Below are 115,343 nucleotides of genomic sequence, written 5' to 3' on the forward strand. Positions count from 1 at the left end.
TGACCGTTTACAGTTATAGGTTTACTTTTAATGCAATTTCTTCTGCTATACAACTGGAAACACAGATTCCACAGCCCGTACACTTTTCTAAAGAGACCACTGGAACTCCATTAACAACTTTTAGTGCACCTTCTATTGGACACGCGCGGACACAATAATCACAAATTACATTTTGATAGGCAAGACATTGGTCTGGACTGACATTTATTGATCCAATAGAAGGGCGAGCAGCGAAATCGGCAAAGTTTAATGATTTGGTCGGACATACTTCGATACACTTCGTGCAAAGTGTGCAAGGTGTTACATTTGGCTCAAGATAAGGAGTATTAACCAATTTCACTCCACTTTCAAGAGGAAATAACCTGATACTATTTTCCGGACATATCTCCTTGCATTTCCCACATCTAGAACAAGAAGTTAGAAATTCCAGTTCATTACAAGACCCCGGCGGGCGGAAAAAATCCCTTTCCACCTCTATTTGTGGTGCAATAAAATTCCCTAAGAAACCAATGGTAGATTCCCAGTTTAATGAAAGAAATTCTCTCCTTTTTAGCTTTTCTGTCATCTAGCACCAGCAGCCTCTTGATAATATGGCTCATCTTCAAAGTTTGTGTAAACTAGACAAATGGCAAGGACCCCGTCAATTTCCTTAAAGGTTTCTGCGGTTCTATAGCTTTGGTCTACCGTCTCCGTTTCTAATGTAAGGATTACTTTTTTTCCTTCATGGATATGGTGAACTTCAACACCGTTTATATAAGCAAATTTTTCTGCTGCATGATCTGCTTGGCCTGGGATTGTTTCAACATATATTCCCGAAATAACCATGCTCAACCCCTCCAGACTTTATTTGGTTGGCCTCCAGAATAAGAAAGAAGGCCAATCACGCTATACTACTCGTTGAACGCCGTTTTTGTATCAGTTTGTTGGGCGTGACATTGAACACAATTATCCCTGAAAACTTGACCTTTTGGATCATTATCATAAAAATGGTCATCTGGCGGCGTAGGTGCTCCAGTCCCCTCTTTTCCATGGCAGGCTAAACAGCTTTCATGGTGAAGCTCTCCATTCCATCGGTCTACATGGGTAACATGCTGCATCGGAGGTGCATTCAAAAGTCCCATAGTTGCAGCATCTTGTCTTCCTTCTTCGGACAACTGAATTAATCCTGCTGCTGGGCTATTCACTTCCAGATTAGTAGAGGCAGATTCTAATGATCCTTGCAATTTAGTCGAAGTAATTGCAACAACAATCACTAAGACAAACCCTAAAATATAAAGAAGTTCTTTTCCTCTCATACCATTCACACCTCCATTATGCTTTTACAATTTTAACCGCACATTTCTTAAAATCAGGCTGCTTTGATATTGGACAATAGCAATCTAAGGTTACTAGATTAATAAGTGTTTCTTCGGCAAAAAATGGCACATATATAAGTCCCTTAGGAGGATTTCCTCGACCTTTTGTTGTGGCCTTTACCTTTACTTCACCCCGTCGTGAAATTACTTTAACCATATCTCCTGTTTTGACTCCAAGTGACTTCGCGTCCTCTGGATGAATTTCACATAAAGCTTCCGGAACAGCCCGATGAAGTTCAGGTACTCTTCGTGTCATCGAACCGCTATGCCAATGTTCCAGCACCCGCCCTGTACACAACCAGAATGGAAATTCCTGATCCGGTACCTCTGCCGCTTCTTCAAAAGGGCGAAAATAGATATTCGGTTTGTGATCAACAGATTTATAGAAATCAATATCTTTGTATTTGCCTGTCTTTCCAAATTCCTCGACACCAAACTGATCGAAACCTTCCTCTTGTTTTCCATGTACATACCGCCAATTTGTCTCGATCCATTTGCCATTAACGTTTCGTACTGGCCAACACATTCCATGCTGTTTTAGATATTCATCATAAGGTGCCATTTGCTTTGCTTTAATCTTTAACTTAGCGCCCAATTCCTGGATTGCCAAACTTTTACTTTCATGAGGATTAGAAAACGCTCGATACTCCTCCCAGAGTCGGCCATTTACCTCATGCTGGTCTTCAAGTAAATCATTTTTATCTTTATCCCAAACTATACCAAAAAGGACATCAAAAGCAGGCTTGCTACCAATCATTTTTCCGTCTAGAACCCGTTTGGCCACTTGAACAATTGCCCATAAATCCCATTTTGCCTCACCTGGCGGCTCAATACATTTTTCAAATATCGAAGTCCTCCGTTCAGCATTTCCAAATTGACCTTCCCTCTCAACCCACATGGCCGCTGGAAAAACAACATCTGCCATCTCAGTAGACCTAGTTGGGTAGACCTCCGAAACGACAATAAATCCATCGATTACACCTTTTCCATTCGCATCTTTCCCTGTAAATCTATTAAGCTTAGGCATGGTTTGAGCCCAGTTATTCGACATACTCCATAGGAACTTTACTTTTCCATTTCCAAGCTCTCGGAACATTTTTACGGTATGGAACCCAGGAGTTTGAATAGGTTCTAAATACCCCACGGGCAGATTCCAAATTAATTCGGTATAACGACGGTGCTCCGGGTTCTTTACGACTAGGTCAGCCGGCAGTCGGTGAGAGAATACGCCCACTTCTCTTGCTGTTCCACAGGCACTCGGCTGGCCTGTTAATGAAAATGGACCATTCCCTGGCTTCGAAATTTTTCCCGTTAACAAGTGAATATTATAGATAAGATTATTCATCCACGTTCCGCGTGTATGTTGGTTTACACCCATTGTCCAAAGCGATAAAACCTTTTCCTTTGGATCAGCAAATTCTTTTGCAAGTGCTTCAATATCTTTTGCAGGCACACCTGAGATTTCTTCTGCTTTTTCCAATGTATACTGTGCAACCTTTGTTTTAAATTCATCAAATGTGATGGTCCATTCTTTTTCTGCCGCCTGGCCAATCTCGCTTGCTTCATAATTATCATCAAAGGTGTGTCCAAGGTTTTCAGTACCGGCTTTAAATTGTGTGTGGTCATCAATGAATTTTTGATCATAATGATTGTTTTGGACTAAATAATTTGCTATAGCATTAGCGATTGCTAAATCTGATTGTGGCCTAAATTCCATTACAACATCTGCAAGCTCTGAGGTTCTAGAACGTCTTGTCGTTAAGTCATAATGCTTAACTCCGCTTTCTTTAAGCTTACGGGCTGTAAGCCGGGAATATAAAACTGGGTGCATCTCAGCCATATTTGCTCCCCAGGTCACGTATACTTCTGCTTCATCCAAGTCACGATAGGATCCCATCGGTTCGTCAGATTGGAACGTTGTCATAAATCCTGTTACTGCACTTGCCATACATAACCTAGCATTAGGATCAATATTATTATTCAATAATCCAGCCTTCCAAAGCTTTACAGAGGCATACCCTTCCATAATCGTTTGTTGTCCAGACCCCCAGAAGGCAATCGACTTTGGATCAGCATTATGGGCTTCTTTCAATTTATCGGCTACCAAGTCTAGGGCTTCTTCCCATGTAGCTTCCCTGAAACCTTCCATTGTTCCCTTTTTGGATTTATCATCCCGGATCAGCGGTTTTGTTAAACGATCTTTGCCAAATAAGATTTTTCCTATGTAGTATCCTTTAATACAGTTAAGACCATTATTCGAACGATTATCCGGATCACCTTTTGTTGCAATTACCTTGCCATCCTTTATACCAACTAGAATTCCACAGCCTGTACCGCAAAAACGGCACACAGAGGTTTTCCATTCATCTGGTTCGATACTTGCTGCTTGAGCACTTTTCGTTTCGGAGTTTTCGTTTTTTTTACCGCATCCTGCTGCAGCCATCGTCATTGACACAGCTGTTGCTTTCAGTAAGGATCTCCTCGTTAGTTCCAAGCTCATCTTCCTCCCTTAAAAACCATGTTTATACTTAATGAATATACATTTCTATCGTAATCGAGGAGTGAGTTTAATAAAATTAGTTTTAAAATCGTTTTCAAAATGTTCATAGATTTCATGGGAGTTGTGACACAGATTTGCCTTTACTGTTTAATCAATGTAATAAAGAAAAAAACCTAAATTTACAGACAAAAAGAACCCCTCTTGCCGTTTATACAAGAGGGGTAGGTTTATGCTATAGATTCATGTTTCATTAATTTCACAATTTCTAATAATTTAATATGATAACCATCGATTTCAAGTACTTTAAATTCATAATCACCATATTTAACTTTATCACCTTCGACAACATCCATTTTCTCAGATAGAATCCAGCCGCCAATGGTATCCATTTCATCTTCCTGGATGTCTAATCCGAATAAATCATTTACTTCATCGATTAGAACCTTTCCATCCACTACGGTTTTATGTTCACTGATTTTGTTGATTTCTGGAACTTCGTCTTCGTCAAATTCATCTCGAATCTCTCCGACAATTTCTTCCAGAATATCTTCAACCGTAACCAAACCTGCCGTACCACCATATTCATCCATTAAAATAGCCATATGAACACGATCTTTTTGCATTTTAACTAATAAATCATGGATGGCAATTGATTCAATGACCTGAATTACAGGACGAGTATATTCATCAATGGGTGTGTCAAGATTTTTACCACTAATATAATCTGTCAGTACTTCTTTCATGTTCAACATACCAACAATGTTATCTTTTTCCCCATCAATGACTGGGTACCTTGTATAATTTTCTACCTTCACAATTTCTAGACATTCTGCAAGAGTTTGTGATCGATCAAATACCACGATCTCAGTACGAGGTACCATAATTTCCTTTGCAATACGATCGTCAAATTCAAATATATTGTTCACATATTTGTATTCTGACTGATTAATCTCACCGCTTTTGTAACTTTCAGAGATAATTAATTGAAGTTCTTCCTCTGAATGAGCCTCTTCATGTTCAGATGCAGGTTTTAAGCCAAAGATACCAACAATCAAACGAGCCGAACCATTTAAAGTTTTAATAAACGGATACATAATTTTATAAAAGAGAATCATTGGTTTTGCAAAAACGAGCGTAACCGCCTCAGCTTTATGGATCGCAATGGTTTTCGGAGCAAGTTCCCCGACTACAACGTGTATAAAAGTTACAGATGCAAAAGCAATAATAAAGGATAATATACTACTTGCAGATTCAGGTATGTTAAATTGAGTAAACAATGGATGAAGTAAGCGTTCCACTGTTGGTTCACCCAGCCACCCTAATCCTAAAGCAGTAACCGTAATACCTAACTGACAAGCTGATAAATATTCATCTAAATTTGATACGATTGTCTTAGCTGCAATTGCTTTTTTATTGCCTTCTGATACTAGCTGATCGATTCGTGTACTACGGATTTTTACAATGGCAAATTCGAAAGACACGAAGAATGCCGTAAAAGCAATTAAAATTGCAATTACAATCAAGTTTATAATGGTCAATGGTCTCCTTACCTTAATGAAAAAGTAAGGAATACACCTCCTGGGTTTTTTAAATGTATGTTTAACTAAGTAATAATAATAGTGTTTGGGCTAATGGAACACCTTGGGAAGAAAGTTTATTCACAACCATTTCTTTTTGATTGCCATTTAGTTTTTCAAGAATGGGTTCGATTGCTTCAATTTCTTCTTTAAGATGACGCATTAAAATTCCAATTTGTTCAAAATGCTTTTCTACTTTTTGTTTATCAACACAATCCTTCGTCTTAATTAATTCAATGGACGACTTAATCTCCTCAAGCGGCATATTAAGATTTTTATAGTGCTCAATTAAATGCATAATTTGAATGCTGTCTTCTCCATACAATCGATAATTGGAATCCGTCCGAATAGGGTTAAGTAAGCCTATTTGGGTGTAATAATCGATTGTTCTTTTGGAGAGATTCATTAACTTGGCGATTTCGCCTATACGATACAACTTCCCAACTTACTCACCCCTCTCTACAATACTATTAATATATCATGCGGAAAGTGTACAGTCAACGTAATAGTTTCTCTAAAAAAACAAACCGTTCCTATAATAAGAACGGTTTGTTTTATTAAACACCTTGATTAAAAATATCCGTTAAAACAGGTACGATTTGTTTCTTACGAGATACAACACCCTTTAAAACTGCAGTGTTATTCTCCAGGGTAACATTATATGCCTTTTCAACAGCGCTCGTTTTACTTCCTAACGCTAAACCGACAGAGTCATTTGTTAAGATATCCGTAACCACAAATAAGAATAAATCTAAGTTCTTATCTGCAATATTTTTTGAAATAGCAGCTTCTAATTCCTCTTGGCGTGCAAGTACCTCAGCTGTATCGACTGCATTTACTTGAGCAATTTCGACCTTACTAGAGCCCATTTCAAATTCTTTTGCGTCAAGTGAAATTAGTTGTTCAATAGTCTTGTCACTTAAATCTGCACCAGCTTTTAGCATTTCTAAGCCATAGCTCTCGGCATTAACACCAGCAATTTCTGCTAGTTCTTTCGCAGCTGCTACGTCCTCTGCTGTGCAAGTTGGCGATTTAAATAATAATGAATCAGAAATAATAGCGGACAGCATAAGTCCGGCAATTTCTTTTTTAATTTCTTTGCCGTTTTCTTTAAACATTTTATTTAAAATCGTTGCTGTACATCCTACTGGTTCACAACGGTAATACAATGGATCGCTTGTTTCGAAGTTCGCAATACGGTGATGATCGATAACTTCTAAGACACGAACATCAGCAATATCATTCGCACTTTGCTGGCGCTCATTATGGTCGACTAAAATAACAGAATTTACTTCAGCTGCAACTTTTTCAACTAAGCGTGGAACCTCCGAATTAAAATGGTCCAGCGCATATTGTGTTTCCCCATTTACACTTCCGAGGCGGACTGGTTCAACATCCATTCCAAGTTGTTTCTTCAAATCTGCGTAAGCAATCGCAGAACAAATCGTATCTGTGTCAGGGTTTTTGTGACCAAAGATAAGTACTTTTTCCATTATTAAAACTCCTAATCGTATTAAAATATGTAGACAAGCTCCATTACTGAGATTGACCCTAACGAAAATTATATATGAATCTTTACTACTATTCAAAAAAAAAATAAAAATGCGAATTAAAATAAGAACAGGGCACCATATCATTATGGTACCCTGTTCCCAGACTGAGACATTCTTATTTATTTTACTCCTAGTGGTACAACTCTTTGTCCAATGGCTGCAATCAATTCTTTAGGCATTGGGAAGCTTAGTGCTGCTGGATCTTTCATCACAGCAGGAATTGTCTGTGCGAGATTTTCTTCAGTAATATTGTACTGTTTGAAATCTGCAGGAAGCCCAACCTTATGCTGAAGTAAACGAATCTTTTCTACTACCTTCGCTAATGCCGTTTCAGCAGTATCACCTTTAACCTCAACATCCAAGGCGGCTGCAAGCTCATTCACTTTTGGCAGGTATAATGCAGGAACCATTTCCATGACCACCGGAAGGAAGACAGCATTGGCTAAGCCATGTGGAATGCGGAACAATGCACCGTATGCGTGGGCCAAATTATGCACTGGGATAGCATTCAATGCAAAGCTAAAGGCTGTTATACCCATCAGGCTTGCTTGTAATAAATCCATCCGGGCAGCGATATTCGTTCCTTCTGACACTGCTGCTGGAAGGTTTTTTTCAATTAAACGAATCGCATGCAGTGCATAAGCATCCGTCAGAGCCGTCGCCGTCGGCGAGGCAAATGCTTCAATGGCATGTGTTAAGGCGTCAAACCCAGTAAAGGCGGTGATAAAAGGCGGCAGTCCAACCGTTAAATCAGGATCGAGAATAGCCATATCCGCATTTATAAATGGATTTATGATATTTGTCTTCATTTGAATATCTTCATTGAAAATAACTGCAATCGGGGAAACCTCCGACCCTGTTCCTGCTGTAGTCGGAATCGCAATATGTGGAATCGGGATAAAGTTTGCTTTTGGAAATTGTTCATATAAAAGGCCGCCAGGAATCGCTTCCTTAATATCCGATAATCCTTTATGAAGTGCATATTTAACCCCTTTAACGGTATCTAAAACACTACCGCCGCCAACTGCCAGCAGGGCATCTCCGCCTACCTCTTTTACATAACGGACTGCATCATTTATGCATCGGCTTTCGGCATCCTGGGTAATATCAAGATATTGACCAATCAGCTGTGGTCCGCTGCCATGGCCAGTTAAATTAAATATTTCTGCCACCTTATCGACGACACCAGCTTTTTCTAACCCTCTGTCACTTAAAAGAACCACTCTTTTTGCACCCAGGCCGGCAAACAGGCTAGGTACCATTGCCCGTGAATTTGATCCACTGTAAATTCCTGTGCGAAGCATAAACTGTGATAAGGAAGTTTTCATAATTTCTTCACCTCTTCATTAGTTTTGGCCAAACAGAATTCCATACCAGTTACGTCTTTCAAGCTCTGGAGACATCGACGTGTGTACATGCTTTGTTTGTGTATAAGCATCAAGTGATTGCTGGCCCATTTCTCTGCCAATGCCGCTTTGTTTATAACCGCCAAATGGGGCATCGCTTCTAAGCATATGCCAGTCATTAATCCAAACGACACCAGCCTGCAGCTTTCTCGCAACCTCATACGCTTTATTGACATCACGCGTCCAAACACCTGCTGCCAATCCATAAATCGTATCATTTGCCATCTTAATGGCTTCGTCTAATTCGGAATAACGGATTACACATAATACAGGTCCAAAAATTTCTTCCTGAGCAATTTTCATATCATTGGTCACATTGGTGAAGATGGTTGGTTCAACAAAATATCCTTCCTCACAACCCGCAGCCTTGACTTCTTTTCCACCGCAGACAAGGGTGGCTCCTTCTTGCTTACCAGCTTCAATATAAGAAAGAATGGTTTCTTTTTGCTTTTTTGAAATGACAGGACCTACATCCGTCGAAGGATCTAGAGGGTTTCCGATCTTCAACTTACTTGTTAATTCGACTAGTCCGGCAACAACTTGATCATATAAGGAATCTGGAACAAATAAACGAGTTCCACTTTCACAAAGCTGTCCAGAATGTAAGAACACTCCAAAAAGACTTCCTGGAAGGGCAATGCTAAGGTCTGCATCCTCTAAAAGAATGTTTGGTGATTTTCCTCCAAGCTCTAAGGTAGTATTTTTAATACTTTCTGATGCCAAACTCATGATTCTCCTGCCCACTTCTGTTGATCCAGTGAAGGCTATCTTGTCAATCTTTGGATGGCGAACTAATGCTTCGCCAATTTCAGCCCCAGGACCTGTTACTACGTTAATCACTCCGGGTGGAACTACCTTTGAAATCAGCTCTGCCAGCTTTAAGGTGGATAATGGAGTATAACTTGCTGGCTTAATGACCACTGTATTTCCCATTGCTAGTGCCGGGGCGATTTTCCAAGTCGCAATGACCATCGGTAGATTCCATGGTGTAATGGCTGCACATACTCCAATTGGTTCCCGCCAGATAAAATTATGTGCCGGACCTGGAAATGGCGGTACTGGCAAGGTTTCGGAGAATGGATATTCTAATGTAAAGTTCGCCAGTGTTTGGAAAAGATCGACCATTTGCAAAATATCACTGTTGCCAATCCTGCGTACGGTACCGCCGGAACTAATCGCTTCTAAATACGCTAACTCTTCGGCATGCTCTGCAATTTGATAAGAAATAGCATATAAAACTTTAGCCCGGTCTTTCGGATTCATGTTTTTCCATTCGGTGTTGTCAAACGCCTCCCTTGCTGCCATAACTGCACGATCAACATCCGCCACGGTGCCTTTTGCAACTTTTGCAACAATCTCACCTGTTGACGGGTTAAAGACATCAAAGGTTTCTTGATTGCTTGCAGGTTCCCACTTTCCATTAATAAACAGCGGGAAACTTTGAACTTCAACTTTTACTGCCATTTTAATTCCTCCTTTTTATAAAACCCCTAATTCACTTTCTGAAAATCTATAAATCTCTTCGATTTTTTTGCCTTTTGCTCGTGCTAGAATTTCCATCCTTACTGACAGCTGTTTAAGCGTGAAATCCATGACCAATGCTGGATCACCGCCGAATGCACTTACCTCGTAACCAAAGAATGTAATAAAACAAACACATTCTTTTTCTTTTTACCAGAATCCACTCTACATCGCGTGTGCACCGCCATCAACAACTATAATGTCCCCTGTAATAAAATTAGAAGCAGGTGCCGCTAGGAATAAAGCAACTCCTTTTAGGTCAGTATCTGATCCGAACTTACGTAATGGAGTCCCTTCTAGAATTCCTTCACTGCCTTTCTCTAGCAGCCCCTTTGACATTTTCGTAGGGAAAAAACCTGGTGCAATCGCATTTACATAGATTCCATGTGGTCCCCATTTAACCGCTAAATCCTTTGTAAAGGTAATCACGGCGCCTTTAGAGGTATTGTAGCCAATGGTATTCATATATTTTGGGTTACTACCTTTGAGTCCAGCCACAGAGGCAATATTAATGATCTTTCCGGATTTTTGCTCGAGCATGACTTTGCCCACACTCTGTGACATGAGGAAGGTTCCGGTTACATTGACGTCCATTACTTTTTTCCAAGCCTCAAGCGGCATTTCTTCCACCAGTGCTCCCCAGGTAGCACCACTATTATTAACGAGGATGTCAATTTGTCCAAATCTCTCTATCGTACGTTCAACCACATTTTTTACATCCTCTGGGTTCGTAACATCACATTTTAATGCGATAGAATCGACTCCGATTTTCTTTAACCCTTCACTTACATCTTGACATGCCTCTAAATTCCTTGAACAAACCACTACATTTGCTCCAGCCTCAGCAAATCCTTCAGCAATTTGCTGACCAAGCCCCCTCCCTCCGCCTGTAACAATCGCGACTTTTCCTGTTAAATCAAATAATTCCTTCACATGCATCGATGTTTCCTCCCATTGACATATATTATCTATCTATATGAATTTTCTACATACTAACTAGTTGGTATGTTAATAAGGACATAATATACAAAATATTTATAATATTCAATATATATTTTTCACCAATTTTAGCAGAAAAAAAGGCAACAAATCGGATCGGTGTCGATTCATCACCTGGACATTTATCGGTAAATATTTAATATGTGGTAAACAAAACCTCACCTTTCAATACTTCATTCCCATTTTGGTTTACAGCCTGAACTTGGAAACGAAGATTTGGTTCATTTATCTCTTTCAATGTAGCTTTCAGTGTAATCACATCATTTAAAAAGACCATTCCTTTAAAGCGGATGGAATAATCCTTGACGAAACCTTCTTCAAAATACGGTGTAAAAAGCTTTGCGAGATTACCCATCGTCCACATACCATGTGCGATTATTCCTGGTAATCCTGCCTTTTTAGCTTCCTCATCAATAGTATGAATCGGATTAAAATCTCCAGAAGCACCTGCATATTTAATTAAATCGATTCTTGAGACAGGCTCTAACTGAATTTCTTTTACGGAATCACCAACTTGTAACTGTGTAAGAGTACTCATTTTGTCAGCACCTTCCTCACTGCTTCAGAAATTACAACGGTCGAGGTTGAACTGAAAATCGTATTACCTGCTAAATCCTCACCAAAGCTCTCTAGTATCAGAAAACCCATTTCGCCAAAATTCCCTTTTTTCTCAAAGTATTTTTTCACTTCGGAGTAACATAAAATCTCTTCTCCAACCAATAATGGTCGTTCGTAATGAAAAGTCTGTTCTCCGTGGATTAATCCTTTATTAGGAAGATTAAATCCCTCAATCACACCATAGTCAAACGTCCTTGGAAATGTTGGCGGTGCAATATTATTTCGAAATCTTGAATTTCTCCCTGTTTCTTCATCAAAATAAATGGGGTGAAGGTCTCCGATTGCTTCCGCAAATTTCTTCACTGCCCCTCTTTCCACAACGTTTTTCACTTTAGTGGAACGTTTACCAACTTGATCACTGAACAAATTATCCTCGCCTCACTTTAGTTATTAATTTTTTGGTCCACCAGCAACATAGATAACCTGACCATTAACAAAGGACGATTTTTCATCGGCAAAAAATGCCACAGCATTGGCAATATCTTCAGGCTTTCCACTTCTTCCAACAGGGATATTGGCTACACTAGCTTGGATTAATTGCTCAAATGGAACCCCAATTCTTGCTGCAGTTTCCTTTGTCATTTCCGTTTCAATAAACCCTGGTGCAACGGAGTTTGCAGTAATCCCATATCTTCCCAGCTCAATCGCAAGCGTTTTTGTGAAACCCTGTAACCCTGCTTTGGCGGCAGCATAATTGGCCTGACCCCGATTACCAAGGGCAGAAGTCGAAGAAATATTAATGATGCGTCCATATTTATTTTCAACCATATACCTCTGAGCAGCACGTGCAGCATTGAAGGATCCTTTTAAGTGAACATCCATGACCATTTGCCAGTCAGAGTCTGTCATTTTAAATAAAAGATTATCACGGATAACACCTGCATTATTGACTAGAATATCAATTGAGCCAAGTGCCTCATACGCCTCTTTAAAGGCACTCTCCACTTGCTCGGCATCGACTACGTTTGCGACCTTTGAAAAAACGTCATAACCCTTTTCTCTAAGTTCATTCGTTGTTTCTGCTAATGCTTCTTCATTTAAATCAATAAACGCTACCTTCGCGCCTTCCTCGGCAAAACGTTCCACAATCCCCTTACCAATCCCCCGGCTTCCTCCTGTTACAAACGCCACTCTTCCTAAAAATCTACCTGTCATTTCTAATCCTCCTGTAAAAAAATAGTAATCTATTCAATTTTAATAGACAACGCTTACAAATACTATTTAAACGTATTGCCCTACCTTTACATGTCCCTTAATCAAATTCCGCGCAATTATCATTCGCTGGATTTCATCGGTACCATCGTAAATTCTCCAAAGTCTTGCTTCACGGTACCAGCGCTCGATTGGCAGTTCTCTCGTATAGCCCATTCCTCCATGGATTTGAAGCACACGGTCTACCACATTATTTCCCATATTCGCGCCATAAAGCTTTGCCATTGAAGCTAGGTGACGATTATCTTCACCGTTATCAAGAGTGAATGCCGCATTTAAAACCAACCATTTAGCCGCTTCAATTTCTACTGCTGAGTCAGCTATTTGCCACTGAATTGCTTGTCTTTCTGCAATCGGTTTTCCAAAGGTAATCCGTTCTTTTGAATAGTCAATCGCCATCTGCAATAGTCGCTCTGCCGCTCCTACCGCTCTTGCGCCAACAACCCATCTAGCAAAACCAATCCATTCTAATCCAAGATTATAGCCCTTGTGTAACTCACCAAGAATATTCTCTTCCGGAACACGAACATTTTCGAATACTAGGCCGGCTGGACCCCATTCTCCCATCGTATGTATATACTCTGACTCCCAGCCCATATCACGATCAACAATAAAGCAGGTAACACCTTCCCGCCCATGGGTAGATTGGTGTAATTCTTTATCTGTAATCGCAATTGCCATAACAAAATCCGCTTCATTCCCACCGGTAATGAACGTCTTCTCCCCATTTAACACCCAGTCACTGCCATCTTTTACAGCTGTCATCTTAATGTTTCTCGTATCGGAACCAGCACCAGGCTCTGTCATCGCAAAGCATGACTTTTTCTCACCATTAATGGTAGGCAGCAGGTATTTTTTCTTTTGTTCTTCGTTCCCGTAATAAAGGATGTTATCTGCAGAACCGCCAAAGCTAAATGGAACAAACGTTTTGGAAACCTCCATTAATACAATAGCCATCATCATTTGCCCTAGATTAGCTCCACCATACTCTTCAGGTGTATTAATACCCCAGAAACCAGCTTCCTTTGCTTTTAATTGAAGCTCCTTTAGTATTTCTTTAGAAAGGCTCGGTTTCCCTTCCCTTTCATTTCTTAATACATCATTTTCTAGTGGAACCAATTCTTTTTCTACAAATTTTCTAATTGTCTTCTGGACCATTTTTTGTTCATCTGTCAGACGTAAATGCATACCTTTCACTCCATCCTTATTAGTAGAATTTAGTCATAAAGCCCGTAATAATATATGCAGGCAAAACCGGATACATACCTACCGGTTGGTATGTTATTTTAATTGTATTCTGAACTTTCAGATAAAACAAGTTATTTTTGTTTAAAATTTACTATTCTCTCTTTTTCAAAAATTGATTTATAAAAGTGGTTACCAATTTGTAATCTTTTTATTGTAGTTATGTAGATTTCCAGTTTTCTGATATTCCAAAACCCGTCAAACTTTAGTAATATAGTATATGTGACTCTATAAATTTGTAAAAACCTAGGAAAACTTTCCCTCCAAGAGAGGATAGGAGAAATAAATGAATAAACCGAAATTAGTATTCCTGTACCTAATTACCAGCTTAATTTGGATTTACGCAAGTAATTATTTACTGACTCATTATATCCCTTCGCACCTTAATAATTATTTTGAACGGGGGAAAGAAATATTCTATATTCTTGTAACAGGCGGAATTTTTTATTTTTTCATCCTTAAAAAGGAAGAACTAGTTTCTACAAAAGAACAAGAAAAACGTTTATCTACTCTCATCAACTCAATGGTAGATTTCGTAAACTTCAAAGATGGTGAAGGTCGCTGGATTCAATCCAATGACTTTGGACTGAAATTATTTCAGCTCGAGAATGTCGATTATTTTGGAAAAAAAGACTCCGAATTAGCAGAATACACTGAGTTCTATGGTGATGCGCTGAGATTCTGTGAAGTATCTGATGAGGAAACGTGGGAAAAGGGTACTATCACACGCTGTGAAGAGGTTGTGCCGCGTCCCGATGGAACATCGAAGATTTTTGATACGATAAAAGTTCCGTTGTTTCATGAGGATGGAACTAGAGAAGGATTAGTTATTATTGGGCGTGATATTACGACACTAAGACAAACAGAAGAACGGTTGAATCGAACTGAAAAATTATCCGTCGTCGGTGAGTTATCTGCTAGTGTCGCCCACGAGATAAGAAATCCACTCACCTCCTTAAAGGGTTTTGTACAATTGTTACAAATGGAAGATGATAAACACCAAGATTATTACCAAATTATGTTAGATGAATTAAATCGAATCAACCACATTGTTAGTGAACTATTGTTATTAGCAAAACCACAGCACTTAAAATATTCGAAATTGGCTATACAAAGGGTATTAAATGATGTTATTTCGTTACTAGCCGTTGAAGCATCCCTTTACAATGTACAGCTTGAGTCTAATTTCCCAAAAGAGGATATTATAATTGAATGTGAGCCAAATCAGTTAAAGCAATTATTTATTAATTTAATCAAAAATTCGATCGAAGCATCTAATCATGACAGTAAAATATTGATTAGTCTTGATCAAATAGAACAGGATAAAATAGCTATTACGGTGAAAGACAATGGATGCGGTATTTCTAAGGAACGTCTACAAAAAATCGGAGAACCCTTCTATTCCTCAAAGGAGAAAGGCACAGGCTTAGGCTTAACAGTCAGCTATAAAATTGTCCAATCCCATAATGGTCATATTATTTTTGACAGTGAGCAAGGCTGCGGAACAACGGTTAACATTACCTTACCAATGGTCCAGGATCCCTCGCTTACAAAAAGTCATTCTGTAGTGACTGCATAAAAAGATTGCCTTTCCTGTCGGAAAAGGCAATTTTTTGTATAAGGAAATTCCACTAATGGGAACTAACTTTACGGATATGTTTTTGTCGTATATCTTTTAAATGTAACCGGATTAAAAAGGTAATTCCCAATATGATTCGATTATTCCAAAGCCTTGCTTTTATTTTTGGTCCGTAAACATAACGATTCCAAAGTAGATATATTGACTCCTCAAGGATAATAAATAGGATGTATATTACTGCTGCCATACCAATCCAATACCACATATCAAGAACCCCCCTCTTCCATAATTATTTCTCTAAATATCTATTAACCTTATCTTTATTATACCTTCTACCCTTTAGACAATTGAGAAATTTCAATCCCCTTTTATTTACAATTTTCAACATAATGCTGTGTAAATGGGGCTGTTGATTTGTGCTCCAGGCGCTTCGCTTTCCGCAGGCGGTTCGGGAAGCCTCCTCGGCGCTAAAGCGCCTGCGGGGTCTCCCCTGTCCCGTCCTCCTGCAGGACACTGATTTTACATCCTCGAATCCGCCCACGCACGAAGAAAATGCGATAGCATTTTCGAGGAGTCTCGCGCCTTCCGCACAAATCAACAGTGTTCTAAGATCAACAGTTACCTTTAACACAGCCAACAAAATAAAAAACGGCTTAGCTTCCCTCTTGAGTGGGAAACTTAGCCCTTTTTTGTTTTTATTTTAGTTCGGTTCTTTGTAATTTTTTGCTCGTGCGCTGTCACTCATACCTTTTGTTGTTGGGTCTTGAATAAGCCCCATCATGGAAAGTAAAATAAATAATGCATTAACAAAAGTTAAAATGGATTGCTGAATGGCATCTGAAAGTTGAAAATCTGTTATCCCTAATGCATTTAATCCTCCCAAAAGCATTTGTGCAACAATCATTAACTGAGCAACAAAGGCCATAACCCAGCTTTTGTTTTTAAAGCGGACCTTCCAGTTGATCATTTTCCCATCTCCTTCCTATGTTATAGAAGTTCTTTCTACTAACATATGCTTGGACTGAAAATGGTTGTCCGCCATTATCACAGAATCTTATTTATATTTCTCTTCTCATTGCCTTTAAAACATCCACTTTCGTTGCTCTTTGGGCGGGGCGAAGACCTGATAGGATCGTAACGCCATAACAGATAGCCACACAGATAATAGGCAGACTAAGTGGAATTTCGCTAAATATAAGATCAGGAGGGGTTTCTTCACCAAAGGCCTGCTTAATGATTAAAGGAATGACAAAATTGACTGCGTAACTAATCCCGTAGGAAACAATAGTACCAATTAATGCCCCAATCAGACCAATATAACTACTTTCTAGCAGGAAAATTCGTTTTATTGTACGAGGAGTTGCTCCGATTGCTTTCATAATTCCAATATCGGGTGCGCGCTCTGTTACGGCCATCGTCATTGTATTGTAGATACCGATTGAAGCAATTAGAATCGCAATCGTACCTATAAAAATAAGTCCAACCTTTGCGATTGCAAACATCAAATTAACTTGCTTCAACTCATTTACTACTGAATAAGTTGCGTATTTCTCTTCTTTTAATTTGTCTGCTATGCCTTGGACCACTTCCATATTTTTCGCGTGAATTTTCACATCGTCAAAAGAATTCTTATTAGCTTCAAGTTCAGCTAACTCCACCTCATTATTTGAATCAAGGACAATCCCTTTTGGTGTTCCCGTAAATGCCTCAATTTCCTTCAGGATATCCCCTGAAATATATACACTTCTATCCTCCTGCCATTCCTTGGTTGGTTTTTTAGATATTCCCACAACGGTAACGGGTATGATTTTATCTACTGGTTTACCCTCCTCGACTTTTTGAACAGTAAGATTGATTTTTTCTCCAATCAGTTCTCCATTAAAACGAAACTCTTCTTTCAATTGACCTTTTTCGTCAAACCATTCCTTTTTCGTTTCCCCCTTTATAGCAAGATTGAGCGGGAAATGATAGCCAACTACTACTTCATCTTTTGCCTTAGCGAGACGGCCTTCTGACAATTCAAAACCAGCTTTTATTTCAGACGGAAAATTAGTAACCACGGTTTGTGTACTTAGCTGATAATCACCAATTGAATAGGACCCTTCCTGTTGCAGAATTTTCCGCGTCGTTATGGCTTTAACATCCTTAAGCTTTTCAAAAGCCTGTATATCTTTATCTTCTATCTGGCGATAACCGTTTTCATCATTTGTTTCTTGTCCATATACATCAATCTGTGTAACAATCCCACCTTCTAGTATTTCATTGACAACTGATTTTTGTAATCCAAACCCAACGGATGCAAGAACAATTAAGAATGCACAGCCCATTGCTGTAGCAAGTATGGTCATGTAAACTCTTGTTCTATTTTTCTTCATATTTTGACGAACGAAACGGAATTGGTCTCTCAGCTTCATACAAGCACCTCCTCATTCATTCGCCCATCAGTTAATTCAATGGTTCGATGACCGATTTCAGCTACCTTTTCATCATGGGTAATGATTAGAAAGGTAATCCCTAAATCTGCATTCAACTGCTTAATAAACTTCAATAAATCATCCTCGGTTTCACTATCAAGACTGCCAGTGGGTTCATCAGCTAGAATAATAGGAGGATTAACAATTAAAGCACGGGCAATACTCACCCTCTGCTGCTGTCCCCCCGATAATTCTCCTGGGTAGTGTTCCTGGTAATCTGCTAAACCAACTTTAGCCAGCATTTCATTTGTCTGTTTTTTTCTTTTATCTTCGTTGACTCCTTTTAAAATAAGTGGAAGTTCCACATTCTGAAAAGCTGTCATACTCGGTATCAATTGAAAGCTTTGAAAAATAAAACCGAGGTTCTTGATTCTAAATTCTGCAAATTTGGTCTCATTCAATTGTGAAACCTTCTGGCCATTGATCCATATTTCACCTTCTTTCGGGTGAATAAAACCACTTACCAGGTTTAGTAAAGTTGATTTACCAGAACCACTCCTGCCAACTATGGTTACGATTTCCCCTTTTTCAACTTCAAAAGATATATCTCTTAGTACTGGAATGACGGTTTGTCTTCCTTTTTTTCCTACAGCAAATTCATGACTTAAGTTTTTGATTGTAATCATAATATCCTCCTGTTTCCCTACTTCACCTTAATAGACGAAGTCCTCTCATCAAATCCCTACAGGTTATGGAATTATTTTTGTCATTCCCCAAAAAGGGCTATGATTGGTGTTTTTCTGCTAAAAAATTTATAATGAATAAAGCAAAAAATCCTTTTGAAGGAAAGGAGACATAATGGAAAAAATACGCCCCTATTGGGAAATGATTGTCCGTTTCTGGAAAAAGAAGCATCTCACTCAGCTATTATTATTAGTCATTCTGATTGTCATCCTCACAACCATCGTGTATTTTGGGTGGCTGGCAACAAGGGCAAATGTTCAAACCTTAAAGGAAGGACTTAGCCAACCGACTGTCATTTATGATCATAACGGGAAAATCGCAACGAATGTAGCCACCAATCGGACCGGTGGTGCAAAAATTGAGGAGCTGCCGAAATACGTTCCTGGTGCGGTTGTTGCCATTGAAGATGAACGTTTTTATGAACATAATGGTTTTGATATTAAAGGCATCACAAGAGCTTTTTTTAATAATATATTTGCAGGTGAAATTACTGGCGGAGGCAGTACGCTTACACAGCAATTAGCGAAGAATGCCTTACTCTCACCGGAACAAACCTATAAAAGAAAAGCGGAGGAGTTATTTTTAGCGGTTAAAATTGAAAAGGTATATAAAAAAGATGAAATTCTTCAAATGTACTTAAATCAAGTTTACTTTGGCAGCGGGGCATGGGGGATTAGTAATGCATCAAAAAGATATTTTAATAAAGAGATAAATGAGGTTACCATCAGTGAGGCAGCTTTGCTTGCTGGATTACTGCAATCTCCCAATTACCTCGACCCAACGGAAAACTATGACGCAGCAATGAAACGGAGAGATGTCGTTCTTAGTAAAATGAATGAACTTGGTATGATTACGAAAGACCAATACACTGTTGCAAAAGATGAAAAGATTAAGATTAATAGCGGCAGTGGAAGTTTAGTTGAGCGCAAATATCCCTATTATGTCGACGCTGTCCTAAATGAAGCGATTTCAAAATATGGATTAACCCAGGAAGAGATATTAACGAGGGGTTACCGAATTTATACTGAATTAGACCAAAACCTACAAACCGGTCTCGAAAAGGTAAACAATAATAAATCACTATTTCCAAAGGGAAAGGGAGATTCCATCGTTCAAAGTGGGTCTGTATTAATGGACCCAGCAAGTGGAGGTGTACGAGCACTCGTTGGCGGTCGTGGTGAGCATGTATTTAGAGGGTTTAACCGCGCTACCCAATTAAAAGCTCAGCCAGGTTCAACGATTAAGCCTCTAGCTGTTTATACACCTGCCCTTCTAGAAGGTTATACTTTCGACTCAGAGCTCATTGATGAGCCTACTTCTTATGGTGACTACAAACCTGAGAATTTTTCTAAAACCTATCAGGGCAAGGTTCAATTGTATAAAGGACTGGAAGAATCCTTAAATGTCCCAACAGTTTGGCTTTTAAATAAAATTGGACTTGAGAAAGGATTAGATTCCCTTAAAGCCTTTGGAGTGCCTGTCGAAAAAGAAGATAGAAATCTGGCCATTGCGCTAGGCGGAATGAATAAAGGAATTTCACCGCAGCAATTAGCGAATGCCTTCTCCGCTTTTCCAAATGGCGGTAAGCGCAATGACAGCCATCTGATCACAAAAATTGTCGGTCCAACTGGAAATATACTTGCAGAACGGGAGCCAAAATCAACAAAGGTAACTTCTAAGGAGATTGCCGATGAAATGACATCCATGCTTCTAAATGTTGTCGAATCAGGAACAGGCAAAAATGCTCATATTCCAGGTGTTCAAATTGCCGGTAAAACAGGTTCAACCCAGCTCCCCTATTCTGATATAAACGGGACGAAGGATCAATGGATGGTTGGTTATACCCCGAATCTAGTGGCAGCAATTTGGATTGGTTATGACCAAACCGACCGTAAGCATTATCTGCCGAGCAGTAGTTCTGGAAATGTTGTCCCGATTTTCAAGGAAATCATGAAGGAATCATTGCCACATATTCAAAAGGAAGAGTTTGATGTCGTCTCGATTAATGACCAGCTTGCCGGTAAAACGGCAACAAGAGAGAAAATTAAAAAACAGGCTGAGAAAATTAGCGAGGAATTAAACCAAAATGCTCAAAAACTGGGTGAAAAGATACAGGAGCAGGCACCAGTTTGGAAAAAAGATTTGGAGGATGCCATGTTTTCAATCGGAAAAGGCATTGATACCATCATCCAGAAACTGAAAGGTTTAACAGAATAAGCACGCCAAAAGGCGTGCTCTTTTATTTAACATCAATTGAGTGAAAATACTTATCTGCCAACCTTTTTAAATACTCTTCTTGATACTGTTCAAACGCAATAATAAAGCAAGTTGCGGGTCCAGATGATTTTAAAACATCTACGTTCGTATCAAGCATTTCTTTCGTAAATTCTTTAGTAGGAAACATCTGGTTGAACTCTGATAAGATACCTTTCGAACCGACGGGCAAAATCATGATATCTTGAAGGTTAGACACTTCCCGGAAAGTTGATAAAGGTACAACCTCGTGAGCAAGGTCAATCACTTCGTTCCCAACTAACGGCTTACCTATTATGGCAAATTTAAGATCATTAGAAAATATCTTCTCTGTCATTTTATCTAAAGGCTTTTTACCGAGAACTACTAAACCAACAGCAGATTGTTTTAGAGGAAAATTACTCTCCGTACTGCCAGTGATAGGTATATCCCCTAGTTTTAATTCTGCCAATCCTTTTCGGACTCCATTTACGAGCTCACTCCAAGAGTCATCTCCACAAAAATTATGGAGCACAACTGAAACCGGCTCTCCTCCTGCTGCGATACATTCCATTGCTGCAACTCTAAATGAATAATATGCTACTGTTTCGTATGAAACCTGTACAAGATCCTCTGCTTTCTTACCAATGCCGCCGCTATTATCACTTGCGATAATTAGCGATTCTTGACTATTTAACGGAATGGTAATGGTATCCCTCATATTTTCACATCTTTTTCAATCAAATCTTGTTTGACCAAAGCTTTTAGTCTTGGGATCGCCACTAAAGCAATGACTGTATTGACTATTGATCCTACTAATAATGATGGAACTAATGCGAAATAAAATGCTTTATTCATGATAAATATAAAAGGCAATGGTGCAGCAAATGCATTCGCAAGGACAAATAGAATACTAGCAGTGCCTTTTTTATTCTTTTTATAAAGAACACCAAAAATAAAGACAAGTAGGGCCATTTCGATTGCAATTAATATATGCAGTGGTCCTAATGGAAAACCTGCGATTAAGGCAGATAACAAATGCCCTAACGCACCAACAATTGCTCCGGCACCACTGCCTAACAAAGCGGCTGCAAGTAAAGCTGGAAAAACATCAAAAGCTACACTGCCTATGGGTGCAGGAATTTTAATCGCAGCGCCAACTGCGGATAAGGCTGTAAACAATGCCAGTAAAATTAACTTCCTATTTTTCATCTTTACGTTTCCCATCTCTGAAAACATTTGCACTTCGAACATATTCTACGTCTTTTACGTTGAGTCGATAATTTACTACTCTTGCTAAGGCAAAGAAATAGTCTGACAGTCGATTTAAATATTTCAATGCTAATTCAGGCGTTTTTTCATCATTCTTCATTAATGTTACCACTAATCGCTCTGCTCTTCTTGTCACCGTTCTGGCAATATGAATTGACGCAGACGGCTTTGTTCCCCCAGGCAAAATAAACCTTTCGAGCTCCGGAGCTTCTTGAATGTATTCATCAATTCTCTTTTCTAAGTACTCAATCGTTTCTTTCTCCAGCTTAAACTCAACTTTATCGGAAATATTGGCAAGATCCCCGCCACAATCAAATAATTCATGCTGAATTTTCTCAAGATCTACTAAGACATCCTTAAAAGTTACCTCATCTAGTTCAGTCATAACCTGCCCTACAAAACAATTTACTTCATCTACTGTTCCGTAAGCTTCCACTCGAATATCATCCTTGTCTACTCTTCCTCCAATAATACTAGTTTTTCCTTTATCGCCCGTTCTTGTATAAAGTTTCATTGCATCTCATCCCCCGTTTGTTTGATTGTTCGATTTAATCCATACCAAATGATATCTACTTTATCTGCTTTTGCAGCAAGATCTTGATAGGCCCATCCTGTTACATCCCGCCATAATCTATTTTCTTTCTCAATCGGGACAATTCCTTTCGTGATATCCGTACCAATTACCACTAGTTTTCGCTGAGGCTCTGCTTTTTCCCAAATTAGCCAATTGTTCATAGTGTGATTCCAGATATCACGCCATCTGTTAGAGTCGTAGTCTTCCGCTAACTCTTTCAACCAAATTTCAATACCTTCTAATACTAGTATTTCACTATTTACATGGTTAAAGCCTTCTGTCAGTGATGTGCCCTGATATGCTGAAAGCCAGCTGCAATTTAAACCGTACGTCTTCTTTACCCATGCTCTTTTGCCGTTAAAGGCACCTCCCGTAACAAAGTGCAACGATCACGCCTCCTTAATGCTTCTCTATCAAAAACAAGTTCAAATCCTTGATGATGTTGTACCTGCCACGACCAAAAATCTCTAGGTTGGGGTGCAAATTCAGATAATAAGTATCGAATGATCCCGCCATGCGTGATAATGGCACAGCGGCCGACATTTTTAGAGAGAATTTCTCCAGTAATCTCTTCCCACCCATTTTGAACCCTATGGGTGAATTTATCAAATGACTCTCCTTCTGGAGGACAATAAGATATTGGATTCGATAGCCAACGTTGATAAAGAGGGACTTCTTTTAAGTCTTCATAGGTTTTTCCTTCCCACCTGCCAAAATTCATTTCTCGTAAATTAGGTAAAAGAATCAACTCTTTATTAGGAAACAGTATAGTGGCAGTTGTAATGCATCTTGGCAGATCGCTAGAAAAATAGAGATTGTACCTGCTTTTTGTGCTCAGGTCAAAAGACTCTTTGCATAAAGGAGAATCGTTCCATCCTAAATAAGCTTTTCGTTTATTCTCCTCTGTTAGGCCATGGCGAAATAATGCAATAACCACACTGTCATCCATAAAAATAATTCAGTCCCTTCAACGGCAGCTCCTAAAACATCACCCGTAATTCCACCGAACCACTTTACAGCTTTTCTACTGCATACTAGCAAACTACCAAAGGCTATCAAAATCAATATCGAAACATGAAAGAATCCGTTAGCAGCCAATGTCATAAGAGCTAGAAAGACAGCAATATAAATTGGATATATCCATAATACTTTTATTGTTGCGGCACTTTGGAATAAAGTACCCAGTCCTTCCTTTTTAGCGGACTTCACGGTAAGCAGCAGGACACCCATGACACTTTTACTCAAAAAAGGGATGGCAGCTATCAACATGTATGATACTATTTGTACATTTTCGGTAATCTCATAAATAAAGAGAAACCGACTGCTTAGCAATACAATAACCGAGATTACACCAAAGGCTCCTGTTCTTGGGTCCTTCATAATCTCGAGCCTTTTCGGTTGATCGCTGTATGAAAAATAAGCATCGCTTGCATCCATCCAGCCATCCAAATGGATTCCACCGGTTAAAATAATCGTCATTAACCAAAGCAATAACGCGATAGCAAGATTGGAAAAAGGAGTATATTCTAGCAATAGAAAAATGAGCGAAGCATATATCCCCCCTTGAAGCAATCCTAATAAAGGGAAAGCTTGAACGGCACTTTTTAAATGAGGCTTATCCATTGGTAATGCAAAACGTACTGGAATGGCAGTAAAAAATTGCAGGTCGAGTAAGAAACCCTTTAGAAATTTCATTTTGAGCACCACTTATGGATGATGTCATTTAGCTGTTCAAAATTAAGATGTGCTCTCATTTTTTCCGCAATCCCATCATATCTTTTATCTTTGTACTCACAAATATAAATGGTTTCCTTACTATGCATGCCTTTGCTTTTTCGAATCATGTTTAACCAATGATTTCTCCATTCGTCATTATGAAAAAGATGATGAAGATACGTGCCAATAATTTGTCCATTCTTGCTGTAATACCCTTCTTCTTTTCCATTCTCAAGCGCTAAAAATGCACAGCCTTGCTGATGGAGTTGTGTTTTCCCTAAATGTATTTCATACCCATCTAGCTTTCCATTTGTGGTCAAACCTGTATTTTCATGGTAGACTCCTGCAGCTCTCACTGTTTCTTTTTCATCATAAAAAGTGGTTCTGCCTGGAATCACTCCAAGTCCTGCCACGCTTTTGTTAGGTATCCCTGTATCCGAACCCATTTCATCGATAATTTCTACACCCAGAATTTGATATCCGCCACAAATACCTACAACATAACCGCCATCTTCTATATGTTTTTGAATCAAAATATCTAATTGTCTTTCTCTTAGCGTATTCAAATCATTGATTGTACTCTTTGTCCCAGGAATAATGACTGCGTCAGGATTTCCAAAATCAGAAGGATGTTTGACCCAGCGAATCGAAACATCCTCTTCATATAGAAATGGTTCCAAATCACTATAGTTCGAAACAAACGGAAGATGGATGACAGCAATATCCAGATTCCCCTTTTTCCTGTTTGCAAATTGATTGCTTAATGACAAAGAATCTTCCCCATCAATCATATGATCTTCAACATAAGGCAGTACACCTAATACAGGAATTCCCGTTTTCTTTTCCAGCCAATGAATGCCATCTTCAAATAAGCTGATGTCTCCGCGGAATTTATTAATGATAATGCCTGCAACCCTTTGTCTTTCTTCAGGTTCCAAAAGCTCTAGCGTGCCTACAATACTCGCAAAAACTCCGCCTCTATCAATATCTGCTGCCAATATTACAGGAACATCCGCTAGCTCAGCCACCTTCATATTCACAAGCTCTCGATCCTTGAGATTGATTTCAACCGGACTTCCCGCCCCTTCAATAACCACTAGTTCGTGTTCACTCGATAGGTGTTCAAGAGACTTCCTAATCACATCAAGTCCCTTTTCATAAAAAGTATCCCGATACCCTCTTCCAGAAAGAGTTTTCAACGGCTTACCTAAATAGACAATCTCAGAATCCTGGTTCGAACGGGGCTTTAATAATATCGGATTCATCCATACAGTTGCCTCAACTTTTGAAGCTTCTGCCTGGATTCCTTGTGCCCTGCCAATTTCTTTTCCATCTTTTGTAACATAAGAGTTGTTAGACATGTTTTGAGATTTGAAGGGTACAACTTTTACTCCATCATTGGCAAACATTCGGCAGAGTGCGGTCACAATGAGGCTTTTACCAACATCGGATGCCGTTCCTTGAATCATAACTCCTCTCATTTCCTAACTCCCTTCATGTTGGTCGGTATTCCAGCCTCAACTAAAAATGCTTGATCAGCGGACTTCACCAACTGCTGATGAATTTTTCCGAGAATTCGTCCATATGAAAATACGAGGTCATTCTCGACCATTGACTCATGGAAAACTTCATTACTAACAACGATTAATACTTTTGCTCTGTCACGTATTTCAATTATTCCTGTTGTGATCCTTTCCATTACATTTGCTAATAATGAGTCATCCCATTTTTGGTTTGCAGAAAACAGTTCATTATTTAAGAGGGTCGTAACACAATCGAGTAGAATAATATCTTCGTCGTTAAAAAAATGAGCAATCTCCCCAATATTTACTGACTGTTCAATCGTTCTCCATCGGAACTTTCCTATCTCTCGGTCACATCGGTGCTTTACAATTCGTTCCTTCATTTCTTGGTCAGAAGCCACACCTGTTGCCAAATAGTTTAATTTACCACCATTTTTCTTTGTGAGCTCTAGTGCCATTTTTTCAGCAAAGCTGCTTTTCCCGCTTCTAACCCCGCCAGAAATAAAGATTAATGAAGCTGCCGCCATTCCAGCAACACCTCCATTAATTTACTATTTTCTTCCTTGCTTTTTATCGCGAAGCGAAGCCAATTTCCTTCCAACCCTGGAAAATTAAACGTGTGGCGGGGAATTATTCCCTTGTGCAAAAGAAATTCAAAAAAGCTAAACTGATTCTTGAGACAGGGATCTCTTAACAAATAAAAATTAACTTGGGAAGGTGTAATCACAAAATGTTTCTTCATAAAAAAAGTAAGCAACCGTTCCCGTTCTTCCCAAATATAGACTTGGGTCTGTTTAATAAATTTTTTATTTTGTAAACAAAGATCACCCGCCAATAATGCGATTGTATTGATACTCCAATGCGGCTGCAATGTGCTAAGTTCCGCAATGATGTTTGGAGGGGCAGCTGCATATCCTAAACGAAGTCCTGGAATCGCAAACATTTTTGTCATTGAACGGATGATGATTAAATTCGAGAACCTATTTATGTAAGGAATAAAAGAATGATAATCTATTAAAAAATCATAGAATGCTTCATCCAAAATCACGAAGCAATTTTGTTTTTCACATTCCTCAATAATTGAAAGTATTGTTGATACAGAATATTGAATACCCGTCGGATTATTTGGATTACACAAGAATAAGGCATCTGCACTCGGTAATTTTGGGTGTAGCTCATCCATACTTAGCGCAAAATTTGGCTCTTTCAGTTGATGATATTGAATCTCACAATGATTAGCCCGACAAGCCTTTTCATATTCAGAAAAAGTTGGTTCCACCACTATTACCTTTTTACCTGTCAGAAACCTTGCCACAAGGGTAATGAGTTCAGCTCCTCCATTTCCAATTAAGATGGAATCATCAGAAATTTGTTCACTTTCTACAATCCTGCTCTTAAGTTGTTCAGCAAATGGGTCTGGATACACATTAATTTCCTGATAAAAATCATTCCATTTCTCTTTCAGAACGGAAGGCGGGCCTATAGGATTAATATTTGCACTGAAATCTATATACTTATCTGGGAGCGAAAGCCCCATCGACTTAAAAAGGTGCTGCGGATTAGATCCATGTGAAGGCCAATTCAAGAATCATCCCTCCTATCCATAAAAATAGCAAAAATAAAAAAACGGTTTTATCTAAGATTCTATTAGCCAATAATATATGACCTGCTTGAATAGGTTGTAGAGGCTCCCCCATCTTTGCCCGGTTTGAAAGTATTCCTTTGTAATAATTGATACCGCCTAGCTGAATACCTAAAATCGCAGCCACCGCCGCTTCACCCCAGCCGCTGTTTGGACTTGGATGCTTCTTTGCATCTCGTAACAATATCATCCATGCCCGTCGATACTCCATTTTGATAGGCTTTGTCCCGATTAGCATAAGGATTCCCGTAACCCTGCTGGGAATCCAATTCATTACATCATCCCACTTAGCAGAAGCCCAACCGAAATCTTTAAATCTCTCATTCAAATAACCTGCCATTGAATCACAGGTATTCGTTGCCCGATAAATCAGTGCCAGCGGAGCACCTCCAATTAGCGCCCAAAACAAAGGAGCTGTCACCCCATCACTCGTATTTTCAGCTACCGTTTCGATTGCTCCTCGAGCAATTTCACCTTCATTTAAAGTATCTGTATCTCTGCCAACAATGTATGAAAGTTTTATTCTTGCGCCAGCCAAGTCGCCTTTTTCTAAGGGACCATAGACATCAAGCGAAGCATCCTTTAGACTTTTTTGGGCAATTGTTGTTGCAATAATACAACTTTCAACAACAATCCCTGCAATAGGATGAATCCGATAACTAATTACTACAAGTAAAATTCCGATAGAAAATACTATCAATAGTACAAAAAGGAGCATTAAAATCCCTTTGATTCTTTTATTTTGTCCGTGGTTTAACACTTTTTCAAAGAATGAAATCAACGATCCTATCCACCTAACAGGATGCGGCCAATTGGGTGGATCCCCTACAAGCTTATCAATAAAATAAGCAACGGTTATGGCAGTTAAATGATAAACTATCATACGAATTTCCTCTTTTGAGATTTTCGAATACCCTCTGAAGTGCACTCGTAAACGGCTTTTCCAATCAGTTTTCCTAAAGGAGTAATCGTACCCGCATACTCTAGAATTTCTCCAGCCTGTGTAGCGGCAATTAAAATACTATCTGTGGAAGTCCCCGTAGCAATGGTGCCTGTCACTCCATCCATAACCTTTAAATCATGGAGCGCTTTCGCTTTTGCTTCCGTTGCAGTCATTATAGATTGAATAAATGCTTCCTCCGTTAATTCACCATTAACGAATATCCATGTATTGATGGTGCCAGGCACCTGTTCAAATGTATGCTGTACACTTTTGGAGGAATCGACAGCGTTACCAACACCTGCCGTTACAACAACAAAAAGTGAAAAACCTAACCCTTCGATGTGCTTATAGGCAACATCTTCAAGGACGACTGCTGTCATCATTCCAACTGTTTCAGAAGGTTCAAAGCTATTTGCTTTTAAAAAGTCTGCCATTTCTTTGCGATGATCGCTGCAGTTATAGTCTTTTCCAACGTGACGATTAACAAACGTATGATGCCAGCCTGTTCCCGATCCAATAACCCCAGAAGACATCGTCCTTAATGGAGAAGGGGCTTTTATCTCGATAAACTCTTGGGTCATTCGCAGCAATCTTTCATCGATTTGAACTTTTTCCTGATCCTGCTTCTCTTCGGGTAATAACACCATTTGTGGTGCAGCTACTCTTGGATGGGGATGCTTCTTAATTTCGGTATGATAAACGTCTCGTATTCTTTCTTCCCTAAGCACTTCATTCGGGATATGATTAATATTTATACTTCCGTTTTCAAGGAGAAGCAATCGATCGCAATATAATCCTGCAAGATTTAAATCATGAAAGATGGAAAGGACTGTCAAACCCGTTTCTGTCGTCCAGTGTTTTAATAAATCCAGCAATTCTTTCTGATAGGATAAATCTAAGTGATTGGTTGGTTCATCTAAAAGAAGAATTTCCGGTTCTTGGGCAAGTGCCTGCGCCAGAAATACCCTTTGTTTTTCGCCACCGGATAACTCTTGGATATTTTTATTTTTGAAAGAAGCGATACCTGTCTGCTTCATTACACGCTGTACGATGCTTTCATCCTTTTCTCCCCAAGTCTGAAACCAGCCCGATTGATGGGCATAACGACCAAGAGAAACGGTTTCTTTTACGGTATAGGAAAAGGATTGCATAGAATGCTGAGACAAAACAGCTACGATTTGTGCAAGCTGTTTTGAATTAAACTCCTGTAGACGTTTACCTTTAATGAAAATATCACCTTTTGCAATCGGCAGGATTCCACTTATCATTTTTAACAGAGTCGTCTTGCCGCTTCCATTAGGTCCCAATATACCGAATAACTCACCAGTTTGAACTTCAAAGGAAATATCCTTTAATACAGATTCATCTGAATACCCGCCTGATACATCTTGAACCCTAAGCATCCTTTATCCACTTCTTTCCGTTCTTTTTCTCTGTAATAGGATTAATGCAAATACTGGGGCACCAAATAAAGCCGTTATGACTCCAATCGGCAGCTCTGTTGGAGAAATAATTGTTCTCGAAATTAAATCTGCCAAAATTAAAAATCCACTTCCCGTAATAATCGATAATGGCAGCAGGTGCCTATGATCAGGACCCCACAATAATCTTGAAAGATGTGGAATCACCAGCCCAACAAAACCAATCGTCCCTGAAACCGCAACTGCAGCTCCTGTTAATATCGATCCTGCAGTCAGGATCATTAGTTTTCTCTTTTGAACGTTCACACCTAAGTGGTGGGCACGTTCTTCACCAAAGGACATAGCATTTAATTCTTTTGTATTAAAAATAAGGATGACTGATCCTAGAACAAAAAAAGGTAAAATAATTTTTATGTATTCCCAGCCTCTCATCGATACGCTACCTAAAAGCCAGCCAATAATCTGCCTAAGTTCATCACCGGTTAAAGCAATCATGAGTGAAATAATGGCACCGAGAAAGGAACTAAAGATGATTCCCGTTAAGATAATCGTTTCCACCCTCATCGAGCGTTCAATTTTTCGGGCAAAAGCTAACACTAAAAATATCGTAACCCATGAAAATAAGATACTGAGTAAGGGCAGCGTGAAGCTTCCGATAAAAGGAATTGATAATTGGAAAAATAATGTGAGTACCGCCCCCACGGACGCGCCCGATGATACACCTAACGTATAGGGGTCCGCTAATGGATTCCTTAATAGACCTTGAAAGGCTGCTCCTGCAATGGCGAGAGATGCTCCTACTAAACCAGCCAATATAACTCGTGGCAAACGAATGTTTAAAACGATACTCGAAAACATGGGGTCAATTTGATCTTGTGAAATTAAGCCAAATAGCTTCGAGATGATGATTTGGATAATGGTAAAGATAGGAACCGAAACGGTTCCTATCGAAATTCCTAATAAAATTGAAAGGAGCAGGAAGCTTCCTGCAATCAAATAGGCTAATACTTTATTATTTAAAAACTTCCGGATAGACAGCCTTTGCAAGTTCCTCTACTCCTTCTACAATCCTTGGGCCTGAACGTGTAACAGTGTCAGAATCCACATCGATGACTTGCTTGTTTTTTATTGCATTGACATTTTCCCAACCTTGTCTGCTTAACAATAAATCTGTTGCATTTTCCGTATAAAATCCATATGTAGTAATGATGACATCTGGGTTTCGATCAATGATTGATTCTTGATCCATTTTAACCCAGCCTTCTTGATCGCTTGCAATGTTTTCAGCATTAATCAAACTGATCATTTCATCCAAAAATGTGTTTTTTCCGGTTGTAAACACATCCGGAGCAGGAGATACTTCTACAAACACCTTTTTCTTTTCGTTTATTTCTCCAGCTTTGGCTTTAATTTCTGCTAACTTATCCTGCATCTCTTTAATTAGTTCTTCAGCTGCTTTTGTTTCACCAGTTGCTTTTCCAATCATGTTGATCGTATCATACACCTGTTCAAAATTGAGTGCATCATTAATGATTAAAACAGCAATTCCAGCATCTCTAAGCTGTTGAAGTCCTTCTTTACCATTATCAGCAGTTGATTCATGTGCCAATACTAGATTGGGTTGTAAAGAAATAATTTTTTCGATGTTTAGGTTCATATCACCGATCTTCTCTTTTGATGCTACTTCCTCCGGATAGTTGTCAAAATTAGATACACCCACAACTTCTTCACCAAGTCCCAGCGCAAAAGCAATCTCTGTATTACTTGGAATCACAGAAACAATTTTTTCTGGTTTTGCCTCAATTGTAACCTCATTATCTAAAGCATCTTTAATGGTTACGGGAAAGGCCGTTTCCTCTCCTTTTTGCACAGTGCTGCTGTTTTCTTGATCCTTCACAGGTTCTTTCTGTTCCCCACATGCTGCTAAAGTACCTATTGTTAACAAAAGAATAAGTAATAATGATGATAATTTTTTCATTGTTCTTCCCCCTAATGACTTTGCGTCAAAATACATCATTAAAAAAGCATGCACCTAAAAAACAAAAAACATCTCTACGATAAGTAGAGATGTTGGTTTGATTAGATTCCATTATAAAAAATGACTCTAGTCGTCCACACCTCCCTATCCTCGTAGGTTTTTTGGGGCACAAGAATTAGGCAGGTTTCCTGGCTCATGGTCATAGCTTCCTACGTCTTCCCATCAAATTGACAGTGACATAATGTAGGTTGCTCCCATTTACAGTGGCGGGACCGCGTTGGCATTTAACCAAACTTCCCTTTTAAGCTAAAAACTTAAAAAAAGTTTTTAAGCACCTATTCTTCAAATATTTTTATGATAGACCTATTATATCGAATAAAAATTCAAAATGTATCATTTCCCACAAATTTCTTCAAAAAAGATCTTATTATTCCATATTTCGGATTAAATTAGCCATTTCTATAGCGCCAGTTGCAACATCCCATCCCTTATTACCAGCCTTTGTTCCTGCACGCTCAATTGCTTGTTCAATCGAATCTGTTGTTAAAACTCCAAAAATAACGGGGATACCGCTATCCAGGTTAATCCTTGAAACACCCTTGGCTACTTCATTACATACATAGTCAAAATGTGGAGTAGAACCGCGAATAACAGTGCCTAATGTAATAACAGCATCATACTTTTTACTATTCGCCAATTTTTGAGCAATTAGCGGAATTTCAAATGCTCCTGGCACCCAAGCGATGTCCACATCTCCATCACTTACCCCATGTCTTTTTAAGGCGTCCTGCGCACCGCTTAACAATTTACTCGTAATAAATTCATTAAAACGTCCGACAACAATTCCGATTTTTAAACCTGAGCCTACTAAATTACCTTCATAAAAATTACCCATGATAATACCTCCATAAATGTTAATGTTTTATTTTTTTACCTTTTCATCTAGTATTTCCATTTGTAAGGGAACCGTTTCAACGATTTCAAGATCATAGCCCTTAATGCCTTTGATTTTTCGCGGATTATTGGTTAACAACTTCATTTTTCTAATCCCTAAATCCTTTAATATTTGGGCACCGATTCCAAATTCCCTTAGATCTTCTCCAGTACCATTCTTTTCATTTTCGTCTAAGTTGTTATGACCATCCTCCCGCAATTTATTTAGTAAACCACGGCCTCCCTGACGTATATATAGGAGCACACCATTTCCTTCTTGTTCAATTTGTGATAAAGCTACATGTAACTGTGGTCTGCACTGACATTGGAACGAACCAAAAACATCGCCTGTTAAACACTCTGAATGCACACGAACTAGGATAGGATGATCAGGATTTATTTCACCTTTTACTAATGCTAAATGTTCTTTACCATCAATAACGTTTGAATACCCAGCAGCCTTAAATTCACCAAATTCCGTTGGTAAATTGATTTCGACTTCGCGTTTGACTAGTTTGTCTTTTTTATTGCGGTATTCAATCAAATCTTTTATGGTAATCATCTTCACATTAAGCTCATCGGCAATTTTACGCAACTCCGGAACGCGTGCCATTGTGCCATCGTCATTCATGATTTCACAAATGACACCAGCAGGCTTAGAGCCGCATAGTCTTGCTAAATCCACGGCCGCTTCGGTGTGTCCTGTTCTCCTCAAGACTCCGCCTTTTTTGGCCACTAATGGAAAAATATGTCCTGGACGCTTGAAATCAGAAGGCTTTGATTCCGGATCAAGCATGCTTAATACTGTTGCCGACCGTTCAAAGGCTGATATCCCTGTAGTTGAAAATTTATGGTCAATACTAACTGTAAACGCCGTACCATGTACGTCTGTATTTACGGCTACCATTGGGAAAAGTTCTAATTTCTGTGCTAACTCCTCATCAATCGGAACACAGATTAATCCTCTTCCATGCGTAGCCATTAGATTGATTACTTCAGGTGTAGCTTTTTCAGCCAAGGAAATAAAATCACCTTCATTTTCTCGATCCTCGTCATCACATACAATGATGACTTTGCCGTTTTGCAGATCTATCAATGCTTCTTCAATCTTATCAAACACGTCTTTTCTCCCCTTTCTAAGTTCCGTTGATATGTAATTAAGCAAAACCATTCTCTTCTAAAAAACTCGTGCTAATTCCGGATGGACTCTTTTTGTTACTATTATTTTGACTGTTTGTTAAAAAATGTCCAACATACTTTCCAATCATATCGCATTCTAAATTGACAATATCACCTGATTCCTTAAGACCAATAATACTTTCAGATAATGTATGCGGGATGAGTGATAAAGTAAATGTTTCATCTGTGACTCCAAAAACAGTCAGGCTTGTACCGTCTACAGCAATTGAACCTCTTTCGATTACATACCTTAATATTTCTGTTGAGGCTTCGATTTCGTAATAGATTGCATTTTCAACCTGTTTTTTACTTTTAATTACACCCGTTCCATCAATATGGCCTGAAACGAAATGACCTCCAAACCTGCCCCCTGCAGCCATTGCTCTTTCGAGATTCACTTTTGCACCACGTTTGAGTGATCGTAAGCTGGAGGCTTTTACGGTTTCAGGCATGACATCTACTGTAAACTTGTTGCCTGAAAAGCTAGTGACAGTAAGACATACTCCGTTTACCGAAATACTGTCTCCAAGGTGGACATCCTTGAGAATTTTTTTTGCATCAATTGTAAGAACAAATGATTCTCCAGTTCGCTGGATATTTGCCACTGCTCCTAATTCTTCAATAATACCGGTAAACATAGTTTTACTCTCCTTCCCTTTTTTTTTGCATATACCCATAAATGAATAAAAAAAGACCCTGAAGAGATGAAACACTTCAGGGTCCTTGGAAAAGGCAATAAGAAAATAGGGCTTAAAAAAGGGTAGATTTCTCCCTTGGTTAAAACCGGATTTTTTTCCTTCTCCCATCCAGACTTTAACTGTCGGCTCTGGATTTTCACCAGATCCACCGCTTAACTTTTACGTTAACCGGGTCACGGACTAAGAAGCTATGCTTCATCACCGCCGGTTAGGAATTTCACCTGACCCCGAAGGAATATTCAATATGATTACTATTAGTATACATAATAATTGAGAGAAATGCTAAAAAAAGAAAGAGAAGATAAAATCTTCTCCCAAAAATCAAGTCATTTGTAGGTATCCTTATAGCTTTTTACAGGAAGATAAAGTTCGAAACCCATGCTGCCTTCGCTATCAAATTCATTTTCTTTAACAACTTTTAAGCTCAAGGCATGATCGTCTAAATCATAGCCATAATCTTGCATCCATACTAACATTTGCCGGTATGTATTTTCTAATTCTTTAAAACTTCCTTTATAGGAACAATAAACATAATTTTTGCGAGGGATGGTAAATCCAACCATACCATCAGGAACATTTTCTACCTTTTCAACTGGTGTCGTTACATAATAGGTGAATTCTGTCTCTCTGCTATGAAAGGGCGCAATTACGATTGCATCATTGGTTTGATTGGGTACCTCTTCTAACCGTACTTTCATTTCATTAAATAATTCTGGTATATTGTCCATTTGAGAATAAGTGCCACTCCCAGAAATTCCAATTACCTTTATTTCTTCTTTTTCAAGTACTTGAATCTCCATACCTATCACTCCTCTTTTGTTGCTTATATATCTATTATTCTCACCTTACCCCTAAAATTCCTTCCTAAAAACGACAACATCGTGAATACATAAGGACTAATCTGCTCTATTTTACAAACAATTTACTTATAATTGTTTTTTCCCAAAGTCTCCATGGTAAAAAGTTTTTCAAAAAGATAGCAGCTTTAACTCCACGGCCAATTGGGTACCTAATACCCGGGTTTTCCAATGTTGCAATCTCAGCTATTTTTTTTGCCACATCCTCGGGGTTGCCAAAGCTGTTTTCCCCTTCTGCAATATATCTTTCTATGCTTTGCATGTAATCCTTATATGGAGAGTGTAAAAGTAATGATTCTTCTGCAACCTGTTTTCCTGTTGACCAAATATTGGTTTTGTAGGAACCAGGTTCAATCAATACTACCTTCACACCAAATGGCTGCATTTCTAGGCGGAGACTCTCACTCCAGCCCTCGATGGCATACTTCGAGGCAACATAAGGTGAAAGACCAGGAAAAGCTACTTTCCCGCTTATACTGCTAATATTGATTATACACCCCTGTTTTTGCATCCTCATTAAAGGCAAAAAGGCCTTGGTAACGGCGAAAACTCCAAAAACATTTGTTTCAAATTGTTTTCGATATTCATCCATTGATACTTCTTCCACAAACCCTGCGCCTGCATATCCAGCATTATTAATCAATACGTCTACTCTCCCAAACTCCTCTTTAATCCACGATTTGAAGGCTTGGATTGACTCTTCATACGTAACATCTAATTCATGAACGATGATTTTAGATTCAACTCCATGCTTCCTTGCCTCCTGCAAAAGCATACTGCTTTTATTACAGTTTCTCATGGCAGCAATAACAGTGAATCCCTTTCGTGCTAATTCTACAGAAGTACTTAAGCCAAATCCGCTTGATGTACCGGTTACAATAGCTGTTTTGTTTTCCATAGTTTTATCTCCCTTTTGCTTCAGCAACCGTTGTTGAGTCAGAAATCATTCCATTGTTAATTTGAACTTCCCCGTAAGATAAGGTTTGAAGCTCGTTCCAAATAACTTGTTTTTCCTGCTCTGTCTGTACAATGATTTGATCCTGAATAATTCTAAACGGTACAAAAGACATTTCAATATTGTCCTTTTGGATATCTAGATGCAGGATTCCAGTTTGTGCTTTATCCCCTTTAATGTAATTTGGAAAAAGGAAATTTCCTAATGAATAGGCAATCGGTTTACCTTTATAATATTCAAAGCCTTGAAGCACATGAGGATGGCTGCCAATAACCCCATCCGCCCCTGAATCAATCATCGTTTTTGCCCACTCACGTTGGTAAGCTTCAGGAGAACGCTTGGTTTCAACACCCCAGTGGATATAGACAAAAAGGAAATCTGCATCTTTCTTTTCTTTTTCAATGGTGTTTTGAATTAAAGATAAATCATATCCATTTGCTAAGCCTGGCTTTGTATCGGTTGCCAACCAGGTAAAGTCAGGAAGAACTCTTGAGAATGCCAGCAATTTAATACTTCTGCCTTTAATCGTATACGTTTTTGCACCATAAGCCTCTGCCTTGTTTGTCCCTCCACCCATATAGTCGAGTTGGTATATTTTCAGATTACTAAGCGTGTCGGTAAACCCGGATTGACCATAATCAAAGGAATGGTTGTTGGCCAAACTTACTAGCTGAAACCCAGCATTTTTTAATCCTTTTAAGGAAATGGGATCTGAACGGAAATTATATTCCTTTGGAACCTTTACTCCGTCTGTAGTAATCGCTGTTTCCAGATTTACGACACTTAAGTCGCTCGAGGAAAGTTCCTCTTTAATATGTAGGAAGGGATAGTCTGGACCTTTTTGTTTTACCGTTTCTTTTACAGACCAATCCATCATCGCATCGCCGGCAAAGGTAATTCTAATTGATTTCTTAAATTGTTCTGCTTCTGCTTTTTTTGCTGCTGCTTCCCATGAATCTTTTATCTTAATTGGATCAGCCGATAGAGTTTGCTTTAGGGATACAAGACGGTGATAGTATGTAACTTTTTCTACTTTATTATTGATACTCCAAGGTTTAATATAGTTTACAAAAAACTCCTTCGTTAAAAAAACACTATTGTTTCCCGGTTTTGTATTTCCATTTATATAGATACTTTCAAGTTTGCTCTTGGGTACGTCAACTGTTAGGTATTCCTTTACGATTAATTCATGATGCTTATTAACAATGTTAGCAATTCCTGCGATGACCTCCTGTGATTTTTCATATCCAATTCCCATAGTCGTGACAGCTAATCCAAAGGGTACCTTATCGTAAATGATGGCGACGTCATTATAAATCAAGTCTTTCGGAATCATCCCAACCTTATGAGCAATATTCTTACCAGGAATACCTTGAGGGATTGTAGTATTATAGATTGTATTTTCTAGGTATGTTACCAGTTTTTCTCCATATTTACTTTCCTTAGAAAATTGGTATGCTTCTTTTGCATACAGAATTAAATCCCCTGCAGAAGTAACATTTTGTCCTCCGGGGTATGTATACTTAGCTCCAAGGCTTTTCATGAATTGAATAAAATCGTTCTGCCCTACTCGTTCCTTTAGCATACTAAAAGCAATATTATCACTATAGACCATCGCTTTTTCGATAAGGTCCTCAATGGTATAGCTACTCCCTATTTTATCATTTTGAATGACGCCGCTTCCTTCATAATAATGATGACTCATATAAGTTAGCTTTTCAGAAATATCGATTTCCCCTTGATCAGCGAGCTTCATTACATATAGTGCCAATGGAAGTTTAATCGTACTTGCTGCAGGCATCTTCTTATCATTATTTAATTCATAGGATACATCGAATAGTAGATTTTGGTAGTGAAGTGTAATCTTATCTTGCCATGGTTTTATGTATTCTTCTAACTCAATCTGCAAATCTATTAGATTATCATCCGGTTCTTGTGCATGGCCATGCATACTTTGTGAAACTATGATAAAAAGGATAATCAAAAATAAAAAAGGATTTTTCAATGCCCCTCTCCCCCCCTAGTGATTAGAATTAGTTTAATATGAGGGAGTTGCAAAAGGTGTCGAAATTTAAGGTATTTTAATAAATAATCAGAAAATAACAATAATCATTTAACAGAATAAATTTAAGGTAAAAAAACAAATAACAAGAAAGTGAATATTCCGTGACTTTATCCTTTTTAATAAATTTGTTAATTTTATTAAAAATAGATTATACTGTATGTATCTTAGTACATATTTTTCAGGAGGATTTTCTAATGTCAGATAACAATCAAACAAACCAAAATGAAGAACCAAAAAAGAAAATGAGTTTGCAGGAAGCTATGAAGCAGCAGCTAGCCAATAAGAAGAATAAGGCTGCAGCAGCGAATAACAGCCAAGGCGGGCTGCAAAACAGCCAAAAAATGAAAAGCCAACAGACTAAAAAAGTGAGTAATACTCGTAGAAAAATGGGTGTTTAATGAACGGACAAAATAGAAAAGACATCACTCCCGGTACCGAGGTAAATATTGTTCTTAAGGCTGATCAAAGAACCGGAAAACTAACAAGGGGTGTCGTGAAGGATATTTTAACAAATTCCAGCTCTCATCCACATGGGATTAAAGTGAGATTAACGGATGGCCAAGTTGGCAGAGTGCAGGAAATATTGAATTCAAAGTCCACCTAATGGTAAATTGAACTATTCTTAGGTATGAATTTTCTAAAATAACCCCATACTATAAATAACCATTTTACTTATCACATATTGAACCTCCACCTTTCGTGGAGGTTTTTTTATTCTATAGGGACTTTCTTCTTAATGAATGACCGGTCTCTCTTCTTTTAGCAGTTCTTAGGCTCTCATCACCTAATAAAAGATCTCTCCTGAAACAATAAAAAAACAGACTCGCGTTGGAGTCTGTTTTTGATTTAGAAGGTAAATTATGCTTTACGAACGTTAACCGCTTGTGGACCACGTTGTCCATTTTCGATTTCAAACGTTACTTCTTGACCTTCATCTAACGTTTTGTAACCTTCGCCTTGAATTGCAGAGAAATGAACGAATACATCATCTCCACCGTCACGCTCAATAAATCCAAAGCCTTTTTCACCGTTAAACCATTTTACTTTACCTGATTCCATCTTTGTAGCTCCTCCTAGCATGTAACAATTACATGAAATTGCAATATAGTCTTGCCCAATTATTATAACCAAGAGGAATTGCTTTTAAACAATATCCTCTTGGTTATAAGTATTTCTCAATAGATTAATTTTTATTTCAAGAAAATAAAATTTTCTATTTAGTATATTGTTTATGTATCCGCAAATGATAGTACTAGAGCACCCATTTTCGGATTGCTGCAGCGACGCCATCTTCATTATTGGTTGTGGTGACCCAAGATGCTGCTTGTTTTACCATTTCCTGAGCATTTCCCATTGCAATACCTAAGCCAGCCTCTTCAATCATCGCCAAATCATTAAGACTATCACCTACGGCCATAACATTCTTCATATGTATTCCTAGGCGCTCACAGACTAATGCCAGCCCTTTCGCCTTATTAATCCCAACTGGGTTTACTTCGATATTTGTTGGAGTCGAGTTACTTAATTCAAACTCCCCTCTTGCTTCTAGCTCTTTTAGAATTTTATCCCTTGTTGGTTCATCTTTTATGTTAAACCCAAATTTCAACCATTCCTCAGCATGAATATCCTCCGGCATTTCATCAAACCAGTTTCGATTTGTGTTAATCGCCCAAAATCTTATCTTATGCTTTTGAGTAAGCTCTACCATCCATTGAATGGCATCTGTTTTCAAAAGATTTCTTTCCACTAAACCTCGTTTATCGTCCCAAATTTCACTGCCGTTTACTGTCACTAAATAAGAGGACAACGCAAGTGAATCCGCATGTTTTTCACATTTTCTAAGAGATCTGCCAGTACTGAGGACTACATAAATACCTTTTTCCTGTGCTTCCGAAATCGCCTGTCGGTTTGGCTCTGAAATTTCGTGTTCATCATTTAGCAGTGTACCATCCATATCAAGTGCAATTAATTTTATCTCATTATCACTTTTATAATTTTCCATTTGTAATCACTCCTTTAAAACCATTACCTTAATAGAGTATCCATTTTCTCACAAAATAGGAAAAACCCCCACATACTTCGTAGCGATTTCCCAAAAAAGTTATTGCTGGTATTGGACACGGTGAAGATTCGCAAAAATACCGCCTTGTTCAATTAACTCGTCATGACCGCCTTCTTCGGCAATTCCTTCTTCCGTCACGACAATAATCCGGTCAGCATTCCGAATGGTTGCAAGTCTATGAGCAATAATCAGCGTTGTTCGGTTTTTTGCAAGTTCGTTTAAAGCTTCTTGGATGACCATTTCTGTTTCAGTATCGAGTGCAGAGGTTGCTTCATCTAAAATTAATATAGGTGGATTTTTCAAAACATCCTAGCAATCGCTAATCTTTGCTTTTGACCGCCGGATAGCTTTAATCCTCTTTCACCAATTTCCGTTTCATACCCATCAGGCAGTGATTGAATAAATTTCTCTAGATGCGCACGTTTTGCAGCCGCAATTATTTCCTCATCTATAGCGTTCCGCTTCCCATATGCGATATTTTCTCGAATAGTCCCAGTAAAAAGAAAGACATCTTGTTGAACAATTCCGATTTGAGAGCGAAGTGACTTTTTTGTCATATTACGAATATCGAATCCATCAATCATAATGCTGCCCTTGCTTACATCATAAAACCTAGGTATTAATGAACAAATTGTGGTTTTACCGGCTCCCGAAGGTCCAACAAACGCAATGGTCTCACCTGCACGAATGTTTAGGTTGATACCTTCAAGTATTGATTTTTGCTGGTCATAACTAAAAACAACATCTTTAAAGACAATATCACCATTAAGTGAAGCTGCTTCAATGGCATCATCCGTATCTTTTACCTCTGGCTCAGAGTCGATAATTTCCATAAAGCGTTTAAACCCAGCCATTCCTTTTGGATACAATTCCATGATCGCACTAATTTTATCAATAGGTTTAAAAAGAACATTTACGTAGAGGACAAATCCGACGAGATTCCCATATGATAGCTGCCCAGTAAAGCTTAGCCATGCTCCATAAACAAGTACAATTATGGTAATTAACCTTGTCATCATATAAATACCGGATAAACTGAAAGACATCACGCGATATCCTACTAGTTTTGCATTTCGGTATTTATGATTGTTTTTTCGAAATCTTGCAATCTCAAAATCTTCATTTGTAAAGGATTGAACCACACGGCTTCCTGACACACTATCTTCCACTCTCGCATTTACATCTGCAATGCTTGTGTACATATGACTCCAGGCCTTATTCATCTTTAGATTACTGACTACAACTAATAATGCTAACAAAGGTAAAATCATTACAGCGACAAGTGCTAATTTCACATTAATCGTCAGCATAATCCAGAATGCACCGATAAAAGTCATCACGGCAATGAAAACATCCTCAAGTCCATGGTGGGCAAGTTCACCGAGGTCAAATAGGTCGTTGGTTATTCTACTCATAATATGCCCTGTTTTGGTATTGTCAAAAAAGCGGAAAGACTGTTTTTGCACATGCTCAAAAAGTTCTTGCCTCATGTCTGTTTCAATATTAATCCCAAGCTTATGACCCCAATAATTCACCACAAACTGCAAAAAGGTACTAAGTACATAAACCATCAACAGCGCAATACTAACTGTCACAATAGTTTGCCAATCTCCCCCCGGCAGCAATTCATCAATAAACCAAGATACTGCTAATGGAAAAGCTAACTCTAAAACCGCAACAACAACAGCACTGCTAAAATCAAGGATAAACAGCTTTTTATGCGGTTTGTAATAAGAAAAGAAACGTCGAATCATAGCAGAACTTCTTTTTAGTTGGGGTAATTGGATTATATGAAAATATTTTGAAAATTACAATCAAAAAAACCACCTGTAATAACTTCAGGTGGAATTCATTTATTCTTTCTATATTTAATGATGGTGATGATGTCCGCCTTTTGATGGATTGGTAATCAGCCATTCTTCTTTTGGAACATGGAACATTTGAATCCATACACCATCTAGATATTCATCTCGCGTATCGAGGATTAAATCAATGTCCTTATCTGTTTTAACCACTTCATCATGCTCTGTTGGGGTATCGAGCATTAAATCATAATGGGCATGGTCACCATGCATATTGGTTACATACACACGGAATAATTTCCCTTCTGCTTCTTCCCCCTCCAACATTTTTTTCAATGCTTTCGCTGCATGGCGATTGATTTTGACTTTCATATATGTCTCTCCTATTCCTATGTATTCATATACATTATCCCATTAATATCTAAATTTAGACAATTATTTATCACTTAGGCTGAAGATATTCCCACTGAATAACTAATAAAGGAAATTAAAACCTTAACAAATTTGTCACAAATTATTTGAAAAACGTATATAAACATCACAGCGATGTTGTTAATATTGTGGTAGGAAATAATGACACTAATTATAAAGTTATTATTAGTTAGTAATTAATCTCATTAATAAAAGGTAAATTCCTAAACAAGATTGTGAACAAATTCACGTACAACCACCATTCTAATAAATGAGAGGAGATTAACACATGCACAAAAAGGGTACAAAAGGGGCTTTATATTCAGTGATTCTTACAATTATCACACTATTAACTGGATGTGAGCCATTACTTGTCTTGGATCCCAAAGGTCCTCAAGCCGAAAGGCAGGCTAGTGACATCCTATTATCAATAGGAATCATGTCTGTGATTGTCATTGTCGTTTTTGCATTATTAGTCTACATGCTAGTAAAATACCGAGCTTCTAAACAAAGAGCAGATTATGAACCTCCACATATCGAAGGAAACCTTTGGGTTGAGGTTATTATGGTAGGTATTCCAGTATTAATCGTTGCTTATCTATCCTACGTATCTGTTCAAAGTAACTATATCGTTGAGGCAACACCAAAAGGATATGAAGATAAAGAGCCATTAGTCGTCTATGCTTCATCCTCAAACTGGAAATGGCATTTTAGTTATCCAGAAGAAGGAATTGAAACCGTGAATTATTTATATATTCCAACAGACAGAGCTCTTGAATTTAAACTTTATTCTCACGGTCCGATTACAAGTTTTTGGATACCACAATTAGGCGGACAAAAATACGCGATGAATGACCATGTCACTACCTTGCATTTAGCAGCCGATGTCCCTGGTGAATTTATGGGACGAAACGCCAACTTCTCAGGTAAAGGATTTGCTGAAAATACATTCAATGTCACTGCAATGTCTCAAGAAGATTTTGACGATTGGGTAAAAGAAGTAAAAGAAACAGCAAAGCCGATAACAGAGAAGAAATTCGAGGAATTGTTAGAACCAGGTCATCTAGGGCAACAAACATACACTGGGACTCACCTAGAATTTTCACCGCCGCCATCTGGCCATAATCATAACGATGAATCAGCAGAAACACCTGAAACAGAATCTCAAACAGATTCCCATACCGGACATGAAGGTATGAGTCATTAATAATAAAAAAGTAATCTTCCGTTGAAAGGAGATATAATAAATGGATTTCTTTAATCGATTTGCCGTTCCACATCCTAGTATTGCGATTTATGCATCGATGGCTGCAATTGGCCTTACACTTATTGCTGTTATTGCCGGGATAACTTATTTTAAAAAATGGGGTTACCTATGGCGTGAATGGTTAACAACTGTTGACCACAAACGAATTGGTATTATGTATTTGCTATCTGCCCTCCTCATGCTATTCCGAGGCGGGGTTGATGCCATCATGATGCGTGCTCAGCTGGCTGTACCAGAAAATACACTGCTTGACGCACAGCATTATAATGAAATTTTCACCACACACGGGATCGTAATGATTCTCTTTATGGCAATGCCATTCATCATGTTCTTTATGAACTTTGTTGTTCCACTACAAATTGGAGCACGTGATGTGGCATTCCCACGCTTGAACGCATTAAGCTTCTGGCTATTCTTTATGGGTGCGATGTTATTCAACATTTCATTCGTTGTCGGAGGTTCACCTGACGCAGGCTGGACATCTTACTTCCCGCTTGCAGGCAACGAATTTAGTGAATCTGTCGGTACCAATTATTATATGATTGCGATTCAAATTGCAGGTATTGGTACATTAATGACAGGAATAAACTTCATTACTACCATACTCAAAATGAGAGCGCCTGGTATGACATTAATGAAAATGCCAATGTTTACTTGGTCCGCTTTAATTGCGAACGTAATTATCGTTTTTGCTTTCCCAGTATTAGCTGTTTTACTTGCAATGGGAACCTTGGATCGTCAATTTGGAACACATTTCTTTACCATGGATAATGGCGGTATGGATATGCTTTGGGCCAACATTTTCTGGGTTTGGGGACATCCTGAAGTATATATCTTAATCCTGCCGGCTTTCGGTATTTATAGTGAGATCATCTCCACCTTTGCACGTCGTAACCTATATGGCTATACATCAATGGTTGGTTCGATGGTTATTATCTCTCTTCTATCCTTCTTAGTATGGGCGCACCATTTCTTTACCATGGGGCAAGGTGCCTTAACAAACAGTATCTTCTCGATCACGACAATGGCAATTGCCGTTCCGACAGGTGTGAAGATTTTTAACTGGCTGTTTACGCTAAGAAAAGGAAGGATTGTTTTTACCACGCCAATGCTTTATAGCATGCTTTTCATTCCGCTTTTTACACTTGGCGGAGTAACCGGAGTCATGCTAGCAATGTCTGCAGCAGACTATCAATATCATAATACGATGTTCTTAGTCGCTCATTTCCATAACGTTATTATTCCTGGTGTTGTCTATGCAATGCTTGCTGGGCTGCATTATTACTGGCCAAAGATGTTTGGCTTCATGCTAAATGAGAGAATTGGAAAATGGACGGCATGGTTAATGTCTATTGGCTTTATATTGGCTTTCATGCCGATGTATATTTCAGGTTTAGATGGCCAGGCACGCAGGATGTACACATATTCAGAATCTGCTGGATTTGGACCAATGAATATGATTTCTTTTGTTGGCGCGGCGATAATGGCCATTAGTTTTGTGTTAATTGTTTACAATATATACTATAGTACTCGTTATGAATCAAGAGATATTAGTAATGATCCTTGGGATGCGCGTACACTAGAGTGGTCTACACATACACCAGTACCAGAATATAATTTTGCTATTTTACCAGATGTACGGTCCAATGAGGCATTATGGGATGCTAAGAAAAATGGTCATGTACTATTTAAAGGTGAATACGAGAAAATTCATATGCCAAATAATAGCGGTATCCCATTTATTATGAGCTGTATCTTCTTTGTATGGGGATTCTCCTTTATATTCAGTCTGTGGATTCCTGTCATCGTTACTACTCTAGGAATTTTCGGATGTATGGCTCTAAGGTCATTTGAGCAAGACCATGGCCGTTATATCTCTGTTAAAGAAATTGAAGAAACAGAAACAAATTTGCGAGGTGCTTAAAAAATGAAAATAGATAACTCGCTTCCATTAGAATATAGTACCGAAGAAAACAGTTTAAAAATCTTAGGATTTTGGATCTTCCTTGGTGCCGAAATTATGCTTTTCGCTACCCTTTTCGCTACCTATTTCACTTTAGAGAATAGAACGGGAAGCGGACCAACTGGTGAAGAGATTTTCCAAATTACTCCTGTTTTATTTGAAACAATCCTTCTATTAACTAGTAGTTTTACTGTTGGACTTGGGATTCATGCGATGCGTATCGGGAAACAAAAAGCGATGATTACCTTCTTCTCCCTTACACTTCTTCTTGGTCTTGCCTTTTTAGGAGTGGAGATTTTTGAGTTTGTTACCTATGTACATGAAGGTGCAGGATTACAAACCAGCGCATATACAGCTGCCCTGTTAACCACACTTGGAACACATGGAGCACACGTTACACTTGGATTTTTCTGGGGATTATTTATTATCCTGCAGATTAAAAAACGTGGATTAACTCCACAAACAACCAATAAAGCATTTATCTTCTCACTTTATTGGCATTTCCTAGATGTTGTTTGGATTTTCATCTTCAGCTTCATCTATTTGAAAGGAATGATGTAATATGAGCCAATTATTTCCGATGAAGCAGGTACTTGGTTTTGTATTTTCTTTACTCCTTACAACCGTAGCACTTGCGGTATATTTCTTAGATATGTCATTTGCAGCAGGAATGACAATCTTACTTGTTACAGCATTTATCCAAGCAGGACTTCAACTAGTTGTTTTTATGCATGCTGGGGAAACAAAGGATAAAGGTGCAATTTACACAAATGTATTTTACGGTTTGATCATAGCACTTGTAACAGTGTTTGGAACGTTACTCGCGATGATTTGGGATATGTAATTGAAAAAGGAGTACCTATTGAATAGGTGCTCCTTTTTTTGATTTAACTGGACCTACTTTCGTCCCTATATATGATTTTTCTAACATTTCATCTGTTACGACTAAAAACACACCAATCAGAAAAATAAATACGGCACCAACTGATGTTCCAATTCCAATTGGAACCAAAATATTGTAACCGGTTACAAATATCCCGGCAATAAATGCCAAAATACCCATAGTTAGAACAGTTAGGCCGACATACGTTACAGCATTAAGGAATTTCTCTCTACTTTTCATAACAACGTATCCCCTTTCTATATATTAATTATTGACCGCGTTCACAAAATTGTCAAACTTTTTTTTAAGAATCGATACTCTATTCTTGACATAGCAAAACAAGCAATTCCCCAATTAGGCGGAATTACTTGTTTAGATTTTTTCTTCTGCTGTAAAAACCTTCTTCGCTTCTATTAATAAAATATGATGTCCTTCAATTTCCTTAACGGTGAAGATGACCCCTTCCTCTTCAATCTCGTCACCCTTTTTAGCATCAAAATTCCGTGTCAGAAACCAGCCGCCTATCGTATCCATTTCATCATCTGATAAATTGGTCCCTAAAAGATCATTCACTTCATTAACCAATACTTTTGCATTGAAACAATAATGATCTGGACCGAGTTTCCTAATTTCCGCAACTTCATCAGTATCGTATTCATCACGGATTTCACCGACAATTTCTTCTAAAATATCCTCAACGGTTACCAATCCCGAAGTCCCGCCATATTCATCAAGGAGAATGGCCATATGTGAACGTTCTTTTTGCATTTTCACCAGTAAGTCATGAATGGGAATCGATTCAATGACGCGAATAACTGGTTTTAACATAGGTTGTAAGGTAGTATCCTTTAGGATTTCTTCTTTTTTAATCTCTTCCGTTAAAATTTCTTTTATATTTATAAGTCCTAATATATTATCCTTATCCCCATCAACTACAACAGGGTAACGTGTATATTTTTCTCTCTTTATGACTTCCCTAACTGTTTCAACACTATCATTCATATTTAAGGTAACCATTTCTGTCCTAGGAACCATGATCTCTTTTGCAATTCTTTCATCAAACTCAAATATATTGTTCACGTACTCCAGTTCGCTTTTGTTAATTTCGCCGCTTTCATAGCTTTCTGACAGCAGTATTCGCAATTCCTCCTCTGAAAGTCCTAATTCATTTTCAGAGACCGATTTGAACCCAAACCAGCCAACAAGTACCCGAGCTGAATTATTTAATACCCAAATGAATGGGTACATAAGCTTATAAAACCAAATCAAAGGTTTGGATGTCGCAAGAGTAATCTGTTCTGCTCTTTGGATCGCTATTGTTTTCGGAGCTAACTCTCCAATAACTACATGTAAGAATGTTACAGAAGCAAATGCCAAACCGAACGATAAAATATGAGATACTGCCTCATTTAATTCCAGCCGCTTAAATAACGGATACAATAAGCTCTCAACTGTGGGTTCTCCCAGCCAGCCCAGCCCTAAAGCTGTAACGGTTATACCAAGCTGGCAGGCTGATAAATATTCATCCAGGTGTGTAGTCACATGTTTGGCAGCTTCTGCCCCTTTTCTGCCTTCTGCAATTAATTGTTCAATTCTCGATCCCCTTACTTTCACGATAGCAAATTCCGTCGCAACAAAAAATCCAGTCAACGCAATTAATATTGCAATTAAAAGAAGATTTATGATTGTCAATCGCTGACCTTACATGGTGTAAGGCTTACACCTCCATAATAAATGTATGTATACGTTTATTCATACCCATAATCAGCTCTTTTTACTGAAAGGAAGCTGCAATCGATTGAATGCAGCTTCCTTTCAAATCTTAGTATTATAAGTTTTCCTTTATTGATAGTAAATTATGAGGCTTTTGTATCTAATTTTGCTTTTTCTACAACTTGATCCTTTGATAAGAACCAGCCTGCTGCAGCAATTCCCACTAACACTGCGTAAAACGTTAGTTTCCATTCGGTTGAATGGGCAAATTCTTCACTTAATACCGCAAGCGACGGATGTGAAAGTGTGTACACGGCAAGCTTTACACCTACCCAGCCAACAATACCGAATGCTGCAATTTCTAATCCAGGTCTTCTTTCTAACAGCTTAACAAATTGATTAGCAGCAAAACGCATAATCACTAGACCAATAATCCCACCAGCAAAAATAACTAAGAACTTTCCACCATCTAGACCCCCGATATTAGGAAGCGGTGTTTCTGGCAGCACAACTGCAAGTGCTACTGCAGCTAAGATGGAATCGACCGCAAAGGCAATATCTGCTAATTCTACCTTAAAGACAGTTGTCCAAAATCCACTTTGCTTAGCAGATTTCTCTTCCTGTTTATTTTCTGCTTTTCCATTAATAGCTACTTTACGGACAATATGATTAATCGCCATAAATAACAGATAAAGGGCTCCGATCGCTTGAACCTGCCATACATCCACTAGGAAAGAAATAACAAATAATGAAACAAATCGGAACACAAACGCACCAGCTAAACCATAAAACAAAGCTTTCTTTCGATCTTCTTCAGGCAGATTTTTAACCATGATTGCAAGTACTAAGGCATTGTCTGCTGCTAATAATCCTTCCAGTGCCACTAACACCAACAATACCCATCCATATTCCAGCAATAGAGAAAAGTCCATCAATAAGTCCTCCTAATAAGTAAGTTTTTTCCAAAATATCCCTTTCACTGCAATAAAAAAGCCTTTACCCTGGGCAAAAGCTGCAATTCGCTTTTACCCCGGTAAAGGCCACAAAAATACAAAAAGACCTTTACCGTTTGTGCAGTAAAGGTCTTGCTAACAACATCACGTTGCCAATAAAGCCGGAGAAAATTACTTCTCGGAATGACGACTTTATTGTCCAGCTACTCCCCTTTAAAAGGAAATATTTTATTACTAATACTATATGATAGAACCGACAAATCGTCAATACCAAAATATAGCTTTTGCCATAAACTCCAGAACTAATAGGAAATACTTTACATTTCTTCAAATGTAACCGTAAAATAATAAATAATTACCAATTCTTTTAGGAGGACATACTAACCAAAATGTTTAAAAGGATGTGAAATAATTTGGAAAAAAAGAAAAAGAAGAGATCACATTTTCCTTTCCGCCTCAATTTGCTATTTTTCAGTGTTTTTTTGTTATTTTCCATCCTAATTTTGCGCCTGGGATTTGTTCAAATCGTATACGGGGAAAATTTCAAACGTGAGTTGGAAAGAAAAGAAGATATTACGATCAACAACCCTGTACCTCGGGGGAAAATGTTTGACAGTAATTACCGAGTCATCGTTGACAATGTTCCAAAACGCGCGATTACATACACAAACATGGGAGCCAGTCAGAAAGAGATGCTGGATACCGCTGAAAACTTAGCAAAATTAATTGTTAAAAATTTTGATAAAATGACGCAACGGGAAAAAAGGGATCTTTGGATCCTCAAAAATCCGGAAAAAGCGGATGCAAAAATCACCAAAAAAGAATTAGATTTATTTAAAGCAAAAAAATTAAAAGATAATGATTTATATAAATTAAAGATTGAAAGAATCACGGAAAATGAAATAAGTCAATTAACGCCAGAGGAGCTAGAAGTCTGGTCCATTTATCTTGAATTTTCGAGCGGTTATAAATTCACCCCGCAAATTGTCAAAAATGAAGATGTCACACCTGAGGAATTTGCGATTGTGAGTGAAAATCTACAATCCCTTCCAGGAGTTGACACCACAACAGACTGGGATAGGTCCTATGCCTTTGATCAAACATTAAAATCAATCCTGGGGAACGTAACGAAAACCGAGGAAGGTCTGCCTGCAGACCGACTAGATCATTTCTTATCATTAGGGTACAACCGTAATGACAGAGTTGGAAAAAGCCAGCTTGAACTGCAATACGAAGATGTACTCCATGGACACAAATCAAAGGTTAAAACGATAACAGATAAGCAAGGGAATGTCATTGAAACCGAAGTGGTTTCGGATGGAAAAAGAGGCAAGGACCTCGTCCTTACCGTCGATATGGATTTACAAAAAGCTGTAGAAAAAATCATTGAAGAAGAGCTCTGGGGATTGAAAAATACGCCTAATACCTCTCTCTTGGATCGCGCGTATGTCGTGTTAATGGATCCGAATAATGGGGCCGTTTTAACAATGGCAGGAAAAAGAATCGTGAAAAATCCTGAGACCGGAAAATTAGAAATGCAGGACGATGCACTAGGTACCATTACGACTACCTACAATGTAGGTTCTGCTGTGAAGGGTGCAACGATTTTAACTGGTTTTAAACAAGGTGTTATTAAACCAGGCACTCGAATAAATGACACAGGAATTAAAATCAAGGACACTCCACTGAAAAAGTCTTATTCCTATTTAGGAACGCTGAATGATGTCGATGCGTTAAAACTATCGTCAAACGTTTATATGTTCCATACTGCCATTAGAATTGGTAAAGGAAATTACCAATTTGAGCAGCCTTTAAGCCTTGCTCCAAATACGGTTGACATCATCCGAATTTCTTTTGCAAGCTTTGGACTTGGTTCTAGGACAGGTATTGATCTGCCAAATGAATCTAGTGGACTAAAAGGGCCAAGCCGACTCCCTGGTCATATAATGGACTTAGTTATTGGACAATATGATACGTATTCTCCAATGCAGTTAGCACAATATATTTCAACCATTGCAAATGGCGGAAAAAGGATGAAACCGCATATTGTAAAGGAAATACGAGAGCCTATCGATAATCATACAGATGAAATTGGTCCTGTTTTTCAAGAAATTAAACCAACTGTCCTTAATACGATCGATGCTGAACCTCCGGGGATGGACCGGGTTCAATTAGGCTTCAAGAAAGTATTCCAGGAGCCAGGGGGAACAGCATATAAACGTTTTACCGGCGTCTCCTACTCTCCTGCAGGAAAAACTGGTACGGCGGAGGCATTTTATGATGGACCATTACGCGCTAATTTCGGTAAGGAGCCTCCTCCGGTTATGAATTTAAGCTTAGTTACTTATGCACCGAGCGCTAATCCTGAAGTGGCAATGGCTGTGATTGTCCCTTGGGCCTACCAAGGAACCACCGATAACGGAGCAAACTTTCTTATCGGTCGAAGAGTGATGGATACTTACTTTTCCATGAAGAACAATTAATTAGAAAAAGGCGTCTGGTATTTTTTAACCAGACGCCTTTTTCAATTCACAATTTAATTGGTAATACATAAAACAATACGCAGAAAAAGTGAAGCACAGTTGCTGCGATTACAAAGAGGTGCCAGATTGCGTGGTGGTAGCGGAACCCGCGCCAAACATAAAAAATTGCCCCAAAGGTATAGAGAAGACCGCCAATCATTAATAATGTCATCCCTTCGGAGGGAAGCTTGGCCGCTAGTGGATTCCACACGAAAACCATCATCCACCCCATGACAACGTAAAGAATGGTGGATGTAAATAAGTATTTTTTTGTAAAAAAACACTTGAATACCGTCCCGGCAATTGCGAGTCCCCAAACGATACCGAACAATGACCAGCCTAAAGGACCTCTAATTACAATGAGCAGAAATGGTGTATAAGTTCCAGCAATATAAAAGTAGATAGAGGAATGGTCAAAGATTTCAAATATGTCTTTTGCTTTACCTTCAGGAAAACTATGTACCAAAGTTGATGACATATACAAAATGAACATGGAGGCTCCATAAATCGTAAAGCTAACAATGTGCCATGCCGTTCCGTAGAGTGTGGAAAAGACAATTAATATGACCAAAGCAGCAATACTAAGCATGGCACCAATTCCGTGCGTAATCGAATTGGCAACTTCCTCTTTCCGTGAAAATACATGTGTGTTTGCCATTTCTCAAAGCTCCTTTTTTAACTCTTCTTCAATTTCTTCATTAAGTCTATTATGCTCTTTTTTGGACTCCAACAGTTAAATTTATAATTAGTTTTGGTTTCAAACCCTAAACGACTGCAGTAATAAATCATACCATCTGATTTTCTTTCCGCTTTAAAATGCCTGCAGGTGGCGCAGAAATGGAAGTCTTTCATTATATTCCCCTCCACAGATTTACCAATCTATTAATTATTCATTCATAGTTTGTTCATATTTTTTCGTTAAGATAAATTACAGGTTCAGTAACAGGACCAATCCTCCCCCCTTTTATTTTATAGATTCTTTACCCATACCCGGCAATTTGCCGGGTAAATTTTTTAAAACGAAAACACTAGGTATACCGCTGTTCCCCACATGATTACAGCAGATATTTTGTTTAACGTGTTAATGAATTGTCCCGTTTGATCAAGTTTTCCTACCAATCTGCCAACGACGGATAATCCAAAAAACCATAACCAAGAAACGAAAATACATACCATAGTAAAGACTGCCTTTTCTATTCCTGTGTACGCTATTGAACTTGTTCCGATTACTCCAATTGTATCCATTATGGCATGTGGATTTAACAATGAAACAGACGCAGCAAAGGTAATTTGTTTTTGCGCTGTAAATAGTTGACCACTATTCTCCTCTGTACTAGGTTTACTTTTCCATGTTACATAGCCCATATATACTAAAAAAGCAATCCCAATTACACTCAATGCTGTTTTTAAAAAGTTGATTTCTAAGACAACTGCGGAAATTCCTAAAACAGCCAACGAAATTAAGAGTGTATCACAAAGTGCAGCTGTTAAAACCACTGGTAATGCATTAGTCCATTTTGGCTGTAAGGCACCCTGATTAAATACAAATACATTTTGTACCCCTAAAGGTAAAATCAGTCCGAAGGCTAAAATAAATCCATGAATGGCAGCACTTATCATCCTGTCTCTCCTAAACATAATAATACTCGCTGTCTACTAAATGAGCAGACAGCCTTTTTGACGATACATTATATTTTTCTTTGCATAAAAATCTCTGGGTCATCGAGTGTCTGAAAACCGTATTGTTCATAAAGACCATGGGCATCGAAAGTACATAACATCATTTTCCGAACGTCTTTTAGTTCGGATTGCTCCACCATCGTTTCCACCATCCATTTCGATAAGCCTCTTCCCCTATATTCAGGAAGGACAAATACATCCATAATCCAAGCGAATCTTACAAAATCAGTTACCGCCCGGACAAAACCAATTTGCTTTGCATCCCCTTTTGCAGGATCTCCCTCATACATTCCAAAGCAAATCGAGGATTTCTCTATCGATTTCTTTACTTTTTCAATCGTAATACCTTTGGCCCAGTAAGAATCAACACTTAAAAAATGGTGAATCACATCAGTATCAAGATATTGCTTATCTGTACTAATAGTAAAACCAGCCTTTTCCCAACTAGACATCTTCCATCACCTTCCATAAATTAGGGATAAACTACTATCTTGTTGTATCTGAAGTATACTTCCTTCCTTGCCTGTCAATAACAATACCAAACACTAGAAGAAAGAGGTGTCATGGCATGAAGGGAATCTATTTTATTAATGATAGGATAAGATTAAATGGGCTTTCGAAGGAAGAAAGCTTTAAACTCCAAGAACAATCTATATTACCTTACATTCAACAGCATAAAATCGAAGTCGTTAAGTTAAATCCATACCAACTTTATGACTACTACACGATTCCACACGCGCTGTTACATGATCTAAAAAAGCATAAAAACTATCTTGATTGTTTGGTTCAGTACTCTCCTTTCGTGATGGAAGATTTTATTAATTCGTATCCAGCACGATGGTTCATTTTAAAAAGCTTCTTTAAAGAAGTCATTACAATTGAAGAAAAAGACCTCCCAGTAAAATACATTGTTTAGTCCAATGATCCTTTAGCCATTTTACGATAAATTATGAAAAAGTTAATAATGAAAATAATGAGAATATAACACCCATATAAAACAAAAGAAAATAACTTATTGCTGCTAAAAGAAGCACCCGCATAGGATAAAATCAATATGTTTGGTATTTTCCCTATCGTTGAAGCGGCAAAAAATATCAGCCAATTCACGTTACTTAAACCACAAATAATGTTGACAACAGGCGCTGGGATGATTGGAATCAGTCGGCAGGTTAGGATAGCAACAAAGGAATTTCTATCAAGAAACTTCTCATATTCCTGAGCTTTCGGATAATTCTTTAACTTAGATTGTGCATAATCCCGGAAACCGTACCTGCTTAAATAGAAGAAACCTATTGTTCCAGCCATTGCTCCCGTTAAGGAAACGATCACTCCTTGAGTGGTTCCAAATACTCCGCCAATAAGACCAGCTAGGACAGGAAAAGGAATGACAGGAAAAAAGACGCATATGGCAACAAACAGCATGCTAATGAAAATAGAAAACACTCCGCCTGCCTTCATTATTGTAAGCAGTTCATCTTTTTGAAAAAAACCAATTGCAATGACAATCAATAATAATGATAGGCTTAGGATTCTTTTAACCATCAATTTCTCCTATCTAATTTACTCTTCATAGTTAAGTATAAAGGTAAATGCCCTTTACATAAACCATAAGTATTCAGATTTTTTGAACAAAAAAAGACCGCTATCGTTAGATCAACCCTTATCCATCAAGGATTTCCGATCACAATATCTATTAAAAATACAATAAATAGTAGTAGTTTGGTAGTTTTTAGAAAAAGGAATGTAGAAATATTGTAACAAACCTTATGAAATATTGTAACAATCCTTTCATGCACAACGAAAAGAGAGACCTATAATAAACACATAGAAACATTTTTAATGATTATAATTGTTCTTAAAAAATTTAATGAATCTTGGTGATGACAATGCAAGCAATAGGAAAAGGACACCCACACGCAATGGGACATCCACACGGAGTAAGCAAGGGCATTGATTATGATGTAAACCCCTTTATTGTAATTTGGGAAGTAACGCGCGCATGTGAGTTAAAGTGTGTACACTGCCGAGCTGATGCCCAGTTAACTCCAGATCCTCGTGAATTAACGCATGAAGAAGGAATTAATTTAATTGATCAAATTTATGAAATGGACAATCCAATGCTCGTTTTCTCAGGCGGAGATTGTATGATGAGAGAGGACCTTTTTGAGCTTGCAGATTATGCAGTTAAGAAAGGCATGCGAGTTTCGATGACACCAAGCGCAACCCCAAATGTTACGAAAGAAAGAATGGAACGTGCTAAAGATGTCGGCCTTTCCCGCTGGGGCTTTAGCCTTGACGCACCGACTGCTGAAATTCACGATAAATTCCGCGGCGTACCTGGTTCCTTTGACCTGACACTTGAAAAAATAAAATACTTAAATGAATTAAAAATGCCTTTACAAATAAATACTGTTATCTCTCGTTACAATTACGACCATCTTGAAGAAATGTCTAAACTAATTGAAGAGCTTGGCGCCGTCATGTGGTATATTTTCTTACTCGTTCCAACCGGACGAGGTCAAATTGATGCGTGTATCACACCTGCAGAGCATGAAAAAGTATTCCGTTGGTTGTACCAATTAAGTAAAATAGCTCCTTACGATATAAAAACAACTGCTGCACAACATTACCGTCGAGTTGTTTTACAAGAAAAAGCACGTGACCATGTTATTGAAAAAGGTGAAATTCGCTACGAAGACTCTATCACCACTGATTTTGCTTCGATGCACGATGGTTTAAAACGTGCACCAAAAGGTGTAAATGACGGAAATGGCTTTGTCTTCGTTAACCATATTGGAGATGTCATGCCAAGCGGCTTGCTGCCTATTGTCGGCGGAAATATCCGTGAAACCCCGTTAGCCGAAATTTATCGTGAAGCAAAAGTATTTAAAGACCTTAGACAGCCAGACAACTATAAGGGAAAATGCGGTGTATGTGAATACAACAAAATTTGTGGCGGATCTCGTTCAAGAACTTATGCCGTAACAGGAGACTATATGGAAAGCGAACCTTTCTGCGTTTATATCCCTCAAACAATGAGAAAAAAATCAGAACAAACTGTATAAGAAACTAAAGGCATCCCATTTGGAATGCCTTTATTATTCCACTAATCCTGTTTTGAAAATATCACCTTTTATCGTTATGATTATATATGTAGATCATTTTTAAATTCTGTAGAATGAATAAGGTGTTAAATATGATAAAAACCATTGCCGTTAACGAAAATTATCAATTGATTCATGATTTGAGCCCCACTGAGTTAGTCCAAGGTAATTATTTATGGTATTGGATTGATTTTGGGCAGCCCTCTCAAAGTGAAATTGAGGTTCTAAATGATCCCCTTCACTTTCACCCATTAGCAATCGAGGATTGTATCTTTACACTGCAGCGACCAAAGCTAGACTACTATGAGGATAATACTTTTTTTGTTACACAAGCTCTAAACCCACTCACCTTAACAAAAGAAGAAATTGATTTTTTCCTTGCAGAAAATTATATTGTTACCTTTCATCATAATCCATCAACTGAGATTGATGAAGTATGGGACAGATTATCTCTTTCATCAAAGGCTAGAAAGTGGAATCCATCACAAGTGTTATATCATGTCTTAGACAAAATGGTGGATAATTATTTCCCGCTTGTCTATCAAGTGGATGATACATTAAATGAATTAGATGAGAATTCTAAGGGGAGATCAATGGAGGCCTTATTAGAGGATCTTTTCGATACAAGACACCACCTTTTAGCTTTAAGACATACCGTTACACCAATGAGAGATTTGGTATATCGAATTATTAATTCACAACGGATGACCAAAATGCAGATAAAAATTGAGTATTTCTCTGATATCCATGATCATCTGTTAAAATTAACCGAAATGGTTGAAGCGAATCGAGAATTAGCGTCTGATATCCGAGATAGCTATATTTCTCTAAATTCACATCAAACAAACCATGTCATGAAGGTCCTTACTGTTATTACTACCCTTTTTATGCCTCTTACCTTTATCGCGGGAATATATGGGATGAACTTTCACTACATGCCTGAATTAACATGGAAATATGGTTATTTTTCCACTTTATTCTTAATGTTTTTAGTAGTATTAGGAATGTCTCTATGGTTTAAAAAGAAGGGATGGTTCAAATAAAAAAAAGACTAGGCCGCTTAGTCTTTTTTTCTGTTATTCCCAATTTTCGTACGTAACCGTACCCCCTGTTAAATCAATGGTATTCCGCTCACCCTTATAGTAAGTTCTTCCATCCTTTTCGAAAATATAATTCTCATAGGTAAAAACCTCTTTTCCATCTGGAAGATGGATGACAACTTGGGACCCCAGATTTTCTTCAGGTGATTCAATTTTTATTGTACTTAGATAATAATACCGAAACACGAAAAAACCCACGCTCAATATCATACACATTAAAATGAAAAAAAATGGTCCCTTCCAGGAAAATTGCTTCGTTTTTTGGTGATATAGTTCGAATCTGGTCATTTTTCTCCCCCATAAGCTATAAATTATTTAATAATTCCAAATTATTCCTTTTATACCCATTTTCAAAACCATTTATCCAACTTTTTTAAAATCCACACTTCCTAAACTATGCAAGGAACACGAAAAAGTTGCCGAATTTTGAATTCGATTGATTTTTCTATACAATGTTATAATAGGAAAGAGTGTAATTTTGAAGGGGGATTTAGCTTTGACAAACAAGAATACAGAGGAAACAATGAAATTACTGGTGGATTTAGTATCGATACCAAGTCCATCAGGGAATACCAATGAAGTCATTTCCTATGTTGAAAATTACCTGGCAGAATTAAAAGTTGAAACTAGAAGAAACCGTAAAGGTGGTCTTATTGCCACTATAGAAGGAAAGGATTCTAGGCAGCATCGTATGCTTACGGCACACGTAGATACTCTGGGGGCTATGGTAAAGGAAATTAAGTCTAACGGAAGACTGAAAATTGACTTGATTGGCGGCTTTAAGTTTAACTCGATTGAAGGTGAATATTGCCAAATCGAAACCAGCAGCGGAAAAAAAATAACGGGAACCATTCTTATGCATCAAACCTCTGTCCATGTATACAAGGACGCTGGAAAAGCTGAGCGCAACCAAGATAATATGGAAATCAGGATTGACGAAAAAGTACATAATGCAGAGGATATTAGAGCACTAGGAATTGAAGTTGGCGATTTCGTTTCCTTTGATCCGCGGGTAGAAGTAACTCCAAGCGGATTTATTAAATCGCGTCATTTAGATGATAAAGCAAGTGTAGCCATACTCCTTCAGTTAATTAAGCAAGTAAAAACTGAAAACATACAGCTGCCGTACACCACCCATTTCTTAATCTCGAACAATGAAGAAATCGGATATGGTGGTAATTCCAATATCACACCTGAAACCGTCGAGTACTTGGCCGTTGATATGGGGGCTATGGGCGATGGACAATCAACCGATGAATACACAGTTTCTATTTGTGTAAAGGATGCAAGTGGACCCTATCATTACGAACTTCGCAAGAATTTAATACGGCTTGCTGAAGAAAACAATATTGAGTACAAACTCGATATCTACCCCTTCTATGGATCGGATGCCTCAGCAGCCATTCGCGCTGGGCATGACATCGTACACGGGTTAATAGGTCCTGGAATCGATTCCTCCCATGCTTTTGAACGAACTCACGAATCATCGATTGAAAATACAGCAAAGCTTTTATTACATTACGTACAATCTAATCTAGTTTTTTAATATTTTAAAAGGAGATTCGGTATGTTTTCTAACATTGGTGTACCCGGATTAATCTTAATTCTAGTGCTTGCCTTAATTGTCTTTGGACCGAATAAACTGCCTGAAATTGGCCGTGCATTTGGTAAATCCATTCGTGAATTCAAGCGTGCTACAGATGGAATTACGAATGACATTAAGGAAGAATTTAAGGATGATCTAAAAGAGGCACAGAAAGAAAAGATTGAATTAAAAAAATAAAAAAATGCAAGCTGCACTGTTGCAGCTTGCATTTTTTATCTTCGCGATTTATCCGCAAAGTTTTGAAGTTGGTTTATTATTTTCTTCCTTGCTTTATCATTTCTCAATAGGTATGCTGCCCCTAGTGCAGCTGTGGTCATTAATAATCGATTTCTTGCCAAGTGATTCAACTCCACAATTCTATTCTGCTAACATGGTCTTTATCTTTTCATTATGTTGTTTAGACTGATCGAGAAGTTGATTTAATAATTCTGCTGCCCGCTTATCATTTTTCGTCTCTACTGCAGACTTTAGGTCATGGAAGGTTTTCCAATGACCCATTGCTTTCCCGCCGTGAGCTTTTTGAACAAATTCCTCTTTTGTTATTTTTCCTTCATCTAGCTGTTTCTTTAACTCTTGAATCTTCGTCATTTTTTCTTGCTTCCACTTTTCACGTTTCTCAGCATTTTCAGGACTTAACCACTTGTTTCTTAATTCCTTTTTCTCTGCTAATACCTTTGTCCATTCTGCTTTTTTATCAGGGGTATATTGATCCACCCATCCTAGCAGCCTTTGTTCACGCTCCGCCATTTTTGCCTGCCAGTCTTTGTGAGTATGCTCCTGTTTTTCACAATCACATTCTTCTGTTTCCTTCTCTCCATCTTTATCCTGAGAGCCTGGTACTGCTGGTTTTTCACTTCCACCTGGCGTTTGTACATTCGCAGATACAAAAACTGGCATCGCTAGTATTAATCCTAGCATGATCATCAACATTCTTTTTTTCATAGCTATTCTCCTTCTTTCTTGCTATATTCTTTAAATATTTAACCAGTTTTTAAATTGGCACGAATTTATCATTCCCTGTAAGTCGAAAAAAATTTACCAATTCGACAAATTTTAATGTTATATACTACTTGTTTCTTCATAGGGGATATCGTATTCTAAGAATATAGAAAATATGTGAAATTATTCACAATAATATAGAGCAAATCGCTCTATATTTTTTACAAGTTTTTGTGAAAGATTTCACAAAATTATCATAGATAGATAAACTTTTTTATAATTAGGGAGATGCATTAAAATGAGCAAACCAAAAATAGTGATCTTAGGAGCAGGTTACGGCGGTATTATCACAAGTAAGAAGTTAGAAAAGTTACTTAAGTCTGGTGAAGCAGACGTTGAATTAATTAATAAACATGAATACCACTACATCACGACTCAACTCCATAAAACTGGAGCAGGTACTGCTGCTGATCGTCAAATTGCGATGGAAATTCCTGAGTTAATAAATCCTCTAAAAACAAATTTTAAAAAAGGCAATGTTACTGGTGTTGATGTTTCCAAGCAAACAGTACACCTTGAGGGTGGCGAAACGGTAGAGTATGATTACCTATTAATCGCTTTAGGCTTTGATATTGAAACATTCGGGATTCCTGGTATTAAGGAACATGCTTTTGCCATCCGCAGCTTTAGAAGTACAAAAGCTATTTATAATCAAATTATTAGACAATTATCTCTTTATAAAGATGACAAAGATCCATCACGCCTGACGTTTGTTGTAGCTGGCGGCGGATTTACAGGAATCGAAATGTTAGGTGAATTAGCAGAGGGGCTTCCTAAGCTTTGTAAAAAATATGAAGTTCCTTATGAAGATGTAAAAATTGTTGCAGTAGAGGCTGCTGCATCTGTTATTCCGTTTTTCCCTAAGGAGTCCATCCAATATACAACTGAAGTGCTAGAAAAGTTTAATATTCAAATGTATACGGCAACCAAAATCTTAGAATGTACACCTGAGAAGGTTGTACTTGAAGATAATATCGAGATTCCAACTCGTACATTAATTTGGTCTTGTGGTGTGAAAGGCAATGAGATTGTTCAAAATTGCGGCTTACCGATTGTAAAAGGCAAACTCCCAGTTGACTCGTTCCTTCGAGTTAATGGTAGAAAAAACATCTTTAGTATTGGTGACTGTTCTTTATTCATGAAGGATGATAAAAATGCTCTCCCTCCAACAGCACAGGTTGCCCTGCAAGAAGCTGATGTTTGTGCGAAGAATATTGTTGCAGCATTAAGAGGAGGAAGCTTGAAAGCTTTTGAATATCACCATAAAGGATCTGTTGCATCAATTGGAACCTTTGCTGCAGTAGGGAAGGTTGGAAACTTTAGACTATCTGGATTATTTGGTGCTTTCATGAAACAAGTAATTGAAGCCCGCTATTTATTAAACCTTGGCGGACCTTCCCTCATCATTAAACAGCACTTTGGAGTAAGTAAAGAACCAGTAAAAATGACAGCAAATCAGTAAATGCTAAAACAATGGAAAAGGAATCCCTCTCCTTCTTCCCATTGATTAGAATATCCCTTGTTTATTTTGCGCCTTAATCCCCCCCAATATTAAGGCAAAGAGCTATTCCAAATACGCAGGAATAGCTCTTTTATTTTGATTTAATATACATCCTTTTTGGTAAATACAAAGAATGAAACAAATAATCCAATCGCCCACCACACAAGTAGAACCATCATTGAAAATGATAATGTCATCCCTTCGATTGGCGGCGGGTTACCATTCATATAATTTGTTAGCTTTAAATTCACCATAAAGAAATACTTAGCAGACTCCCATGACGAAACCATATTGCTAAGAATCGCTCCTGAAATTAGAGCAGCCAGCATAACACCCATGCCAGCAGCCGTACTGCGAATTAACACGGATAGCATGAAAGAAAGTGTCCCTACGACAATCGCTACAAACCAAACTAGTCCAAAATCCATTAATAGAAACTGCCATTGATTGATTAACTTCACACTGGCGGTATTTAAACCTGCATCACTCACAGTAAAACCAGTCAATACAGGGGCTCCCCAGCCTTTATAGCCAAATACCAATCCCGAAATACCATAAGAGAGGATTCCAGCTATCGCTACAATTAACGAAATGGCAAAAGTTAAAGTTATATATTTACTCAGCAGGACCTTCCACCTTTTAACGGGCCGCGTTAATAGTAACTTAATCGAGCCTTGACTATGCTCAGAGGACACAATATCACTTGCAATGACCATAACCATCAATGGTATAAATAGTTCAATTGAATTTTCCAAAAATATTCTCATAAACGTCGGAGCACCAGGCTCTGAGGGGTTTATGTCATGATCCAAATAATATTGATTTTGCTGCATGGCAATTTGCAGTTGTTTTTTCCATTCATCCGAAATACGGGCACTGCTAATTCGGTTTTGCTGGTCAATAATGGTTTGTTGGATCATCGTCCGCCAATCGTCGGTTCCTAATTTTTCTCTTTGTCTTTCAACCTCTTTATATTGGGCATAGGTAAACATTGCAACCAGGATACCAATGATAATTGCAATTACAATTAGACGTTTTTTGGCAATAAGCTTCATCATTTCATTTTGAATCAGTTTATTCAATGGAATCACTCCCGGTTAACTCGAGGAACAAATCTTCCAATACAGGCATTTTACGATTCATTTCAGTCACAGATACACCTGCTTCAACAAGCATCTTATTCCACTCTGCTGTTTTAATCTCATCATATTCCGTCGAAATGGAACCATCTTCTCTTTCTTCAATGGTTGTCACGGAATGTAAAACCTTCTTCCCCTCCTCTGCGGGATGGAAACGCCATACAACTCTTTCTCTATTTGATAACAAATTATGAACAGAATCCGTTTTAATCACGGAACCTCTAGAAATAATCGCCACTCGGTCGCACAGTAGTTGAATTTCACTTAATAGATGGCTGGATACAAGAACACTCAGTCCCTCCTCTTCGGCAAGGAACCGAATAAACTCCCTCATTTCTCTGATTCCAGCAGGATCCAGCCCATTCGTAGGTTCATCAAGAATTAATACCTTGGGTCTTCCTAATAGCGCCTGTGCAATCCCCAGTCTTTGTCTCATTCCAAGTGAATAGGTTTTTACTCTATCATGAATTCGATCTTTTAGACCGACGAGCTTCGTTACTTCGTTGATTCGCTCTTTGCCAATCCCATCAAGCATATTCGCAAAATGCAGCAGATTATCATAACCAGACAAATATGGATACAATTCAGGATTTTCAACAATACAGCCGAGATGTTTCATTGCTTCCTCGAAGTTTTCTTCAATGTTATAGCCGCCAATCTGAATGCTTCCTGAAGTAGGTTTGATTAATCCTACTAACATCCGGATGGTCGTCGTTTTACCGGCACCATTTGGACCTAAGAATCCAAATACCTCCCCTTCTTTTAAATCAAAGCTAATCCCTTTAATGATTTCTTTTTTACCGATTATTTTTTTCAAATTATGTACAGATAAAGTTATTTTCTCCATTTTCGACGTACTCCTTACCAGGTAAGCAATGAAGCCACTCGTTCAGCTATTAAACGGTACCCTTTTGTATTTGGATGAAACTTGTCAGTATATAGATAATCATTAACTTTTAACTCAAACAGATCAAATGTTGGTATAAATACAATCTTTGGGAAATTGGCACTTAATTCAGCACTCTGATAATTCCAATGACGAACTACATTTGACATCTCTTTTCCCTCTTCTAAGTCAATAAATGGGTTATATAGGCCAATGAAAAAAACATTTGCATTTGGATTACTGGTCCGAATCTGCTGAAAAGTAAAATTCATGTTTTCAAGGAACTTCTTCTCAATTTCATTAATGTCTTCCGGATTAAATTCGAATAAACCTTGTCCACCCCTGAACAAATCATTGCCGCCCATTGTCACTAAAACCATATCTGCTGATTGAATTTGCCGCTTAACTTCCGTTTGCTGAATTTGCTGCTTTAGCTGGTCAGAAACTTGTCCGCTAACGCCTAGATTCGTCAGCCGCACTTCCTGCTTTGTTTTTTCCTTTATTTCGTCCATAAGGACCCCAACATAGCCTTTTCCGGTTTCATCACCTGTTCCTCTTGTTAAGGAATCACCTATGGCAACAATATGCATTTCTTCTTTTTTGTCTGCTTTTTTTTCAATAACGGTTTTCTCTGGGATTTTATCGGGCTTGCCTGCATAATATTCGGCTACTGCCCATCCAAGTCCAACCAGCCAGAGGAGACAAAAAAATACTGATACCATGGTTACCAACCTTATGACATTCTTATTCAAAAAGCTTCATCCTTTCTGAGGATTTCTACCTTTTATTTAATCACAATTATTGGATGAATCAAACTTTCACCCCAGAAAAAAACCGATTTCCTAAACGGAAACCGGTTCTTTCTTCACACTTTCTTCTAAACTATCTTTTGGTCCGAAAAATTCAAAGTGAATTCTTTCATCATTTACCCCTACATTCTTTAAAGAAGTATTAATAGATTTCATAAATGGCAGTGGACCACAGAAATAGAAGTCTGCATCTAAACTTAATACATTTTTTACAAGCCACTCTTGTGTCACATATCCTTCAACATCAAAGGCATTGCTCTCACGATCTTCTTCAGTGGGTGAATCATAAAAGAAGAATGAATTTACATTGTCCTTTGAAGCTAGTGCTTCTACTTCTTCTCTTAGTGCATGGACATTTCCGTTTGCCGCTGCATGAATGAAAGTTACCTTTCTTTGAGGCTGCACTTCTACTACTGTTTTTAACATACTTAACATTGGAGTTAATCCTACACCGCCGCTTAATAGTACTACAGGTGTATTTTTTTCAACATCAAGGACAAAGTCTCCCGCTGGAGCACTTACATTTAGGATTTCGCCTTCTGTTATACCGTCATGTAAGTAATTTGATACCATTCCATCAGGGTTCGCTGTTCCTGCTTCACGTTTTACGCTGATGCGGTAATAATCTTTACCTGGAGCATCAGACAAGCTATATTGGCGGATATGTGTAAACTCCTCACCATCGATTTCAAGTTTAATGCTAATATATTGACCTGGTAGGAATTGAGCAATTTTCTTGTTATCCACTGGTTTTAAATAGAACGATGTAATAACGTCACTTTCTTTTACTTTACGATCAACTACAAAACTGCGGAAACCGTCCCATCCACCTTGTTGTTTTTCAGCTTCTTCATACATTTCAGCCTCAACACTGATAAAGGCATCTGCAATTACCCCATATGCCTCTCCCCAGGCATTGATAATCTCATCTGTAGCAGCATCACCCAGTACATCTTTAATCGCTAATAATAGATGTTTGCCGACAATCGGATAATGCTCAGGTTTAATTCCGAGACTTCTATGTTTATGGGCAATTTGTTTAACAACAGGGAGGATTGCTTCAAGGTTATCAATATATTGTGCCGCCGCATAGACTGTCCCCGCAAGCGCTCTTTGTTGTCTTCCCTGTTTTTGGTTTGCATGGTTAAAGATATTTAATAGTTCAGGATGATTCCCAAACATCATTTGATAAAATCGTGTTGTAATCGCTTCTCCGTGTTTTTCTAAAACAGGTACGGTTGATTTAATGATTCCGATTGTTTTTTGATTTAACAAAACGAACACTCCTTATGTGGTTATTACTATTTATATAGTGATTATATGAGTTATCACACAAAGAGTAAGTGATGTAAATCACACTCTATTATATTCGAATACTTTGTCCTAGAACTAAAGTACCTTTTTAGCCTTACAGAATTCCCTTCGTTTTTGCTTCTGCCAGCCATTCAGGAAACTCATTTAGCAGATTGTTATATAATTCTTCATAACCTCTTACTAATTAATAACTTTCTTTAATTATCTTGTTTTTGCAAAAACACAGGTATCTCTTGGTTTCTTTGTCCCTACTGTCAGACTATCATTTTTTAATATTCCCTCTAATGTAAATCCTAGTTTCTCAGGGATGGCTCTGCTTCTTGTATTTGTAGAATCACATCGTATTTCAACACGTTTTGCATGTAGTTCTGTAAAAGCAAAACTCGTGATGGCCTCAGCTGCCTCGGTAATATAACCCTTTCCAGAATGACGGGTATCAATCCAGTAGCCAATTTCAAATTTAGGTATATCCCAGTTTATTCGATGCAAACCTGATGAACCAATAAATTCACCAGTTACTTTATCTAGAAGATGTAATCTTAAATCTTCACGGGTAATAAACTTTGCAAAACTATCACGTATATTGGCTTCTACATCCTGCTCAGTTTGATTCATATGAGCCCATGGCATCCATGGCTTTAGTTCATTGAGTGATGCTTGTATGGCTTCGTATACCGCTTTACCATCACCTGGTAAGGGTTTTCGGATCAATAATCTATCGGCAGTAAACTCTTCTGGAAACTCTCTTAAAATTGGTTTCACTATGTCTCCCCCTTTAAAACTTTGGATCTTCATGAACTCTTACTAAGGATTTTTAATAAAAGACCCTTCCAAAAGGAAGAGTCTAAAATTCATATTAGTATGCTTTTGCCCAGTAAACCATTTTGTCAGCTTCTTTACCACAGCACACACATGTAGTAGAAACTTGTTCCTGTTCAAATGGAATACATCTAGAAGTGGCCGTCGTTTCTTCTTTGATTTTCTCCTCACATACGAGTTCACCACACCACATCGCTTTAATGAAGCCTGGTTTCGCTTCTAGCTTTTCCTTTAATTCAGGAAGCGTCACCGCCACAGATGTTCTTTCTTCACGGTGGTTCAAAGCTTTATTATATAAATTGGATTGGATATCATCGAGTAATTCTGCAAGCTTGGTTTCAAGTTCAGACAATGGAACAATTACTTTTTCCAATGTATCTCGTCTTACTAATACAACCTGCTTGTTTTCAATGTCTTTTGGTCCGACTTCCAAACGAACTGGAATCCCCTTCATTTCGTACTCATTGAATTTCCAGCCTGGCTTTTTATCGCTGGCGTCGATATTAACACGTGCTACTTTAGAAAGGGAATCCTTCAATTCATAAGCGAAATCAAGAACTCCTTCTTTATGCTGTGCGATTGGAACAATCATAACCTGAGTTGGCGCCGCTTTTGGAGGAATAACTAAACCGCGGTCGTCTCCATGAACCATAATTAACGCCCCAATGATTCTTGTTGTAAAGCCCCATGAGGTTTGGTGTACATACTGAAGCTTTCCTTCTTTATCGGTATATTGAATATTAAATGCTTCCGCAAAACCAGTTCCAAAGTGGTGAGACGTTCCGGATTGAAGTGCTTTACCATCATGCATTAAACTTTCAATGGTAAAAGTAGCCTTCGCTCCTGCAAATTTTTCTTTTTCCGTCTTCTGACCTTTTACTACTGGAATTGCAAGAATCTCTTCACAAATCGCTGCATATACATTCAGCATTTTGATGGTTTCTTCCATGGCGTCTTCATCGGTCGCATGTGCAGTATGACCTTCCTGCCATAAAAACTCTAATGTTCGTAAGAAAGGACGAGTCGTTTTTTCCCAGCGGACGACGTTTGCCCATTGATTATATAATTTTGGTAAATCTCTGTGAGAATGAATAATTTTACTATAATGCTCGCAAAAAAGAACCTCCGATGTTGGACGGACAACTAAACGCTCAGCCAATTCTTCAGAACCGCCATGTGTAACCCAAGCTACTTCAGGCGCAAATCCTTCCACATGATCCTTTTCCTTTTGCAATAAGCTTTCAGGAATAAACAGTGGCATATAGACATTTTCATGACCTGTTTCTTTGATTCGACGGTCTAATTCATTTTTTATATTATCCCAAAGGGCATACCCATAAGGACGGATAATCATTGATCCGCGAACACTTGAATAATCAATTAAGTCTGCTTTTGTTACTACATCGGTATACCATTGGGCGAAATCCTCGTCCATGCTGGTAACATCTTTTACAAATTCCTTTGCCATTTTGACACCTCATTATTTTTTTGAATATAAAAAGGCCTTGGCCCCAAAAAGGGACCAAGACCTGGCGATACCACCCTAAATTCATAAAGCAAATGCTTTATACTCTCGACATGATAACGGATTTTATCCGCATGTATCTTCAAAAAGAATCCGATACAGAACTCCGAGGCAGGTTCAAATGTCTGTCTTAAGAAACCTTCCACCAATGGTTTCCTCTCTTTGTAAGACCATCTACATTTTACTAACCCTCATCACAGTTTCAAATAGTATTTTTCAAAAATTATATATTTCAGATTCAAAAATGTCAAATATTATTATGGAAGATTATTCTGACATCCATTTCTCCATATCTTTATTCTTACCCACTATTTGGGTTACAATTATGTAAATGAGGTGATTTCCTTGAAAAATGAAGATAAGAATGAGATAGAACAGGAAGAAGAAGAAAAGCAATACTTACTTGAGCTCATGAAAATGCAAAATGAAGCCTTAAAAAGAATTTACAAAAACACATTAGATCATGAAAAGAAAGAATAATCCACTATTTAACCGGACGTTACTGACGTCTTTTTTATTTTCCTCTAAGTTTCATTAAACGTTCATAAAAGCCTCTAAAAATACAATCCATTACATTTATAATGTACATATGTTGTTTATTAACTTTAGGGAGTTTTTTAAATGTATATGTTGTCGATATTCACAATAGTGATTATGAGTTTAATGACAGGGTCTTCTATTTTCCTTTTACATCGGAACAAAAATAAACTAGCTAACTTATCTGGACTGGTAATCGTAATGGTACTAACCCTGATGAGTGGTCTATTAGCTGGGTATATTAGCGGAATTCTATCAGGAGAATTATTTTTCCCTGTTGGATTGGGTACGTTAATAGGTTTTATTCTTGGCTTTATCGCTGGTCAACCGATAGGAATCCTTGCCATTTTAACGGGGTCAGCAACTGGGGTCGTGAGTGGAATAATGGGTGCTCTTTTGGGAGCAATTCTTCAGTTCGATAATCCTACTATCATATTAGGTATTTTATTAGGTGTGTATGCAATCATTCTTGGTCTTGTCCTATTATTTATCATCGTAGACTCTAATGGAAAACTTACACTTGATACAAAAGGAATTTCACCATTTAATATCTTATCAGGCGGGTTAGTACTCATTGCCTTATTCTTGTTTTTGTATAGTAGTGATTTGGTTAAGATTCCTGGTGAGAGCGAAGCAGCACAAACACAAGAGAATACTACAACTACCACACCAAAACAGACAGAACTAGATATTACGAAGGAAACCAATCCAAAAATTGAAATGATGGTTACACCAACTGGCTACACTCCAAATGTTATTAAAGTAAAAAAAGGCGTGCCTGTAGAATTAAATATAACAAATCCTGGTGATAATAGCTGCTTCTCTACCTTCATGATGCCTGATTTTGATTTAAATAATGTTAACCTAAAGGCAGGTACAACAAAGTTAACCTTTACACCTGACAAAGAGGGTGAATACACCTTTAACTGTGGAATGAATATGTTTAAAGGAACCGTTATTGTTGAATAACCTTTAAAAGCAGCTCGCTGAAAACCTTCAGCGAGCTGCTTTTTTACATATGTGTTGAATGATGTTCTACAACATTATCGTTATTTTTTCTAAACGGCCACCAGTTTGCTGCCCCAAATGTTTTTACCATGACTGGAACAAACAATGGTAAGATCACGAGTGCATAAAGTGAGAGTCCTATTAGGAGGATAGCCGCAATTTGGAGCAAGGATAAAACACCTGCCGGCATCATCGCAGCGAATGTACCTCCTAAAATGATGGCTGCAGAGATAATAACGGTTCCCATCTTTTTCATAGCGATAAGGATTGCTTGTTCTACTGGCATATGTTTAAATTCGTTAAATCGGTCCATTAAGAAAATACTATAATCAATGCCGAGCGCTATTAAGATAACAAATGCAAAAAATGGAACAGCCCAGCTAATGCCTGAATAACCCAGCCAATTAACAAAGATGACCTCTGCTAATGCCATAGAAGTATAGTAGGTTAATATTAATGACCCTATCAAATATAGCGGCATAATGATGGAACGGAATAGAATGATTAGAATAAACGTAATCCCTATTAGCATCAGCACCACTGTCCGTGAGTAATCCGCTTGTGAAATATTATCAAGGTCATGGTGCATACTTGATACCCCACCCACTGCTACTTCTGCGTTTTCAAGCTTCGTATCCTTTACCACCCGTTCCACAGTTGCCTTAATTTCCGGAACTGTGTTTAGGGCTTCGTTAGAGTACGGATTTATACTAAATACTACGTCAATCGTCATTACCTTGTGATCCTTTGACATATAGGTATCTAAAACTTGTTCGAAGTCTTTGCTGTTTAGGACCTCTTGTGGGATATAAAAACCATTTTTCTCTTGGCTGCCCACTCCAGCTAGATACTCTTCAGCAGACTCCAAACCATCAGATACTTGATTTAATCCCTCAGCACTTTGCGTCAATCCATCTGTCAACTGGGTAATTTGACCACCTAAGTCTTGAAAACCTGTCAAAATCTGCTGCTGACCATTATTAACACCACTTAAACCATTTGAAAATTGAGGAAGTCCATCCACAATTTGACCTTGGCCATTTCCCATTGTGTAAAGTCCTGATTCAATTTCTGTTAAACCTTTTAAAAGGTCTTCCATTCCTTTTACGAGAGCTTCCTGACCCGCAATAGCTTCTGAGAATTTACCATTAGCAAAACTAATACCATCCTGTGCACCTTTTAACCCAGCATTTAACTGATTCAATGTTCCCGCTAATTCTGCTGTTGCTGCCTGAGAACCTTGAATGGTCATTTTAATAGCTTTATAGTTAGCATTTTCCTCAATACCACTATATTGACTTTCTAAATTAGTAAAATATTGATTTGTTGCCGCTAAGGTATCGTGTAATCCACTAACCCCCTTTGCTACTTGTTCGTAGTTTCCGGCAAGAGCCTTAATGCCGCCCTCTGCTTGTTTGTAACCTTCAAGCAATTGTTTGCTGCCTGCTAATACCTTGGCAGACTCAGATTTAACAACTGTTAAGCCTTCTTTTATTTGAGTAGTACCGGTTGCACCTTGTTTTAAACCTTCTTCAATTTTAGCAAGGTTCTCTTGAATACTTCCCATACTAGACTGTAACTGGTTCGTACCATTAATTAATTGGCTAATTCCATCTACAGCTTCTTCCATTTTAGGCTGGTTGGCTTCAAGCTGGTCTCCTGCCTCGGCAAGACCACTGCTAATCTTCTGAATTCCTTCATTCCCTTGGCCAAGTCCATCACCTAGACTTTTTACTTGTTCAGATATATATAAATCATCAATGGTTTCTCCTGTTGGACGTGTCACAGAACGTACCGAATCTACATCACTAATTTTATTAAGTTCCTGGCTTATTTTTTCAGTAATAGAAATGTATTCTGAAGTATTCATTTCATCATCATTTTTAATGACAATTTGAGTAGGCATTGATTCACCTGGACCGAAGCCATCGGAAATGATATTAAATCCTTTGATAGAATTAAATTCATCACCTATCTCTTCTAAAGAGTTAAAAGATAAATCTCCATCGTAGGTAAATAAAGCTGGAATTGAAATAGCTGCCACAATGAGTAAGGCAATTAATGGACGTGCTAGAGCAAAACTACCAACAAATCCCCAAAATTTACTTTCCCCATGTTCAAGCTTACCCTTCGATGGCCAGAAAAGTATCTTTCCTAACACCGCCATAAAAAATGGAACAACAGTAAATAGGGCGAGTAACAATAACGCTACACCAATTGCAACCGCTGCTGCTGATTGATAAAGTACAAAGGTTGAAAAACCAATCGAAGCAAATCCAATCATTACGGCTAATCCACTAAAGAAAACCGTCTTCCCGGCATTGCGATAGGTGATGACAATTGCCTCTATTACATTATCATTTTTAGACATTTCCTCTTTAAAACGACTAAGCAGCAAAATACAATAGTCTGTACCAATCCCAAACAAGACTGCTACCAAGAAGATTTGCGTAAAGGTTGATAACGGAAAATTCACTTTATCTACTAAAATACCGACAATCGATTGTGCAGCCAAATAGCTGAATCCTACCGTAACTAATGGAATAATTGGAGCAATAGCTGATTTAAACACTAGTAAAAGGACGATTAATATGAACACAACCGTGATACCTTCTGTTTTCTTCAGACCTTCTTGTGAGTTTGTTACAAGGTCCTCAGCAATTAACCAGTTCCCCGTATAATAGTATTCTAACTCTACATCTTCAAGTGCATCATATAAGTCTTTCGATATTTCTTTTCCTTCACGGTTATTTGCTATGACATTTACAGAAACAAGAATGGTTTTACCATCCTCAGATACAAGCTGTTCCTTTAATTCTTCTTGATTAAAATGAGTTAGAATCGAAGTGATACCAAGTTCTTCCTTATTCTTTTCAAGAATGTTAACTGCTTTTTCTGCTTTAGCAAAGTCTTCTTTCATTAACTTCTTATCACTATGAAAGACTAATGCTGTTTGCAGCTCATTCCCGCTATTTTCACTCGACTGGACATCTTCCAAAATCTTTTCAGCGAGAGTAGAAGAATAGCCTTCTGGAACGTTAATTTGCCCTTTTTCACGGACAAGGTTTTCCATATTTGGTGCAGCTATAAAAAGCACAGCAATCAGGGCTATCCACGAAATGAGGATAAACCATTTACCTTTAATAATTGCTCTCACGTTTTATTCCCCCATTTCTTCCTTTTTCATGTTGGTTAATATCAGGGCTAATTTTTCATAGGTATTTATAAAATTAGTAATTTCTGTTTCATCAAATTTGGTGATAATTGTCTCAACTAAAAGATGTACCTTTTCTTGTGTCTTTTGAAGCAGTTCTTTTCCTTTTTCACTTAAGGTTAGATAAACCACTCTTCTGTCGTTTTCATCACGTGTTCTATCGATTAAACCTCTATCTGCCAACCGGTTAATGATTGCAGTGATTGCACTTTTATTGACACCAAAGGCTTCTGCCAATTCAGACGACGTGCACTCGTTTGATTTCTGAATGTATCCGATAATATAATGTTGATCAATCGTTAGGTCTTCTTCAATCTGATTTTTAATCAATGACTCTGCTTTCTTATTAACATCAAAAGAAACGGACACATATCGGTCGATTAGTTCCTGAATTGTCTTTTTATCCATTGTCCATTTCACCTCACCTCAAAATTAGTTAAACTGTTAAACTATTCACCTGTTTAACTATATGACACGTCGTAAAAGGTGTCAATAAAAAAAGGTCAGCTAATTGCTGACCTTTTTTCATATTTTGCATTATTATTTTTCAGTTTATTCTTTGGGGTATAGAATCTCATCGATAATTCCATATTCTTTGGCTTCTTCGGCACTCATAAAGTAATCTCGATCTGTGTCTTTTGCTACTTTTTCAACGGTTTGACCCGTTCTATCGGCAATGATTTGATTTATATGTTCTCTTAACTTTAGGATGCGTCTTGCAGAGATTTCTATTTCTGTTGCCTGCCCTCTAACGCCTCCAAGTGGCTGATGAATCATAATTTCACTATTTGGAAGAGCATAACGTTTTCCTTTTGTACCGGCGAGCAGCAGCATCGCTCCAAAGGATGCTGCCATCCCTGTACAAATGGTACGAACCTCTGGCTTAATGTATTGCATGGTATCATAGATAGCAAATCCTGCTGAAGTGGAGCCTCCTGGGCTATTTATATAAAGAGAAATTTCTTTATCGGGTGCGTCCGCTGCTAAAAATAATAATTGAGCGACAACACTGTTCGCTACATGATCATTAATTTCATCACCAATGATAATGATACGATCCTTTAACAGACGAGAATAAATATCATACGACCGTTCACCACGGTTAGATTGTTCAATAACATAAGGAATAGTACTCATTTTAAATCCTCCTTAAAAGCGAATAGTAGGCTATGCAGCCATGCAGAGAGTGCTTAAAGGAGCTGATGCTTTGAATGGGATGGTTATTCTATACGCTGCGGAAGGTACTTCCGTTGTATCTAGGATGGACGGAATGGCTTCAATCAAATCTGTCGGGTCCTGGTTGACTAGAGAATCCTGAAAAAGCCTCCCAAGCTGTTCTCTCGATTCATCTTCCCAAAATGAATCGAGAGACTGACTTTCCCTTTGATTTTCTATCCGTTTTCTTGCTCTGTTTAAACTTGATTTTACAGCAATTTCTGTTGTGTTTAATATCTCTGCAATTTCCTTCGATTGATATTGAAAGGCTTCTTTTAAGAAATAAATAATCGCTTGCCTTGGAGTAAAGCAATCCATCAGCAAATCTACAGAATCCATACAATCTCCAGTTGGGAAATAGGACTCCTCACACTTCTGATCATTTCTTAATTCTTCCCTTTTTCTCTTTCGAAGAGTATCCATCCATTGATTGCGGGCAATTTTATTTAATAATGCACTTGTAATTTTATCTTTATGATAATAGGTTATAGCCTTTATCACAGCTTCTTGAGCAAGATCATCTCCATCCCATTTACTCTGAGATAGAAAGTAACAATATTTCTGCAGCTTGGGATACGATTCACTAAAAAAGAATTCCTCGTACTGCACATCTTCAAAGCTGTACAGACTAAGTTTGTTAGCCATTATTTTTCACTCCCTTAACACTCTCTACATTCTAAACGTTTTAACGGATTAAAAAGATACGGGTGGAAAAAATTTTTCTTATATTTCTACTATATACATTTATGAAACTTTTTCGCCATTTTATCGTAGATGTTAGGAGCGAGAAAAATTTATGAGTGTCTCATTTCTTTCTTCTACATTGCTTGCATTATAATAAGATAAGAAGAGTAAACATGATTAGGAGTGAATTACGTGGGAGTTACGCTTAGTAAAGGACAAAAGGTTGATTTAACAAAGTCACATCCGGGTCTGCATAATGTTGTCGTAGGTTTAGGATGGGATATTGCACATAATGGTTCTAACTTTGATTTGGATGCTTCAACCTTTTTATTAGGGCAAACGGGTAAGGTTCAAAGTGATCAGGATTTTATTTTTTATAATAATCCATCTGGCGGCAATGGCTCTATTAATTACAGCGGGGATAACCGAAATGGTGCTGGCGAACGGGATGACGAACAAATCCGTATCAATTTACAGGGAGTTCCCAGCCACATTCATCGTATTGCTTTTACGATTACGATTCATGATGCTCAAATGAAGCAGCAAAATTTCGGACAAATCTCTAATTCATACGTACGAATCTTTAATGAACAAACCAATGAGGAACTACTTCGTTTTAACCTTGGCAGGGATTTTACTGTTGAAACAGCGATTGTTGCGGCTGAACTATACCGTCATAATGGAGAATGGAAATTTAATGCGATTGCCAGCGGTTTTCAAGGTGGACTGGCTGCATTATGCCGCAATTTTGGTGTATCAGTAGATGATGCACCGACACCAACACCACCTGTGCAGCAAAATCTTTTTAATAACAATCCGAACCAATTTAATAACAATCAAAACCAATTCAATAACCAAAATTCATTTAATCAAAATCAAAACGGTTCTAACCCATATCAGCAAAACCAACAGCCTCAGCGAATTCATTTACAGCCGGAATCTTCCTATTCGCAGCCAGCTTTTGGATATCCAACACAAACATATTCACCAAACAACCATCGTACATATGGGGATGATATTCATTGTCCGCGCTGTAACTCATCGAATGTTAGGACGGGGCAAAAGGGCTTTGGTTTGGGGAAAGCAGCAATTGGCGGGTTAATTCTAGGGCCTGTAGGTTTGCTTGGTGGTTTTATTGGGAAGAACCAATTAAAGTTTACTTGTAATAGCTGTGGTAACAATTGGTCACCGAATCAAACCGACATAAATGAATGGGCCAATCAATCGAAAAGAAAAGCTCAGGAATTGTTTAATCGTTACAAGAGTCAAGATGTTTTAGAGGCAGTAGTAGCGGCTTGTGCCCTGGTTTCCATGGCAGACGGATATTTGGATGCCACTGAACGTCAGAAAATGATTGAATTTGTTAATTCCAGCGAAGAGTTACGCGTTTTTGATAGTAACAAAGTCATCCAAAGATTTAATTATTTTGTTTCACGGATTGAAGCAGACCGGATGATTGGTCGGGCTGAAGCCTTCCGTGCCCTTGGAAAAATTAGATCAAAACCAGAAATTGCCCGTTTAGTTGCTCGCTATTGTATTGCCATTGGGTATGCAGACGGTAATTTTGATCACAATGAAATGCAAATGGTCAGTGATATTTGCCGCGAGTTAGGATTAAATCCTGGAGAATTTCTTTCATAGCAAGTAAAACCTCAATCCGCTACATTGGATTGAGGTTTTTACTTGCTTATTTTTGCCAAACTCGTTTATTTTCTACTCGTTTTGTAAGGCCTTTAGAATCTAATCTCTCTAAAAATGGGATCATATATTTCCTGGAAAGGTCTAAGATTTCTTTGGCATCGCCAACTTCAAATTCTTGTCCTGTGCCACTTCGAAGTTTTTCGACGGCTTCCTTAAAAACATCCCCCTGATAAGCAAATTGCTCATCCAAATAGACAACAAATTCTTGATCTTCCATAAACCGTCTTAAATCAGCTTCTAAATGGTCAGGAATACCAGAATCCGAAAAATAGTCTTTATAATAACGAACCTTTAGCCCATCCTTTTTTAATTCACCTAGCATGTTTTCAGCCCGTTTTTGCCAGCTTTTCGGTACATGCGGCACAAAGTTTGCCAAGGAAACAAACTGTTCTTTCCGCTTAAATACTTCATTTGCAATCCCGTTTTCCACCACAAAATCAATTAGCGGTTTTGGGAATCTTTTTTGCATAGACTGCAAAAGTTCGGCCTTATTAAGACCAAGTTTCATGGAATACAATTGATGGAATTCTTGTAAACGATCATAGATGTCTTCTTCAATCGAATTAATTAACATTTTGAGTGTAAACTCTTTACCATTGTATAAGACAAATTCATCATCATCTAAAAACTCATTCAGAGTTTCCTCTTCTAGAGCAGTACGCTTTATTAACTCATTAAGAGATAGACTTTTTGCTTCATAGATGGCAGCCGTTATCCGTTCCTTTGGCGAACCTTCTTTTTTCTTTTCAAGTTCTTCAATCGTTTGATTTCCAAACCGATATTTATTCCCTCTTGGATCGATTACCCAGCCGCCGCCAATCGTCTCTTGTGGACTTGGACGACGTAAAATAAAGCGATCCCCCCGCTTAGTAAGGATTTCTTCCTCTAAACGAAGCTGACAAAGAATTTCACCGTTTTCTTCCTTTATCTCATTCCTATCAAAAAAGACAATCCGTCCCATTACCTCTGTGGTTCCAATATGAAGCTTAATCGGCATCCGCTGTTTTACCATATGTTCGAGATCCTCAACCACCCGTATCGCTACATCCACTGTTTTCGTAACAATAAAATGTTCAGAAGATACGAGAACATCACCGCGTTCTAAGTCCTCTTTCGAAATGCCCGAAAGATTAATAGCGGTACGCTGGCCAGCATATGCTTTTTGCGCTTGCTTATGATGAACCTGAATTTGCCTTGCTTTCACTTCGAGTCCCTGCGGCATAATCTTTAGTGTTTGACCCTCTTCCACCGTTCCTTCATAAACCGTCCCACGAACCACTGTTCCCTGACCCTTGACAGTAAATACCTGGTCAATCGGCAGACGGAAGGCACCTTTTGCATCTCTCATTTCCTGCTCTTTAAGGGTTTTGATGATTAACTCTTTTAACACTTCTATGCCCTTTTTAGATAGGCTGTCTACTAATACAAACGGGGCATCCTCAAAGACACTTCCTGTTAATTCTTCTAAAATATCATCCTTTACAAGCTCAATAAATTCTTCATCAACCCTGTCAATTTTAGAAATCGCAACAAACCCGTTTTTCACACCTAAGAATTTTAGGATATCCAGATGCTCTCTCGTTTGCGGCATGACTCCTTCATCTGCAGCAACAACCAGTACCACAAGGTCAATTCCTGCCACCCCAGCAATCATTTGCCGAATAAAGCGCTCATGCCCCGGCACGTCAATAACCGAAATTTGAATATCCTGATCCTCATATAAGGGAGCAAATCCAAGTTCAATTGAAATTTGTCGTTCTTTTTCTTCCTTTAATCTATCAGTATCCACATTTGTCAAAGCTTTCGTCAAAGAAGTTTTACCATGATCTATATGTCCAGCCATGCCAATTGTAAAATATCGTTTCTCCAAAGTTGCCACCTACTTTTTTCGGTCTTCCTTTTTACTTTATCCTTAAAAAACATATTGTTCAAGAGAACATTTTTAGACCGACAAAAAGGCTCCAATTGCACCGCAATATTCTCCCTTTTCCAAAAACACTGTAGTTAAACCTAACATATTAAAATAGTATTCTAGACCATGTTTTAATGATGGATTACCGATAATTGCAGTTCCGATAATGACCACACTTTTAACTTGATGAATGGTTGCAGCCTGCGAGGTTAACAATACAATGGTTTCAGCAATCATATTGGAAAGTGAGGCAAGTCTGTCCGCTTCCTTATGAGTCCGTTTTTTACCCTTAGCAAAGTTCGCAGCTGTTAAATCACCATGAATGGGGCTGTCTGCTGTTTCATAAATATCCTTAACCAGCATATCCACGTTTCCTTTATTACCTTCTTCAGCGAGCACGGTAAGCAGTTGATAATCCTGTACTTTCGTTAATAAAGAGCCTAGACCCGTGAATGTACCTCCGCCCATTCCACTGCCAAGAATTCGCTCCGCTTTAGCCCCATTTACCAGATGCCACGAGGTTCCCGTACCAATATTTAAGACCAAGTAAGATTCTTCGATACTCTTATTTTCTTTTGTAAGTAAGAAACGTGCCCCCTCACAGGTTGCTTGAAATTCAGGGATTAATGTACTTTCTTGAAAATACCTATTTTGTATAGCAAGCGCTTTACCGCCTGTAATGGAAACTTTTAAAGAGGGAGCTACCATTTTTAACCATGAAATAGCTGAATCCAGTTTGTTTATAGAAAATTTCTTAAAATGCATTCTCCCATTTTCCTGATAAACGATTTTGATTAACGAACCACCAGCATCAATTCCTGCAGTAATCTGTTGCATTGCCCCCCACTCCTTCTAAAGAACTGATTTTATTACTTATTTGACAATAATCCCTATTTATCCTGCTTTTTCATTTCACGAATCCTACACATTCAGCCCGTCCAAGGCAACTATTTATGTGCTATGTTGTAGTAAAGAATTCTATTACAACAAAGGAAGATTTCAATGAAGAGAATCGCTTGGCCTATAGTTATAGGAATGATACTGTTAGTGGGTTGTCAAAACACTGAACCTAAAGAGGAGACAAAACAATCTACGGTACAAAATCAGATGGAGGAATCAACTAAATCGGAAACAAACGCTGCTTTCCCCTATCCAAATCTATTATCTGAAAGTGAACAATCCTTTTCGCTTTTAGTCATTGGGGATAATGAAAATCCGATTGAAAAAAACAATAAAATCACTGAAAAAGTCAATAATATTTTAAGTCTTCCCGAGCTTGAAATGGCACAGCAAGCATATCCCGATCTTAACATTAAGTCAGAACCCGCTTATATTCTTTTTGACCAAGCCGGGGTTGTTTACCAAGGAGGGAAATTTAAAGAGTTAGCAACTTATCTTGAAAAAAATAAATCAAACTAAAAAACCAGAATTTTTTCTGGTTTTTTTAGTTCTTTTTTTTAATCCAGCGATAAAACAGAATAAGGACCGTTTGGGTAAAAAAGTAAAAACAGATAGAGTAATAAATGCCCCAAGATACGATAACAGCGCCAATGACAAAAAAATCATTAGTATCAATTCCTGTTTCAGTCCATTGCATTTTTTTTACACCCGAAACTAGAATCCAGACCTCTGAACCATTTCAAGGTAAATAATAAAAATAAGATAAAGAATAAATAGTAAATAAAAGTAATAAAAAGATTCCATTCTTTAAATGAATACACGCCACTTGACAAACCCTTCATGCGATCACTTTTTCGATTTCCTATTTGATTTTTGATTCCATAACTTGTGTCCTACATAAAAAAAGAAGACCTCTTAAGAGAATCTTCCTTTTATCTAACGTAATGTTTCCAAATAGTTAGTAAGTATTTCTTTAGAACTAGTGTTTTCGCCAAATTTTTCAGAAGTTGGACAAGCGTTGAGTTCCCTTTTCTATCTTTATCATATCTTATTAGTAGATTAATATTTTTTACATTTTTTTAATTTATAGAGGGAGATGAAGCATTATGGAACATAAGTCTAAGAATTCCGATGAAGCAATGTTAATCAATGAGATTAACAAAATAAAGGTGACGAAGCCTGAATCTACAGGAATAATCATTCATAATCCGACAGACCTTCCTATCATCATCCAGGAAGAGAAGCGTGTTGTCATTGGCATTGATGAAACTCGTTGTGCAGCTTATTTCGAAGAAGAGGAAAAAGCCGAAAAAGAGTTTCAAGCCCTTCAGATGGGAGCGGAACAAGGAATTACTCCAATTGTTTATGAAAGAAGAGGGACCTACGTAGTAATGGAGTATATACAAGCGCCGACTATAGCTGATTACCTGAAAAACAATCCTTTAACCATTGAATTAATACAAAAGCTTCTTGGTCTTCTCGATGATTTTAAGGCAATTGGTTTTACCCGTCTTGATCACGACCCGGCATACATTTACTTAATGCCAGACGGCAGTCTTAAGGTAGTAAACTTACACCGCCATAACAAACTACCACCTAAGCAGTTTCCACAGCGTATGATCAAGGGGATGGGTAATCAGGTTACTGTCTTTCTCCAGTACGTAAAAGAATTTGAACCCACTTTGTATAACTCTTGGACAAATCATCCTAAGTTCAATGCCACTATCGCAAAAGCAAAGTTAGGTAAAAGTAAATAGGAGGTGGAATTCATGAAAGTAGCAATGATTAGCTGGGAATATCCGCCGCAATTTTCCGGGGGGTTGGGCATCCACTGTCAAGCCCTTGTTCGAGAATTGACAAGCATCGGGGTTAGTATTGATTTTTACCTCCCTGCGTTTAAGAAACTCGAATTTGATACTCCAGAAGGTATGGTTATTCATCATGTGAAGATGAACAAGCCATTCTCGGATCATTCTTATTTAGGAACTGCCATATGGGAATCTGTGATGGATTTCCGGAATCGACTGGATGAAGTATTTCAGCCGGAAGGTATTGATATCATTCATGCGCACGATTGGATGGGTGTATTTGCAGCAACAGGAATCGCCCAAAAATACAAGATTCCCCTTATCTGGACTGTTCATTCTACAGAATATGATCGAGCTGCGGGAAATTCACTTAATCCCGCAATTTTTACTATTGAACAAGAAGCTTTTCTTACCGTGAATCATACGATATCTGTCTCCCAAATGACAAAACAAATTCTGACTGATCGTTACCGAACCGATCCGGATAAAATAACTGTAATCTACAATGGTATTGACGTCTCATCTTTTGAACAGATGGTAAACAGAGATTATCAAAAAATTGAAGGGCATATCTTATTTCTCGGTAGATTGACCGGCCAGAAAGCTCCAGATGATTTTTTACAAGCAGCTAGTTTTGTTCTAGCAGAACGTAATGATGTCCGCTTTATAATTGCAGGAGATGGTGACTTACTCAATAAGTTACGTCTCAAAGCACGCCGCTTGAAAATTGCTGATCGTGTTGAGTTCACAGGCAGTGTCTTTGGTGAGAAATTGCAAGAATGTTACAAAAATGCCATACTTTTTGTTCTTCCAGCCAGATCTGAACCTTTTGGAATAACTGTTTTGGAAGCAATGGCTGCAGGTATCCCGACAATCATCTCCTCCTCAACCGGAGTTGGGGAAATTGTCAAGAATGTTCATATCATTGAGCCGAATCAGCCGAAGGAACTGGCAAAGGCGATCATTCACCTCTTGGACAACCCAGAGATAAGACAAACCTTAGGGCAAAAAGGTGCTCAAGAAGCACGGGCATGGTCTTGGAACCTTGCAGCAAAGAAGACTCGCCAATTATATTTAAAGCTTTTAAACACAAAGTAATAATCTTTTATATTTATTTAAGGAAAGGAGTTAATAGAATATGTCAAACGAGGCACAACTTCCTGAAATTGAGGATATTATTTCAGCCTATCAAGATTGCTTTGGGACAAGCAGAAAGGTTCTGCAGGCTGTACTCATTTCCTACACCCCTAAAATACGGAAAATGATCCTAGAATATCTTGTAACCTACCGTAATCAAGATGGAGAGTTGGAAGAAGAATCATTAATTGGAAAAGTGTATTCTGATCAAAAAAAAGGAATTGAAAGCTATCGGTTTTTGCAATATTTGTGGAACAATGGATTTGGTTCTGACCCTCAGTATACGATAGTACATCCCATCGCTTATTTACAGAAATGGAGATTGATGATTATGTCAAAGTCTCCTGGCAAAACATTGGACGATTGGATACATGATCCAAATATGAATAGCAAGCAGTTAGCCTTTCTGATGGCAGACTGGTTGACACGAATGCATGAGATTCCTCTAACAGAGATCCGCGAAGCGACACGAACAAGAGCCAATGCTGACGTGAGGCGTTTTTATGAAGATCTTACAGAACGAATACCAAAAGAAAAAGCAAAGCTACAATCTATATACGATAAATTTATTCAAAATTCAGAAAAAAATAGAACAGACGCAGTAGTATTACTTCATGGTGACTTTCATACAAAAAATGTATTTTTGCATGAGCAAAAAGTCATTGCGATTGATTTTGATCACCATTTTGCAGGTGACCCTGCCTGGGATGTAGCGTATTTGGCTTGTCAAATTCAGGTAAGCAGCTTTTTCAAGAAAGGGAGTTTTGAATTTTTTCAACCAATGATTAAGCATTTCATTGAAAAGTATTTTGATGCTCATCCTGCCTACGACAAACAGTCTTTTCTTGATCGAATCTATTTATACAGCGCTCGTTCCCTTTTTGAAAGCCTGCACTATGAATTATGTGTACTAAATACAGGAAATTTTACCATTATAGATCCTTTTCTTACAAAGTGCGAGCTTTATTTGCAAGGAAAGGGTTATAAATGAGCGGCACATCCATTCCCATTGCCATCGTTCACCATGCCAATCAATACCTGATCACTAATGGCTACGACAATCGTCCGGGTATCGATGAGATTATTGGGCCTCCTAACGCTACCTCCGGTTTACGAGCAGTATTTGATCTCCATTCCCAATATAACATACCCTTCCACCTCCATATTAGCGGCACGTTTATCGAAGCATGCGCCTGGTATGATCCGCTTTTTCTTGAAGAAATTGTTGAATTAAGAAAATCGGGATTAGTAGAGATTATTGGATCTACGTATGCCCAAAATATTATGCCTTTGTTTGATCGCGAACATAATCGTTATCAAGTTGAAGAAGAACTGCGTCTGTTTGAAACGTGGCTTGGATCCGAAATTTCTGAGGTAACGGGATTTTGGGTTCCTGAACGAGTATGGAATACCCAAAAACTAGCTAATGTTCTTACTGATACAAGTCTTCCTAATGGAGGGTTTCAATATGTTCTAGTGGATGACCGCTTATTCTTATCTAACGCCTTACGTGGAAACTTTGATCTTAATCCACGCTTTATTCCCGAACTTTTTGAAGCTCATCGTATTGAAGGGAGTCAAGGTTTAATCGCGCTTCCGCTCTCTTATGAAATGCGTTTATCTGTCCCTCTTGAAACAGAGAAGCATGAACAACGATTAAATATTCTTATGTCGCAAATACAGCAAGAGATCATGAACGGTCGAGACGTAATTGCAATCTATGGCGATGATATGGAGAAGGTTGCAGGAATTCCTCCTTGGAATCCTCTTGCTGTTGAACATTATCGTTGTTTCCTGGAATGGTTGATTAATAGACAAGATGTTACACCCGTTCTTCTTCGGTCATGGTTGGCGAATCACAAAATTCAACCCCAGCGTCCTATCGGAACTGGTACCTACCGAGAGCTGGCTACAGAGTTTGGAGCTGGTGAAGATTATATGAATTGGGCTAATTCACAGGCTTGGGCTCCTTATCAACAATCCTTGATCAAAACGTGGGAGGAGCTAAAAAAGCTTTCATCTAAGACTAATCCACAGTCTTCATTACTTGTACTAGCACGAAAACACTTTCTTGCTTGTACTTATGAAACAGGCTGGCACGACGCTCCAAACAGTATTCACAGCGATCCAGACAGCAGCGGCGTCCCATTACCCGCTCCTTGGGCACGTGCAGTCGCCAGTCATGTTCGGGCAACTTCAATCCTGATGGAAGCAGTAAAATGGGAAAATGATTGCGATAACTCCAGCCTCATTCATGCTTTTGAAGATGATTTAGATAATGACGGTCATAAGGAAATCATATTACGAAATAATGTTTTAGCCGCAGTGATTTCGCCTCGTTTCGGGGGGCGTATCATTTACCTGTTTTTTTATAAAGAAGTTGATGGGCAGCTTATCGTTGGTAATCCATCAGACGACTGGAATTGGTTGGAGGAACTAAACGACTTTATGGACGTTCCAATGAATCATCCAGGTGCATTGGCAGATTATGGATTTGAACATGACACATATGAACTTCTTTCTCTCACGATAAAAGAAGATCAAGAAGTTGAGCTCGTGATCGTGAACAAGCAATCAAACAGTGCTGCCTATGGGATGACCAAACACTTTTTACTCAAAAAAGGACAAGGTGAAATCAATATTAAATATGACAATATTCCTTCAAACATTTTGCCTCTATCACTCGATATTGGTTTATCACCAGACTACTTGCGACTATTGCGCGAAGGCCGCTCCGACATTCTCCCTTACCAAAATGAGAATAAGCGAGGGTTTCAAAACGGGAAAGTGATTTCTTGGGTTTCCCTAAAGTCAGAGAATATCATTTGGAGGACGCCGCGTATTCCTATTTTCGGACACGGCTTTTGTTTGGGGCTTACGATCACATCTTCCTCTGCTTCATTTTGTCTAGGAGCAGGAGCGTAAATTTTCATCATAATAGAAAAAGGAGGATTTAATTAGTATGAATCAGAACATACATCCTGTTCAGCTGCTGGAAACCTTCTTTAAAGGTTATTCCAAACCTCAGCACATTCTTTTTAGTGATGGTCGCACGTATGTAGTGAAGTTCAAAAATAATCCATCTGGAACGAGAGTTATGGTAAACGAGTATATTGCCGGTAAATTAGGCCAACTTCTCTCCCTTCCCGTTGTACCTTTTGAAGTGGTACAAATAGAAGATGATTTTATTAAGGAGTCTCCAATTCTTTCTAAACACAAGTTCACCTCTGGGAGTCAATTTGCCAGTTTGTTTATTGACAATTGTAGTCAACTCTTAAGGGATTCGCAGAATGAACACGTAAAAGTAAGCAATCGAGATCATCTTGCCTTAATGATGGTATTCGATCTTTGGATAGGCAATACAGATCGTAAAGAGAACAATGTCCTGCTCGAACCTGCTGAGAAAGGGGAGTATTATCTCCATATGATCGACCATGGCCGTTGTTTTTCTGATGCGAAATGGACCGTCAAAACACTAAGGAAAATGCCTAAAGTGGCTGTTAATCTAAACGTCCATAAGTGGTGTGTTTCTTTACTGCAAAGTCAAAACGAAATAAATGCAGCGATCGAAAAAATAATGGCAATACCAGAAAAGGCAATTCATGAAGTAATCAAATCGATCCCTCACGACTGGGATGTATCGGAAATGGAAAGGGAGGCGCTTGTCACCCACCTTGTTAATGCAAAACAACTATTACCAGAGCTAAATTTACAATCCAAAAAAAAGAAAAAATAAAGGAAAAAAGGTTCTGCCTCATGGCAGAACCTTTTTTAGACTAATAAGAAAGGATAAATTTTTCAATAAACTTACCCTATACTTATCCTTTCACTTTCGTCATTAAATCAGGAAAATCAGGATCATTTACCCAGCGATTATACCATTTAGGACTAATTTCTTGGACAAATCGAACGAAATCTTCAGCGTTAACTCCCATATCACCAATTAGTTTTTTTGCTAAATGGATAGGCTGAGGTTTAATCATGTGAACCACATCAATTACTTTCATTTTCCCATCAGGAACCACATAGATGTGCCGAGCAGAATGATCAAAACGATTGTAGCCTGCTTGTTCAAATGAATCCAATACATCAATAATTTTGGCCGTTAATTCCTTGTCAAGTGGATTCTGGTCTAAATATTCGAAAAGAGTTGGATATGTCAAGTATTCCATAACAATAAAATTTTTTCCCGATAAATACACCTTTGGACAAATGCCAATATTACCTCCAAGTTGTAATCCATGAAGCTCACGATCCAGGTCTTGTTTCGCACAGTAGATTTTCACACAGCGATTTTCATCTATTTGAAAAACAGCCCCTTGGTGTCCTTTTCCCAATAACTTAAAACTTGTTGGGTTATAAATTTCCACACTGCCGGATTGTTTCGATATATGAATTTTATCCAGTTTATCGACAATCTCATTTTCCAAATTCACTCTCAACAGCTCCTTTCTTTTGTCTCAATATCTGATTACTATATTAGAATATGTTCTAAGTAAGGTGCTTGTGCTAGACAACTCTCTTGACCCGCTCATCAAAATTTTCAAGAGAGAGTGTGTGGACTCCCAAAAAAACAACTGCTTTTATTTGCGCTTTCACGCCAGATTATGCGCAACAACAAGTCGTGCCCCCTCTCAGAACCGGATGTGAATTTAAATATTTCTTATATTTAATGGTAAAATGACGAATGTGCTAGGTGAATCATTTTCCCTTCTTCTAATTTTGTTCGTTCTGATAGTTCAAGATTCCCAAACACCATTAAAACAATTTACTGCCATTTGCTTATGGGGAAATGTTGATGTCATTTGTCTGCACCCTTACTTTTTTCAAATCTATTAATGATCCTGAATGGAAAATACAATAATAAAAAGGTTAATAATGCAATGACCTCTAAAGGAATAAGATACAGTGGCCATGGTCCTAAATAATCCAAAATCGATGGGTTTACTGGCTTTTCAGAGATATACATATAATTTCCTTCAATAAAAAAATTCAATAAAAACACAAAAAAAGTATATAGATTTAAGTACATAAAAGCTTTCCAAATACTCTTTGCAGTTGGTCTATATTTTTCTACCAATACCATAAATATATTTGCCACCACGATTCCACCATGCGAAATAAAAAAGTGAACATAACGGAAATGGGGAAACGTATAAGCACTAATATCAGGGGTGATCATTGCCTGCAGAGCGCTTCCAACGCCAGCAAAATAGGTAAATTCAAAGAGACTATAGCTCTTAGTAAGCAGTAAAGCTACTGATAGAAGGATGGAAATACTACTTAGATGGAACGGCAGAGAATATTGAATAGTCCACTCTCCTAAACGCCATAGCCATGCATGCAGACTAATTTCTGAAATAATTAAAGTGGCTGCCAATCCTATTCTGGCAATACTATTGAATGGCGTCCTCCTAAGAAATCTTCTACATAGAAAGATTAAGATAATTACCCCAACTAAAATAAATATCGTCATCCAGTGTGTTTTTGAAAATAAAATAAATACATCTTCACCATCTGCCTGAAAATATCTTTCCATTGTATCACCAATTTTTTTTTATGTTATAAGTTAATACGCCACAAGCGATTTGTTGACGTTTTTTAGTATGTACGGTTATGATGATTACTATAAAATTTAGGAGGCTATTACATGACTGCACTCGTGTTTATGGCACTATATCGTCCAAAACCAGGAAAAGAGAATGAATTAAAAGAAATCCTTAATGTACATATCCCCGTCCTTAGAGAAGAAGGATTGATAACAGAACGTGAATTGCTAACACTTCAAGCTGAGGATGGTACAATCATTGAAATAGCGGAATGGAAGTCTAGTGAGGCAATTGACAAGGCACATCAATCTGAAAAAGTCATGGCTGTATGGGATCAAATTGCTTCTGTAGCCGAACTGACAAATCTCTCAACCCTAGCAGAAGCGCAATATCCTTTCCCAAATTTCAAAGCCATTTAGGTATAGAGATTTAATAAGTACACAAAAAACACGAGATTCCTAATGAATTCTCGTGTTTTTTTGAGTGACCATAAACACTACTCTTTTTCATCTTCGGTCACTCCAAACAACAAACTTATTAGTTTGTAAAAATAAATTCCGTCCTACTTCCAGTTTGCCCTGCGATGACTTCTAGTCTAATATCGATTCGTTCTTTAAGCTCTGGAACGTGCGAGATGATACCGACCAAGCGTCCACTGCTTTGAATATCCATCAGTGCTTCAATTGCTTGATCAAGTGATTCAGGGTCTAGCGTTCCAAAGCCCTCATCAATAAACATCGTTTCTAATGAAACTCCGCCTGCATAGTTTTGGACGACATCTGCTAGTCCAAGAGCTAATGATAGAGAAGCTTTAAAGCTTTCCCCGCCTGATAAAGTCTTTACATGGCGCTCTTGACCAGTATATTGGTCAAAGACAAGCAGTTCTAAGCCACTTTGAACATTCCCTTTCGAACGGTCTGTTTTCCTTAGAAGTTCAAATCGTCCTGCCGTCATTTTCCTTAATCGAACATTTGCCTCCCGCAAAATATCATCTAAGAAAGACGCAAGTACATAGCGTTCAAACGTAATTCGATACGTATTTTGTCCTTTAGCAATTTCATGAAGATGGCCAATCAACTTATATCGTTCCTCCAACACCTTCATTTGTTCATTTATTCTTTCTACATTATTGTAAATTTCAACATTGTCTCTCTTTTTAACAAATAGATCCGTACGCTGATTGGTTAGCTCTTCAATTTTACGGGCTAAATTCTCTAATGAAGCTTTTAATCCATCAACATCTGGCGTCTTAATGTCTTGTAAAAGCTCAGTCAACTCTTTTAAGCGGTCTGAAACAGAGCGTAACTCTTCACGGTAACCGCGGATTTGACCTTCAAGATTCCGGATATCAGCTTCACTTTTTTTAGCAGAATGGTATTCCCCATAATTAATAAACCCTTGTTCTGCAAGTCTATTAACAAAGAGTTCTTTCTCTGTTTTCAACTCATTCTCTTTGCTAGAGTGGTGCTTCACCGCGTCCTGTAATCTAGCTGTTTCAGCAGATTGTTTTTCTTTAACTGCTTGTAATCGCTGCTTCGCCTCTTCAAGCCTTTGCACTAACATTTCATGATGTTTTTTAGATGTTGATAGTGCTGTTTCATAGGCTTCTTCAGTACGAAGATTTTCTGGAATAACCTTCATCATCCTAGTTAAATTCGTTCTCATCTCCGTAAACTGTACAGTTACCTTTGTTACATGTGCAGCAAACTGCTGAATAGCACTTTGTAATTCTGTTTTTTCCGTACCACTCTTTTCTAGTTCATGATTAATTTGATCAAGTATTTTAATTTGAGCAGCAAGTGTTTTTTGTGATTCAAGTAGCTTATTTCTGTTAGAAATCACTTCTGTCTTCGTTAAATGTAAATCCGATTCCTTAAAATCAATCCGGTAAGTGTATATTTCTTTAAAAATCTCTTCACACTTTTCCCGTTGTGTTTTTTCAATAGATTGACTCTCAAAAAACTGAGATTCTGCTGCTGATTTTTCTTTTTCTAATAGAGCTGCCTGCTGCTTTGCAGCTTTCAGGTCCTCTTCATTTGGGATTAGAACTTGATTCGATGTCGCTGGTGATGGGTGATGCTCCGAACCACAAACTGGACATGCCTCACCACTAGTAAGTCGTGCTGCCAGGAGTGACGCTTGGCCATGCAGCCATTGATTCTCCATATCTTCAACTAGTGCCTTTGCATCCAAATACCTAGCTGTTATTTTTTCAAACTTACCGGTTTTCACTTTAAGATCTTGTACTGCTTTTTGATGACGTCCTAGGTTAAGTTCATATTTTTCTAGCTGATCAAGTTCTGCCTGCATTTTTTCAATCAGACGGTCATTTTCTAAATATTTTAGCTTACCCTTCTCAATGACTATCTTTTTGTCGTTTATTACTTTGATTCGTTCTTCCAAGCTTTTAAAGTTATTTTCTGCTTTTAGATGCTTGTCCCTTGCACTCTTGAGCGAGGCTTCCACAATTGCAGAATCCTTTACTAAAGCAGCAAAGGAATAAACATCGTCCTTCATATTAATTAATTGATTAATGGCTTCAAGTGCCTTTTGTCGTTCACCTTCACGCTCTTGCTCTGCTTGCCACAGTTGCTCATATTGATTTGTAAGGACATCTAATTTTTCAATTTCGCCCTGTATAGATGTTACATTTCCATTCAGTTGGTCCAATTCACGCTTTAATCGATGGCATAGCTCTTCCTGCTGTGCCAATAATGCTGCTTTATGCGCAAGCTGTACCTGTTTTTCTTTTTCAGCAAAGATCTCAGCTTGTGATTCAAGTTTAAGTTTTTCCTCTTTTAACGCTTCTCTTGTCTGAATTTGCTTTAAGATCGTTTCGGCTTCAAATAACTTCCCTTTTAAGAAGTCTTGTTCCTGTTCCTTTTCTTTCAAGCTAATAACCAATTTTTCAATCAGGCTTTCCATACTACTGATTTCTTCCTGCAGTAATGGCATCATGATCAAATCGTTAACACTATCTGCTTCTAAATATCCTTTAAGCTCTTCGTTTGTTACCGCTTGAATACGTCGGAGGTTGTCATTTCTAGTTTGAACCTGCATTTCAACAGAATTCTTTAATTCTGTAGATTCTACTTTCAGCCTGTCTTCCACCATTTTATAAATTTGAGTATGGAACAACCGCTGTAAAATAACTTCTTTATCCTTACTGTCGGAGGTTAATAGCTTACGAAACTCACCTTGAGGAATCATTAAGATTTGGCGGAACTGGTTGCTGTCAATCAGCATAATTTCCTTAATCTTTTCCTCCACCTCATTGATCTTAGTGGCGATTAATTTCTTTTCACCTTTCTCATCCCAGCTGTATAATTCGGCCTTGGCAGGTAAAGTAGTAAATCCTTCTCCCTTTTCCTTCTTTTTTGGCTGTTGAGGTAAGCGGGTAATCGAATATACTTTGTTACGGATTGCGAAGTCGAGTGAAACCTCTGTTACCAAATCAGCTCTTGCAAATTGGCTTCGTAATTCAGGTCCGTTACGGTCTTCCCCACTTGCTTTTCCATATATTGCATAACTAATTGCATCAAAAATAGTGGTCTTTCCAGATCCGGTTTTACCAGAAATGACAAACATCGTGCGATTCCCCAGCTGCGTGAAATCGATTGTTTCGACATCTGCATAAGGACCAAATGCCTGCATCGTTAGTTTTAATGGTCTCACTTTGTCCCCTCCTCACGTAAGACTTTTCCAATTACATCAGCCATAACTTCTTTTTTATCGGCTGTAAACTCAGAGGTTGTCATTTCCGAATAAAATTGCTCAAACAAATCAAGCTCTGATTTCTTCTCATTTTGAGTAATGTTAAATGACTGCTTTTTCTTCAAATCCGTAATATCTATTTTCCGTTCAAGATGGAGTACGTTTGGATATACCTGACGTAATTTATTAATCGGATCAAGTAGTGCACCTTCGTCTAGCAAGGTGATTTTCAGATAATCATTTAATTTTTGTTTTTCATAAAAATAAGGATCTAGTAACTCCTCAAGACGCCCTTCAAGTTCACGCATGTCATGTGTCGGACTCAAGGACCTATAGCGATGAGAAAAAATTCCTTTCTCATCCATTTCAATAATGGAAATCGATTTATTTTGCTTCGCTTCTGAAAAGGAATATTTTAAAAGGGAACCGGAATATTTTACTTTATCATGTTTAATGGCATCCGGACTGTGGAGATGCCCCAGTGCCGTATAAGAAAATGGTTCAAAAAGTTCTGCACCTACACAACCAGATCCCCCAACGGATAAAACACGTTCGGAGTCTGAAGTCTTCCCTCCCAAGACAAAGGCATGTCCTACCAACACATTGGGCTCGTTGGGATTCAAGTTTTCCTCCATCCTGCCAATCAATGCTTTCATAGCATCCTGATGGGAATGAATCGAATCATCTGCAAGAAGTTGACGTACCACTCCAGGTTCTGCAAAAGGTACTAAATAGAAATTGACTCCGTTAACCTGTACGGGCTTAAAGCTATCTGAAAGCTTACCAGATAAGTAGAATTGGCTATGCTTGTACCACGAGCTTCCAAATGAAAGACGTTCAGCGCTATCATGGTTTCCCGCAATCGCAACAACAGGCGTTTTTAGCTCAACATTGATTGTAAACAGAATTTCATCTAATAATTCTACTGCTTCTGTTGGAGGAACCGAACGATCATACAAGTCACCGGCAATCACGACCGCATCCGGCTTTTCTTCCGCCACAATTTCTATAAATTGATTTAGTGCTTCACGCTGATTATCCGTCATATAGACACCGTGCACTAACTTACCTAAATGCCAGTCGGCAGTATGGATAAATTTCATTTTAGTCACCCCATCTGTTTCATCTCATAAATACTATTATAGCAAAATACCAACTTATTTGATGATGGAAAACGAAGCAATTACAGGTAATAATGGATGAAGATTATGTCATAAATGCAAAAAACAGCCCGACACATTGGCCGGGCTGTTAAATCATTGTTTTCATAGAATTATTTTTTAGTAACGTTAGCAGCTTGTGGTCCACGAGCACCTTCAACAACTTCGAAAGATACTTCTTGACCTTCTTCTAAAGTTTTGAAACCTTCAGTTTGGATAGCGGAATAGTGAACAAATACGTCGTTTCCATCTTCAGCTTCGATAAATCCGAAACCTTTTTCAGAGTTGAACCATTTTACTTTACCGTTTTTCATGTAAAAAAATCCTCCTATTGGCTTAGATTAAGCCATGTGTAAAATTCACCAAATTACAACGTGATAGCTTTACTTCCACTTTCTTATCCAAACTTCAGTTAAAACTTGAACAAGCTTTGTAACATAAATCTAATCTCGTGCAACGGCTGTCTAAAATTTAACATTTTTCAGCTGTACTGTCAATAAAGTACGATAGACAAAAGCCTACAAAATTCGCGGTTTGCAAGGCTTTTGGGCTGTTTGTATCGCATTACTTTTCGTGTTCATTACCGCTTGGATTTGTGACCATAACTTGATCCCTGTCAATCTTGCCGAATTTACATTTTAGATCCTTTACGACATCTTTGATGAGTAATTCTAAACCAATATAGGTTAGTGAAGGGAAGTTAGCAAACAGTTTTTTCACTTCCCATTTCAGCTCATTCTCACCGCAAATACTATGTCGATTAATTTGATCCACTTCTTTTTTTATTATGGTAAGCTCTTTTTGTTTTTCCTCCTCTGGCAGGAACTCAAGTGCATCAAGTCTGGCAAGGAACTCGACTGACTTTTCTATTTTCAGCCTAACCTCATCACGAACCTCTTTGGTAATAATATGATTCTTGTATTTAAATTCATTAAGCTTCAATGCTGAGTCATATGTCGCTTTTACAATTTCCTCTCTTGTCATGCTGTTGGTTTCGTAGCTAAGCATATTTTTCCAGGAAGGTTGTTTCATAGCTTCACGGAAGTCTTCTAGTTTGTTACAGAATTTTTTATAGCCATATTTCTCTGGATTTTCAAACGCCGGGCTGCCTGGATCTAGGAATGGAGAAAGTGGTGCTACAAAGTACGAAATATTCGAAGCCTCGCCACATTCTTTGTGAATATTTTCACAAAAATCTACATTTCTCATCGCACTATCATACGTTTGATTAGGAATTCCCGTCATGAAAAACAAATCAATTTTAGCACAGCCTTGTTTTAATGCAAATTGGAGCATTTCAATTACTCTAGCATTTGTACATGGCAGCTTTCCATTATATTTGCGGATATCTTCATCTGCAGATTCAAGGGTTAGCTCGATACTGTACTTAGGCATTGCTTTATTTAATCTTTCAAAAAATTTCTCATCTGCATAATTAAACAATTCGAAGACAATTTCGTTCTTTATCTTCATTTTTGCTAAGCCGTCTAGAAACTCATCAACGTACTCCTTGCCACCTTGCCTTATATCATTCAAAAGAAAAATTGGGGCTCGTGTGAATCTTTGAATTAAAGCAATATCTTCAAGCATTTTTTGTGGGGAGCGCATGACTAACTTCTTCCGATTACAGTTTAACTCATAGGCATCTTTAGACCCACCGCAGATTAAACAGTTATAATTACATCCTTTAGAAGTTAATAGAGCGGTATTTGGATATTGCAGCCATCCTTTGTATGGCAATGGGTCTAATAAATTAAAATATTTAAAGACGGAGCCTATGACATAGCGATAACCTGGCAAATTAAACTCATCGAGACTATCTGGTACATAAGTAATCTCGTTATAAAAATATTGATTATTTCGCTTCCAGGTTAGATTAGGAATATCTGCAAATCCCGATACATCCTTCTTCTCCAACTTATTTAGCAGCATAAGAATTAACTTTTCAGTAGTGTCACCGCGGACAACGAAATCAATACAAGGATACTCAATTAATTCTTTGTGAAAATATGTGCTGGATAGCCCGCCAAACATTACAGGAGTCTCCGGATGGTATTTCTTAACGATTTTGGCTAACTCCACACTACCATGTGCATGCGGCAGCCAATGTAGGTCTATCCCAAATGCCTTTGCTTTAATATTCTTAATTTTTTTCTCAACATCAAATTTGGGATTTAAAAGCATTCGATTGGCGATATTGACAATCTTCACTTTTAATCCATATCGTTCAAGATAATCCCCGATACTAGTTAAACCAACCGGGTACATTTCAAAAACGGGAGATGATGGAACCACATCGCTGATTGGACCGGTAAATAGCATTTCTTTTCTGAAATCATAGACTGTAGGCGGATGCAGCAGTACCAAGTCGTAAATCATTTGATCACTTCCTAAATTCCATTATTTGTTTACACCTCTATAGTAATATAGAATTCAAGGAAAAAGATGGTACAAATATTACAATTAATTGATAATTATAAAAACAAGGTATTCCTAGGGTTAAACATAAAAATAGCCGAAGAATCTTATTTCTTCGGCATCGCAACTACTTCTTCATCTTCGTCTCTGAATTTATCTAATATCGTAATTGTATCCACAAGATGATTATTAAAAATTTGTCGAGCAACGCCAAGCAGTTCAACAATCATTGGATCTTTTAGCGTATAAATGACTTTATTCCCTTCCTTTGTTCCCGAGACAATATTCTTCGCTCTTAAAATCGTTAACTGCTGTGAAACAGCAGATCCTTCACTGCCAACAAGGGTTTGAATTTCATTTACATTTTTATCCCCTTCCGCTAGCAGCTCCAGTATGCGGATTCTCAGTGGATGTGCGAGAGCTTTAAAAAATTCCGCCTTAAATTGCTGCATTTCTAGATTCAATTCATTCACGTCCTTTAGTAAGTAGCTGTGAGCTTCTGGTTACTGCTTTCCATTACTTCTGAAGCAGAAAGCTTCTTACATTCTTTAAATGCAAAGTGTTTACAGCCAAGACATTTATTGCGATCTAGTTCAGATAACGCAAACTGAATGGCGTCACCTGTGTGTTCAAAGAAATGCTCTTGACCAATCACATCATATAAGCCCGTACTTCTCAAAACATTTTTGGGCTGTTCGCTTATTCCCGATATAATCACTATACCATTTTTTGAAAAATGGGACACAATACTAGCCAAATTGGCTTCACCCGTAGTATCCATAAAAGGAACCCTGCTCATCCGTAATAAGAGAATCTTAGGTCGATAGTTTATCGTGGTCATAATCGATGTTTCAAAGGTTTGGGCAGCTCCAAAGAATAATGGACCCTCTACATTATAAATACTTACTTGAGGGCAATCATGTGTATCAGATACGATTTGAGTCTCGACCTTTGCATGTTTATGCTGAAGGTTTGGCAACGCCTTAGCAGTCGTCATCAGATTGCTCATTCTCATGGTAAATAGAACCGCAGCCATCACTAAACCGACTTCAACTGCCGTTGTCAAATTAACAAAAACTGTTAGTAAAAAGGTAACAACTAAGACCAGCGAATCAGTGGATTTTGTTTTTAATATATAGGCAAATACTTTGCGTTCGCTCATATTCCAGGCAACAACCATTAGGATCGGCGCCATGCTTGCGAGCGGTATATAGGATGCAAATGGAGCGAAAAACATTAGTACGAGCAATACTACTATTCCATGAATGATCCCAGATAATGGTGATACTGCTCCATTTTTTATATTGGTAGCCGTTCTGGCAATGGCCCCTGTTGCCGGTATTCCTCCAAATAGCGGAGTTACCATATTGGCAATCCCTTGACCTATGAGTTCCTTGTTGCTGTTATGTTTACTATTTGTCATGCCATCGGCAACAACTGCTGAAAGCAGTGATTCAATCCCACCAAGCATCGCAATGATAAACGCTGGTTTTAATAGAGTAATAATCATCTCAAAGCTCAAATCAGGCATCTGAAGCTTTGGCAATGAGCTTGGAATTTGTCCATAAGCACTGCCGATTGTTGCTACCTGGCCTGGATAAAGCAAGGTTGCAATCACAGTTGAAACAACTAATCCAATTAGTGGACCTGGGACCTTAGGGGCAATCTTGGGCGTAAATATAATGGTTGCTAAACATATGGCCGCTGTAAGGATGCTCAAAAGGTTAATCGTATCAATGTGAATGAATAGTTCATTTAAATTTTTGATAAATTCTTCGTGTTTCTTAATCCCCGTCAACCCTAGGAAACTAGCAATTTGTCCGGTGAAAATGGTGATCGCAATCCCAGTAGTGAAACCAATTGTAACGGGTCTGGGAATGAACTTTATTAAAGATCCCAGTTTGAAGATTCCCATTAACAGCAGCATGATTCCGGCTAAAAAGCCTGCTATTAACAAGTTTTCGTATCCGTACGTCATAACAATTCCAAATAATATTGGAATAAACGCACCGGTTGGACCGCCGATTTGGTACTTCGAGCCTCCAAAAAGGGAAATGAGGATTCCGGCAACAATTGTTGTGTAGATTCCATATTCCGGCTTCACTCCTGAAGCAATTGCGAAGGCCATTCCAAGAGGTATGGCAATTACACCGACAATGAGTCCTGATAGGACATCTTTTGGCACATTACTTAAGGAATATTGATGGAATCTTTTGTCACTAAACATATGAACCCTTCTTATCTTTTGAATTTGTATATCTGATTATTTGAATATAGAGGAATATGAAGTAATAATCAAGACATTTGTTTTAAAAATATTTCCAGTTGTATTTTTTCGTATCTCTGTGGTATATTTATTTAGCGATGAGCTGAGTTGTGTAAGTCGAGAAACATTCCTTATGGAGCACACTATGTGGAGTGTGGTTTTTCGCCTCAATACGCAAAGACGCCTGCTATATGCAGGCGTCTTTTTTATGTTTAAAATTAGCACTTTCCCCCTAAATCTTATAAAATGGAATTATAAGGGATTTTTTATTTGAGGAGGGAAAATGATGAATAATCATGAAATCGATTATAAGATTTATGGCGATGATATGCAGTTTGTTGAGGTTGAGCTTGATCCACAGGAAACGGTAATCGCCGAAGCAGGAAGCTTTATGATGATGGAAGATGACATACATATGGAGACGATTTTTGGAGATGGGTCCGCCAGCACTGGTGGCAGCGGACTAATGGGTAAACTATTTAGCGCAGGTAAACGGGTCATTACTGGGGAGAGCTTGTTCATGACCGCCTTTACTAACCAGGGTCATGGCAAAAAACACGTTTCCTTTGCCTCACCATACCCAGGTAAAATTATCCCTATGGATTTAAGTGAGTTGGGTGGAAAAATTATCTGTCAAAAGGATGCCTTTCTCGCAGCTGCTAAAGGAGTTTCGGTTGGAATAGAATTCCAGCGGAAAATTGGTGCTGGGTTCTTTGGCGGTGAAGGCTTTATTATGCAAAAGCTTGAAGGTGATGGACTTGCTTTTGTTCACGCTGGAGGAACGATTACCAAAAAGGAACTCCTCCCTGGTCAGACTTTACGAGTAGACACCGGATGCTTGGTCGCTATGACGAGTGGCGTCGATTATAATATTGAAATGGTTAAAGGAGTTAAAACAGCCCTTTTCGGCGGCGAAGGCTTATTTTTTGCGACTCTACGCGGGCCTGGTTCGGTTTGGATTCAGTCACTGCCATTTAGCCGACTCGCCAGCCGCGTCTTCGCAGCTGCACCACATCGTGGTGGTGATAAGGGAGAAGGCAGCATCGCAAAAGGTATCTTTGATATGTTTGGCGGGGATTAACAGTAAAATCTAAATTAAAAATCTTAAAACCGGGCTTAGCCCGGTTTTTCAATTAGCTTAACCCCTGTTCAGGATCCCATGAACCTTGCATTTTACGGATTGTAACCATTTGTCCAATATGATAAGCATTATGAAGGGTAATACTCGATAATGATTCTAACCATGTTTCTTTCGATTCTTCACTAATATATTGATCAAACTTCTCATCTTCACTATTTTCAATGCTTTCATACCAGTTAATCATCACCACATTATATCGTTCTAGGACCTCCTGCCATTCCAAATCTTTTAAAAAGGTAAAAGTAGTATCATTATTTCCTTCCATCCTCGGAATCGCAATACCATTAAACCGGTTTAAAAAACGTTGATTCCAAAAAACCAAATGACTAATAATTTCCCAAATAGAATTCTCAGAATCTGTCTTTTTCCAGTTTGCTTGCTCCGGAGTTAATCCAGCAACTGCTTTTTCAAAAGAAACAAACCAATGACTCTTTTTTTGACAACAAAGAAATTGTTCAAGTAAAACATCTTTTCGGTTCATCAGCCAATTCTCCCCTAGATAAATGTTATCCTTATATTTTCGACCCAATCCTTTGATTACCTTTATTCTAAATCAATTTTTCTTAAATCTTCATTTGCTTGAACTCTTTTAAGGTTATAGGATTGCCATGGAATATTGTTCAGATATGCTTCATTTTTTCTTTCAAGTAAGATATTTTTTAAGCCCGGAAGCTGAGGGTTTTCTTCATATAACTCAATTAACCCTAGAATACCTGTGTAAGATAAGCTATTTAGATAATGCAAATCAACTTTCCCACTTTGTTCATATCGTTCAATATTCTTTGTTACGATTATTTGCTCAACATTTATTATGTTCATCACGGTGTAATAGAGTAAGGCGCTTATAAAATAAAAGTGGAATAAGGAAAGTTTTTCAATCCAGATCTTTATTAAGGTATACATGAAAATGACAACAAGGAAAATCATAAACGAGTGCGCCATCACTCTTATGAAGGTAAACCCATATGCATCCTCGTACATGCTTAAGCGCATGAAAGCTGAACTTAATAACACTGCACTTGAAAGGACAAGAGTGGTTAGCAGCAATTGGATAAATCTTTTTATGAAACCAATCGTACTTTTAACAAAAGTTAATACAAGAACGGTAATCGATAGATTGATCAGTGTAACAAATAATAGTTCAAAAAAGCCTTTTCTTGCATATTCAGCATAGGTGAAATCACCTAGCAGCGACCCGCTAAAGAAGTATTTAAATTGGACAATGGTAAAGAGGACATATACCGCATTTATTAACACTAAGACAGTAATGGTAATGATCGCATCCATTTTAAAGGTTAGTTGATTGCCATTTTGATTCATTACATTTATTTGTTTCTTCATCAGAACCTGCATGAGACCAAAGATAGCAAAAGCATAAAACAAAACTACGACGATACGAAAAACTACTTCAGCATCAATTAACTGAAACCACTGTGGAATTCCCCCTACCATCTTTTCAAATTTAGTATCTGCTGACATAAGCAGCAATAAGACAACCATCAAAACGGGAATGGAAATCAATATTCCAATGGAAACCTTTTTGCACACTTGAAACTTACTTTCGTCAACCCCCTGTTTAAAAACCTTTCCCAAAAGTGATGCAAATACGAAATTATACTTAATTGCACCGCCTAATTTCGAAAATAAGTAGGTAACAAAGGCAGGTTTATTCCAACGAATGCTTTTTTGACTTGTTACTATTACAAGATGAAAAAAAACAAGCACAGGAATCACGATAATATTCAAAGCATAAAAATACATATTATCATTAATAAAATAACTAGCAGCTAACAGCCAGATGCAAATCAATACAAGATAACCGAATCGCTGGTGAGAGAAGGAAACATGGCGGTATCGGAAAAAAAACAAGCAATAAAAAGCAACAATAAACACTAAGTAAGATATACCTATTTCTGCTCGAAAAAAAGCTTCCTCCGCCACAATTCCTAACACCAAACATAACAATAAAAATATCCAATCAGATTTGCCTATTTTCAATTCCATATATATCCCTCTTCCATGTAGAAATTCTATATACATAGTTTTTCTATGTAACTAGGTAAAAAAAAGCTGCTTATATCGAAGCCTTCCTCCCCCACCGATATCCAAGCCAACTAATTGGATAGAGGATGAGAGTCAAAATGATACAAGCAATAATAAATGATTTTGTTAATAACGGTTCAAACCATGAATGCGGAATAATTTCAAATACCGTTAAGACCATTAACAACAGATTTGGAATGAGTGAAAGTAAAAAAGTCTTTTTCAAAAGGGTCCTTCCTCCATGTCCAAAGCCTTTCCCGATTTCATAGCCGAGCAACGCCCAAAAAAACATATAAATAATAGCAATTATGGTAGGAATAGCGGTTAAATGACTCCATATAATCGAAAGCCAATCCCATTGATATACATTATGGAATAGCGTTAATAAGCTTCCTCCACCAAAAAAAAGAACATTCATTAGAATAAATAGCCATTTCATATTACTAGGTGTTACAGAAAGTTCCTCTTTCCACAAGGCTGCGATTTCCTCAGGACCCCCCAATCTGGAAATAATTCGTTCCATCACCTCAAACTCATTCTTACAATCATAGGCTTCAATCAGAATTTCATCGATATGAGTTTCATATTCCATTAGGATACTTTGCTTATCTTGATGGTTTACAAGGCCCTTTTCCAGCTCTGCTAAAAACTTATTCTTCGGCCGTTCCATGCTTTGATCTCCCTATTACCTTGTTCATCACCTTTACAAAATCCTGCCATTCACGGGTTTTTTCATTTAAAACTTCTATTCCTGCATCCGTAATTTGGTAATATTTACGTGCTGGGCCCTTCTCCTGCTCCTGCCAATAGCACTCTATATACTCTTGTTTTTCAAGCTTGTGCAAGGCTGGATATAATGTCCCCTCTTTAACACTTAAGCCATTATCACTTCGCTGCTCTAATTCTTTGACCAATTCATATCCATACATATCTCTTTCATTTAACAATTGAAGCAAAATTAATGAAGTACTTCCCTTTACCAACTCACGATTAAACATGTCTTCACCTACCTAGAATTATTAGGTACATAGAAATTCTACACCATGAAGAATTATTTGTAAAATAAAAAAGTGACGATTTTTACCATCGCCACAAAAATGTTTATTTCTTTTTATGTTTCTGGAGCTGGATAAATTGGTCACGTTCCCCGCCATCAGATAACTCCTCAGAAAACTCATGATTCTTTTTTAGATCAAATAGTTCATTAGGTTTAATCATCCTTGGAGGAATATTATTATTAGGCGCTGCTTGTTCGTTCCAATCACTCATAGTATCACCTCTACTGTTAGTTTGGGAATCATGATAAAAAACATACACAGATCGTTATCTGCATAAATATTCCATTTTTTCATCATACTAAGTAAAAAACAATGAGGTGTAGAACATGGGTTTAATTAACTCCTTTAACCAATGGAGAGAAACTAGATATCAAAATCATGTATCTCATATGAGGACTCAAGACAAATGTCCTGATTGCTACGGGAGAGGCTTTACAGTTTATCCCTATAATGAATTTGCTTATTATAACTCAGTGGAATGCCCTGGTTGTCAAGGCAGCGGAGTATACTCCGATTGGGATCAACTGAGGTAATGAAAAAAATCTCTTCAGCCGAGTCAAATCGATGAAGAGATTTTTTTTATTGTTTGGTCTAAACCTATGGAAAGGAAATCATAATTTTGCTATAATTTCAGAATATTCTTTTGGAATACATCTGATTGCATATAAAAATACTTTTTTAATATAATTTTAAATGGAGGTTTTTGATTTAATGGAAAATTCACTTTCTACTCAACAGCTTTATGCTTCAAAATTAGATCTTTTACAAACAGAAGTGGCAATTAAAAAAACAAAGGATTTCTTTGAAAGCTCCTTAGCTGAGAGTTTAAATTTAACCCGAGTATCCGCTCCTATCCTCTTAAGATCGGGAAAGGGTTTAAATGATGACTTAAACGGTGTCGAAAGAATGGTTTCCTTTGAGGCATTGGATATTAAAAATGCAAATATCGAAATCGTTCAATCGTTAGCAAAATGGAAAAGGATGGCTTTGGCAAGGTATGACTTTTCCCTTGGTGCAGGATTATACACCGATATGAATGCGATTAGAAGAGATGAAGTTTTAGATCACTTGCATTCCATCTATGTAGACCAGTGGGATTGGGAGAAAATTATTACAAAAGAAGAGCGTAATTTAGGGACTTTAAAATCTGAAGTTCAAAAAATATTTCAAGTATTTAAAAAAACTGAAAATCATTTACACGAGCATTATCCAGTACTTGAACCTATACTGCCTGAGGAGATTCATTTTATTACCACGCAGGAACTTGAAACAATGTATCCAGAACTTTCATCGAAAGAACGAGAAGACAGGATTGCAAAAGAATATGGTGCGGTGTTCATTATGCAAATTGGAGGTCAGTTATTATCAGGGGAAAAACATGATGGACGATCACCAGATTATGACGATTGGACATTAAATGGTGATATTATTTTCTGGTATCCCCTTCTAGAACAATCCATTGAAGTTTCTTCTATGGGCATTCGTGTAGATGAAGAGGCACTAAAAAAGCAGTTAAAGATTTCAAATTCTGAGGATAGAATGTCCTTAGAATATCATCAAGCCATTCTTAACCAGGAACTGCCTTATACGATTGGTGGAGGAATTGGACAATCAAGGATATGTATGCTTTTTCTACAAAAAGTTCACATAGGTGAGGTTCAGGTTTCCGTCTGGAATGATGAGATTCTTGAAAACTGTAGAAAAGCAAACATCACACTATTGTAATTTTAAGTACTTAGAATAATTATCAGACTTCCTGGAGATTTATAAAGATATGTATGCTTGTAAATTCTCTGGGGGTGCTTTAATGTCTGTATTTGTTTATCAGACGTTTATTATTAAACAGGATAAATTTAAAGAAGCGATAGACAATTTACGTGAGATTAAAAAATTTAGAAATGACAATTATAACCACCATGTTGAAATCCTTACACCTATATCTGGTGAAGATCATACCTTTGCACTGCTTTCTACATACGATGGATTGGGAGAAATGGAATTAGAAAACAAAAGAATGTTTGATGATGAGGAATATATAGAACTCATTGGTCCTTTTTTTCTAGAAAACATTAAAGAAGGAAGTATGTATACGCAAATCTATAGAGGTTTAAGTGATAAAAAGAATGACAAAAAGAATGATAAGAAGAGTGAAAAATAGCGTAATGAACCGTACAGATGGAAATCATGTGCGGTTCTTTTTATGTGTTTTTCACCAATCATTCGTGACCATCTGCCTATATTCTTTCATATGATATAATTAAAGCAGAAATATGTTCCTCTTATTTACCTCCTCTCTAACACTCATTATGCAACCACAGTTACTAATAATCCTAACTTAGAATTCTGCTCCCTATTCATTTTAATCAATAAGGGGGAAATTTTGATGACAGGAATAATCATGATTCTTACCGTTTTGATATTTTCATTTTTCCTAGTATTGTGCGTTGTTTCGCACGTTCAAAAAAAGAGTGGGAAGTGGATTTACTTTACACTTACAGCCTTGAGCTTGATTGCCTTTGTCTTTATGTTGTTTTTCTTTAATTGGGACCTATCAAAGCCTGGACAAAACAATCCTAAACCACCCGTTACTGAAATCCCTGATAAAGGAAACGAGACCCCAGGTATAGAAAATCCTTCCGAAGAAAAACCACCGGCAGAAAATCCAACAGATGAAGAGCCAAAGGATGAAGAACCAGCCGGTGAAGAAGATCCAAAAGATGAAAATCCGAAAGATGAGGAGCCAGCCGATCCACCTCCTCCTGCAGAGCCTGCAAAAATAATAGTCCCAGAAAATGGAACTGTTGATTATAAAGTTGTGGCAGGAGACACCTTATGGTCAATCGCACAGAGGGCTGATTTGACAGTTTCTAAAATAAAGCAATGGAATAATCTAACCACAGATACGATCTTCGTTGGTCAAATCTTAAAGCTATATGGAAAAAATGTTGAGCCGCCTCCGCCGCAAGAGCCTCCAAAAGAAGAAACTCCACCGACGACAGAGCCTTCTGTCATTATTTCAAACGGCAGCCTTCAGCAAAAGGAAATCGCATTAACCTTTGATGCCGGCAGTGACGCAATTGGAATTGCCATTTTGGATGTGCTGAAAAAGCATAACGTTAAAGCGACTTTTTTCCTAACAGGCAGCTGGGCTGATAAGTTTCCAAGCTACGCAAAGCGAATGGCAGCCGAAGGGCATGATATTGGAAACCATACCTACTCCCATCCAGATGCAGCAAACACGAATTCGAATATTTTTGTCCAAGATATTATAAAAGCAGAAGAAGCTATAAAAAGAGCAACAGGTGTTACCCCACGTCCTTTTTTCCGCTTTCCTTTTGGTTCCTATAATGCAGCCGCCCTAAAAGCTGTTGGCGGAGCGGGATATCCATACAGCATCCAATGGACCATTGATACCATTGATTGGCAGCAGCCTTCTGTTGAGGTAATCATTTCAAGAATACAAGCAGGAGCAAGCAACGGAGACATCATCCTCATGCATATTGGAGGAATCAATACACCTGAAGCAGTTGATAAGGTCATCCCTATTTTAAAATCAATGGGCTATGACTTAGTAACTCTAACAGAATTACTCGATTTATAGATATTAAAGAGGGTGCTCATTAATGAGCACCCTTCTAAGATATAATTAATCTCTATCCAACAGTTCTTCCCCTGCAATACCTGGCTCAGTCATTTCATAGACATTCAAAATAATATCCAATTCCTCTTCTGTTAAAACATCATACTGTAAACATAGTTCACGAACAGATTTCCCTGAAATGGTCGCTTCCCTGGCAATTCGTGCTGCTACTTCGTATCCGAGATGTGGATTTACAGCCGTAATAATACCCACACTTTTGTCTACATAATCTTTTAAACGCTCTTCATTTGCTTCAATGCCTGTTAAGCAATGATCCGTAAAGGCACGGAACCCATTATTCATAATACTGATGGACTGAAGAAGGTTAAAGACTAAAACTGGCTCCATTACATTCAGCTCGAGTTGACCAGCTTCAGATGCAAGACAAATGGTGTGGTCATTCCCAATCACTTGGAAGGCAATTTGATTGATTAGCTCAGGCATAACCGGATTCACTTTTCCTGGCATAATCGAAGAACCTGGCTGACGAGCAGGGAGACGAATTTCACCTAACCCTGCTCGAGGCCCTGAAGCCATTAAGCGAAGGTCATTTGCGATTTTTGACATATTCATCATGCAAACTTTTAGAGCAGCCGAAACTTCTGTATAGGCGTCTGTATTCTGTGTCGCATCTACAAGGTGCTCAGCATTTACAAGTGGAAAGCCACTGATTTCAGCGAGCTGTTTCACTACATCTTTAATATATTTAGGATCTGCGTTCAAACCTGTTCCTACTGCCGTAGCTCCCATATTCACTTCTAACAAATGCTCACGTGTATGTTTGATTCGATTAATATCACGAGTAAGAACCCTTGCATATGCTTCAAACTCTTGTCCAAGTCGAATCGGAACGGCATCCTGAAGATGTGTACGTCCCATCTTAATAACCTTCTCAAACTGGACAGCTTTTTGTTTAAATACTTTTTGCATATCTTCCATTGTCACTAGTAATTTTTCTAATAATGTAAGAGTTGAAATATGTATAGCTGTTGGAAATACATCATTCGTAGATTGTGACATATTAACATGTGTGTTAGGACTTAAATGAAAATAATCACCTTTAGCTTGACCAAGTAATTCGAGTCCACGGTTAGCGATGACTTCATTTACATTCATATTCATCGAGGTACCTGCACCACCCTGAATCGGATCGACGATAAATTGATCATCCCACTTACCCGCAATAATCTCATCAGCTGCTTGTATGATGACCTCAGCATGATCTTTGTATAATCTAGTTGTATTCATATTTGCAATTGCTGCTGCCTTTTTTACCATTGCAAGCGCTTTAATTAAAGACTCATGAATGCGGTATCCTGTAATCGGAAAATTCTCCACAGCCCTAATCGTTTGAATCCCATAATACGCCTCAACCGGTATTTCTTTATCCCCAAGGAAATCCTTCTCGATTCTTTTCTTGTCTGTTGACATCCCGTTTCATCCTCTTCTAGTAATCTATCTGGTACATATCAAATGTAACATAAAAACAGTTGAAAGAGGTAAAAAAACATCCCAGAGAATTTAGCCCTGAGATTTTTCGTAAATGTGTAAATTAATGGATATCCCTCTTCTTGAAACGTCCGCCCCTAACTTCGGATATGTCTGCTATCGCCAAAAAGGCATTTGGATCAATTTCCTCAACAATCGTTGTCAGTTTCGATTCTTCTAGTCGAGTGATGATACTGAAAATTACCTTCTTATGGTCACCGGTATAGGCTCCCTCACCCTTAAGGTATGTTACACCACGACCTAAGCGAGCATTTACGGCATTTCCAATTTCCTCTGCTACATCACTGATAATCCAAACAGATTTCGATTCCTCGAAACCATCCACTACCGTATCAATTGCTTTCGCAGCAATAACGTAAGCTAGTAAGGAATACATCGCCCGGTCCCAACTGAACACAAATCCTGCTGCCCCTAAAATAAAGAGGTTGATAAACATAATAATTTGACCGACGGAGAATGGCACTTTCTTAGTTATCACGAGCGATAATATTTCTGTACCATCTAATGCTCCGCCGAAACGTATAACAATTCCAACTCCAATTCCTAATATCATGCCGCCAAAAATGGTCGCAAGAAGAATATCGTCGGTAAAGGCTGGTATTGGATGAAATAATGTTGTAAAAACAGATAAAACAATAATTCCATATACAGTAGAAATAGCGAAGGTTTTACCCATCTGCTTGTATCCCAAATATACAAATGGCAGGTTTAACAGGAATAGAAAGATACCGAGCTCAAGACCCGTTAGATGAGATAACATTATCGATATACCTGTTACGCCGCCATCAATTACTTTGTTTGGGACTAAAAAGATCTCTAGACCGGTAGCCATTAATATCGCACCGAGAGAAATGGCTATCGCTCGAAAGATTTTTTTACTAAGAGGAAGTTTTCGATGCTGCACTTTTTCGTTTACTAATTCTGTCACAAAATCACACCTTATAAAAATTTATTATAAAAACCATACTTGAGAAATTAATTATGCTGTTAATTCTCGCACTAGGTTATTATTACCAAGTTATGTAGCTATCATGAATTAATTATTACTATTAGTATACCATAAAATCTATTAAACCTGAATTTAAGTTCACTTTTTGGAGGGTTAAGACTTTGACAACAAGTTTAAATATTTAATCGTATTCTTACTTTCGACTATCAGATTTTGAGCAGATTGAAGGGAAATCTCCTTAAATCTGACCCTTGTTCCCGGTTTAGCTTGAGCAAGAAGCGGGATATCTGTTGAAATAACACTTCCTATTCTAGAATAGCCTCCTGTAGTTTGGTGTTCAGCCATTAGAATAATGGGCTGCCCGCTTGATGGGACTTGAATTCCTCCTAAAGGAATGGCATCAGAAATAATATCAGCTGTACTGCTATGCTCAATTTTCGGACCCGATAAATGATACCCCATTCGGTTTGATTGAGGAGAGATGATATATTCTCCAGTCAGAAATGTTTTGAATCCTAATGGAGTAAATTTATCTTTATGGGGACCCGCTATTATTCTAAGTGTTAATGGATTCATATATTCTGGTATAAATTTTGCATGAATAAATCTATTTCTTCTGATGTAAGGTTTCCCATAAAGGGTATCCCCTTCTTTTAGAGCCCTGCCATCCAATCCACCAAATTTTCCTGATAAATACGTTGATTTACTATTCAATACGTATGGAACTTGAATGCCTCCAGCAACACAAATATACGTTCTTGCTCCCTCTTTTACCCTTCCAAACGAGAGGGTTTGCCCTTTCTTAATTACGGTGCATTTCCACAGCGGTACCTCCTGATTATTAATTTTAGGAGTAAAATTTCCGCCGCATATTGCAATAGAGACATCATGCAATGCCAAGAGAACGGGTCCTATTAGAGGTGCTTCAAGTGCAGCCTCACCTAATACGTTTCCAACTAATAAATTTCCCATTTGTAAAGAATACGAATCCATTGCTCCTGATGGGCTAACCCCGTATTCGCGGAATCCATATCTCCCAAGGTCTTGTACAGTTGTTTGCAATCCTGGTTTTATTACCTTAAAGATTGGCGTTTTCATCTAACATACCAGCACTTTCTTATCCTTATATTTTCTTTTAATAAAGCTTCCCTTAGCTCCTTACTAAAATCTAAGGCAGCTGGTTCATCGCCATGGACACAAATTGTGTCGGCACAGATATCTATATCGGAACCATCTGTTGCTGTTACTTTTCCTTCCTTAACCATTCGAATCATTCTTTCTGCTGCAAACTTCACATCATGAATCATACTGTTCTGTTCGCTTCTCGAGGTTAAGGTTCCATCAGGCTGATAAGTTCGATCAGCAAAAACTTCTGAAGCTGTCAGCAAGCCCTTTTCTTTACCTGCCTGTATTAGTTCACTGCCTGATAAACCAAAAAGGATTAATCTGCTATCATAATCTGCTACAGCCTGAGCAATAGCAACAGCGATTGAACGACTACTAGATGCCATATTATATAGCGCACCATGTGGCTTTACATGAACCAAGGCTACACCTTGAGCTTGAGCAATCGCAGCTAGGGCACCAATTTGATAGAGGATGAGATTATAGATTTCTGTTGGATTAATATTCATTTCTCGCCGGCCAAATCCTGCTAGATCAGGAAATCCAGGGTGGGCACCAATACTCACATGATACTTTTTAGCCAGTTTTACGGTTTCCATCATCACATTATGATCTCCAGCATGATAGCCGCAAGCTATATTTGCAGATGAGATATGCTTCAAAATTTCTTTATCATTTCCAATTTTATATAACCCATAGCTCTCTCCAAGATCACAATTAAGGTCAATAACATTCATGTCCACTAGCCCCCTTTTTGTAAGACAATATTTCATACTTTTTAACAGCTATCCGTTCTTTTATAGTAAGAAACTCTTCATAATCTACAGGCAGGAAGGTTACATAATTTCCTGCCGATAATAGCGACGGATTTTCATTCTCACTATCAAATAATCGTAATGGAGTTATGCCAATAATCCTCCAACCCGAAGGTACCTCAGCTGGATAAATCCCCGTTTGACTTCCTCCAATTCCCACAGACCCTGCCGCTATTTTGGGTCTCGGCTTATCTAGACGAGGAGCGGAGATTTTATGGGAAAGTCCACCGAGATATGGGAAGCCTGCTACAAACCCAATCATATGTATCAAGTACTCTTTGTTTGCGTGATTATTAATAACTTCCTGCTCACTAATATTATTGTATTGTGCAATAAACCTTAAATCCGGTCCAGTCTCTCCGCCATAATAAACCGGGATCCTATAGACATATGATTCTATTTGGGGTGTTTCCATTGCAGACTTATAGATTGAAACTACTTTTTTCTCCAATTGACTATAAGTAATTATTGCGGGGTCATAAAAAATGGAAATAGATGTATAGGCCGGGACACACTCGAACACTCCGACCACCTTATGAAGTCTAAAAACATGTAGAAATTGATGGATTTGTTGATGAATCCCTTCATCAATTTTATTGCCAAAGGTAATCGTGATTGCCGAATCACCTAATGGTACGATCTCAACACACATTTACCTCACCTTCTTATCACAAGAATTTGTTATTAATACTCTTTACTTTATTTAATACACCATGATTATGCAAAAAAAACGCTCTGATCACTGTAGATCAGAACGTAATTGTTTAGTCGTACTTTCTTTAGCACTTTTTATTGTGTGGCGTGGGTAACCAGTTAAAATGGCTGTCACTCCACAGATCCCTATTAATACTGGGTAATAAGAATAGGCTAAAATGCTGACTGGGGAAATACCCGCCACCCCTGCAGCAACGAGCAATTGAGCACCATATGGGATTAATCCTTGAATACTGCAAGAAAAAACGTCCAGTAAACTTGCTGACCTGCGAGGGTCAATTCCGTACTGATTAGCTATATTCTTTGCAAGCGGTCCAGCAATAACGATTGAGATTGTATTATTTGCTGTGGAAAGATCTGTTAAGCTTACAAGTCCAGCAATCCCAAATTCAGCCCCTTTTTTCGATTTAATTTTACCTGTTACGAGGTGGAGTAAATAATCAATCCCGCCATTCTGCTTTATTACTTCCACCATACCTGCAATTAAAATGGCCAGGAAAGAGATTTCAAACATTCCTGCCATACCTTCGCCAGTCTTCTGAATGAGTTCCATAGGGTTATAACTGCCATCTACTATCCCAATAAAACCGGCAAACAGTATTCCGAATGTAAGAACCAAAAATACATTTACCCCTGCTAACGCAGTAATCAGTACACCTAGATAAGGTAGAATCTTTATCCAATTAAAGGATTGCTGACTGATATTGGCTTGTTCACCCATTGTTAGTATAGCAAGAATGATACAGGTAATAATGGCGGCAGGAAGAACAATAAGAAAATTCATTTTAAATTTATCCTTCATTTTTGTCCCTTGCGTCCTTACTGCTGCAATCGTCGTATCCGAAATAAAAGACAAGTTATCCCCAAACATGGCTCCGCCAATCACTGCAGCCATCGAAAGCGCAAGAGAAATATCCGTTTGCTCGCTTATGCCAACACCTATAGGTGCCAGTGCGACAATGGTTCCCATACTAGTCCCCATTGACAAGGATATAAAACAAGCAATAATAAAAACACCGACCATTAACAGATTTTGAGGTACCACAGATAATGCCATATTCACAGTTGAATCAACTGCACCCATGCCTTTAGCTGTCTCTGAAAAGGCACCTGCTAATAGGAAAATCATAACCATAAGCATGATGTTTGATTCTCCCGCGCCTCTTGTAAAAATTTCTACCTTCTGATTAAATGTTTCTTTCCTATTCATTATTAACGCAACAGTTGCTGCAATAACAATTGCTACAATGACCGGAAATTTATAAAAATCGCCCGTGACAATTCCCGATCCAATAAATAATACTAAAAACACAGCAAAAGGTATTAACGCCCATGGATTGCCTTTTTTGTTTGTACTCATGGTAAACACCCTCTCTTCCAATTCACATAAAAAAACCTCTTCTTTCCAAACAAGAAAAAGAGGTTTTACTGTCTATTTAACAAGCAAATATTAGATTACAATAATTTCTTTGATTGTGCAAGATGTAATATTAAAGTTTTTCTAATTTACTTGTTTTCTTCTTTTCTGTTTTTTCTTTAGCCGATAGAAAATTACCAATCCTACAAAAACGAGTGCTATACCAAGCAAGATATTTTGCTCCATATTCCCCTCCATGAATCCTGCAGGGATGAGAGTCAACACAAAGAAAAAGATGAGATTTCCAAACATCGTACCAATCAAAAAATGCTTAAAGGTGATAGAACTTAATCCACTCAGAATATTGATTAAGCTAGTAGGAACAAATGGAATAATTCTAGCTTGGAACACAAATAGCAGGCCATTCTGCTCCATCTTTGATAATAGTTCTGGATTACTTTTTTTCTGTACCCAATCATTGAAAAAATAGCGACTGCATAAAAACCAAATCCCAGCAGCAATTATACTTGTGAACCAACTCCAAATAAGACCATTAAAAAAACCGAATAATGCATAATTTATCGTAATGATAATAATAAGAGGAATAATAGTAAATGAATTTTGAATCACCATAATGATAAAGGTAAAGAAGAATTTTGAAAATGTGGTATCCTTCAAAGAAAGTATGATGGAATCCAAATCCCCGCTTCTAAGTAGCTGGAAAGTTTCGGTATTATGAATAACTAAAAAAATGATCAATATTATCCCGATTAAGGAAATGATTTTTTTCCAAATATTAATCACCTATTTTCATTTTAAGGTATTCTAGGGTAAGGGTAAAATATATTCTTAAACACATCATACCATGCAACAATTAACAGTGATAAAAAAAAGATGGCACAAAAGAAAATTTGTGACATCCTTTGACAATTATAAGCTTGAGAATTCCTCTACAAGGTCTCCAAACTTTTTCATGGCATTTTCAATTGGCACTGGAGTGGTTAAATCTACTCCAGTCTTCTTTAACAACTCGAGAGGATAATCACAGCTTCCGCTCTTTAAGAAGGCAAGGTATGATTGTAAGGTTTCTTTATCACCTTCAAGTATTTTCGTTGCCAAATGAATCGCTGAGGCAAAACCAGTTGCGTACTTATAGACGTAAAATGGGCGATAGAAATGAGGAATTCTGGACCAGCCAAATTTCACTTCATCGTCAAAAACCACCACATCCCCATTGTATTCACTAAACAATGCTTCATATGTCTGATTAAATACCTCGACATTTAATGGGGTACCCTTTTCTGCCAGCTCATGAGTGATTTTCTCAAATTCTGCAAACATGACTTGGGTAAAGAATGTTCCTTTAAATTGATCAATGAAATGATTTAATAAATGTTTCCTTACTTCAAGATTCTTTTCTGTATTTAATAAATAATTAATCAGCAAAATTTCGTTGACCGTCGAAGCCACTTCTGCGACAAAAATACTATAACGAGCCGTAATTTGAGGCTGATGCTGCGAGCTTAATTTACTATGGACCCCATGACCACACTCATGGGCAAGTGTAAATAAACTGTCCAAATCATCTTGATGATTTAATAATATAAATGGATGAACCCCGTATATCCCCAAATTATAGGCACCTGAGCGCTTACCAGGAGTCTCGCGGACATCAATATACCTGGCATCCTTGAATTCTTTTAGGATGGATACATATTCTTCCCCAAGAGGTCCTAGAGCTTTTATCATGGTTTCATATGCTTCCTCATAGGGTATGACCTGTTTTACACCCTGAACTAAAGGAACGGACATATCATATTGCCTAAGTTCATCTAGCTGCAGCTTCTGCTTGCGGATTTCAGAATACCTGTGAAGGGGTGCAATATTATCTTTCGTTGCTGTTATCAGGTTCTCATATACTTCCTTTGGCACCATATCACCGAACAGTGCTTTTTCTAAAGCAGATGGATATTTTCTGATTTTTGCTAAAGTGACGTTATTCTTGATTGCTGCAGAAAGTGTACTCGCAATAGAATTCTTTAATTCAACATATGGCTTATAATAGGATTTATATGCTTCCCTCCGTCTTTCCCGGTCTTCATCCTCGATTAATTTCGAGTACATCCCTCTCGTTAACTGAACCTTTTCACCATTGTTATTGGTTACATCGCCAAACTTAATATCTGCATTATTGATCATCCCAAAGGTTGTACTTGGAGCAGAAAGTGCTTCTCCTAATTGTGATAAAACTTCTTCCTGATCTTTACTAAGGACATGTGTCTTGTATCGAAAGGATTCATATAAATCCTCTTCGAAGTACTTAAGACCTTCTTCTTCTGCAATATAACTGCTTAAGGTTTCTTTATCTAAACCTAATAAGTATGGCATAAAAAACGATGTTGAGGAACTAACCTTCACACTTAGACCTTTGGCACGATCTAATAAAGATTGTGAATTAGAATCCCTTGTATCCTCATCTACCCTCAGCATGGCGTATGCATAGACATGATTAAATGTATACGATAATTCCTCTCTTTGTTTCAAGTATTGATAAAGACTCTTACCATCCTGAATGGCTCCATCAAATTGCTTCAATTTTTCTGCCATTTTTTCAACAAGCTGAAGATCGTTTTCCCATTTAGTTAAATCAGAATAAATGTCTTCAAGGCTCCATTTTTCGTTTACGGGTACATCATTTCTAGAAGTATAGACTGACATTTGCTACCTCCTTAGAGAATTTTATTATTAGTAACTATTCGAATCACGCTTGTATTAGACCTATCCTTAATTTTTTCAAAAGGCCCGTTTTGCACACGATAAAAGCACCTTTTTAGGTGCTTTTTACTTTATCCTATTAATCCCTATGATTGCAATGTAAGAAACTGATTAAATCGATGATTGGATTGACAATGTGGGCATTTAACCGTAATTTCAACATCAACAATGTGTAAAGCTCCATTATTGACAATACTCTTTTTTAAAACAACAACTTGGTCGGTG

At 38.0% G+C, this 115,343-nt stretch carries 114 protein-coding genes, 1 pseudogene, 2 riboswitches and 1 other annotated feature (1 of these 118 only partly in view); of the genes and pseudogenes, 29 read left to right on the forward strand and 86 right to left on the reverse strand.

Features of this window, described 5'->3' with window-relative positions; genetic code table 11:
* Nucleotides 1-13 precede the first annotated feature (13 nt).
* The 14 genes from MLOOGBEN_RS12660 to MLOOGBEN_RS12725 all read right to left on the reverse strand — a co-directional run bounded on the left by MLOOGBEN_RS12660 (nucleotide 14) and on the right by MLOOGBEN_RS12725 (nucleotide 13,929).
* Nucleotides 14-565, reverse strand: a complete 552-nt coding sequence (locus MLOOGBEN_RS12660; protein WP_179158612.1) for a 4Fe-4S dicluster domain-containing protein — start codon at nucleotides 563-565, stop codon at nucleotides 14-16.
* A complete protein-coding gene (locus tag MLOOGBEN_RS12665) occupies nucleotides 562-825 on the reverse strand; it encodes a chaperone NapD (RefSeq protein WP_179158613.1) in 264 nt (87 codons plus the stop codon). The genes MLOOGBEN_RS12660 and MLOOGBEN_RS12665 overlap by 4 nt, the downstream gene beginning before the upstream one ends.
* Nucleotides 826-890: 65 nt before the next feature.
* Nucleotides 891-1,295 carry a nitrate reductase cytochrome c-type subunit gene (locus tag MLOOGBEN_RS12670; RefSeq protein WP_179158614.1) on the reverse strand — a complete coding sequence of 135 codons (405 nt, stop codon included), beginning with the start codon at nucleotides 1,293-1,295 and terminating at the stop codon, nucleotides 891-893.
* Nucleotides 1,296-1,311: 16 nt separating this feature from the next.
* Entirely contained in the window at nucleotides 1,312-3,849 is a 2,538-nt protein-coding gene (gene napA / locus MLOOGBEN_RS12675; RefSeq protein ID WP_179158615.1) for a nitrate reductase catalytic subunit NapA, read from the reverse strand.
* 233 nt (nucleotides 3,850-4,082) lie between these two features.
* Nucleotides 4,083-5,393, reverse strand: coding sequence for a hemolysin family protein (locus MLOOGBEN_RS12680; RefSeq protein WP_179158616.1), 1,311 nt, complete (start codon nucleotides 5,391-5,393; stop codon nucleotides 4,083-4,085).
* A 61-nt stretch (nucleotides 5,394-5,454) separates the two neighbouring features.
* Entirely contained in the window at nucleotides 5,455-5,868 is a 414-nt protein-coding gene (locus tag MLOOGBEN_RS12685; RefSeq protein ID WP_179158617.1) for a MerR family transcriptional regulator, read from the reverse strand.
* Between the two features lie 121 nt (nucleotides 5,869-5,989).
* Nucleotides 5,990-6,925 carry a manganese-dependent inorganic pyrophosphatase gene (locus MLOOGBEN_RS12690; protein WP_179158618.1) on the reverse strand — a complete coding sequence of 312 codons (936 nt, stop codon included), beginning with the start codon at nucleotides 6,923-6,925 and terminating at the stop codon, nucleotides 5,990-5,992.
* Nucleotides 6,926-7,104: 179 nt separating this feature from the next.
* Entirely contained in the window at nucleotides 7,105-8,313 is a 1,209-nt protein-coding gene (locus MLOOGBEN_RS12695; protein WP_179158619.1) for an iron-containing alcohol dehydrogenase, read from the reverse strand.
* An 18-nt stretch (nucleotides 8,314-8,331) separates the two neighbouring features.
* Nucleotides 8,332-9,855 (reverse strand): aldehyde dehydrogenase family protein, encoded by a 1,524-nt coding sequence (locus MLOOGBEN_RS12700; RefSeq protein ID WP_179158620.1) that lies wholly within the window; start codon nucleotides 9,853-9,855, stop codon nucleotides 8,332-8,334.
* A 222-nt stretch (nucleotides 9,856-10,077) separates the two neighbouring features.
* Complete coding sequence (locus MLOOGBEN_RS12705) at nucleotides 10,078-10,851, reverse strand: SDR family oxidoreductase (protein WP_179158621.1); 774 nt, start codon at nucleotides 10,849-10,851, stop codon at nucleotides 10,078-10,080.
* Nucleotides 10,852-11,047: 196 nt separating this feature from the next.
* On the reverse strand, nucleotides 11,048-11,449 hold the full coding sequence (locus MLOOGBEN_RS12710; protein ID WP_179158622.1) for a MaoC/PaaZ C-terminal domain-containing protein: 402 nt from the start codon (nucleotides 11,447-11,449) through the stop codon (nucleotides 11,048-11,050).
* On the reverse strand, nucleotides 11,446-11,895 hold the full coding sequence (locus MLOOGBEN_RS12715; RefSeq protein ID WP_179158623.1) for a MaoC family dehydratase N-terminal domain-containing protein: 450 nt from the start codon (nucleotides 11,893-11,895) through the stop codon (nucleotides 11,446-11,448). Before MLOOGBEN_RS12715 ends, MLOOGBEN_RS12710 begins: the two co-directional genes overlap by 4 nt.
* Before the next feature lie 24 nt (nucleotides 11,896-11,919).
* Nucleotides 11,920-12,684, reverse strand: a complete 765-nt coding sequence (gene fabG, locus MLOOGBEN_RS12720) for a 3-oxoacyl-ACP reductase FabG (RefSeq protein WP_179158624.1) — start codon at nucleotides 12,682-12,684, stop codon at nucleotides 11,920-11,922.
* A 66-nt stretch (nucleotides 12,685-12,750) separates the two neighbouring features.
* The gene (locus MLOOGBEN_RS12725; RefSeq protein WP_179158625.1) at nucleotides 12,751-13,929 is read right to left on the reverse strand and encodes an acyl-CoA dehydrogenase family protein; all 1,179 of its coding nucleotides are present in this window, start codon (nucleotides 13,927-13,929) and stop codon (nucleotides 12,751-12,753) included.
* 343 nt (nucleotides 13,930-14,272) lie between these two features.
* On the opposite strand from MLOOGBEN_RS12725, the gene MLOOGBEN_RS12730 reads away from it, so the two are divergent.
* Nucleotides 14,273-15,565, forward strand: a complete 1,293-nt coding sequence (locus tag MLOOGBEN_RS12730; RefSeq protein WP_179158626.1) for an ATP-binding protein — start codon at nucleotides 14,273-14,275, stop codon at nucleotides 15,563-15,565.
* Nucleotides 15,566-15,617: 52 nt separating this feature from the next.
* Here the strand turns inward: MLOOGBEN_RS12730 and MLOOGBEN_RS12735 are convergent, their stop codons facing one another.
* The 4 genes from MLOOGBEN_RS12735 to MLOOGBEN_RS12750 form a co-directional block, all read right to left on the reverse strand.
* Nucleotides 15,618-15,830: a hypothetical protein gene (locus MLOOGBEN_RS12735; RefSeq protein ID WP_179158627.1), complete on the reverse strand. Its 213-nt coding sequence runs from the start codon at nucleotides 15,828-15,830 to the stop codon at nucleotides 15,618-15,620.
* A 435-nt stretch (nucleotides 15,831-16,265) separates the two neighbouring features.
* Nucleotides 16,266-16,532: a phage holin gene (locus MLOOGBEN_RS12740; protein WP_179158628.1), complete on the reverse strand. Its 267-nt coding sequence runs from the start codon at nucleotides 16,530-16,532 to the stop codon at nucleotides 16,266-16,268.
* A 91-nt stretch (nucleotides 16,533-16,623) separates the two neighbouring features.
* Complete coding sequence (locus MLOOGBEN_RS12745; protein ID WP_179158629.1) at nucleotides 16,624-17,979, reverse strand: ABC transporter permease; 1,356 nt, start codon at nucleotides 17,977-17,979, stop codon at nucleotides 16,624-16,626.
* The gene (locus MLOOGBEN_RS12750; RefSeq protein WP_179158630.1) at nucleotides 17,976-18,665 is read right to left on the reverse strand and encodes an ABC transporter ATP-binding protein; all 690 of its coding nucleotides are present in this window, start codon (nucleotides 18,663-18,665) and stop codon (nucleotides 17,976-17,978) included. Before MLOOGBEN_RS12750 ends, MLOOGBEN_RS12745 begins: the two co-directional genes overlap by 4 nt.
* Nucleotides 18,666-18,837: 172 nt before the next feature.
* Between MLOOGBEN_RS12750 and MLOOGBEN_RS12755 the strand changes: the two genes are divergently transcribed.
* Nucleotides 18,838-20,940 carry a transglycosylase domain-containing protein gene (locus MLOOGBEN_RS12755; RefSeq protein ID WP_179158631.1) on the forward strand — a complete coding sequence of 701 codons (2,103 nt, stop codon included), beginning with the start codon at nucleotides 18,838-18,840 and terminating at the stop codon, nucleotides 20,938-20,940.
* Between the two features lie 22 nt (nucleotides 20,941-20,962).
* Here the strand turns inward: MLOOGBEN_RS12755 and MLOOGBEN_RS12760 are convergent, their stop codons facing one another.
* From MLOOGBEN_RS12760 to MLOOGBEN_RS12850, 19 genes are all read right to left on the reverse strand, one after another.
* Entirely contained in the window at nucleotides 20,963-21,676 is a 714-nt protein-coding gene (locus MLOOGBEN_RS12760; RefSeq protein WP_179158632.1) for an ATP-binding protein, read from the reverse strand.
* Nucleotides 21,673-22,167, reverse strand: coding sequence for an ECF transporter S component (locus tag MLOOGBEN_RS12765; protein WP_179158633.1), 495 nt, complete (start codon nucleotides 22,165-22,167; stop codon nucleotides 21,673-21,675). The genes MLOOGBEN_RS12760 and MLOOGBEN_RS12765 overlap by 4 nt, the downstream gene beginning before the upstream one ends.
* Nucleotides 22,157-22,741, reverse strand: coding sequence for a cob(I)yrinic acid a,c-diamide adenosyltransferase (locus MLOOGBEN_RS12770; protein ID WP_179158634.1), 585 nt, complete (start codon nucleotides 22,739-22,741; stop codon nucleotides 22,157-22,159). Before MLOOGBEN_RS12770 ends, MLOOGBEN_RS12765 begins: the two co-directional genes overlap by 11 nt.
* Nucleotides 22,738-23,187 (reverse strand): bifunctional adenosylcobinamide kinase/adenosylcobinamide-phosphate guanylyltransferase, encoded by a 450-nt coding sequence (locus tag MLOOGBEN_RS12775; protein WP_179158635.1) that lies wholly within the window; start codon nucleotides 23,185-23,187, stop codon nucleotides 22,738-22,740. The genes MLOOGBEN_RS12770 and MLOOGBEN_RS12775 overlap by 4 nt, the downstream gene beginning before the upstream one ends.
* Entirely contained in the window at nucleotides 23,139-23,750 is a 612-nt protein-coding gene (locus MLOOGBEN_RS12780; protein ID WP_179158636.1) for a histidine phosphatase family protein, read from the reverse strand. The genes MLOOGBEN_RS12775 and MLOOGBEN_RS12780 overlap by 49 nt, the downstream gene beginning before the upstream one ends.
* The gene (gene cobS, locus MLOOGBEN_RS12785; RefSeq protein ID WP_179158637.1) at nucleotides 23,708-24,496 is read right to left on the reverse strand and encodes an adenosylcobinamide-GDP ribazoletransferase; all 789 of its coding nucleotides are present in this window, start codon (nucleotides 24,494-24,496) and stop codon (nucleotides 23,708-23,710) included. The genes MLOOGBEN_RS12780 and cobS overlap by 43 nt, the downstream gene beginning before the upstream one ends.
* On the reverse strand, nucleotides 24,493-25,998 hold the full coding sequence (locus tag MLOOGBEN_RS12790) for a cobyric acid synthase (protein ID WP_179158638.1): 1,506 nt from the start codon (nucleotides 25,996-25,998) through the stop codon (nucleotides 24,493-24,495). Before MLOOGBEN_RS12790 ends, cobS begins: the two co-directional genes overlap by 4 nt.
* Nucleotides 25,995-26,567 (reverse strand): bifunctional adenosylcobinamide kinase/adenosylcobinamide-phosphate guanylyltransferase, encoded by a 573-nt coding sequence (locus MLOOGBEN_RS12795; protein WP_179158639.1) that lies wholly within the window; start codon nucleotides 26,565-26,567, stop codon nucleotides 25,995-25,997. The genes MLOOGBEN_RS12790 and MLOOGBEN_RS12795 overlap by 4 nt, the downstream gene beginning before the upstream one ends.
* A complete protein-coding gene (cobD, locus tag MLOOGBEN_RS12800) occupies nucleotides 26,549-27,625 on the reverse strand; it encodes a threonine-phosphate decarboxylase CobD (RefSeq protein WP_179158640.1) in 1,077 nt (358 codons plus the stop codon). Before cobD ends, MLOOGBEN_RS12795 begins: the two co-directional genes overlap by 19 nt.
* Nucleotides 27,600-28,565, reverse strand: coding sequence for an adenosylcobinamide-phosphate synthase CbiB (gene cbiB / locus MLOOGBEN_RS12805; protein ID WP_179158641.1), 966 nt, complete (start codon nucleotides 28,563-28,565; stop codon nucleotides 27,600-27,602). Before cbiB ends, cobD begins: the two co-directional genes overlap by 26 nt.
* On the reverse strand, nucleotides 28,562-30,028 hold the full coding sequence (locus MLOOGBEN_RS12810; protein ID WP_179158642.1) for an adenosylcobinamide amidohydrolase: 1,467 nt from the start codon (nucleotides 30,026-30,028) through the stop codon (nucleotides 28,562-28,564). Before MLOOGBEN_RS12810 ends, cbiB begins: the two co-directional genes overlap by 4 nt.
* A 3-nt stretch (nucleotides 30,029-30,031) precedes the next feature.
* Nucleotides 30,032-31,093 carry a FecCD family ABC transporter permease gene (locus MLOOGBEN_RS12815; RefSeq protein ID WP_179158643.1) on the reverse strand — a complete coding sequence of 354 codons (1,062 nt, stop codon included), beginning with the start codon at nucleotides 31,091-31,093 and terminating at the stop codon, nucleotides 30,032-30,034.
* The gene (locus MLOOGBEN_RS12820; protein WP_179158644.1) at nucleotides 31,059-32,024 is read right to left on the reverse strand and encodes an ABC transporter substrate-binding protein; all 966 of its coding nucleotides are present in this window, start codon (nucleotides 32,022-32,024) and stop codon (nucleotides 31,059-31,061) included. The genes MLOOGBEN_RS12815 and MLOOGBEN_RS12820 overlap by 35 nt, the downstream gene beginning before the upstream one ends.
* A 161-nt stretch (nucleotides 32,025-32,185) precedes the next feature.
* A riboswitch (cobalamin riboswitch) is annotated at nucleotides 32,186-32,378 on the reverse strand.
* Nucleotides 32,379-32,451: 73 nt separating this feature from the next.
* Complete coding sequence (ribH, locus tag MLOOGBEN_RS12825; RefSeq protein ID WP_179158645.1) at nucleotides 32,452-32,919, reverse strand: 6,7-dimethyl-8-ribityllumazine synthase; 468 nt, start codon at nucleotides 32,917-32,919, stop codon at nucleotides 32,452-32,454.
* Nucleotides 32,920-32,946: 27 nt separating this feature from the next.
* Nucleotides 32,947-34,077, reverse strand: coding sequence for a 3,4-dihydroxy-2-butanone-4-phosphate synthase (gene ribB / locus MLOOGBEN_RS12830; RefSeq protein ID WP_179158646.1), 1,131 nt, complete (start codon nucleotides 34,075-34,077; stop codon nucleotides 32,947-32,949).
* Nucleotides 34,078-34,114: 37 nt separating this feature from the next.
* Nucleotides 34,115-34,774 (reverse strand): riboflavin synthase, encoded by a 660-nt coding sequence (ribE, locus tag MLOOGBEN_RS12835; protein WP_179158647.1) that lies wholly within the window; start codon nucleotides 34,772-34,774, stop codon nucleotides 34,115-34,117.
* Between the two features lie 152 nt (nucleotides 34,775-34,926).
* A riboswitch (FMN riboswitch) is annotated at nucleotides 34,927-35,073 on the reverse strand.
* An 87-nt stretch (nucleotides 35,074-35,160) separates the two neighbouring features.
* Nucleotides 35,161-35,634 (reverse strand): GyrI-like domain-containing protein, encoded by a 474-nt coding sequence (locus tag MLOOGBEN_RS12840; RefSeq protein WP_179158648.1) that lies wholly within the window; start codon nucleotides 35,632-35,634, stop codon nucleotides 35,161-35,163.
* Nucleotides 35,635-35,740: 106 nt separating this feature from the next.
* Nucleotides 35,741-36,589, reverse strand: coding sequence for an oxidoreductase (locus MLOOGBEN_RS12845; RefSeq protein WP_179158649.1), 849 nt, complete (start codon nucleotides 36,587-36,589; stop codon nucleotides 35,741-35,743).
* 4 nt (nucleotides 36,590-36,593) lie between these two features.
* Entirely contained in the window at nucleotides 36,594-38,651 is a 2,058-nt protein-coding gene (locus MLOOGBEN_RS12850) for a CapA family protein (RefSeq protein WP_179158650.1), read from the reverse strand.
* 254 nt (nucleotides 38,652-38,905) lie between these two features.
* Between MLOOGBEN_RS12850 and MLOOGBEN_RS12855 the strand changes: the two genes are divergently transcribed.
* Both MLOOGBEN_RS12855 and MLOOGBEN_RS12860 read left to right on the forward strand, forming a co-directional pair.
* The gene (locus tag MLOOGBEN_RS12855; RefSeq protein WP_179158651.1) at nucleotides 38,906-39,109 is read left to right on the forward strand and encodes a hypothetical protein; all 204 of its coding nucleotides are present in this window, start codon (nucleotides 38,906-38,908) and stop codon (nucleotides 39,107-39,109) included.
* On the forward strand, nucleotides 39,109-39,315 hold the full coding sequence (locus MLOOGBEN_RS12860) for a YwbE family protein (RefSeq protein WP_179158652.1): 207 nt from the start codon (nucleotides 39,109-39,111) through the stop codon (nucleotides 39,313-39,315). The genes MLOOGBEN_RS12855 and MLOOGBEN_RS12860 overlap by 1 nt, the downstream gene beginning before the upstream one ends.
* 254 nt (nucleotides 39,316-39,569) lie before the next feature.
* On the opposite strand, the gene MLOOGBEN_RS12865 is transcribed toward MLOOGBEN_RS12860, so the two are convergent.
* The 4 genes and pseudogenes from MLOOGBEN_RS12865 to MLOOGBEN_RS12880 form a co-directional block, all read right to left on the reverse strand.
* The gene (locus MLOOGBEN_RS12865) at nucleotides 39,570-39,770 is read right to left on the reverse strand and encodes a cold-shock protein (RefSeq protein ID WP_179158653.1); all 201 of its coding nucleotides are present in this window, start codon (nucleotides 39,768-39,770) and stop codon (nucleotides 39,570-39,572) included.
* Nucleotides 39,771-39,963: 193 nt separating this feature from the next.
* Nucleotides 39,964-40,713, reverse strand: coding sequence for a Cof-type HAD-IIB family hydrolase (locus MLOOGBEN_RS12870; RefSeq protein ID WP_179158654.1), 750 nt, complete (start codon nucleotides 40,711-40,713; stop codon nucleotides 39,964-39,966).
* Between the two features lie 99 nt (nucleotides 40,714-40,812).
* Nucleotides 40,813-42,527, reverse strand: a pseudogene (locus tag MLOOGBEN_RS12875) (ABC transporter ATP-binding protein).
* Nucleotides 42,528-42,641: 114 nt separating this feature from the next.
* Nucleotides 42,642-42,947, reverse strand: coding sequence for an iron-sulfur cluster assembly accessory protein (locus MLOOGBEN_RS12880; RefSeq protein WP_179158655.1), 306 nt, complete (start codon nucleotides 42,945-42,947; stop codon nucleotides 42,642-42,644).
* Nucleotides 42,948-43,275: 328 nt separating this feature from the next.
* Between MLOOGBEN_RS12880 and qoxA the strand changes: the two genes are divergently transcribed.
* The 4 genes from qoxA to qoxD are packed head-to-tail and all read left to right on the forward strand — an operon-like array spanning nucleotide 43,276 to nucleotide 47,060.
* Nucleotides 43,276-44,193 carry a cytochrome aa3 quinol oxidase subunit II gene (qoxA, locus tag MLOOGBEN_RS12885; RefSeq protein WP_179158656.1) on the forward strand — a complete coding sequence of 306 codons (918 nt, stop codon included), beginning with the start codon at nucleotides 43,276-43,278 and terminating at the stop codon, nucleotides 44,191-44,193.
* A 40-nt stretch (nucleotides 44,194-44,233) separates the two neighbouring features.
* Nucleotides 44,234-46,177, forward strand: a complete 1,944-nt coding sequence (gene qoxB / locus MLOOGBEN_RS12890; RefSeq protein ID WP_179158657.1) for a cytochrome aa3 quinol oxidase subunit I — start codon at nucleotides 44,234-44,236, stop codon at nucleotides 46,175-46,177.
* A 3-nt stretch (nucleotides 46,178-46,180) separates the two neighbouring features.
* Nucleotides 46,181-46,777 carry a cytochrome aa3 quinol oxidase subunit III gene (gene qoxC / locus MLOOGBEN_RS12895; RefSeq protein ID WP_179158658.1) on the forward strand — a complete coding sequence of 199 codons (597 nt, stop codon included), beginning with the start codon at nucleotides 46,181-46,183 and terminating at the stop codon, nucleotides 46,775-46,777.
* A gap of 1 nt (nucleotide 46,778) precedes the next feature.
* A complete protein-coding gene (gene qoxD, locus MLOOGBEN_RS12900; RefSeq protein ID WP_179158659.1) occupies nucleotides 46,779-47,060 on the forward strand; it encodes a cytochrome aa3 quinol oxidase subunit IV in 282 nt (93 codons plus the stop codon).
* 15 nt (nucleotides 47,061-47,075) lie between these two features.
* Here the strand turns inward: qoxD and MLOOGBEN_RS12905 are convergent, their stop codons facing one another.
* From MLOOGBEN_RS12905 to MLOOGBEN_RS12915, 3 genes are all read right to left on the reverse strand, one after another.
* Entirely contained in the window at nucleotides 47,076-47,339 is a 264-nt protein-coding gene (locus tag MLOOGBEN_RS12905; protein WP_179158660.1) for a hypothetical protein, read from the reverse strand.
* A 132-nt stretch (nucleotides 47,340-47,471) separates the two neighbouring features.
* Nucleotides 47,472-48,791: a hemolysin family protein gene (locus tag MLOOGBEN_RS12910; RefSeq protein WP_179158661.1), complete on the reverse strand. Its 1,320-nt coding sequence runs from the start codon at nucleotides 48,789-48,791 to the stop codon at nucleotides 47,472-47,474.
* A 164-nt stretch (nucleotides 48,792-48,955) separates the two neighbouring features.
* Nucleotides 48,956-49,744 carry a TerC family protein gene (locus MLOOGBEN_RS12915; protein WP_179158662.1) on the reverse strand — a complete coding sequence of 263 codons (789 nt, stop codon included), beginning with the start codon at nucleotides 49,742-49,744 and terminating at the stop codon, nucleotides 48,956-48,958.
* A 434-nt stretch (nucleotides 49,745-50,178) separates the two neighbouring features.
* Here MLOOGBEN_RS12915 and MLOOGBEN_RS12920 point away from each other — a divergent pair, with 434 nt between their 5' ends.
* Nucleotides 50,179-52,248, forward strand: coding sequence for a peptidoglycan D,D-transpeptidase FtsI family protein (locus MLOOGBEN_RS12920; protein ID WP_179158663.1), 2,070 nt, complete (start codon nucleotides 50,179-50,181; stop codon nucleotides 52,246-52,248).
* Nucleotides 52,249-52,294: 46 nt separating this feature from the next.
* Here MLOOGBEN_RS12920 and trhA read toward each other — a convergent pair whose 3' ends face one another.
* From trhA to MLOOGBEN_RS12935, 3 genes are all read right to left on the reverse strand, one after another.
* Nucleotides 52,295-52,945, reverse strand: coding sequence for a PAQR family membrane homeostasis protein TrhA (gene trhA / locus MLOOGBEN_RS12925; protein ID WP_179158664.1), 651 nt, complete (start codon nucleotides 52,943-52,945; stop codon nucleotides 52,295-52,297).
* A 356-nt stretch (nucleotides 52,946-53,301) separates the two neighbouring features.
* Nucleotides 53,302-53,907: a LysE/ArgO family amino acid transporter gene (locus MLOOGBEN_RS12930; protein ID WP_179158665.1), complete on the reverse strand. Its 606-nt coding sequence runs from the start codon at nucleotides 53,905-53,907 to the stop codon at nucleotides 53,302-53,304.
* 68 nt (nucleotides 53,908-53,975) lie between these two features.
* Nucleotides 53,976-54,419 (reverse strand): GNAT family N-acetyltransferase, encoded by a 444-nt coding sequence (locus MLOOGBEN_RS12935; protein ID WP_179158666.1) that lies wholly within the window; start codon nucleotides 54,417-54,419, stop codon nucleotides 53,976-53,978.
* A 116-nt stretch (nucleotides 54,420-54,535) separates the two neighbouring features.
* On the opposite strand from MLOOGBEN_RS12935, the gene MLOOGBEN_RS12940 reads away from it, so the two are divergent.
* Nucleotides 54,536-54,883 (forward strand): hypothetical protein, encoded by a 348-nt coding sequence (locus MLOOGBEN_RS12940; RefSeq protein ID WP_179158667.1) that lies wholly within the window; start codon nucleotides 54,536-54,538, stop codon nucleotides 54,881-54,883.
* Here MLOOGBEN_RS12940 and MLOOGBEN_RS12945 read toward each other — a convergent pair.
* Complete coding sequence (locus MLOOGBEN_RS12945; protein ID WP_179158668.1) at nucleotides 54,880-55,509, reverse strand: TVP38/TMEM64 family protein; 630 nt, start codon at nucleotides 55,507-55,509, stop codon at nucleotides 54,880-54,882. The two genes, MLOOGBEN_RS12940 and MLOOGBEN_RS12945, sit on opposite strands and share 4 nt — an antisense overlap.
* A gap of 344 nt (nucleotides 55,510-55,853) precedes the next feature.
* On the opposite strand from MLOOGBEN_RS12945, the gene MLOOGBEN_RS12950 reads away from it, so the two are divergent.
* Entirely contained in the window at nucleotides 55,854-57,032 is a 1,179-nt protein-coding gene (locus MLOOGBEN_RS12950) for a TIGR04053 family radical SAM/SPASM domain-containing protein (protein WP_179158669.1), read from the forward strand.
* 131 nt (nucleotides 57,033-57,163) lie between these two features.
* Nucleotides 57,164-58,114 (forward strand): magnesium/cobalt transporter CorA, encoded by a 951-nt coding sequence (gene corA / locus MLOOGBEN_RS12955; protein ID WP_179158670.1) that lies wholly within the window; start codon nucleotides 57,164-57,166, stop codon nucleotides 58,112-58,114.
* A 33-nt stretch (nucleotides 58,115-58,147) separates the two neighbouring features.
* Here the strand turns inward: corA and MLOOGBEN_RS12960 are convergent, their stop codons facing one another.
* Nucleotides 58,148-58,381, reverse strand: coding sequence for a hypothetical protein (locus tag MLOOGBEN_RS12960; protein WP_256989070.1), 234 nt, complete (start codon nucleotides 58,379-58,381; stop codon nucleotides 58,148-58,150).
* A gap of 313 nt (nucleotides 58,382-58,694) precedes the next feature.
* On the opposite strand from MLOOGBEN_RS12960, the gene MLOOGBEN_RS12965 reads away from it, so the two are divergent.
* Together MLOOGBEN_RS12965 and tatA are read left to right on the forward strand one after the other, a co-directional pair.
* Nucleotides 58,695-59,717 carry a M42 family metallopeptidase gene (locus MLOOGBEN_RS12965; RefSeq protein WP_179158787.1) on the forward strand — a complete coding sequence of 341 codons (1,023 nt, stop codon included), beginning with the start codon at nucleotides 58,695-58,697 and terminating at the stop codon, nucleotides 59,715-59,717.
* A 21-nt stretch (nucleotides 59,718-59,738) separates the two neighbouring features.
* Entirely contained in the window at nucleotides 59,739-59,954 is a 216-nt protein-coding gene (tatA, locus tag MLOOGBEN_RS12970) for a twin-arginine translocase TatA/TatE family subunit (RefSeq protein ID WP_179158672.1), read from the forward strand.
* Nucleotides 59,955-59,989: 35 nt separating this feature from the next.
* Here tatA and MLOOGBEN_RS29225 read toward each other — a convergent pair whose 3' ends face one another.
* Both MLOOGBEN_RS29225 and MLOOGBEN_RS12975 read right to left on the reverse strand, forming a co-directional pair.
* Nucleotides 59,990-60,115, reverse strand: coding sequence for a hypothetical protein (locus MLOOGBEN_RS29225; protein ID WP_256989071.1), 126 nt, complete (start codon nucleotides 60,113-60,115; stop codon nucleotides 59,990-59,992).
* Between the two features lie 19 nt (nucleotides 60,116-60,134).
* On the reverse strand, nucleotides 60,135-60,719 hold the full coding sequence (locus MLOOGBEN_RS12975; RefSeq protein ID WP_179158673.1) for a hypothetical protein: 585 nt from the start codon (nucleotides 60,717-60,719) through the stop codon (nucleotides 60,135-60,137).
* 295 nt (nucleotides 60,720-61,014) lie between these two features.
* Between MLOOGBEN_RS12975 and MLOOGBEN_RS12980 the strand changes: the two genes are divergently transcribed.
* On the forward strand, nucleotides 61,015-62,238 hold the full coding sequence (locus MLOOGBEN_RS12980; RefSeq protein WP_179158674.1) for an NAD(P)/FAD-dependent oxidoreductase: 1,224 nt from the start codon (nucleotides 61,015-61,017) through the stop codon (nucleotides 62,236-62,238).
* Nucleotides 62,239-62,378: 140 nt separating this feature from the next.
* On the opposite strand, the gene MLOOGBEN_RS12985 is transcribed toward MLOOGBEN_RS12980, so the two are convergent.
* The 6 genes from MLOOGBEN_RS12985 to proS all read right to left on the reverse strand — a co-directional run bounded on the left by MLOOGBEN_RS12985 (nucleotide 62,379) and on the right by proS (nucleotide 68,712).
* Complete coding sequence (locus tag MLOOGBEN_RS12985; protein WP_179158675.1) at nucleotides 62,379-63,359, reverse strand: ABC transporter permease; 981 nt, start codon at nucleotides 63,357-63,359, stop codon at nucleotides 62,379-62,381.
* Nucleotides 63,352-64,263, reverse strand: coding sequence for an ABC transporter ATP-binding protein (locus MLOOGBEN_RS12990; RefSeq protein ID WP_179158676.1), 912 nt, complete (start codon nucleotides 64,261-64,263; stop codon nucleotides 63,352-63,354). Before MLOOGBEN_RS12990 ends, MLOOGBEN_RS12985 begins: the two co-directional genes overlap by 8 nt.
* A 14-nt stretch (nucleotides 64,264-64,277) precedes the next feature.
* Nucleotides 64,278-65,054 carry an SGNH/GDSL hydrolase family protein gene (locus MLOOGBEN_RS12995; protein ID WP_256989072.1) on the reverse strand — a complete coding sequence of 259 codons (777 nt, stop codon included), beginning with the start codon at nucleotides 65,052-65,054 and terminating at the stop codon, nucleotides 64,278-64,280.
* 90 nt (nucleotides 65,055-65,144) lie between these two features.
* Nucleotides 65,145-66,386, reverse strand: coding sequence for an NO-inducible flavohemoprotein (gene hmpA / locus MLOOGBEN_RS13000; protein ID WP_179158677.1), 1,242 nt, complete (start codon nucleotides 66,384-66,386; stop codon nucleotides 65,145-65,147).
* A gap of 240 nt (nucleotides 66,387-66,626) precedes the next feature.
* Nucleotides 66,627-67,187, reverse strand: coding sequence for a GNAT family N-acetyltransferase (locus tag MLOOGBEN_RS13005; protein ID WP_179158678.1), 561 nt, complete (start codon nucleotides 67,185-67,187; stop codon nucleotides 66,627-66,629).
* A gap of 94 nt (nucleotides 67,188-67,281) precedes the next feature.
* Nucleotides 67,282-68,712 (reverse strand): proline--tRNA ligase, encoded by a 1,431-nt coding sequence (gene proS / locus MLOOGBEN_RS13010; RefSeq protein ID WP_179158679.1) that lies wholly within the window; start codon nucleotides 68,710-68,712, stop codon nucleotides 67,282-67,284.
* A 46-nt stretch (nucleotides 68,713-68,758) separates the two neighbouring features.
* Nucleotides 68,759-68,976, reverse strand: a binding site (T-box leader).
* 138 nt (nucleotides 68,977-69,114) lie between these two features.
* Between proS and MLOOGBEN_RS29230 the strand changes: the two genes are divergently transcribed.
* Together MLOOGBEN_RS29230 and MLOOGBEN_RS13015 are read left to right on the forward strand one after the other, a co-directional pair.
* Nucleotides 69,115-69,249: a hypothetical protein gene (locus tag MLOOGBEN_RS29230; RefSeq protein ID WP_256989073.1), complete on the forward strand. Its 135-nt coding sequence runs from the start codon at nucleotides 69,115-69,117 to the stop codon at nucleotides 69,247-69,249.
* A gap of 141 nt (nucleotides 69,250-69,390) precedes the next feature.
* Entirely contained in the window at nucleotides 69,391-70,275 is an 885-nt protein-coding gene (locus tag MLOOGBEN_RS13015) for a cupredoxin domain-containing protein (protein ID WP_179158680.1), read from the forward strand.
* 43 nt (nucleotides 70,276-70,318) lie between these two features.
* Here the strand turns inward: MLOOGBEN_RS13015 and MLOOGBEN_RS13020 are convergent, their stop codons facing one another.
* The 4 genes from MLOOGBEN_RS13020 to MLOOGBEN_RS13035 form a co-directional block, all read right to left on the reverse strand.
* Nucleotides 70,319-73,471 (reverse strand): MMPL family transporter, encoded by a 3,153-nt coding sequence (locus tag MLOOGBEN_RS13020; protein WP_179158681.1) that lies wholly within the window; start codon nucleotides 73,469-73,471, stop codon nucleotides 70,319-70,321.
* 3 nt (nucleotides 73,472-73,474) lie between these two features.
* On the reverse strand, nucleotides 73,475-73,936 hold the full coding sequence (locus MLOOGBEN_RS13025) for a MarR family winged helix-turn-helix transcriptional regulator (RefSeq protein ID WP_179158682.1): 462 nt from the start codon (nucleotides 73,934-73,936) through the stop codon (nucleotides 73,475-73,477).
* Nucleotides 73,937-74,080: 144 nt separating this feature from the next.
* Nucleotides 74,081-74,665, reverse strand: coding sequence for an ATP-dependent Clp endopeptidase proteolytic subunit ClpP (clpP, locus tag MLOOGBEN_RS13030; RefSeq protein WP_179158683.1), 585 nt, complete (start codon nucleotides 74,663-74,665; stop codon nucleotides 74,081-74,083).
* 30 nt (nucleotides 74,666-74,695) lie between these two features.
* Nucleotides 74,696-75,388 (reverse strand): sigma factor-like helix-turn-helix DNA-binding protein, encoded by a 693-nt coding sequence (locus MLOOGBEN_RS13035; RefSeq protein ID WP_179158684.1) that lies wholly within the window; start codon nucleotides 75,386-75,388, stop codon nucleotides 74,696-74,698.
* A gap of 231 nt (nucleotides 75,389-75,619) precedes the next feature.
* Between MLOOGBEN_RS13035 and MLOOGBEN_RS13040 the strand changes: the two genes are divergently transcribed.
* The gene (locus MLOOGBEN_RS13040; protein WP_179158685.1) at nucleotides 75,620-77,068 is read left to right on the forward strand and encodes a TerD family protein; all 1,449 of its coding nucleotides are present in this window, start codon (nucleotides 75,620-75,622) and stop codon (nucleotides 77,066-77,068) included.
* 46 nt (nucleotides 77,069-77,114) lie between these two features.
* Here MLOOGBEN_RS13040 and selB read toward each other — a convergent pair whose 3' ends face one another.
* Nucleotides 77,115-78,971 carry a selenocysteine-specific translation elongation factor gene (selB, locus tag MLOOGBEN_RS13045; protein ID WP_483296391.1) on the reverse strand — a complete coding sequence of 619 codons (1,857 nt, stop codon included), beginning with the start codon at nucleotides 78,969-78,971 and terminating at the stop codon, nucleotides 77,115-77,117.
* A 99-nt stretch (nucleotides 78,972-79,070) separates the two neighbouring features.
* Nucleotides 79,071-79,877, reverse strand: coding sequence for a type II pantothenate kinase (coaW, locus tag MLOOGBEN_RS13050; protein ID WP_179158687.1), 807 nt, complete (start codon nucleotides 79,875-79,877; stop codon nucleotides 79,071-79,073).
* Nucleotides 79,878-80,042: 165 nt separating this feature from the next.
* On the opposite strand from coaW, the gene MLOOGBEN_RS13055 reads away from it, so the two are divergent.
* Complete coding sequence (locus MLOOGBEN_RS13055) at nucleotides 80,043-80,459, forward strand: hypothetical protein (RefSeq protein ID WP_179158688.1); 417 nt, start codon at nucleotides 80,043-80,045, stop codon at nucleotides 80,457-80,459.
* A 25-nt stretch (nucleotides 80,460-80,484) separates the two neighbouring features.
* Here MLOOGBEN_RS13055 and MLOOGBEN_RS28920 read toward each other — a convergent pair whose 3' ends face one another.
* A complete protein-coding gene (locus tag MLOOGBEN_RS28920) occupies nucleotides 80,485-80,637 on the reverse strand; it encodes a hypothetical protein (protein WP_218781165.1) in 153 nt (50 codons plus the stop codon).
* A gap of 409 nt (nucleotides 80,638-81,046) precedes the next feature.
* Between MLOOGBEN_RS28920 and MLOOGBEN_RS13060 the strand changes: the two genes are divergently transcribed.
* The 5 genes from MLOOGBEN_RS13060 to MLOOGBEN_RS13080 are packed head-to-tail and all read left to right on the forward strand — an operon-like array spanning nucleotide 81,047 to nucleotide 86,621.
* Entirely contained in the window at nucleotides 81,047-81,697 is a 651-nt protein-coding gene (locus MLOOGBEN_RS13060) for a hypothetical protein (RefSeq protein WP_179158689.1), read from the forward strand.
* A 12-nt stretch (nucleotides 81,698-81,709) separates the two neighbouring features.
* Nucleotides 81,710-82,846, forward strand: coding sequence for a glycosyltransferase family 4 protein (locus MLOOGBEN_RS13065; protein WP_179158690.1), 1,137 nt, complete (start codon nucleotides 81,710-81,712; stop codon nucleotides 82,844-82,846).
* Nucleotides 82,847-82,886: 40 nt separating this feature from the next.
* Nucleotides 82,887-83,876 carry an aminoglycoside phosphotransferase family protein gene (locus tag MLOOGBEN_RS13070; protein ID WP_179158691.1) on the forward strand — a complete coding sequence of 330 codons (990 nt, stop codon included), beginning with the start codon at nucleotides 82,887-82,889 and terminating at the stop codon, nucleotides 83,874-83,876.
* The gene (locus tag MLOOGBEN_RS13075) at nucleotides 83,873-85,810 is read left to right on the forward strand and encodes a hypothetical protein (RefSeq protein ID WP_179158692.1); all 1,938 of its coding nucleotides are present in this window, start codon (nucleotides 83,873-83,875) and stop codon (nucleotides 85,808-85,810) included. The genes MLOOGBEN_RS13070 and MLOOGBEN_RS13075 overlap by 4 nt, the downstream gene beginning before the upstream one ends.
* Nucleotides 85,811-85,847: 37 nt before the next feature.
* Nucleotides 85,848-86,621, forward strand: coding sequence for a HipA family kinase (locus MLOOGBEN_RS13080; RefSeq protein ID WP_179158693.1), 774 nt, complete (start codon nucleotides 85,848-85,850; stop codon nucleotides 86,619-86,621).
* Nucleotides 86,622-86,703: 82 nt separating this feature from the next.
* Here MLOOGBEN_RS13080 and MLOOGBEN_RS13085 read toward each other — a convergent pair whose 3' ends face one another.
* Both MLOOGBEN_RS13085 and MLOOGBEN_RS13090 read right to left on the reverse strand, forming a co-directional pair.
* On the reverse strand, nucleotides 86,704-87,321 hold the full coding sequence (locus MLOOGBEN_RS13085; RefSeq protein WP_179158694.1) for a hypothetical protein: 618 nt from the start codon (nucleotides 87,319-87,321) through the stop codon (nucleotides 86,704-86,706).
* A gap of 365 nt (nucleotides 87,322-87,686) precedes the next feature.
* Complete coding sequence (locus tag MLOOGBEN_RS13090; protein ID WP_179158695.1) at nucleotides 87,687-88,424, reverse strand: YwaF family protein; 738 nt, start codon at nucleotides 88,422-88,424, stop codon at nucleotides 87,687-87,689.
* Between the two features lie 111 nt (nucleotides 88,425-88,535).
* On the opposite strand from MLOOGBEN_RS13090, the gene MLOOGBEN_RS13095 reads away from it, so the two are divergent.
* A complete protein-coding gene (locus MLOOGBEN_RS13095; protein WP_179158696.1) occupies nucleotides 88,536-88,853 on the forward strand; it encodes a putative quinol monooxygenase in 318 nt (105 codons plus the stop codon).
* A 118-nt stretch (nucleotides 88,854-88,971) separates the two neighbouring features.
* On the opposite strand, the gene MLOOGBEN_RS13100 is transcribed toward MLOOGBEN_RS13095, so the two are convergent.
* From MLOOGBEN_RS13100 to MLOOGBEN_RS13125, 6 genes are all read right to left on the reverse strand, one after another.
* A complete protein-coding gene (locus tag MLOOGBEN_RS13100) occupies nucleotides 88,972-92,109 on the reverse strand; it encodes an SbcC/MukB-like Walker B domain-containing protein (protein WP_179158697.1) in 3,138 nt (1,045 codons plus the stop codon).
* On the reverse strand, nucleotides 92,106-93,251 hold the full coding sequence (locus MLOOGBEN_RS13105) for an exonuclease SbcCD subunit D (protein WP_179158698.1): 1,146 nt from the start codon (nucleotides 93,249-93,251) through the stop codon (nucleotides 92,106-92,108). Before MLOOGBEN_RS13105 ends, MLOOGBEN_RS13100 begins: the two co-directional genes overlap by 4 nt.
* A gap of 170 nt (nucleotides 93,252-93,421) precedes the next feature.
* Complete coding sequence (locus MLOOGBEN_RS13110; RefSeq protein WP_007083969.1) at nucleotides 93,422-93,622, reverse strand: cold-shock protein; 201 nt, start codon at nucleotides 93,620-93,622, stop codon at nucleotides 93,422-93,424.
* A 250-nt stretch (nucleotides 93,623-93,872) separates the two neighbouring features.
* Nucleotides 93,873-95,687: a TIGR04190 family B12-binding domain/radical SAM domain protein gene (locus tag MLOOGBEN_RS13115; RefSeq protein ID WP_179158699.1), complete on the reverse strand. Its 1,815-nt coding sequence runs from the start codon at nucleotides 95,685-95,687 to the stop codon at nucleotides 93,873-93,875.
* A 146-nt stretch (nucleotides 95,688-95,833) separates the two neighbouring features.
* Nucleotides 95,834-96,190: an ArsR/SmtB family transcription factor gene (locus tag MLOOGBEN_RS13120; RefSeq protein ID WP_179158700.1), complete on the reverse strand. Its 357-nt coding sequence runs from the start codon at nucleotides 96,188-96,190 to the stop codon at nucleotides 95,834-95,836.
* 14 nt (nucleotides 96,191-96,204) lie between these two features.
* Nucleotides 96,205-97,953, reverse strand: a complete 1,749-nt coding sequence (locus tag MLOOGBEN_RS13125) for a SulP family inorganic anion transporter (protein WP_179158701.1) — start codon at nucleotides 97,951-97,953, stop codon at nucleotides 96,205-96,207.
* Nucleotides 97,954-98,278: 325 nt separating this feature from the next.
* On the opposite strand from MLOOGBEN_RS13125, the gene MLOOGBEN_RS13130 reads away from it, so the two are divergent.
* The gene (locus MLOOGBEN_RS13130; protein WP_179158702.1) at nucleotides 98,279-99,073 is read left to right on the forward strand and encodes a TIGR00266 family protein; all 795 of its coding nucleotides are present in this window, start codon (nucleotides 98,279-98,281) and stop codon (nucleotides 99,071-99,073) included.
* Between the two features lie 52 nt (nucleotides 99,074-99,125).
* Here the strand turns inward: MLOOGBEN_RS13130 and MLOOGBEN_RS13135 are convergent, their stop codons facing one another.
* From MLOOGBEN_RS13135 to MLOOGBEN_RS13155, 5 genes are all read right to left on the reverse strand, one after another.
* Nucleotides 99,126-99,614, reverse strand: coding sequence for a DinB family protein (locus MLOOGBEN_RS13135; protein ID WP_179158703.1), 489 nt, complete (start codon nucleotides 99,612-99,614; stop codon nucleotides 99,126-99,128).
* Nucleotides 99,615-99,676: 62 nt separating this feature from the next.
* The gene (locus MLOOGBEN_RS13140) at nucleotides 99,677-101,137 is read right to left on the reverse strand and encodes a DUF4153 domain-containing protein (RefSeq protein WP_179158704.1); all 1,461 of its coding nucleotides are present in this window, start codon (nucleotides 101,135-101,137) and stop codon (nucleotides 99,677-99,679) included.
* Between the two features lie 70 nt (nucleotides 101,138-101,207).
* Complete coding sequence (locus tag MLOOGBEN_RS13145) at nucleotides 101,208-101,846, reverse strand: HAAS signaling domain-containing protein (protein ID WP_179158705.1); 639 nt, start codon at nucleotides 101,844-101,846, stop codon at nucleotides 101,208-101,210.
* Complete coding sequence (locus MLOOGBEN_RS13150; protein ID WP_179158706.1) at nucleotides 101,827-102,174, reverse strand: PadR family transcriptional regulator; 348 nt, start codon at nucleotides 102,172-102,174, stop codon at nucleotides 101,827-101,829. The genes MLOOGBEN_RS13145 and MLOOGBEN_RS13150 overlap by 20 nt, the downstream gene beginning before the upstream one ends.
* A gap of 103 nt (nucleotides 102,175-102,277) precedes the next feature.
* Nucleotides 102,278-102,445 (reverse strand): hypothetical protein, encoded by a 168-nt coding sequence (locus MLOOGBEN_RS13155; protein ID WP_179158707.1) that lies wholly within the window; start codon nucleotides 102,443-102,445, stop codon nucleotides 102,278-102,280.
* A 500-nt stretch (nucleotides 102,446-102,945) separates the two neighbouring features.
* Between MLOOGBEN_RS13155 and asnA the strand changes: the two genes are divergently transcribed.
* From asnA to MLOOGBEN_RS13170, 3 genes are all read left to right on the forward strand, one after another.
* Nucleotides 102,946-103,959, forward strand: a complete 1,014-nt coding sequence (asnA, locus tag MLOOGBEN_RS13160; RefSeq protein WP_179158708.1) for an aspartate--ammonia ligase — start codon at nucleotides 102,946-102,948, stop codon at nucleotides 103,957-103,959.
* Nucleotides 103,960-104,041: 82 nt separating this feature from the next.
* Complete coding sequence (locus MLOOGBEN_RS13165; RefSeq protein ID WP_179158709.1) at nucleotides 104,042-104,392, forward strand: hypothetical protein; 351 nt, start codon at nucleotides 104,042-104,044, stop codon at nucleotides 104,390-104,392.
* A gap of 225 nt (nucleotides 104,393-104,617) precedes the next feature.
* The gene (locus tag MLOOGBEN_RS13170) at nucleotides 104,618-105,835 is read left to right on the forward strand and encodes a polysaccharide deacetylase family protein (RefSeq protein ID WP_179158710.1); all 1,218 of its coding nucleotides are present in this window, start codon (nucleotides 104,618-104,620) and stop codon (nucleotides 105,833-105,835) included.
* A 45-nt stretch (nucleotides 105,836-105,880) separates the two neighbouring features.
* Here MLOOGBEN_RS13170 and aspA read toward each other — a convergent pair whose 3' ends face one another.
* From aspA to MLOOGBEN_RS13215, 9 genes are all read right to left on the reverse strand, one after another.
* Nucleotides 105,881-107,305: an aspartate ammonia-lyase gene (aspA, locus tag MLOOGBEN_RS13175; protein WP_179158711.1), complete on the reverse strand. Its 1,425-nt coding sequence runs from the start codon at nucleotides 107,303-107,305 to the stop codon at nucleotides 105,881-105,883.
* A gap of 121 nt (nucleotides 107,306-107,426) precedes the next feature.
* Complete coding sequence (locus MLOOGBEN_RS13180) at nucleotides 107,427-108,311, reverse strand: YitT family protein (RefSeq protein WP_179158712.1); 885 nt, start codon at nucleotides 108,309-108,311, stop codon at nucleotides 107,427-107,429.
* A 174-nt stretch (nucleotides 108,312-108,485) separates the two neighbouring features.
* Complete coding sequence (locus MLOOGBEN_RS13185) at nucleotides 108,486-109,430, reverse strand: 5-oxoprolinase subunit C family protein (RefSeq protein ID WP_179158713.1); 945 nt, start codon at nucleotides 109,428-109,430, stop codon at nucleotides 108,486-108,488.
* On the reverse strand, nucleotides 109,427-110,194 hold the full coding sequence (locus tag MLOOGBEN_RS13190; protein WP_179158714.1) for a LamB/YcsF family protein: 768 nt from the start codon (nucleotides 110,192-110,194) through the stop codon (nucleotides 109,427-109,429). Before MLOOGBEN_RS13190 ends, MLOOGBEN_RS13185 begins: the two co-directional genes overlap by 4 nt.
* The gene (pxpB, locus tag MLOOGBEN_RS13195; protein ID WP_179158715.1) at nucleotides 110,181-110,924 is read right to left on the reverse strand and encodes a 5-oxoprolinase subunit PxpB; all 744 of its coding nucleotides are present in this window, start codon (nucleotides 110,922-110,924) and stop codon (nucleotides 110,181-110,183) included. The genes MLOOGBEN_RS13190 and pxpB overlap by 14 nt, the downstream gene beginning before the upstream one ends.
* Before the next feature lie 87 nt (nucleotides 110,925-111,011).
* Complete coding sequence (locus MLOOGBEN_RS13200; RefSeq protein ID WP_179158716.1) at nucleotides 111,012-112,346, reverse strand: Na+/H+ antiporter NhaC family protein; 1,335 nt, start codon at nucleotides 112,344-112,346, stop codon at nucleotides 111,012-111,014.
* A 141-nt stretch (nucleotides 112,347-112,487) separates the two neighbouring features.
* Complete coding sequence (locus MLOOGBEN_RS13205; protein ID WP_218781166.1) at nucleotides 112,488-113,021, reverse strand: TVP38/TMEM64 family protein; 534 nt, start codon at nucleotides 113,019-113,021, stop codon at nucleotides 112,488-112,490.
* A 252-nt stretch (nucleotides 113,022-113,273) separates the two neighbouring features.
* The gene (gene pepF / locus MLOOGBEN_RS13210; protein WP_179158718.1) at nucleotides 113,274-115,061 is read right to left on the reverse strand and encodes an oligoendopeptidase F; all 1,788 of its coding nucleotides are present in this window, start codon (nucleotides 115,059-115,061) and stop codon (nucleotides 113,274-113,276) included.
* Nucleotides 115,062-115,204: 143 nt separating this feature from the next.
* Nucleotides 115,205-115,343, reverse strand: partial view of a hypothetical protein gene (locus MLOOGBEN_RS13215; protein WP_179158719.1) — the 3' end only. The gene runs 146 nt beyond the window's last position; the window shows 139 of its 285 coding nt (coding positions 147-285); its start codon lies off the right edge, out of view; it ends in the stop codon at nucleotides 115,205-115,207.

Source organism: Bacillus sp. EB106-08-02-XG196, from assembly GCF_013396335.1.
In the GTDB taxonomy this organism is placed as follows: domain Bacteria; phylum Bacillota; class Bacilli; order Bacillales; family Cytobacillaceae; genus Neobacillus.

Bases quoted from the DNA above. Each gene is read 5' to 3' on its own strand.
- MLOOGBEN_RS12660 (WP_179158612.1), bottom strand. From the start codon at position 565: ATGACAGAAAAGCTAAAAAGGAGAGAATTTCTTTCATTAAACTGGGAA.
- MLOOGBEN_RS12665 (WP_179158613.1), bottom strand. From the start codon at position 825: ATGGTTATTTCGGGAATATATGTTGAAACAATCCCAGGCCAAGCAGAT.
- MLOOGBEN_RS12670 (WP_179158614.1), bottom strand. From the start codon at position 1,295: ATGAGAGGAAAAGAACTTCTTTATATTTTAGGGTTTGTCTTAGTGATT.
- MLOOGBEN_RS12690 (WP_179158618.1), bottom strand. From the start codon at position 6,925: ATGGAAAAAGTACTTATCTTTGGTCACAAAAACCCTGACACAGATACG.
- MLOOGBEN_RS12695 (WP_179158619.1), bottom strand. From the start codon at position 8,313: ATGAAAACTTCCTTATCACAGTTTATGCTTCGCACAGGAATTTACAGT.
- MLOOGBEN_RS12700 (WP_179158620.1), bottom strand. From the start codon at position 9,855: ATGGCAGTAAAAGTTGAAGTTCAAAGTTTCCCGCTGTTTATTAATGGA.
- MLOOGBEN_RS12705 (WP_179158621.1), bottom strand. From the start codon at position 10,851: ATGCATGTGAAGGAATTATTTGATTTAACAGGAAAAGTCGCGATTGTT.
- MLOOGBEN_RS12710 (WP_179158622.1), bottom strand. From the start codon at position 11,449: ATGAGTACTCTTACACAGTTACAAGTTGGTGATTCCGTAAAAGAAATT.
- fabG (WP_179158624.1), bottom strand. From the start codon at position 12,684: ATGACAGGTAGATTTTTAGGAAGAGTGGCGTTTGTAACAGGAGGAAGC.
- MLOOGBEN_RS12725 (WP_179158625.1), bottom strand. From the start codon at position 13,929: ATGCATTTACGTCTGACAGATGAACAAAAAATGGTCCAGAAGACAATT.
- MLOOGBEN_RS12730 (WP_179158626.1), top strand. From the start codon at position 14,273: ATGAATAAACCGAAATTAGTATTCCTGTACCTAATTACCAGCTTAATT.
- MLOOGBEN_RS12735 (WP_179158627.1), bottom strand. From the start codon at position 15,830: ATGTGGTATTGGATTGGTATGGCAGCAGTAATATACATCCTATTTATT.
- MLOOGBEN_RS12740 (WP_179158628.1), bottom strand. From the start codon at position 16,532: ATGATCAACTGGAAGGTCCGCTTTAAAAACAAAAGCTGGGTTATGGCC.
- MLOOGBEN_RS12745 (WP_179158629.1), bottom strand. From the start codon at position 17,979: ATGAAGCTGAGAGACCAATTCCGTTTCGTTCGTCAAAATATGAAGAAA.
- MLOOGBEN_RS12750 (WP_179158630.1), bottom strand. From the start codon at position 18,665: ATGATTACAATCAAAAACTTAAGTCATGAATTTGCTGTAGGAAAAAAA.
- MLOOGBEN_RS12755 (WP_179158631.1), top strand. From the start codon at position 18,838: ATGGAAAAAATACGCCCCTATTGGGAAATGATTGTCCGTTTCTGGAAA.
- MLOOGBEN_RS12760 (WP_179158632.1), bottom strand. From the start codon at position 21,676: ATGAGGGATACCATTACCATTCCGTTAAATAGTCAAGAATCGCTAATT.
- MLOOGBEN_RS12765 (WP_179158633.1), bottom strand. From the start codon at position 22,167: ATGAAAAATAGGAAGTTAATTTTACTGGCATTGTTTACAGCCTTATCC.
- MLOOGBEN_RS12770 (WP_179158634.1), bottom strand. From the start codon at position 22,741: ATGAAACTTTATACAAGAACGGGCGATAAAGGAAAAACTAGTATTATT.
- MLOOGBEN_RS12780 (WP_179158636.1), bottom strand. From the start codon at position 23,750: ATGGATGACAGTGTGGTTATTGCATTATTTCGCCATGGCCTAACAGAG.
- cobS (WP_179158637.1), bottom strand. From the start codon at position 24,496: ATGAAATTTCTAAAGGGTTTCTTACTCGACCTGCAATTTTTTACTGCC.
- MLOOGBEN_RS12790 (WP_179158638.1), bottom strand. From the start codon at position 25,998: ATGAGAGGAGTTATGATTCAAGGAACGGCATCCGATGTTGGTAAAAGC.
- MLOOGBEN_RS12795 (WP_179158639.1), bottom strand. From the start codon at position 26,567: ATGGCGGCAGCTTCATTAATCTTTATTTCTGGCGGGGTTAGAAGCGGG.
- cbiB (WP_179158641.1), bottom strand. From the start codon at position 28,565: ATGATAGTTTATCATTTAACTGCCATAACCGTTGCTTATTTTATTGAT.
- MLOOGBEN_RS12810 (WP_179158642.1), bottom strand. From the start codon at position 30,028: ATGCTTAGGGTTCAAGATGTATCAGGCGGGTATTCAGATGAATCTGTA.
- MLOOGBEN_RS12820 (WP_179158644.1), bottom strand. From the start codon at position 32,024: ATGAAAAAATTATCATCATTATTACTTATTCTTTTGTTAACAATAGGT.
- ribH (WP_179158645.1), bottom strand. From the start codon at position 32,919: ATGGGTAATTTTTATGAAGGTAATTTAGTAGGCTCAGGTTTAAAAATC.
- ribE (WP_179158647.1), bottom strand. From the start codon at position 34,774: ATGTTTACCGGTATTATTGAAGAATTAGGAGCAGTGGCAAATATCCAG.
- MLOOGBEN_RS12840 (WP_179158648.1), bottom strand. From the start codon at position 35,634: ATGGAGATTCAAGTACTTGAAAAAGAAGAAATAAAGGTAATTGGAATT.
- MLOOGBEN_RS12845 (WP_179158649.1), bottom strand. From the start codon at position 36,589: ATGGAAAACAAAACAGCTATTGTAACCGGTACATCAAGCGGATTTGGC.
- MLOOGBEN_RS12855 (WP_179158651.1), top strand. From the start codon at position 38,906: ATGTCAGATAACAATCAAACAAACCAAAATGAAGAACCAAAAAAGAAA.
- MLOOGBEN_RS12860 (WP_179158652.1), top strand. From the start codon at position 39,109: ATGAACGGACAAAATAGAAAAGACATCACTCCCGGTACCGAGGTAAAT.
- MLOOGBEN_RS12865 (WP_179158653.1), bottom strand. From the start codon at position 39,770: ATGGAATCAGGTAAAGTAAAATGGTTTAACGGTGAAAAAGGCTTTGGA.
- MLOOGBEN_RS12870 (WP_179158654.1), bottom strand. From the start codon at position 40,713: ATGGAAAATTATAAAAGTGATAATGAGATAAAATTAATTGCACTTGAT.
- MLOOGBEN_RS12880 (WP_179158655.1), bottom strand. From the start codon at position 42,947: ATGAAAGTCAAAATCAATCGCCATGCAGCGAAAGCATTGAAAAAAATG.
- qoxA (WP_179158656.1), top strand. From the start codon at position 43,276: ATGCACAAAAAGGGTACAAAAGGGGCTTTATATTCAGTGATTCTTACA.
- qoxB (WP_179158657.1), top strand. From the start codon at position 44,234: ATGGATTTCTTTAATCGATTTGCCGTTCCACATCCTAGTATTGCGATT.
- qoxC (WP_179158658.1), top strand. From the start codon at position 46,181: ATGAAAATAGATAACTCGCTTCCATTAGAATATAGTACCGAAGAAAAC.
- qoxD (WP_179158659.1), top strand. From the start codon at position 46,779: ATGAGCCAATTATTTCCGATGAAGCAGGTACTTGGTTTTGTATTTTCT.
- MLOOGBEN_RS12905 (WP_179158660.1), bottom strand. From the start codon at position 47,339: ATGAAAAGTAGAGAGAAATTCCTTAATGCTGTAACGTATGTCGGCCTA.
- MLOOGBEN_RS12915 (WP_179158662.1), bottom strand. From the start codon at position 49,744: ATGGACTTTTCTCTATTGCTGGAATATGGATGGGTATTGTTGGTGTTA.
- trhA (WP_179158664.1), bottom strand. From the start codon at position 52,945: ATGGCAAACACACATGTATTTTCACGGAAAGAGGAAGTTGCCAATTCG.
- MLOOGBEN_RS12930 (WP_179158665.1), bottom strand. From the start codon at position 53,907: ATGATAAGTGCTGCCATTCATGGATTTATTTTAGCCTTCGGACTGATT.
- MLOOGBEN_RS12935 (WP_179158666.1), bottom strand. From the start codon at position 54,419: ATGTCTAGTTGGGAAAAGGCTGGTTTTACTATTAGTACAGATAAGCAA.
- MLOOGBEN_RS12940 (WP_179158667.1), top strand. From the start codon at position 54,536: ATGAAGGGAATCTATTTTATTAATGATAGGATAAGATTAAATGGGCTT.
- MLOOGBEN_RS12945 (WP_179158668.1), bottom strand. From the start codon at position 55,509: ATGGTTAAAAGAATCCTAAGCCTATCATTATTATTGATTGTCATTGCA.
- MLOOGBEN_RS12950 (WP_179158669.1), top strand. From the start codon at position 55,854: ATGCAAGCAATAGGAAAAGGACACCCACACGCAATGGGACATCCACAC.
- corA (WP_179158670.1), top strand. From the start codon at position 57,164: ATGATAAAAACCATTGCCGTTAACGAAAATTATCAATTGATTCATGAT.
- MLOOGBEN_RS12960 (WP_256989070.1), bottom strand. From the start codon at position 58,381: ATGATATTGAGCGTGGGTTTTTTCGTGTTTCGGTATTATTATCTAAGT.
- MLOOGBEN_RS12965 (WP_179158787.1), top strand. From the start codon at position 58,695: ATGAAATTACTGGTGGATTTAGTATCGATACCAAGTCCATCAGGGAAT.
- tatA (WP_179158672.1), top strand. From the start codon at position 59,739: ATGTTTTCTAACATTGGTGTACCCGGATTAATCTTAATTCTAGTGCTT.
- MLOOGBEN_RS12975 (WP_179158673.1), bottom strand. From the start codon at position 60,719: ATGAAAAAAAGAATGTTGATGATCATGCTAGGATTAATACTAGCGATG.
- MLOOGBEN_RS12980 (WP_179158674.1), top strand. From the start codon at position 61,015: ATGAGCAAACCAAAAATAGTGATCTTAGGAGCAGGTTACGGCGGTATT.
- MLOOGBEN_RS12990 (WP_179158676.1), bottom strand. From the start codon at position 64,263: ATGGAGAAAATAACTTTATCTGTACATAATTTGAAAAAAATAATCGGT.
- proS (WP_179158679.1), bottom strand. From the start codon at position 68,712: ATGGCAAAGGAATTTGTAAAAGATGTTACCAGCATGGACGAGGATTTC.
- MLOOGBEN_RS13015 (WP_179158680.1), top strand. From the start codon at position 69,391: ATGTATATGTTGTCGATATTCACAATAGTGATTATGAGTTTAATGACA.
- MLOOGBEN_RS13025 (WP_179158682.1), bottom strand. From the start codon at position 73,936: ATGGATAAAAAGACAATTCAGGAACTAATCGACCGATATGTGTCCGTT.
- clpP (WP_179158683.1), bottom strand. From the start codon at position 74,665: ATGAGTACTATTCCTTATGTTATTGAACAATCTAACCGTGGTGAACGG.
- MLOOGBEN_RS13035 (WP_179158684.1), bottom strand. From the start codon at position 75,388: ATGGCTAACAAACTTAGTCTGTACAGCTTTGAAGATGTGCAGTACGAG.
- selB (WP_483296391.1), bottom strand. From the start codon at position 78,971: ATGGCTGGACATATAGATCATGGTAAAACTTCTTTGACGAAAGCTTTG.
- coaW (WP_179158687.1), bottom strand. From the start codon at position 79,877: ATGCAACAGATTACTGCAGGAATTGATGCTGGTGGTTCGTTAATCAAA.
- MLOOGBEN_RS13055 (WP_179158688.1), top strand. From the start codon at position 80,043: ATGAAGAGAATCGCTTGGCCTATAGTTATAGGAATGATACTGTTAGTG.
- MLOOGBEN_RS28920 (WP_218781165.1), bottom strand. From the start codon at position 80,637: ATGCAATGGACTGAAACAGGAATTGATACTAATGATTTTTTTGTCATT.
- MLOOGBEN_RS13060 (WP_179158689.1), top strand. From the start codon at position 81,047: ATGGAACATAAGTCTAAGAATTCCGATGAAGCAATGTTAATCAATGAG.
- MLOOGBEN_RS13065 (WP_179158690.1), top strand. From the start codon at position 81,710: ATGAAAGTAGCAATGATTAGCTGGGAATATCCGCCGCAATTTTCCGGG.
- MLOOGBEN_RS13070 (WP_179158691.1), top strand. From the start codon at position 82,887: ATGTCAAACGAGGCACAACTTCCTGAAATTGAGGATATTATTTCAGCC.
- MLOOGBEN_RS13075 (WP_179158692.1), top strand. From the start codon at position 83,873: ATGAGCGGCACATCCATTCCCATTGCCATCGTTCACCATGCCAATCAA.
- MLOOGBEN_RS13080 (WP_179158693.1), top strand. From the start codon at position 85,848: ATGAATCAGAACATACATCCTGTTCAGCTGCTGGAAACCTTCTTTAAA.
- MLOOGBEN_RS13090 (WP_179158695.1), bottom strand. From the start codon at position 88,424: ATGGAAAGATATTTTCAGGCAGATGGTGAAGATGTATTTATTTTATTT.
- MLOOGBEN_RS13095 (WP_179158696.1), top strand. From the start codon at position 88,536: ATGACTGCACTCGTGTTTATGGCACTATATCGTCCAAAACCAGGAAAA.
- MLOOGBEN_RS13105 (WP_179158698.1), bottom strand. From the start codon at position 93,251: ATGAAATTTATCCATACTGCCGACTGGCATTTAGGTAAGTTAGTGCAC.
- MLOOGBEN_RS13110 (WP_007083969.1), bottom strand. From the start codon at position 93,622: ATGAAAAACGGTAAAGTAAAATGGTTCAACTCTGAAAAAGGTTTCGGA.
- MLOOGBEN_RS13115 (WP_179158699.1), bottom strand. From the start codon at position 95,687: ATGATTTACGACTTGGTACTGCTGCATCCGCCTACAGTCTATGATTTC.
- MLOOGBEN_RS13125 (WP_179158701.1), bottom strand. From the start codon at position 97,953: ATGTTTAGTGACAAAAGATTCCATCAATATTCCTTAAGTAATGTGCCA.
- MLOOGBEN_RS13130 (WP_179158702.1), top strand. From the start codon at position 98,279: ATGAATAATCATGAAATCGATTATAAGATTTATGGCGATGATATGCAG.
- MLOOGBEN_RS13135 (WP_179158703.1), bottom strand. From the start codon at position 99,614: ATGAACCGAAAAGATGTTTTACTTGAACAATTTCTTTGTTGTCAAAAA.
- MLOOGBEN_RS13140 (WP_179158704.1), bottom strand. From the start codon at position 101,137: ATGGAATTGAAAATAGGCAAATCTGATTGGATATTTTTATTGTTATGT.
- MLOOGBEN_RS13145 (WP_179158705.1), bottom strand. From the start codon at position 101,846: ATGGAACGGCCGAAGAATAAGTTTTTAGCAGAGCTGGAAAAGGGCCTT.
- MLOOGBEN_RS13150 (WP_179158706.1), bottom strand. From the start codon at position 102,174: ATGTTTAATCGTGAGTTGGTAAAGGGAAGTACTTCATTAATTTTGCTT.
- MLOOGBEN_RS13155 (WP_179158707.1), bottom strand. From the start codon at position 102,445: ATGAGTGATTGGAACGAACAAGCAGCGCCTAATAATAATATTCCTCCA.
- asnA (WP_179158708.1), top strand. From the start codon at position 102,946: ATGGAAAATTCACTTTCTACTCAACAGCTTTATGCTTCAAAATTAGAT.
- MLOOGBEN_RS13165 (WP_179158709.1), top strand. From the start codon at position 104,042: ATGTCTGTATTTGTTTATCAGACGTTTATTATTAAACAGGATAAATTT.
- MLOOGBEN_RS13170 (WP_179158710.1), top strand. From the start codon at position 104,618: ATGACAGGAATAATCATGATTCTTACCGTTTTGATATTTTCATTTTTC.
- aspA (WP_179158711.1), bottom strand. From the start codon at position 107,305: ATGTCAACAGACAAGAAAAGAATCGAGAAGGATTTCCTTGGGGATAAA.
- MLOOGBEN_RS13185 (WP_179158713.1), bottom strand. From the start codon at position 109,430: ATGAAAACGCCAATCTTTAAGGTAATAAAACCAGGATTGCAAACAACT.
- MLOOGBEN_RS13190 (WP_179158714.1), bottom strand. From the start codon at position 110,194: ATGAATGTTATTGACCTTAATTGTGATCTTGGAGAGAGCTATGGGTTA.
- pxpB (WP_179158715.1), bottom strand. From the start codon at position 110,924: ATGTGTGTTGAGATCGTACCATTAGGTGATTCGGCAATCACGATTACC.
- MLOOGBEN_RS13200 (WP_179158716.1), bottom strand. From the start codon at position 112,346: ATGAGTACAAACAAAAAAGGCAATCCATGGGCGTTAATACCTTTTGCT.
- pepF (WP_179158718.1), bottom strand. From the start codon at position 115,061: ATGTCAGTCTATACTTCTAGAAATGATGTACCCGTAAACGAAAAATGG.